The 113,149-nt window shown below is 59.7% G+C and carries 114 protein-coding genes and 1 other RNA gene (1 of these 115 cut by a window edge); 61 read left to right on the plus strand and 54 right to left on the minus strand.

Annotated elements, in window-relative coordinates; genetic code table 11:
- From ACO1VH_RS05110 to gyrA, 8 genes are all read right to left on the minus strand, one after another.
- The coding region (locus ACO1VH_RS05110) for a S1 RNA-binding domain-containing protein (RefSeq protein ID WP_486243112.1) at positions 1–514 on the minus strand (514 nt) is incomplete at its 3' end.
- 190 nt (positions 515–704) lie between these two features.
- Positions 705–1,376 carry a (d)CMP kinase gene (gene cmk, locus ACO1VH_RS05115; protein WP_486243114.1) on the minus strand — a complete coding sequence of 224 codons (672 nt, stop codon included), beginning with the start codon at positions 1,374–1,376 and terminating at the stop codon, positions 705–707.
- Between the two features lie 69 nt (positions 1,377–1,445).
- Positions 1,446–2,771, minus strand: a complete 1,326-nt coding sequence (aroA, locus tag ACO1VH_RS05120; RefSeq protein ID WP_486243116.1) for a 3-phosphoshikimate 1-carboxyvinyltransferase — start codon at positions 2,769–2,771, stop codon at positions 1,446–1,448.
- Positions 2,771–3,667, minus strand: a complete 897-nt coding sequence (locus tag ACO1VH_RS05125) for a prephenate dehydrogenase (protein ID WP_486243118.1) — start codon at positions 3,665–3,667, stop codon at positions 2,771–2,773. The genes aroA and ACO1VH_RS05125 overlap by 1 nt, the downstream gene beginning before the upstream one ends.
- Before the next feature lie 38 nt (positions 3,668–3,705).
- A complete protein-coding gene (gene hisC / locus ACO1VH_RS05130) occupies positions 3,706–4,809 on the minus strand; it encodes a histidinol-phosphate transaminase (RefSeq protein WP_486243120.1) in 1,104 nt (367 codons plus the stop codon).
- A 110-nt stretch (positions 4,810–4,919) separates the two neighbouring features.
- The gene (gene pheA, locus ACO1VH_RS05135) at positions 4,920–5,996 is read right to left on the minus strand and encodes a prephenate dehydratase (RefSeq protein WP_486243612.1); all 1,077 of its coding nucleotides are present in this window, start codon (positions 5,994–5,996) and stop codon (positions 4,920–4,922) included.
- 74 nt (positions 5,997–6,070) lie between these two features.
- Complete coding sequence (gene serC, locus ACO1VH_RS05140) at positions 6,071–7,165, minus strand: 3-phosphoserine/phosphohydroxythreonine transaminase (protein WP_486243122.1); 1,095 nt, start codon at positions 7,163–7,165, stop codon at positions 6,071–6,073.
- On the minus strand, positions 7,165–9,780 hold the full coding sequence (gene gyrA, locus ACO1VH_RS05145; protein ID WP_486243123.1) for a DNA gyrase subunit A: 2,616 nt from the start codon (positions 9,778–9,780) through the stop codon (positions 7,165–7,167). The genes serC and gyrA overlap by 1 nt, the downstream gene beginning before the upstream one ends.
- A 249-nt stretch (positions 9,781–10,029) precedes the next feature.
- On the opposite strand from gyrA, the gene ACO1VH_RS05150 reads away from it, so the two are divergent.
- From ACO1VH_RS05150 to ssrA, 5 genes are all read left to right on the plus strand, one after another.
- Positions 10,030–10,686 (plus strand): OmpA family protein, encoded by a 657-nt coding sequence (locus ACO1VH_RS05150; protein WP_486243125.1) that lies wholly within the window; start codon positions 10,030–10,032, stop codon positions 10,684–10,686.
- 303 nt (positions 10,687–10,989) lie between these two features.
- Entirely contained in the window at positions 10,990–11,595 is a 606-nt protein-coding gene (gene ompA, locus ACO1VH_RS05155) for an outer membrane protein OmpA (protein WP_486243127.1), read from the plus strand.
- A gap of 106 nt (positions 11,596–11,701) precedes the next feature.
- Positions 11,702–12,397 carry a bifunctional 2-polyprenyl-6-hydroxyphenol methylase/3-demethylubiquinol 3-O-methyltransferase UbiG gene (gene ubiG / locus ACO1VH_RS05160; protein ID WP_486243129.1) on the plus strand — a complete coding sequence of 232 codons (696 nt, stop codon included), beginning with the start codon at positions 11,702–11,704 and terminating at the stop codon, positions 12,395–12,397.
- A gap of 57 nt (positions 12,398–12,454) precedes the next feature.
- Positions 12,455–13,111: an HAD family hydrolase gene (locus ACO1VH_RS05165; protein ID WP_486243131.1), complete on the plus strand. Its 657-nt coding sequence runs from the start codon at positions 12,455–12,457 to the stop codon at positions 13,109–13,111.
- Between the two features lie 76 nt (positions 13,112–13,187).
- Positions 13,188–13,564: a transfer-messenger RNA gene (ssrA, locus tag ACO1VH_RS05170) on the plus strand.
- A 111-nt stretch (positions 13,565–13,675) separates the two neighbouring features.
- On the opposite strand, the gene pdxH is transcribed toward ssrA, so the two are convergent.
- Positions 13,676–14,311: a pyridoxamine 5'-phosphate oxidase gene (gene pdxH / locus ACO1VH_RS05175; protein WP_486243133.1), complete on the minus strand. Its 636-nt coding sequence runs from the start codon at positions 14,309–14,311 to the stop codon at positions 13,676–13,678.
- A gap of 154 nt (positions 14,312–14,465) precedes the next feature.
- Here pdxH and tcdA point away from each other — a divergent pair, with 154 nt between their 5' ends.
- Positions 14,466–15,344 (plus strand): tRNA cyclic N6-threonylcarbamoyladenosine(37) synthase TcdA, encoded by an 879-nt coding sequence (tcdA, locus tag ACO1VH_RS05180; RefSeq protein ID WP_486243134.1) that lies wholly within the window; start codon positions 14,466–14,468, stop codon positions 15,342–15,344.
- Between the two features lie 66 nt (positions 15,345–15,410).
- Here the strand turns inward: tcdA and msrA are convergent, their stop codons facing one another.
- Entirely contained in the window at positions 15,411–15,947 is a 537-nt protein-coding gene (msrA, locus tag ACO1VH_RS05185) for a peptide-methionine (S)-S-oxide reductase MsrA (protein ID WP_486243136.1), read from the minus strand.
- A gap of 71 nt (positions 15,948–16,018) precedes the next feature.
- A complete protein-coding gene (locus ACO1VH_RS05190) occupies positions 16,019–16,690 on the minus strand; it encodes an AMP-binding protein (protein ID WP_486243138.1) in 672 nt (223 codons plus the stop codon).
- 94 nt (positions 16,691–16,784) lie between these two features.
- Here ACO1VH_RS05190 and ACO1VH_RS05195 point away from each other — a divergent pair, with 94 nt between their 5' ends.
- A complete protein-coding gene (locus ACO1VH_RS05195; RefSeq protein WP_486243139.1) occupies positions 16,785–17,306 on the plus strand; it encodes a flavin reductase family protein in 522 nt (173 codons plus the stop codon).
- A 5-nt stretch (positions 17,307–17,311) separates the two neighbouring features.
- Here the strand turns inward: ACO1VH_RS05195 and ACO1VH_RS05200 are convergent, their stop codons facing one another.
- From ACO1VH_RS05200 to ACO1VH_RS05225, 6 genes are all read right to left on the minus strand, one after another.
- Entirely contained in the window at positions 17,312–18,337 is a 1,026-nt protein-coding gene (locus tag ACO1VH_RS05200; RefSeq protein WP_486243140.1) for an L-threonylcarbamoyladenylate synthase, read from the minus strand.
- A gap of 17 nt (positions 18,338–18,354) precedes the next feature.
- Complete coding sequence (locus ACO1VH_RS05205) at positions 18,355–19,548, minus strand: 5-(carboxyamino)imidazole ribonucleotide synthase (RefSeq protein WP_486243142.1); 1,194 nt, start codon at positions 19,546–19,548, stop codon at positions 18,355–18,357.
- Complete coding sequence (purE, locus tag ACO1VH_RS05210) at positions 19,545–20,042, minus strand: 5-(carboxyamino)imidazole ribonucleotide mutase (RefSeq protein ID WP_486243144.1); 498 nt, start codon at positions 20,040–20,042, stop codon at positions 19,545–19,547. The genes ACO1VH_RS05205 and purE overlap by 4 nt, the downstream gene beginning before the upstream one ends.
- 16 nt (positions 20,043–20,058) lie before the next feature.
- Positions 20,059–20,943 (minus strand): phosphoribosylaminoimidazolesuccinocarboxamide synthase, encoded by an 885-nt coding sequence (locus ACO1VH_RS05215; protein WP_486243146.1) that lies wholly within the window; start codon positions 20,941–20,943, stop codon positions 20,059–20,061.
- Between the two features lie 87 nt (positions 20,944–21,030).
- Complete coding sequence (fba, locus tag ACO1VH_RS05220) at positions 21,031–22,095, minus strand: class II fructose-bisphosphate aldolase (RefSeq protein WP_486243148.1); 1,065 nt, start codon at positions 22,093–22,095, stop codon at positions 21,031–21,033.
- A gap of 90 nt (positions 22,096–22,185) precedes the next feature.
- Positions 22,186–23,379: a phosphoglycerate kinase gene (locus ACO1VH_RS05225; protein WP_486243150.1), complete on the minus strand. Its 1,194-nt coding sequence runs from the start codon at positions 23,377–23,379 to the stop codon at positions 22,186–22,188.
- A 319-nt stretch (positions 23,380–23,698) separates the two neighbouring features.
- Between ACO1VH_RS05225 and ACO1VH_RS05230 the strand changes: the two genes are divergently transcribed.
- The 5 genes from ACO1VH_RS05230 (at position 23,699) to ACO1VH_RS05250 (ending at position 27,039) form a co-directional block, all read left to right on the plus strand.
- Entirely contained in the window at positions 23,699–24,622 is a 924-nt protein-coding gene (locus ACO1VH_RS05230) for a branched-chain amino acid transaminase (protein WP_486243152.1), read from the plus strand.
- Between the two features lie 88 nt (positions 24,623–24,710).
- Positions 24,711–24,914 (plus strand): zinc-finger domain-containing protein, encoded by a 204-nt coding sequence (locus ACO1VH_RS05235; RefSeq protein ID WP_486243154.1) that lies wholly within the window; start codon positions 24,711–24,713, stop codon positions 24,912–24,914.
- A gap of 7 nt (positions 24,915–24,921) precedes the next feature.
- Complete coding sequence (locus tag ACO1VH_RS05240; protein WP_486243156.1) at positions 24,922–25,353, plus strand: YybH family protein; 432 nt, start codon at positions 24,922–24,924, stop codon at positions 25,351–25,353.
- A 28-nt stretch (positions 25,354–25,381) separates the two neighbouring features.
- Positions 25,382–26,392: a YheT family hydrolase gene (locus ACO1VH_RS05245; protein WP_486243158.1), complete on the plus strand. Its 1,011-nt coding sequence runs from the start codon at positions 25,382–25,384 to the stop codon at positions 26,390–26,392.
- Between the two features lie 38 nt (positions 26,393–26,430).
- Positions 26,431–27,039, plus strand: coding sequence for a DUF2946 family protein (locus ACO1VH_RS05250; RefSeq protein WP_486243160.1), 609 nt, complete (start codon positions 26,431–26,433; stop codon positions 27,037–27,039).
- A 59-nt stretch (positions 27,040–27,098) separates the two neighbouring features.
- On the opposite strand, the gene ACO1VH_RS05255 is transcribed toward ACO1VH_RS05250, so the two are convergent.
- On the minus strand, positions 27,099–28,634 hold the full coding sequence (locus ACO1VH_RS05255) for a beta-barrel assembly-enhancing protease (RefSeq protein ID WP_486243162.1): 1,536 nt from the start codon (positions 28,632–28,634) through the stop codon (positions 27,099–27,101).
- Between the two features lie 52 nt (positions 28,635–28,686).
- Here ACO1VH_RS05255 and moaC point away from each other — a divergent pair, with 52 nt between their 5' ends.
- A complete protein-coding gene (gene moaC, locus ACO1VH_RS05260; RefSeq protein ID WP_486243164.1) occupies positions 28,687–29,205 on the plus strand; it encodes a cyclic pyranopterin monophosphate synthase MoaC in 519 nt (172 codons plus the stop codon).
- A 47-nt stretch (positions 29,206–29,252) separates the two neighbouring features.
- On the opposite strand, the gene ACO1VH_RS05265 is transcribed toward moaC, so the two are convergent.
- The 4 genes from ACO1VH_RS05265 to ACO1VH_RS05280 form a co-directional block, all read right to left on the minus strand.
- Positions 29,253–30,359 (minus strand): hypothetical protein, encoded by a 1,107-nt coding sequence (locus ACO1VH_RS05265; protein ID WP_486243166.1) that lies wholly within the window; start codon positions 30,357–30,359, stop codon positions 29,253–29,255.
- Between the two features lie 61 nt (positions 30,360–30,420).
- Positions 30,421–30,927, minus strand: a complete 507-nt coding sequence (locus ACO1VH_RS05270; protein ID WP_486243168.1) for a pilin — start codon at positions 30,925–30,927, stop codon at positions 30,421–30,423.
- Positions 30,928–31,151: 224 nt separating this feature from the next.
- Positions 31,152–31,793 carry an FHA domain-containing protein gene (locus tag ACO1VH_RS05275; RefSeq protein ID WP_486243170.1) on the minus strand — a complete coding sequence of 214 codons (642 nt, stop codon included), beginning with the start codon at positions 31,791–31,793 and terminating at the stop codon, positions 31,152–31,154.
- A gap of 156 nt (positions 31,794–31,949) precedes the next feature.
- Positions 31,950–32,828 carry a Stp1/IreP family PP2C-type Ser/Thr phosphatase gene (locus tag ACO1VH_RS05280; protein WP_486243172.1) on the minus strand — a complete coding sequence of 293 codons (879 nt, stop codon included), beginning with the start codon at positions 32,826–32,828 and terminating at the stop codon, positions 31,950–31,952.
- A 257-nt stretch (positions 32,829–33,085) separates the two neighbouring features.
- Here ACO1VH_RS05280 and ACO1VH_RS05285 point away from each other — a divergent pair, with 257 nt between their 5' ends.
- On the plus strand, positions 33,086–34,018 hold the full coding sequence (locus ACO1VH_RS05285) for a histone deacetylase family protein (RefSeq protein WP_486243174.1): 933 nt from the start codon (positions 33,086–33,088) through the stop codon (positions 34,016–34,018).
- A 149-nt stretch (positions 34,019–34,167) separates the two neighbouring features.
- On the opposite strand, the gene recX is transcribed toward ACO1VH_RS05285, so the two are convergent.
- Both recX and recA read right to left on the minus strand, forming a co-directional pair.
- A complete protein-coding gene (recX, locus tag ACO1VH_RS05290) occupies positions 34,168–34,623 on the minus strand; it encodes a recombination regulator RecX (RefSeq protein WP_486243176.1) in 456 nt (151 codons plus the stop codon).
- A 112-nt stretch (positions 34,624–34,735) separates the two neighbouring features.
- A complete protein-coding gene (recA, locus tag ACO1VH_RS05295; protein ID WP_486243178.1) occupies positions 34,736–35,839 on the minus strand; it encodes a recombinase RecA in 1,104 nt (367 codons plus the stop codon).
- A gap of 462 nt (positions 35,840–36,301) precedes the next feature.
- Between recA and ACO1VH_RS05300 the strand changes: the two genes are divergently transcribed.
- From ACO1VH_RS05300 to ACO1VH_RS05320, 5 genes are all read left to right on the plus strand, one after another.
- On the plus strand, positions 36,302–36,514 hold the full coding sequence (locus ACO1VH_RS05300) for a hypothetical protein (RefSeq protein WP_486243180.1): 213 nt from the start codon (positions 36,302–36,304) through the stop codon (positions 36,512–36,514).
- Positions 36,515–36,717: 203 nt separating this feature from the next.
- A complete protein-coding gene (locus tag ACO1VH_RS05305; RefSeq protein WP_486243182.1) occupies positions 36,718–37,404 on the plus strand; it encodes a response regulator in 687 nt (228 codons plus the stop codon).
- Between the two features lie 7 nt (positions 37,405–37,411).
- Positions 37,412–38,938 (plus strand): sensor histidine kinase N-terminal domain-containing protein, encoded by a 1,527-nt coding sequence (locus tag ACO1VH_RS05310; protein ID WP_486243184.1) that lies wholly within the window; start codon positions 37,412–37,414, stop codon positions 38,936–38,938.
- Complete coding sequence (locus tag ACO1VH_RS05315; RefSeq protein WP_486243186.1) at positions 38,935–39,261, plus strand: DUF4212 domain-containing protein; 327 nt, start codon at positions 38,935–38,937, stop codon at positions 39,259–39,261. Before ACO1VH_RS05310 ends, ACO1VH_RS05315 begins: the two co-directional genes overlap by 4 nt.
- Positions 39,245–41,281 (plus strand): sodium:solute symporter family protein, encoded by a 2,037-nt coding sequence (locus ACO1VH_RS05320; RefSeq protein WP_486243188.1) that lies wholly within the window; start codon positions 39,245–39,247, stop codon positions 41,279–41,281. Before ACO1VH_RS05315 ends, ACO1VH_RS05320 begins: the two co-directional genes overlap by 17 nt.
- A 121-nt stretch (positions 41,282–41,402) precedes the next feature.
- On the opposite strand, the gene ACO1VH_RS05325 is transcribed toward ACO1VH_RS05320, so the two are convergent.
- Both ACO1VH_RS05325 and purM read right to left on the minus strand, forming a co-directional pair.
- Positions 41,403–42,107, minus strand: coding sequence for a glutamine amidotransferase (locus ACO1VH_RS05325; protein WP_486243190.1), 705 nt, complete (start codon positions 42,105–42,107; stop codon positions 41,403–41,405).
- Positions 42,108–42,196: 89 nt separating this feature from the next.
- Positions 42,197–43,240 (minus strand): phosphoribosylformylglycinamidine cyclo-ligase, encoded by a 1,044-nt coding sequence (gene purM / locus ACO1VH_RS05330; protein ID WP_486243192.1) that lies wholly within the window; start codon positions 43,238–43,240, stop codon positions 42,197–42,199.
- Between the two features lie 248 nt (positions 43,241–43,488).
- On the opposite strand from purM, the gene hda reads away from it, so the two are divergent.
- From hda to panB, 7 genes are all read left to right on the plus strand, one after another.
- Positions 43,489–44,157: a DnaA regulatory inactivator Hda gene (hda, locus tag ACO1VH_RS05335; protein ID WP_486243194.1), complete on the plus strand. Its 669-nt coding sequence runs from the start codon at positions 43,489–43,491 to the stop codon at positions 44,155–44,157.
- A 63-nt stretch (positions 44,158–44,220) separates the two neighbouring features.
- Complete coding sequence (locus ACO1VH_RS05340; protein WP_486243196.1) at positions 44,221–44,892, plus strand: histidinol-phosphatase; 672 nt, start codon at positions 44,221–44,223, stop codon at positions 44,890–44,892.
- A 3-nt stretch (positions 44,893–44,895) separates the two neighbouring features.
- Positions 44,896–46,329, plus strand: a complete 1,434-nt coding sequence (gene pcnB, locus ACO1VH_RS05345) for a polynucleotide adenylyltransferase PcnB (protein WP_486243198.1) — start codon at positions 44,896–44,898, stop codon at positions 46,327–46,329.
- 10 nt (positions 46,330–46,339) lie between these two features.
- Positions 46,340–46,828, plus strand: a complete 489-nt coding sequence (gene folK / locus ACO1VH_RS05350; protein WP_486243200.1) for a 2-amino-4-hydroxy-6-hydroxymethyldihydropteridine diphosphokinase — start codon at positions 46,340–46,342, stop codon at positions 46,826–46,828.
- 27 nt (positions 46,829–46,855) lie between these two features.
- Positions 46,856–47,206 carry a DMT family protein gene (locus ACO1VH_RS05355; RefSeq protein ID WP_486243202.1) on the plus strand — a complete coding sequence of 117 codons (351 nt, stop codon included), beginning with the start codon at positions 46,856–46,858 and terminating at the stop codon, positions 47,204–47,206.
- Positions 47,207–47,258: 52 nt separating this feature from the next.
- On the plus strand, positions 47,259–47,900 hold the full coding sequence (locus tag ACO1VH_RS05360; RefSeq protein ID WP_486243204.1) for a deoxynucleoside kinase: 642 nt from the start codon (positions 47,259–47,261) through the stop codon (positions 47,898–47,900).
- A 2-nt stretch (positions 47,901–47,902) separates the two neighbouring features.
- Complete coding sequence (panB, locus tag ACO1VH_RS05365) at positions 47,903–48,757, plus strand: 3-methyl-2-oxobutanoate hydroxymethyltransferase (protein WP_486243206.1); 855 nt, start codon at positions 47,903–47,905, stop codon at positions 48,755–48,757.
- A 113-nt stretch (positions 48,758–48,870) separates the two neighbouring features.
- Here the strand turns inward: panB and ypfJ are convergent, their stop codons facing one another.
- The 9 genes from ypfJ to ACO1VH_RS05410 form a co-directional block, all read right to left on the minus strand.
- The gene (gene ypfJ, locus ACO1VH_RS05370) at positions 48,871–49,731 is read right to left on the minus strand and encodes a KPN_02809 family neutral zinc metallopeptidase (protein ID WP_486243208.1); all 861 of its coding nucleotides are present in this window, start codon (positions 49,729–49,731) and stop codon (positions 48,871–48,873) included.
- Between the two features lie 112 nt (positions 49,732–49,843).
- Positions 49,844–50,518, minus strand: a complete 675-nt coding sequence (gene can / locus ACO1VH_RS05375; RefSeq protein ID WP_486243210.1) for a carbonate dehydratase — start codon at positions 50,516–50,518, stop codon at positions 49,844–49,846.
- Between the two features lie 132 nt (positions 50,519–50,650).
- Positions 50,651–51,772, minus strand: coding sequence for a molecular chaperone DnaJ (dnaJ, locus tag ACO1VH_RS05380; protein ID WP_486243212.1), 1,122 nt, complete (start codon positions 51,770–51,772; stop codon positions 50,651–50,653).
- Between the two features lie 143 nt (positions 51,773–51,915).
- Entirely contained in the window at positions 51,916–53,853 is a 1,938-nt protein-coding gene (dnaK, locus tag ACO1VH_RS05385) for a molecular chaperone DnaK (protein WP_486243214.1), read from the minus strand.
- 111 nt (positions 53,854–53,964) lie between these two features.
- Positions 53,965–54,507, minus strand: a complete 543-nt coding sequence (gene grpE, locus ACO1VH_RS05390; RefSeq protein WP_486243216.1) for a nucleotide exchange factor GrpE — start codon at positions 54,505–54,507, stop codon at positions 53,965–53,967.
- Positions 54,508–54,524: 17 nt separating this feature from the next.
- A complete protein-coding gene (locus ACO1VH_RS05395) occupies positions 54,525–54,800 on the minus strand; it encodes a hypothetical protein (RefSeq protein ID WP_486243218.1) in 276 nt (91 codons plus the stop codon).
- Positions 54,801–54,960: 160 nt separating this feature from the next.
- Complete coding sequence (gene hemH, locus ACO1VH_RS05400; protein ID WP_486243220.1) at positions 54,961–56,067, minus strand: ferrochelatase; 1,107 nt, start codon at positions 56,065–56,067, stop codon at positions 54,961–54,963.
- Between the two features lie 75 nt (positions 56,068–56,142).
- Positions 56,143–57,801, minus strand: a complete 1,659-nt coding sequence (recN, locus tag ACO1VH_RS05405; protein WP_486243222.1) for a DNA repair protein RecN — start codon at positions 57,799–57,801, stop codon at positions 56,143–56,145.
- 75 nt (positions 57,802–57,876) lie between these two features.
- Entirely contained in the window at positions 57,877–58,812 is a 936-nt protein-coding gene (locus ACO1VH_RS05410) for an NAD kinase (protein ID WP_486243223.1), read from the minus strand.
- A gap of 66 nt (positions 58,813–58,878) precedes the next feature.
- On the opposite strand from ACO1VH_RS05410, the gene ACO1VH_RS05415 reads away from it, so the two are divergent.
- Both ACO1VH_RS05415 and hrcA read left to right on the plus strand, forming a co-directional pair.
- Positions 58,879–59,616: an HAD family hydrolase gene (locus ACO1VH_RS05415; RefSeq protein ID WP_486243225.1), complete on the plus strand. Its 738-nt coding sequence runs from the start codon at positions 58,879–58,881 to the stop codon at positions 59,614–59,616.
- A 99-nt stretch (positions 59,617–59,715) separates the two neighbouring features.
- Positions 59,716–60,744 carry a heat-inducible transcriptional repressor HrcA gene (hrcA, locus tag ACO1VH_RS05420; RefSeq protein WP_486243227.1) on the plus strand — a complete coding sequence of 343 codons (1,029 nt, stop codon included), beginning with the start codon at positions 59,716–59,718 and terminating at the stop codon, positions 60,742–60,744.
- Between the two features lie 145 nt (positions 60,745–60,889).
- Here the strand turns inward: hrcA and fur are convergent, their stop codons facing one another.
- Positions 60,890–61,315, minus strand: coding sequence for a ferric iron uptake transcriptional regulator (fur, locus tag ACO1VH_RS05425; protein ID WP_486243229.1), 426 nt, complete (start codon positions 61,313–61,315; stop codon positions 60,890–60,892).
- 76 nt (positions 61,316–61,391) lie between these two features.
- Here fur and ACO1VH_RS05430 point away from each other — a divergent pair, with 76 nt between their 5' ends.
- From ACO1VH_RS05430 to ACO1VH_RS05525, 20 genes are all read left to right on the plus strand, one after another.
- A complete protein-coding gene (locus tag ACO1VH_RS05430) occupies positions 61,392–62,171 on the plus strand; it encodes an outer membrane protein assembly factor BamE (RefSeq protein ID WP_486243231.1) in 780 nt (259 codons plus the stop codon).
- A 119-nt stretch (positions 62,172–62,290) separates the two neighbouring features.
- Positions 62,291–63,097 carry a 4-hydroxy-tetrahydrodipicolinate reductase gene (dapB, locus tag ACO1VH_RS05435; protein ID WP_486243233.1) on the plus strand — a complete coding sequence of 269 codons (807 nt, stop codon included), beginning with the start codon at positions 62,291–62,293 and terminating at the stop codon, positions 63,095–63,097.
- A 73-nt stretch (positions 63,098–63,170) separates the two neighbouring features.
- Positions 63,171–63,860, plus strand: a complete 690-nt coding sequence (locus ACO1VH_RS05440) for a MotA/TolQ/ExbB proton channel family protein (protein ID WP_486243235.1) — start codon at positions 63,171–63,173, stop codon at positions 63,858–63,860.
- A 33-nt stretch (positions 63,861–63,893) separates the two neighbouring features.
- Complete coding sequence (locus tag ACO1VH_RS05445) at positions 63,894–64,322, plus strand: ExbD/TolR family protein (RefSeq protein WP_486243237.1); 429 nt, start codon at positions 63,894–63,896, stop codon at positions 64,320–64,322.
- Positions 64,322–64,648, plus strand: coding sequence for a barstar family protein (locus tag ACO1VH_RS05450; protein WP_486243239.1), 327 nt, complete (start codon positions 64,322–64,324; stop codon positions 64,646–64,648). The genes ACO1VH_RS05445 and ACO1VH_RS05450 overlap by 1 nt, the downstream gene beginning before the upstream one ends.
- A 135-nt stretch (positions 64,649–64,783) precedes the next feature.
- The gene (leuS, locus tag ACO1VH_RS05455) at positions 64,784–67,429 is read left to right on the plus strand and encodes a leucine--tRNA ligase (protein WP_486243241.1); all 2,646 of its coding nucleotides are present in this window, start codon (positions 64,784–64,786) and stop codon (positions 67,427–67,429) included.
- A 26-nt stretch (positions 67,430–67,455) separates the two neighbouring features.
- Positions 67,456–68,043, plus strand: coding sequence for an LPS-assembly lipoprotein LptE (locus ACO1VH_RS05460; protein ID WP_486243243.1), 588 nt, complete (start codon positions 67,456–67,458; stop codon positions 68,041–68,043).
- Between the two features lie 3 nt (positions 68,044–68,046).
- Positions 68,047–69,063: a DNA polymerase III subunit delta gene (gene holA, locus ACO1VH_RS05465; protein WP_486243245.1), complete on the plus strand. Its 1,017-nt coding sequence runs from the start codon at positions 68,047–68,049 to the stop codon at positions 69,061–69,063.
- Positions 69,064–69,148: 85 nt separating this feature from the next.
- Positions 69,149–70,414 (plus strand): glutamate-5-semialdehyde dehydrogenase, encoded by a 1,266-nt coding sequence (locus tag ACO1VH_RS05470; protein ID WP_486243246.1) that lies wholly within the window; start codon positions 69,149–69,151, stop codon positions 70,412–70,414.
- Between the two features lie 50 nt (positions 70,415–70,464).
- Entirely contained in the window at positions 70,465–70,872 is a 408-nt protein-coding gene (locus ACO1VH_RS05475; RefSeq protein ID WP_486243247.1) for a CopD family protein, read from the plus strand.
- A gap of 22 nt (positions 70,873–70,894) precedes the next feature.
- Complete coding sequence (locus ACO1VH_RS05480) at positions 70,895–71,509, plus strand: DsbA family protein (RefSeq protein ID WP_486243248.1); 615 nt, start codon at positions 70,895–70,897, stop codon at positions 71,507–71,509.
- Between the two features lie 72 nt (positions 71,510–71,581).
- Positions 71,582–72,811, plus strand: a complete 1,230-nt coding sequence (locus ACO1VH_RS05485; RefSeq protein ID WP_486243249.1) for a THUMP domain-containing class I SAM-dependent RNA methyltransferase — start codon at positions 71,582–71,584, stop codon at positions 72,809–72,811.
- Between the two features lie 75 nt (positions 72,812–72,886).
- Positions 72,887–73,111, plus strand: a complete 225-nt coding sequence (locus ACO1VH_RS05490; protein ID WP_486243251.1) for a hypothetical protein — start codon at positions 72,887–72,889, stop codon at positions 73,109–73,111.
- A 158-nt stretch (positions 73,112–73,269) separates the two neighbouring features.
- Positions 73,270–73,953, plus strand: coding sequence for a helix-turn-helix transcriptional regulator (locus ACO1VH_RS05495; protein ID WP_486243253.1), 684 nt, complete (start codon positions 73,270–73,272; stop codon positions 73,951–73,953).
- Positions 73,954–74,101: 148 nt separating this feature from the next.
- Positions 74,102–75,379 carry a multidrug effflux MFS transporter gene (locus tag ACO1VH_RS05500; protein WP_486243255.1) on the plus strand — a complete coding sequence of 426 codons (1,278 nt, stop codon included), beginning with the start codon at positions 74,102–74,104 and terminating at the stop codon, positions 75,377–75,379.
- A 135-nt stretch (positions 75,380–75,514) separates the two neighbouring features.
- Positions 75,515–76,477: a sensor domain-containing diguanylate cyclase gene (locus tag ACO1VH_RS05505; RefSeq protein ID WP_486243257.1), complete on the plus strand. Its 963-nt coding sequence runs from the start codon at positions 75,515–75,517 to the stop codon at positions 76,475–76,477.
- Positions 76,478–76,540: 63 nt separating this feature from the next.
- Positions 76,541–77,611, plus strand: coding sequence for a flavodoxin family protein (locus tag ACO1VH_RS05510; protein WP_486243259.1), 1,071 nt, complete (start codon positions 76,541–76,543; stop codon positions 77,609–77,611).
- A 240-nt stretch (positions 77,612–77,851) separates the two neighbouring features.
- Positions 77,852–78,568 carry a translesion DNA synthesis-associated protein ImuA gene (imuA, locus tag ACO1VH_RS05515; protein ID WP_486243261.1) on the plus strand — a complete coding sequence of 239 codons (717 nt, stop codon included), beginning with the start codon at positions 77,852–77,854 and terminating at the stop codon, positions 78,566–78,568.
- Positions 78,504–80,003 carry a Y-family DNA polymerase gene (locus ACO1VH_RS05520; RefSeq protein ID WP_486243263.1) on the plus strand — a complete coding sequence of 500 codons (1,500 nt, stop codon included), beginning with the start codon at positions 78,504–78,506 and terminating at the stop codon, positions 80,001–80,003. Before imuA ends, ACO1VH_RS05520 begins: the two co-directional genes overlap by 65 nt.
- Positions 80,004–80,018: 15 nt before the next feature.
- Positions 80,019–83,162 (plus strand): error-prone DNA polymerase, encoded by a 3,144-nt coding sequence (locus tag ACO1VH_RS05525; RefSeq protein WP_486243265.1) that lies wholly within the window; start codon positions 80,019–80,021, stop codon positions 83,160–83,162.
- Between the two features lie 50 nt (positions 83,163–83,212).
- On the opposite strand, the gene ACO1VH_RS05530 is transcribed toward ACO1VH_RS05525, so the two are convergent.
- The 11 genes from ACO1VH_RS05530 to ACO1VH_RS05580 all read right to left on the minus strand — a co-directional run bounded on the left by ACO1VH_RS05530 (position 83,213) and on the right by ACO1VH_RS05580 (position 94,420).
- Positions 83,213–83,473, minus strand: coding sequence for a hypothetical protein (locus ACO1VH_RS05530; protein ID WP_486243267.1), 261 nt, complete (start codon positions 83,471–83,473; stop codon positions 83,213–83,215).
- Entirely contained in the window at positions 83,470–83,898 is a 429-nt protein-coding gene (locus ACO1VH_RS05535) for a universal stress protein (RefSeq protein WP_486243269.1), read from the minus strand. Before ACO1VH_RS05535 ends, ACO1VH_RS05530 begins: the two co-directional genes overlap by 4 nt.
- Positions 83,899–83,939: 41 nt before the next feature.
- Positions 83,940–84,638 carry a TerC family protein gene (locus tag ACO1VH_RS05540; RefSeq protein WP_486243271.1) on the minus strand — a complete coding sequence of 233 codons (699 nt, stop codon included), beginning with the start codon at positions 84,636–84,638 and terminating at the stop codon, positions 83,940–83,942.
- Positions 84,639–84,822: 184 nt separating this feature from the next.
- Positions 84,823–86,502, minus strand: coding sequence for a gamma-glutamyltransferase (gene ggt / locus ACO1VH_RS05545; protein ID WP_486243273.1), 1,680 nt, complete (start codon positions 86,500–86,502; stop codon positions 84,823–84,825).
- Positions 86,503–86,607: 105 nt separating this feature from the next.
- A complete protein-coding gene (locus ACO1VH_RS05550) occupies positions 86,608–87,144 on the minus strand; it encodes a DUF1097 domain-containing protein (protein ID WP_486243275.1) in 537 nt (178 codons plus the stop codon).
- A gap of 70 nt (positions 87,145–87,214) precedes the next feature.
- A complete protein-coding gene (locus tag ACO1VH_RS05555) occupies positions 87,215–88,522 on the minus strand; it encodes an amidohydrolase family protein (protein ID WP_486243277.1) in 1,308 nt (435 codons plus the stop codon).
- Between the two features lie 26 nt (positions 88,523–88,548).
- Complete coding sequence (ggt, locus tag ACO1VH_RS05560) at positions 88,549–90,141, minus strand: gamma-glutamyltransferase (protein ID WP_486243279.1); 1,593 nt, start codon at positions 90,139–90,141, stop codon at positions 88,549–88,551.
- Positions 90,142–90,417: 276 nt separating this feature from the next.
- Positions 90,418–91,062, minus strand: a complete 645-nt coding sequence (locus ACO1VH_RS05565) for a response regulator (RefSeq protein WP_486243614.1) — start codon at positions 91,060–91,062, stop codon at positions 90,418–90,420.
- 8 nt (positions 91,063–91,070) lie between these two features.
- Entirely contained in the window at positions 91,071–92,150 is a 1,080-nt protein-coding gene (locus ACO1VH_RS05570; RefSeq protein ID WP_486243281.1) for a PAS domain-containing sensor histidine kinase, read from the minus strand.
- Between the two features lie 100 nt (positions 92,151–92,250).
- Positions 92,251–93,756, minus strand: coding sequence for a sensor histidine kinase (locus ACO1VH_RS05575; protein WP_486243283.1), 1,506 nt, complete (start codon positions 93,754–93,756; stop codon positions 92,251–92,253).
- Positions 93,746–94,420, minus strand: coding sequence for a response regulator (locus ACO1VH_RS05580; RefSeq protein WP_486243285.1), 675 nt, complete (start codon positions 94,418–94,420; stop codon positions 93,746–93,748). Before ACO1VH_RS05580 ends, ACO1VH_RS05575 begins: the two co-directional genes overlap by 11 nt.
- Before the next feature lie 286 nt (positions 94,421–94,706).
- Here ACO1VH_RS05580 and ACO1VH_RS05585 point away from each other — a divergent pair, with 286 nt between their 5' ends.
- The 5 genes from ACO1VH_RS05585 to ACO1VH_RS05605 all read left to right on the plus strand — a co-directional run bounded on the left by ACO1VH_RS05585 (position 94,707) and on the right by ACO1VH_RS05605 (position 99,963).
- Positions 94,707–94,907 (plus strand): hypothetical protein, encoded by a 201-nt coding sequence (locus tag ACO1VH_RS05585; protein WP_486243287.1) that lies wholly within the window; start codon positions 94,707–94,709, stop codon positions 94,905–94,907.
- Positions 94,908–95,285: 378 nt separating this feature from the next.
- The gene (locus tag ACO1VH_RS05590) at positions 95,286–96,848 is read left to right on the plus strand and encodes an alpha-glucosidase (RefSeq protein ID WP_486243289.1); all 1,563 of its coding nucleotides are present in this window, start codon (positions 95,286–95,288) and stop codon (positions 96,846–96,848) included.
- 184 nt (positions 96,849–97,032) lie between these two features.
- Complete coding sequence (locus ACO1VH_RS05595; RefSeq protein ID WP_486243291.1) at positions 97,033–97,977, plus strand: sensor domain-containing diguanylate cyclase; 945 nt, start codon at positions 97,033–97,035, stop codon at positions 97,975–97,977.
- Positions 97,978–98,025: 48 nt separating this feature from the next.
- Positions 98,026–98,694, plus strand: a complete 669-nt coding sequence (gene bluB / locus ACO1VH_RS05600) for a 5,6-dimethylbenzimidazole synthase (protein WP_486243293.1) — start codon at positions 98,026–98,028, stop codon at positions 98,692–98,694.
- Between the two features lie 48 nt (positions 98,695–98,742).
- A complete protein-coding gene (locus ACO1VH_RS05605; protein WP_486243295.1) occupies positions 98,743–99,963 on the plus strand; it encodes a hypothetical protein in 1,221 nt (406 codons plus the stop codon).
- A 47-nt stretch (positions 99,964–100,010) separates the two neighbouring features.
- Here the strand turns inward: ACO1VH_RS05605 and ACO1VH_RS05610 are convergent, their stop codons facing one another.
- The 3 genes from ACO1VH_RS05610 to ACO1VH_RS05620 all read right to left on the minus strand — a co-directional run bounded on the left by ACO1VH_RS05610 (position 100,011) and on the right by ACO1VH_RS05620 (position 102,175).
- Entirely contained in the window at positions 100,011–101,030 is a 1,020-nt protein-coding gene (locus tag ACO1VH_RS05610; protein ID WP_486243297.1) for an alpha/beta hydrolase, read from the minus strand.
- Positions 101,031–101,075: 45 nt separating this feature from the next.
- A complete protein-coding gene (locus ACO1VH_RS05615) occupies positions 101,076–101,504 on the minus strand; it encodes an organic hydroperoxide resistance protein (protein ID WP_486243299.1) in 429 nt (142 codons plus the stop codon).
- Positions 101,505–101,695: 191 nt separating this feature from the next.
- Positions 101,696–102,175: a MarR family winged helix-turn-helix transcriptional regulator gene (locus ACO1VH_RS05620; RefSeq protein ID WP_486243301.1), complete on the minus strand. Its 480-nt coding sequence runs from the start codon at positions 102,173–102,175 to the stop codon at positions 101,696–101,698.
- Between the two features lie 215 nt (positions 102,176–102,390).
- Between ACO1VH_RS05620 and ACO1VH_RS05625 the strand changes: the two genes are divergently transcribed.
- From ACO1VH_RS05625 to ACO1VH_RS05640, 4 genes are all read left to right on the plus strand, one after another.
- Complete coding sequence (locus ACO1VH_RS05625; protein ID WP_486243303.1) at positions 102,391–102,933, plus strand: TRAP transporter small permease subunit; 543 nt, start codon at positions 102,391–102,393, stop codon at positions 102,931–102,933.
- Positions 102,930–104,603: a TRAP transporter large permease gene (locus ACO1VH_RS05630; protein WP_486243306.1), complete on the plus strand. Its 1,674-nt coding sequence runs from the start codon at positions 102,930–102,932 to the stop codon at positions 104,601–104,603. Before ACO1VH_RS05625 ends, ACO1VH_RS05630 begins: the two co-directional genes overlap by 4 nt.
- 338 nt (positions 104,604–104,941) lie before the next feature.
- Positions 104,942–105,667: a tRNA (guanosine(46)-N7)-methyltransferase TrmB gene (trmB, locus tag ACO1VH_RS05635; protein WP_486243308.1), complete on the plus strand. Its 726-nt coding sequence runs from the start codon at positions 104,942–104,944 to the stop codon at positions 105,665–105,667.
- Between the two features lie 32 nt (positions 105,668–105,699).
- Positions 105,700–106,284: a YdeI/OmpD-associated family protein gene (locus ACO1VH_RS05640; protein WP_486243310.1), complete on the plus strand. Its 585-nt coding sequence runs from the start codon at positions 105,700–105,702 to the stop codon at positions 106,282–106,284.
- A 60-nt stretch (positions 106,285–106,344) separates the two neighbouring features.
- Here the strand turns inward: ACO1VH_RS05640 and recQ are convergent, their stop codons facing one another.
- From recQ to ACO1VH_RS05655, 3 genes are all read right to left on the minus strand, one after another.
- Positions 106,345–108,186 (minus strand): DNA helicase RecQ, encoded by a 1,842-nt coding sequence (recQ, locus tag ACO1VH_RS05645; RefSeq protein WP_486243312.1) that lies wholly within the window; start codon positions 108,184–108,186, stop codon positions 106,345–106,347.
- Between the two features lie 11 nt (positions 108,187–108,197).
- Entirely contained in the window at positions 108,198–109,031 is an 834-nt protein-coding gene (locus tag ACO1VH_RS05650) for an undecaprenyl-diphosphate phosphatase (RefSeq protein ID WP_486243314.1), read from the minus strand.
- A 190-nt stretch (positions 109,032–109,221) separates the two neighbouring features.
- The gene (locus tag ACO1VH_RS05655; protein WP_486243316.1) at positions 109,222–109,500 is read right to left on the minus strand and encodes a YkgJ family cysteine cluster protein; all 279 of its coding nucleotides are present in this window, start codon (positions 109,498–109,500) and stop codon (positions 109,222–109,224) included.
- Positions 109,501–109,666: 166 nt separating this feature from the next.
- On the opposite strand from ACO1VH_RS05655, the gene ACO1VH_RS05660 reads away from it, so the two are divergent.
- The 3 genes from ACO1VH_RS05660 to ACO1VH_RS05670 are packed head-to-tail and all read left to right on the plus strand — an operon-like array spanning position 109,667 to position 111,997.
- On the plus strand, positions 109,667–110,320 hold the full coding sequence (locus tag ACO1VH_RS05660) for a protein-L-isoaspartate O-methyltransferase family protein (protein ID WP_486243318.1): 654 nt from the start codon (positions 109,667–109,669) through the stop codon (positions 110,318–110,320).
- Between the two features lie 16 nt (positions 110,321–110,336).
- Complete coding sequence (locus ACO1VH_RS05665) at positions 110,337–110,657, plus strand: rhodanese-like domain-containing protein (RefSeq protein WP_486243319.1); 321 nt, start codon at positions 110,337–110,339, stop codon at positions 110,655–110,657.
- 29 nt (positions 110,658–110,686) lie between these two features.
- Positions 110,687–111,997 carry a TolC family outer membrane protein gene (locus ACO1VH_RS05670; RefSeq protein ID WP_486243321.1) on the plus strand — a complete coding sequence of 437 codons (1,311 nt, stop codon included), beginning with the start codon at positions 110,687–110,689 and terminating at the stop codon, positions 111,995–111,997.
- 43 nt (positions 111,998–112,040) lie between these two features.
- Here ACO1VH_RS05670 and ACO1VH_RS05675 read toward each other — a convergent pair whose 3' ends face one another.
- Positions 112,041–112,679: a TetR family transcriptional regulator gene (locus ACO1VH_RS05675; RefSeq protein ID WP_486243323.1), complete on the minus strand. Its 639-nt coding sequence runs from the start codon at positions 112,677–112,679 to the stop codon at positions 112,041–112,043.
- A 277-nt stretch (positions 112,680–112,956) separates the two neighbouring features.
- On the opposite strand from ACO1VH_RS05675, the gene ACO1VH_RS05680 reads away from it, so the two are divergent.
- Positions 112,957–113,149, plus strand: the 5' end (the start) of a protein-coding gene (locus tag ACO1VH_RS05680) for an efflux RND transporter periplasmic adaptor subunit (RefSeq protein WP_486243325.1). 1,073 nt of this gene lie beyond the right edge of the window; the window shows 193 of its 1,266 coding nt (coding positions 1–193); it begins with the start codon at positions 112,957–112,959; the stop codon falls past the right edge of the window.

The raw sequence follows: 113,149 nt of genomic DNA on the forward strand, positions 1-113,149 counted from the left end.
CGGCGCGACGCGACAGCACGACGTTGTTACGCTTGCGGTCCAGCTTGATGACCTTGAACTCCAGGGTCTTGCCTTCGAACGGCGTGGTGTCCTTGACCGGACGGGTATCGACCAGCGAACCCGGCAGGAAGGCGCGAATGCCGTTGGTCAGAACGGTCAGGCCGCCCTTGACCTTGCCGTTGACGGTGCCGGTGACGATCTCGCCGGACTCCATCGCTTTTTCCAGCGAGAGCCACGATGCCAGACGCTTGGCCTTGTCGCGCGACAGGATGGTGTCGCCGAAACCGTTTTCCAGCGATTCGATCGCAACGGTGATGAAGTCGCCAACGTTGACTTCCAGCTCGCCGCTGTCGTTCTTGAATTCGTCGATAGGGATGAATGCTTCCGATTTCAGGCCGGCGTTGACGATCACGAAGTTGTGGTCGATACGAACGACTTCAGCGGAAATCACTTCGCCCGAACGCATGTCCTGACGCGACAGCGATTCTTCAAACAGGGCGGCAAAGCTTTCCATACCGGAATCTTGGGAGGTAACAGCAGTAGACATAAAATTTTGAACAGGTTTGACCAGAGTCCGCTTCAATCGCCTGTCGGCCCCGCAAATGCAGGATGCAGTACGTACGGAAAACTGGGTTGGGTTCATCACAGTCCGTTCAGGCTTTGCGCCAGCCCGGACACCGGGTACAACAACTACAACTTCTTGCTTACTTCTTTACAGCGGCATACCAGCCGAGCACCTGTTCCACCGCCTGATTCACGGTCAGATTCGAAGTATCCAGCAAATACGCTCCTTCGGCCGGCTTAAGCGGTGCGACGGCGCGATTGGAATCGCGTGCGTCACGCTCGTTCAAATCCTTCAGAAGGTCGTGCATATTAGCAGAAAATCCCTTGTCAATCAATTGCTTATATCGTCTTTCCGCGCGCGCTTCCACGCTTGCCGTCAGGAAGACTTTCAGACAGGCATCGGGGAAAATCACGGTTCCCATGTCGCGCCCGTCGGCCACCAGTCCCGGCGCCTGCGCGAAACGCAGCTGCAGCTCGACCAGCGCCCGGCGCAAGGCCGGCAAGGCGGCGATTTTCGATGCCGTGTTGCCAACTTTTTCGGCACGGATCGCCATCGAGACATCCTCGCCGTTCAGGAAAATCGCGCCATTGCTGAAACTGCAATGCAATCCCGCCGCCAATTCAGCCAGCGCCCGCTCATCTTCCAGCGGCGTTTCGGCCTTGAGAGCCGACAATGCCGTCAGCCGATACAACGCACCCGAATCCAGATAATGAAAACCGAGCCGTTCCGCGACCAGCTGCGCAACCGTTCCTTTTCCCGATGCAGTCGGCCCGTCGATCGTGATGACGGGAATGGCGTGCGATGAAGTCATGTCAGGAATCCGTTTGGAGAAATGGGGCGAATATGTTGCAGTCGGCAAACCGGCCACAAACCGGCAGTGTCAGAACAGGCTTTCTTCCGTCACACCGGCAAAGGCTTCGAAGTATTCAGGGAAAGTTTTGGCCACGCATTGCGGATCGTTGATACGGATGCGGTTTCCCCGCCGTGCCGCGCCATCCAGCGTTGCCAGCGAAAAACACATCGCCATCCGGTGATCGTCGTAGGTATCGATGGCGGCGGACTGAATGACAGCAGGAGGCGTCACGCGCAGGTAGTCGTCGCCCTCTTCCACCGTCGCCCCCAGCTTACGCAACTCCGTCGCCATCGCCGCGATGCGATCGGTTTCCTTGACGCGCCAGCTGCCGATATTGCGCAAGATGCTCGGGCCGTCGGCATACAGCGCTGCGACCGCGATCGTCATCGCTGCATCGGGGATGTGATTGAAATCCGCATCGATCGCATGCAGCGCACCGTTGGACTGCGCCTCGATCCAATTATCGCCCATCGTCACGGTCGCGCCCATTTGCTGCAGCGATTCAACAAAACGCACGTCGCCCTGAATACTGTCGCGGCCCACGCCTTCAACACGCACCGGGCCGCCTGCAATCGCGCCAGCCGCGAGAAAATACGATGCTGACGATGCATCGCCTTCGACATGAATCGTGCCTGGACTGCGATAGCGCTGACCGGCGGTAATCGTGAACGACTGCCAGCCGTCGCGCTGCACTTCCACGCCGAAGCGGCGCATCAGGTTCAGCGTGATTTCGATATAGGGCTTGGAGATCAGTTCGCCGACGACGTCGATCGTCACGTCATGATCCTGCGCCATCAGCGGCGCCGCCATCAACAGCGCCGTCAGAAACTGACTGGAAACATTGCCGCGCACCTTCAACCGTTCCGCACGGATGCGGCCGCGGCGGATATGCAGCGGCGGATAGCCGGGTTGCCCCGTGTATTCGATATCGGCTCCGATATCGTTCAGCGCATCGACCAGATCGCCGATCGGACGCTCGTGCATGCGTGGAATGCCGTGCAGCGTGTAATCGCCGCCCATCACCGCCAGCGCCGCCGTCAGCGGACGGATCGCGGTGCCTGCATTGCCCATGAACAGATCGGCATGATGGGTCGGGAAAGCCGCGCCGGCGCCATGCACGATGTAATCCTGCGATTCGCCGATCTGCTCCCATTTGACGCCAAGGCTTTGCAACGCCATCAGCATCACATGCGTATCGTCCGACGCCAGCAGATCCTTGATGTGTGTCGTACCTTCAGCCAGCGCTGCCAGCAGCAACATGCGGTTGGAGATGCTTTTCGAACCCGGCAGACGCACGACGCCCTTGGCGTGCATTGCCGGTTGCAGATCGAGATGATGCGGATAGTGTTTCATTACTTGCGATCCTGTGATTGCGTATCAGCCTCTTCCAGGCTGCGCAGCCATTCGCAGCGTGCCTGCTGCGCGCGGGCGAACATCGCCTGCATCACATCGCCGTCGCGTTGCGCCAGCAGCGCACGAAAGCGCGTCAATTGCGCGATGTAGGCATCGAGTTCGTTCAATATCGCCGGCTGGTTCGCGAGGCTGATATCGCGCCACATTTCCGGCGACGAACCGGCGATGCGGGTGAAATCGCGAAAACCGCTGGCGGCATACTGGAACAGCAGATCGGCATGCGGTTTGGAAGCGATATCGTCGACCAGCGCATACGCCAGCAGATGCGGCAGATGACTGACTGCGGCGAACACGGCGTCGTGCTGTTGCACCGTCAGGCGATGGATGACGGCACCGCACTGCTGCCATGCGTCTGCGACACGCGCAACGCTGGCCGCATCGTTCTGCGGCAGCGGTGTCAGCACGACTTTCTTGCCGACGTACAGATCGGCGACAGCGGCATCCGGTCCAGTCGTTTCACGGCCGGCGATCGGATGGCCCGGCACGAATTGCGCAAGCTTGTCACCAAGCGCGCGCTCAGCGGCGGCAACGACTTCGCCCTTGATACTGCCGGCATCGGTAACGACCGTCTGCGACTGCAGCCATGGCCTGATTGCGGACAGCACCGATTCAGTCTGCGCGACAGGAACCGACAGCAGCACCAGATCGGCATCGCGCAACGTCTCTTCCAGAGACGTGCCGATCGCATCGATCAAACCCAGCTCCTTGGCGCGCTGCAGCGATCCCGCAGTACGGCCGACGCCGACGATCTGGCGCACCGCGCCAGCCTTGCGCAAGGCTGCAGCGAACGATCCGCCGATCAGGCCGGTTCCGAAGATGACGATTTTGTTCAGCACGATCAATCCAGATGGTTATCGATTCGTCGGTTTGAATATCAGGCCAGTGCCTTCTTCAATGCAGCGATGAAGGCTTCGTTCTCTTCCGGCAAGCCGATCGTGATACGCAGCCATTGCGGCAAACCGTAGTTGCCGACCGGTCGCACAATGATGCCCTGCTTCAGCAACGCAAGATTCACGCGCGCGCCTGCACCGTCGTCATCGCCGACCTTGACCAATACGAAATTGCCGTACGAAGGCACGTATTGCAATCCCAGCTCGTCGAAAACCTGTGTCAGCTGGCGATAGCCGTCTGCATTCATCTTCGCGCTTCTGCTGACGAATTCATCGTCGGCCAGCGCAGCAATCGCCGCCGCCTGCGCGAAGGAATTGACATTGAACGGCTGGCGAATGCGATTGAGCAGATCGGTGATGCCCGGCTGCGCAATGCCGTAGCCGATACGCAGGCCGGCCAGGCCGTACACCTTCGACATCGAGCGCGACACCAGGAGGTTCGGATATTTTGCGACCCATCCGATCGAATCGTATTGCTGCTCCTGCGGCAGGAATTCAGTGTATGCCTCGTCAAGCACGACAACGATATGCGGCGGCACGCGGCGCAGGAAGGCTTCGATCGCATCGCCCGGAATAAAGGTGCCAGTCGGATTATTCGGATTGGCCACGAAGATCAGCTTCGTATCATCCTCGATCGCATCGATCATCGCATCCAGGTCATGACCGAAATCCCTGGCCGGCACGACAATCGAACGGCCACCGACCGCCTGCGTCGCCAGCGGATAGACGGCGAACGAATACTGCGCATAGATGACGGACTGTCCCGGCTGCACGAAGGCGTGTGCGGCAAGTTCGAGGATATCGTTGCTGCCGTTGCCGAGCGTGATGCATTCGGCCGGTACGTCGTACTTCGCCGTCAACGCGGCTTTCAGTTCGAAACCGTTGCCATCCGGATAGCGACCGGCATCGGCCACATTAGCCATTGCCTTGCGTGCCGATTCCGGCATGCCGAGCGGATTTTCGTTGGATGCGAGTTTGACAATCTTGGCCTCGTCGAGACCGAATTCGCGCGCGACTTCGCTGATCGGCTTGCCGCCCTGATAGGGCGCAATGGCGCGAATGTAATCAGGACCGAACTGAGTGGACATGAAAAAAATTCCCGGGATGAATCGTGTTGCGAAAAAGATGTATTTCAGAAACCGCAGAAGCCCGCTACCGACCCATCAGGATGCAATGAAAGCCGCACAAGCCATGCCCATCACAAGCTGCACGGATATGAACCCAGCACCTTGAAGAAGGCTGCGTTTTCTTTCAGCTCGCCCAATGCATCGGCCACTTTGCGATCCTTCAGATGGCCTTCGATGTCGACATAGAAGTAGTATTCCCACGTACCCATGCGCGCAGGACGCGATTCAAAGCGGCTCATCGACACGCCATGCCTGGCCAGCGGCGCCAGCAGGTTATAGACGGCGCCTGCCTTGTTCGGCACCGACAGCACCAGCGACGTCTGGTCGCATCCGCTCGCTTCCGTCTGCAGGCGACCGATCACGGCAAAGCGCGTGCGATTGTGCGGGTCGTCCTGGATGTGGGCATTGACGATCTGCAGGCTGTATTTCTCGCCGGCGATGTCGCTGGCGATCGCGGCGATGGAAGCATCTTCGCCAGCCTGGCGCGCCGCCTCGCCGTTGGATGCCACGGCTACGCGTTCGATGTCCGGGTAATGCTGGTTCAGCCAGGCTTGGCATTGCGCCAGCGCCTGCGAATGCGCGTGGATGGACTTGATGCCATCCATAGCACCGCTGCGCGTCATCAGGCTGTGATGCACCTTGATCGCGACTTCACCGCTAATCGTCAGCGTCGTTTGCAGCAGCAGATCCAGCGTGCGGTTGATGACGCCTTCCGACGAATTCTCGATCGGTACCACACCGAAATCGGCGGTGCCCGCCTCGGTCGCACGGAACACTTCATCGATGGAAGCACACGGCAAGCCTTCGACCGCATGGCCAAACTGTTGGTAGACAGCCTGCTCGCTGAATGTGCCGACCGGGCCGAGGAAAGCTACGGTGACGCGGCGCTCCAATGCCCGGCAGGCGGACATGATTTCACGGTAGATGGTCTGGATGTCGCTGCCATGCAGCGGGCCAGGATTGCGTTCGGCCGCATTGCGCAGCACCTGTGCTTCGCGCTCCGGCCGGAAGACCGGTGCATTGGTTTCGGCCTTCACATGGCCGACCTGCTGCGCCACCTGCGCGCGCTGATTGAGCAAATCGAGGATTTGCGCATCGATGGCATCGATCTGCTGGCGCAGCGGTTTGAGCTTGTCGTCCGTCGTCATGGTCATGCGATACGTGTCATCGCCTTGGGTTGCATTGCATCGTTTAGCCGGAAGAAGGCCGGCTTGCCGTCACATCAACCGTACTTCTTCTCGAAATCCTTCATGAATGCCACCAGCGCCTGCACGCCTTCGAGCGGCATGGCGTTGTAGATCGAGGCGCGCATGCCGCCGACCGAGCTGTGGCCTTTCAGTTGCACCAGATCGTTCGCTTCGGCTTCTGCCAGGAACTTTGCATTCAGCGATTCGTCGCGCAGCACGAACGGCACGTTCATGCGCGAGCGGTCGGCCGCCGGTACGCGGTTGATATAGAAACCGGTCGAATCCAGATAATCGTAGACCAGTTTGGCCTTCGCGATGTTGACCTTTTCGATTTCTGCAATGCCGCCGATGCGCTTCAGCCACTGAAAAGTTAGGCCGGCGATGTAGATCGGATAAGTCGGCGGCGTGTTGTACATCGAATCGTGCTCGGCCACCTGTTTCCAGTCGAAGGCTGACGGGCAGGCCGGCACGGCATGGCCCAGCATGTCGTCGCGCACGATGACGATGGTCACACCGGCCGGACCGATGTTCTTCTGCGCGCCCGCATAGATGACGGCGTATTTCGACACGTCGACTGAACGGGACAAAATGTTCGACGACATGTCCGCTACCAGCGGCACGTCGCCAACTTCCGGCGTGTAATTGAATTCCACACCGCCGATCGTTTCGTTGGTGCAGATGTGCACGTAAGCCGCATCCTGCGACAGCTTCCAGGAATCGCGTGCAGGAACGTAGGTGAAGCCGGCATCTTCCGACGACCCGGCGATATTGACCTTGGCGTACTTGTGCGCTTCCTCGATGCTTTGCACCGACCAGTGGCCGGTATTGATGAAGTCGATGGTGGCCGGCTGCGGCTTGCGACCGATCAGGTTCATCGGCACGATGGCGTTCTCGGCGATTGCGCCGCCCTGCATGAACAGGATCTTGTAGTTGTCCGGGATGGACATCAGTTCGCGCAGATCGGCCTTTGCGGTCGCGAGAATCTCGGTGAATTCCTTGCCGCGATGGCTCATTTCCATCACGGACATCCCGCTTCCCCGCCAGTCCATCATTTCATCTGCTGCTTGCTGAATGACTTCCTTCGACAACGCAGCCGGACCAGCCGAAAAGTTAAACACGCGCCGCTTCATTATTCTGCTTCCTCCGTACCGGATTGCTCTTCATCAACATCTGATTCAAGTATGCGTTGCAGGCCGCTCAACCTGGTGCCGTCCTCGACGGCAATCAGCGTCACGCCCTGGGTCGCACGGCCCATTTCACGAATCTCGGCCACGCGCGTGCGGATCAGCACGCCGCCGGTCGTGATCAACATGATTTCATCGTTCGCATCGACCAGCGTGGCAGCGACGACCTTGCCGTTGCGCTCGCTGGTCTGGATCGCGATCATCCCCTTCGTGCCGCGACCGTGACGCGTGTATTCGGTAATCGGCGTGCGTTTGCCGAAACCGTTTTCGGTCGCCGTCAGCACTGACTGCTGTTCGTTTTCCGCGACCAGCAAGGCGATCACCTGCTGGCCTTCTTCCAGATTCATGCCACGCACACCGCGTGCGGTGCGGCCCATCGGGCGCACGTCGTTCTCGTCGAAACGCACGGCCTTGCCGGCATCGGAAAACAGCATCACGTCATGCTTGCCGTCGGTCAGCGCAGCGCCGATCAGGAAATCGCCGTCGTCCAGATCGACCGCGATAATGCCGGCCTTGCGCGGATTGCTGAAATCGCTGAGCGACGTTTTCTTGACGGTACCGAGGCTGGTCGCCATGAAGATGTAATGGTCTTCAGGGAAGCTGCGGTTTTCGCCCGAAACCGGCAGGATCACAGTGATCTTTTCTCCGTCCTGCAGCGGGAACATATTGACGATCGGCTTGCCGCGCGAAGCACGCGATCCCTGCGGTACTTCCCATACCTTCAGCCAGTACATGCGGCCGCGGTTGGAGAAGCACAGGATGTAATCGTGCGTGTTGGCGATGAAGAGCTGGTCGATCCAGTCGTCTTCCTTGGTCGCCATCGCCTGCTTGCCGCGGCCACCGCGTTTCTGCGCGCGGTATTCCGAAATCGGCTGCGATTTCATGTAACCGGTATGCGACAGCGTGACCACCATGTCCTGCGGCGTGATCAGATCCTCCGTGCCGAGGTCGGTCGCATTCAGTTCGATCGTCGAGCGGCGTGCATCCTTGTTGCCTTCGCCGTATTCGTGTTTTGCCGCCGTCAGTTCGTCAGTGATGATGGTCGTCACGCGCGCCGGCTTGGAAAGGATGTCCAGCAGATCGGCGATCTGCGCCATCACTTCCTTGTATTCGTTGACGATCTTGTCCTGCTCCAGACCGGTCAGGCGCTGCAAGCGCATCTGCAGAATTTCCTGCGCCTGGTCGTCGGACAGTTTGTACAGGCCGTCGGACTGGATACCGTACTGCTTCGGCAGGTTTTCCGGACGGAAGGCTTCGATGCCGCCGACCGCTTCATCGCCGGTGCGTGCCAGCATCTCGCGCACCAGCGACGAATCCCAGGCACGCGCCATCAATTCGGCTTTCGCCACCGGCGGCGTCGGCGCCGCCTTGATGATGGCGATGAAATCGTCGATGTTGGCCAGCGCCACAGCCAGGCCTTCCAGCACGTGGCCACGTTCGCGCGCCTTGCGCAATTCGAACACGGTACGGCGCGTCACCACTTCGCGGCGATGCGACAGGAAGCATTCCAGCATCTGCTTCAAGTTCAGCAGCTTCGGCTGGCCGTCGACCAGCGCGACCATATTCATGCCGAAGGTGTCCTGCAGCTGCGTCTGCTTGTACAGATTGTTCAGCACGACTTCCGGCACTTCGCCACGCTTCAATTCGATGACGACGCGCATGCCAGATTTATCTGATTCGTCGCGAATGTCGGAAATGCCTTCCAATTTCTTGTCGCGCACCAGTTCGGCGATTCGTTCCAGCAGCGACTTCTTGTTTACCTGATACGGCAGTTCGTCGACGATGATGGCCGAACGGTTTTCCTTGCCGAATTCCTCGAAGTGCGTCTTCGCGCGCATGACGACGCGACCGCGGCCGGTGCGATAGCCATCGCGCACGCCAGACACGCCATAGATGATGCCGCCGGTCGGGAAGTCCGGCGCCGGGATGATTTCCAGCAGCTCGTCGACCGAGCATTGCTCATTGCGCAGCACATGCAGCGCGCCGTCGATGATTTCGGTGATGTTATGCGGGGGAATGTTAGTCGCCATGCCCACTGCGATACCGGACGAGCCGTTGATCAGTAGGTTAGGCACGCGCGTCGGCAGCACCGACGGCTCTTTTTCCTTGCCGTCGTAGTTCGGGACGAAATCGACGGTTTCCTTTTCGATATCGGCCAGCAGTTCGCTGGCGATCTTGTCGAGTCGGCATTCGGTATAACGCATCGCCGCAGCGTTGTCGCCGTCGATCGAACCGAAGTTGCCCTGACCGTCGACCAACGTGTAGCGCAGCGAAAAATCCTGCGCCATGCGCACCAGCGTGTCGTAGATCGCCTGATCGCCGTGCGGGTGATATTTACCCATGACTTCGCCGACCACGCGCGCGCACTTCACATAAGGACGATTCCAGACGTTGTTCGTCTCGTGCATCGCGTACAGCACGCGACGGTGCACCGGCTTCAGGCCATCCCGCACATCCGGCAACGCCCGCCCCACAATCACGCTCATCGCGTAATCGAGGTAACTCTTGCGCATTTCTTCTTCCAGCGAAATCGGTATGGTCTCTTTAGCGAATTGATCCATGGGCGGTGCGTAGATCCTTGGCGAAGGTTAATGAAGAAGAATCGTCCGTTTGAATGCGCGATCCGGCAAATCGGAGATTTTACCACGCCGAGCGACTCTCTTCCCTGCTTTCAACACCTCCACGCACCCATGCATCGAAGCCAAAGACGCAACCCTGCGCCAAATATGTTTAAATGCCGTCTGTTGGAAAATCGGTAGCGACCTTGTCCGCAGCCCTTCCTCTCCGCACACCCCACCCAAGAGAAAAGCATGATCGAAAAACTGGCCCTCGGATTACTGATGGGCGTTTCCTCCACTTTCGCCTTTGCGCAAACCGATATTCAAGCTCCGCAAAACGATGGATATAGTCAGGATAGCCGCGGTGCCGTTACCCGCAGCGGATTCGGCTTGTGCTGGCGTTCAGGCAGCTGGACGGCGACCGATGCCGTCGCCGGATGCGACGGTGCACTGAAACCGCCGATTCCGAATCCGATTGCCCCCGATGTGAAAAACATCCTGGCAAGCGAGCAAGTCGCGGACAAGCCTTGCGATTTCACGGTCACGCTGGAAAGCGGTGAAACCTTCGCCTCAGGTCAAGCTGCCCTGAATAAGAAGGCAAAAAAACGCCTGACCGATACCGTGCTGCCCAAACTTGCCAAGTGCCAATCCATTACCGACATGACGATTACCGGCCATACCGACAATATCGGCGCAGCCGAAGCGAATCGCCGGCTTTCCGAGAAACGGGCCGCTTCGGTAGCCAGTTTCCTGCAATCGCATGGCGTGGCCGCACCAATTAACATTCATGGCGCTGGAGAAACCCAGCCAGTGGTCAATTGCCGGACCGGCATGAGCCAAGCCAAACTGATTGCCTGCCTTGCACCAAATCGGCGCGTACAGATTCAGGTGCACGGCACACAAAAATGACAAATAAGAAAATTTCCTGCTGACTACATGAACGATTTGGATGTCCAAAGGTCAATGTTTTGCAGGTGGAAATATTTCTTCGTGCTGCCGTTGTTTAAACACAACGGATTTAAAAAAACGTCAATTCGCCCATTAGGCGATGTTCGCTGAAACGCCGTGTATGGCAAAATGGATACAAGTTTCTGACTATTGCATGTAGACAATTTTGTTTCATGCGGTTGTTGAGGCGCACGTTAATCTTTGTGTCATTTGGTAGTTTTGGCGCAGTTCATCTGCGGATATCTCACTCGAGGAGAAAGAAATATGAATAAATTAGCAAAACTCGTCTTCGCGGCATCCGCGGTCGTTGCAATGTCTGCTCACGCACAAACGGACATCAAGGCCAGCACCCCGAACAGCGCATACCTGCAGGATGGTCGCGGCGTCATCGCTCGCAACTCCACCGGTCTGTGCTGGCACACCGGCTACTGGACCCCGGCTGCATCCGTTCCTGGTTGCGACGGCGCTCTGGTTGCAGCAGCTCCTGCCGCAACGCCGGTCGCTCCTGTCCCGACTTCGGAAAAAGTCACGTTTGCTGCTGACGCCTTCTTCGATTTCGACAAGGCAGTCCTGAAACCGGACGGCAAAGCGAAACTGGATGATCTGGCTTCGAAACTGAACGGCCTGAACCTGGAAGTCATCATCGCTGTCGGCCACACCGACTCGATCGGTCCTGACGCTTACAACCAGAAGCTGTCGGTTCGCCGTGCTGAAGCGGTCAAGAGCTACCTGGTCGGCAAAGGCGTCGATGCAAAACGCGTCTACACCGAAGGTAAAGGCGAGAAACAACCGGTTGCAACCAACAAGACTGCAGCTGGCCGCGCACAAAACCGTCGCGTGGAAATCGAAGTGGTCGGTACCCGCAAGTAAGCCGTTTCTGCGCACACCAAACCCCGCTACGGCGGGGTTTTTTTTCGCTTGCACCAACCGGATGCGATATCCACGTTTCCCTGCTTTCCAGTTATGATTCAGCCTTATGAACGCCGACCCATTGGAACTGAAAAAATTTAGCGATCTGGCCCATCAATGGTGGGACCCGACATCCGAGTTTCGTCCGCTGCACGAAATCAATCCATTGCGCCTGGACTGGATCAATAGTCATGCGCCGCTGGCCGGCAAGAAGGTGGTCGACATCGGATGCGGTGGCGGTATCCTTGCAGAATCGATGGCAAAAAAAGGGGCAGATGTCACCGGCATCGATTTGTCCGAAAAAGCGTTGAAAGTCGCCGACTTGCACAGTCTCGAATCTGGCGTACAGGTCCGCTACGAACTGATTGCGGCGGAAGACCTCGCAGCGAGAGAAAGCGGCAGCTTCGACATCGTCACCTGCATGGAAATGCTGGAACATGTCCCCGATCCCGCCTCCATCGTGGCAGCCTGCGCGCGTCTTGCCAAACCGGGAGGCCGCATCTTCTTCTCAACGATCAATCGCAATCCGAAGTCCTACCTGCATGCAGTCATCGGCGCCGAATACGTTCTGCGCCTGCTGCCGAAAGGAACGCACGATTACGCCAAATTCATCACGCCGGCCGAACTGGCGCAATTCACGCGTCATGCAGGATTGACCGTCGATGCCTTGAAAGGCATGGGTTTCAATCCATTCACAAAAATCTATTCGCTGAACAGCGATACCAGCGTCAATTATCTGGTTGCCTGCACCAAGCCGGCATGATTCCCTCATGATGCATGCGGCGAAAACCGTGGTTTTCGTCCGCAGCGCTCCATTTCCATGAAACTTCCCTCTCCACAAGCCGTACTTTTCGATCTCGACGGCACGCTGGCCGACACGGCTCCCGATTTGGCGGGTGCCGTCAATCAATTGCGTATCGCACGCGGACTGCAATCGGTCGATTATGCACTGCTGCGCCCGGTTGCCTCGGCTGGCGCACGTGGCCTGATCGGTGCCGCGTTCGGCATCACACCGCAGGATGACGATTACCCCGTCCTGCGCGACGAATTTTTGAAGAACTACGAAACATCAATCGCCGTTCACAGCCGCCTGTTCGACGGCGTTCCCGAACTACTCGCGGCTCTGCAGAAAAAAGGGATCGCTTGGGGCATCGTCACGAACAAGGTGACGCAACTGACAAGCCTGCTCGTTCCGCAAATCGGGCTGGACCATGCAGCTTGTGTCGTTTGCGGCGACACGACGGCCTATCCCAAACCGCACCCCGCTCCGTTGCTCGAAGCGGCAAAGCGCATCGGCATCCTGCCCGAACATTGCTGGTACGTAGGAGACGACCTGCGAGACATACAGGCCGGACGTGCTGCCGGCATGAAAACGGTCGCAGCAGGCTGGGGCTATTGCGGCGATGTTCTTCCGACGTCGTGGAATGCTGATGTACTGATCGAATCCCCTCGGCAATTATCCGAACTGATCGGATAATTGCCGAATATCGGACACACCTGTCTTGAATCTGCGGGAAGTTTCCCCATCTATTGCGCTACAATGGCAAAGCTTTGGGGACGACCTGGTTTCGACAGGGGTTGCAAAGCAGCGCAGGGCATACCGAGGACTGGTTACCTCGTAAATACAGCCGGAAATGCTTAAATGCAAACGATGAATCTTACGCTCTCGCAGCGTAAACCTCTAGGAACCTAAGAACTTTCTAGCTCTACACCATCTCTTCCCTGGGGTGGGCCGGCAACGGCAGTAGAGTCATACACAGGGAATCGCGTCGCGCCGGGTCACTTGGCATGGCGTTAAATAATAGGTGGCTCGCCTGTACGCAGCGTGCGCGTCCGCGTCGTGCAGGTCAAATCAAATGACAACGCTAAGTATGTAGAACTGTCTGTAGAGTGCTTCTGGACGCGGGTTCGATTCCCGCCGTCTCCACCAATAACCTGCAAAGCCCGCAATACGTTGCGGGCTTTGCCATTTCCGAACATCGGATTCGATTCGTTCAGTCCTCAGTCGAAATCTTGGCTGCGCATTCCTGCATTGTCAGCCTCAAGGCTGCAATCGCGTTTTCTTCCAGTTTCCTTTTTCATCCAGCGTATAAGCGATGCGATCATGCAGCCGCGAGCGGCGCCCCTGCCAGAATTCGATGTAATCCGGCTTGAGGCGATAGCCGCCCCAGTTTTCAGGGCGCGGCGGATTGTCGCCATACTGCGCTTCCACCTGCGCATAGCGCGTTTCCAGTTCGCTTCTGTCGGCGATCGGCTGGCTCTGCGAAGAAGCGATGGCACCCAGGCGGCTCTTGACCGGACGGCTATGGAAATAGGCGTCGCTTTCTTCTGGCGTCACTTTTTCGACGCGCCCTTCAATACGAACTACACGCTCGATGTCCACCCAGTGGAACAGCAGCGAAGCATAAGGATTCCGGTCCAGCTCGGCGCCTTTGCGGCTGTCGTAATTGGTAAACCAGGTGAATCCGCGTTCATCGAAATTCTTGATCAGCAGGATGCGCGACGAAGGCCGCCCGCCAGCACCCACGGTAGAAACGCCCATGGCGTTCGGCTCCTTGACGCCGGCCTTCACCGCCTCGTCAAACCACTTGGCAAATTGCTTGATCGGATCGGCGTCGATGGCCGTTTCCAGCAATTCCGACTGGCTGTAGTCGGTTCGAATATCCGCAATCGACATGTTGCTCTTTCGTTCAGCTAAAACTTGAGGATACCGCAATATTCCTGCACGGCATTGCAGGGTTATCAACGAATTATCTCGCGAATGCCGCATGACAAGCGCGCCGACGAATCCGGTGCATGAATCCGGCGTTGCTCTCCGTTAAAATGGCGAGATGACCTCGCTCTCCGCCATTTCTGCCAGCACCGCCGCATCCTCCGAAGACATCGATTTCGATCGCCGTTTCGGCGGCATCGCGCGTCTGTACGGCAAGCAAGCGCTCGAACGTTTCCGTACCGCACATGTATGCGTGATCGGCGTCGGCGGCGTCGGCTCCTGGGTGGTGGAAGCGCTGGCACGCAGCGCCATCGGCCGCATCACGATGATCGATCTCGACAATGTCGCCGAGTCGAATATCAATCGCCAGATTCATGCGTTGACCGATACCGTAGGCAAGGCGAAGGTGACGGCATTGGCCGAACGGATCGCGCAAATCAATCCGACCTGCATCGTGACGGAAATCGAGGATTTCCTGACAGCAGACAATCTCGACGAAATGATAGGTGCACATCATTACGACTACATCATCGACGCCATCGACAATGTACGCGCCAAGACCGCACTGATTGCGTATTGCCGTAAGAACGGATTGAAACTGGTGACGATCGGCAGCGCCGGCGGACAGATCGATCCGACGCGCATCGAGATCATGGATTTGTGCCGTACCGAACAGGAACCGCTGCTGGCCAAGGTACGCAAACGCCTGCGTGCAGAACACGGTTTTCCGCGCGGGACGAAAAACAAGTTCGGCATCGACGCCGTATTTTCCAGCGAGCCGTTGCGCTTTCCGGAAACGGCAGAGGCTTGCGCTGTCGATGGCGATGCTGCCGGCATCACGGGGTTGAACTGCGCAGGCTTCGGTTCCGCCATGGTCGTGACCGCTTCGTTTGGGCTGGTGGCCGCAGCGCACGTGCTGCGCAAGCTTGCGGAAGCTGCACCGGCTTCAATGCCAAAAGAAGCGGAACAGGAATCAGCGCAGGAACGCGCCGCCTGAAAAAAATCGGGGCAGCGTCCGCTGCCCCTCATTGTCACCGCATCGTATTTCTCTTCACACTGCCGATCAGGCTGATGGCTTGAGCTTGTCGCTGAACGTCTTTCTGAACTTCGATACCTTGGGCGCCACGACGAAAGCGCAGTAGCCCTGCATCGGGTTCTGGCGGAAATAATTCTGGTGATAATCCTCCGCCTTGTAGAAGGTTTCGGCCGGACTCAATTCGGTGACGATGGGCGCATCCCACACGTTGGCCATCTCGGAGATGACATGCTTCGCCGTATCCTGCTGTTCCAGCGAATGATAATAGATCACCGAACGGTATTGCGTGCCGACATCATTGCCCTGGCGATTCAGCGTAGTCGGATCGTGAATCGTGAAGAACACTTCCAGGATTTCGCGGTAGCTGACGACTGCCGGATCGAAGGTCAGGCGCACGACTTCCGCATGGCCGGTCGTTCCTTCGCAGATCTGCTCATAGGATGGATTCGCGATCTGTCCACCGGTATAGCCGGATTCGACTTCCTGTACGCCCTTCAGTTGCTGAAACACCGCCTCGGTACACCAAAAACATCCGCCGCCCAGGGTTGCGATTTCTGTCGCCATGATTGCTCCGTAAATGAATGCCTGTGACTTTAACGCAAACCCTGCTCCATGCAAATGGGCAAATCCCTGCGTTACCTGAAAAGGATCGTCCCGCCTGACGCCAGCATCGATAGCACGCGAGGCGCAAATACATCGTCATCGAACAGCGCTGCCGTAACCCGGAAGCTGTTCGCAGCCGTATCGTCGACGATACCGTCCGTCAATTGCCGGAGACTGCGCACGGATGTCTGCGGTGCCTGCAGTGTCTGCGCAGCTGCCGGCATGATCAAACTGGGTACCGAAGCATCTTCTTCTACCGGCGGATAATAATGGCAACGCGTCGCCACCACCGATGACAACCGGACGATATGCGGCACCAACGATACGATAGACGGCATTTCGGCAGCGAACGTTTCTGCAGCGATATCGTCATCATGAAGCAGAACGTCGATTCGATACTGCTGTAGTAACCCCGCCGCGTCGTTTCGCAACGAAGCATGTTCCAGCGGCAGCAGGCGGACGCCACAACGTGCCGCTGCAAAATACAGCGACAAGGCATCCTGATGCCCCTGCCCCCAGTAGGCGATCGTATCTCCCGGTACGACACCCCATTCGCTGATCAATCGCGCCGTACCGCGCTCGATGCGCGACCAGAAGCGCCGATAGGTAAGCGCGCGTTCGCTCGACCGCGTTGCAATCGATGCAGGCGTTCTCGCAGCGCGATGCCGCAGGATATCGAACAGGGATTGATCGGATTCTTTCATGATGAAACTCTACAGAAACCGGTTGTCGTCATCACGCGCAGTGCCAAGCCGGCACCGTTTTTGGGCATAATGGATGAAATTTCCCGGATCATCGATGTCTATTTCTTCTTCACGTCCGCCTTCAGCGGCCTCCCCATCTTCCGCATCCGATACGCGCCATTTTCGCGATGCGCTGTCGCAGTTTGCCACCGGCGTCACCATCATTACCACACGGCTGGACAACGGCACCTTCATCGGCCTGACTGCCAGTTCCTTCAATTCCGTTTCGCTCAATCCGCCGCTGGTGCTGTGGAGCCTGAACCAAGCTGCCAACAGTCTTCCTGTCTTTACCGGCAATTCGCATTACGTGATTAATGTACTATCTGCATCGCAGATCGAACTGGCCAACACGTTCGCCCGTCCGGGCAAGAACCGTTTCGACGGCGTCGAATTCACGCTGTCGCCGACCGGCCTGCCGATCCTGAAGGACGTCGCAGCCTGGTTCGAATGCCACAATCGCAGCCGTTATCCGGAAGGCGATCACGTGATCTTCGTCGGCGAAGTGGAAAACTGCGACGTCTGCCCGCAGGAGCCGCTGGTCTTTCACGGCGGCCGCTTCCTGTCCAGCAAGCCGTAATTCGTTCAGGTTCCCAGCAATCTTTCCAGTGCGCCGGCCGAATCGTGCGCCGCACGGCGCAAGCGATCGTTGATGCCGTTCCAGTCTTCGCCCGTCGGTGGTGCCTCGGCCACGATCAGGTCGGCCTTCGCCGCATCCATCGCACGCAAGGCCGCGTACAGATCATGTGCGTAACCTGTCGGTTGCGATGGCAGATGCGTCTTCGCCATCACCGCAACGGACGCCGCCGCTTCCGTGTAATGCATCAATGCGACACAGCGCCCTGCCGCATGCAGATCTTCCAGCGTCTTCGCCAGCTGCGGCGTATCGACCAAAATTACCGGCGTCACTGGTGCGTAGTGCGAAGCTAATGTGCCCGACGCGCGCGGTGCAGCGCCATCAGGGAGCTTCGGCTGTTTGCCCAGCACGCGTGCGATGTCGGCAGCGCTGACATGTCCTGGACGTAGCAATACCGGTTCGTCGCGCGATAGATCGAGAATCGTCGATTCGATGCCGACTTCGCTCTGTCCGCCGTCGAGAATGCAATTCAGCAGGCCGCGCTTGTCGCCGATAAACTCGTCGCGCACATGCTGCGCGGTGGTCGGGCTGACGTGGCCGAACTTGTTGGCAGATGGAGCGGCGATGCCGCCCTTGCCGTTCTTGAATGTGCGCAGTAGTGCCTCTGCCACCGGATGTGATGGACAACGCAGGCCGATAGAATCCTGTCCGCCGGAGACGATCGCATTGATGCCGTGCGCGCGTTTCAGGATCAGCGTCAATGGTCCGGGCCAGAAAGCCGTGATCAGCTTCCTTGCATCATCCGGCACTTCGGCCGCCCAATGCGACAGATCGGCTTCCGGCGACAAATGCACGATCACCGGATGATCTGACGGACGCTCCTTCGCTTCGTAGATGTAAGTGACGGCACAGGGATTTTCCGCATCGGCGCCGAGTCCGTAGACGGTCTCGGTCGGAAAGGCGACCAGCTCGCCGCGCTCCAGCCGTTGCGCGGCATCCCGGATCGCCGGCCAGTCGAGTTGATCTTCGGTCATGCCAGGTAGATGCAAGATCAGGCAGAAATGCCGAGAATTGCACAGGCTTGGCGCAGATTCGCCTGCGCTTCCTCGATCGTCGGCGCGATGAAAGTGACGTGGCCCATCTTGCGCGCGCGCCGTGCGCTGCTCTTGCCATACAGATGCAGATTCGCACCCGGTATGGCCAGCACCTTGTCCCAGGCCGGTTCGCGCGCCTCGTCGGAATCGCCTTCGAACCAGATATCGCCGAGAATGTTCAGCATCGCCGCCGGCGAATGCTGGCGCACGTCGCCCAGCGGCAGGCGCGCCATTGCGCGTGCCTGCTGCGCAAACTGGCTGGTAGCGCAAGCGTCGATCGTGTAGTGGCCGCTGTTGTGCGGACGCGGTGCCATTTCGTTGGCGACCAGCGAGCCGTCGGTCAGCACGAAAAATTCAATGCACAGCACACCGACGTAGCCCATCTGCTCGATGATCGCCAGCGCGGCAGCTTGTGCCTTCGCTGCGGATTCGGGCGTGATGTGCGGTCCCGGCACCGTGGTGGTGAATAGGATGCCGTCGCGATGCACATTCTCCGCAATCGGATAGACGACCGACTGACCGTCAGCACCACGCGCGGACAGCACGGAGATTTCATACGCCAGCGGCAGCATCTTTTCCAGCACGCAATGCGCGCCTTCCATGTCGGCATAAGCCTGACGCAATTCCTCGCGCGTCTTCACACGCACCTGGCCCTTGCCGTCGTAGCCCATGCGTACCGTTTTCAGGATGCCCGGCAACAGGTCCTCAGGCACGGAATCGATATCGGCATCGGACCTGATTTCCTTGTGCGGCGCAGGAAACACGCCCGACTTTGCCGCGCAATCGATGAAGAAACGCTTCTCTGCCATGCGGTCCTGCGCGATCGATACGCAATCGGCTGACGGCGCGACGAAGGTGTTTTCCGCCAGCAGCGCGAGGCTACGTGCCGACACGTTTTCGAATTCGGTAGTGACGGCGGCACACTGCTCGGCCATCTTCTTTAATGCATCGGCATCGGTGTAATCGGCGCAATGCAGGTAGTCGGCGGCATGGCTGGCCGGACAATCGATGGACGGCTCCAGCACCGCGACCTTGAATCCCATCTGCTGCGCCGCGTGCGCGAACATGCGGCCGAGCTGGCCGCCGCCCATGACGCCCAGCCAGGTGCCGGCGGCGGAAGGATTCAATGCATTCATTTCTTTTTTAGTCATACAGGCAATTTCATTTCTACTGCGGTTTGCGTCTGCTTGGCGCGGAATTGTTCGAGCTTCTCGGCCAGTTGTACGTCATTGGCTGCCAACAGCGCGACGGCGGTCAGCGCTGCATTCGCTGCGCCGGCTTCGCCGATAGCGAAAGTGGAAACCGGAATGCCCTTCGGCATCTGCACGATGGACAACAACGAATCCTCGCCACGCAGATATTTGGACGGTACCGGTACGCCGAGTACCGGCACGATGGTCTTGGCGGCGATCATGCCCGGCAGATGCGCGGCACCGCCGGCGCCGGCGATGATCGCGCGCAGGCCGCGCGCACGCGCCGCTTCCGCATAGGCGAACATCTGGTCCGGCATGCGATGCGCGGAAATCACCTGCGCTTCGTGCGGCACGTCGAATTCCTTCAGGATGGCGACCGCATGCTGCATCACGTCCCAGTCGGACGACGATCCCATCACGACGCCGACCAGCGGCTTGTTCGCTTCTGCCATGATCTTCCCCTTCTCTTTACGCAGCAGTCAGACGCTGCAGCGCCTCGCGGTATTTTTCGGCGGTCTTCTGGATTACCTCAGGAGGCAATGCCGGTGCCGGCGCGGTCTTCTTCCACTCGGTCAGCGTTTCCAGATAGTCGCGCACGAACTGCTTGTCGAACGACGGCGGCGAGATGCCGGTCGCGTACGAATCGGCCGGCCAGAAGCGCGACGAATCGGCGGTCAGCACTTCATCCATCAGGTGCAGCGTGCCATCGTTGTCGAGGCCGAATTCGAACTTGGTGTCGGCGATAATGATGCCCTTGGTCGCCGCGTAATCGGCTGCCGTCTTGTACAGCTTGATGCTGACGTCGCGGATCTTTTGCGCCAGTTCCTTGCCGATACGCTGTTCCATGTCGGCGAAGGTAATGTTCTCGTCGTGCTCGCCCAGTTCGGCTTTCGCCGCCGGCGTAAAGATCGGCTCCGGCAGCTTTTCGGCCTGCTTCAAACCTGCCGGCAATTGCACGCCGCAGACGGCGCCGGTCTGCTTGTAGTCTGCCCAGCCCGACCCGATCAGGTAACCACGCACCACCGCTTCCACCAGGATCGGCTGCAGACGCTTGGCGACCACTGCGCGGCCCTTGACTTGTTCCACCTCGTTCGGTGCGACCACGCTTTCCGGCGCGATTCCGGTCAAGTGCGTCGGCACGATGCCCTTCAGCTTCTCGAACCAGAAATCGGACATGCTATTCAGCACTTCGCCCTTGCCCGGAATCGGCTCGTTCATGATGACGTCGAAGGCCGACAGGCGATCGGTCGTCACGATCAGCAGCTTGTCGTCGCCGACCGCATAGTTGTCGCGCACCTTGCCGCGGCCGAGCAACGGAAGGGAAGTAATCGTGGATTGGTACAGACTGGTCATGGCATTTCCATAAATATCAACGGCGATCCGCAGATCGCCGATGGTGCTTCAGATGCTGATGCGCGGCAAGTGCCGCTGTTGTTTTCCTTACTGGACGATCTGTGCCAGCTCGCCCTTCTTGTAGCGTTCCGCCATTTTATCCAAAGGAATCGGCTTGATCTTCGCCGCCTGACCTTCGCAGCCGAATGCCAGGAAACGCGCCTTGCAGACCAGCTTGGCCGCTTCGCGTGCCGGCTTCAGGTAATCGCGCGGATCGAACTTGGACGGATTCTCCATCAGGTAGCGGCGGATCGCACCGGTCATCGCCAGGCGGATGTCGGTATCGATATTGATCTTGCGCACGCCGTTCTTGATGCCTTCCTGGATTTCCTCGACCGGCACACCGTAGGTTTCCTTCATGTCGCCGCCGAATTCGCGGATCTCGGCCAGCAGTTCCTGCGGCACTGACGACGAACCGTGCATCACCAGATGCGTGTTCGGAATGCGCTGGTGGATTTCACGGATGCGGTCGATGGCGAGGATGTCGCCGGTCGGCTTCTTGGTGAATTTGTACGCGCCGTGCGATGTGCCGATCGCGATCGCCAATGCATCGCATTGCGTGCGTTTGACGAAGTCCGCAGCCTGCTCGACGTCGGTCAGCAACTGCTCGCGCGTCATCGTACCTTCGGCGCCGTGGCCGTCTTCCTTGTCGCCCTTCATCGTTTCCAGCGAGCCGAGCACGCCCAGTTCGGCTTCCACCGTCACGCCGATCGCGTGCGAAAACTCGACGACCTTGCGCGAGACTTCGACGTTGTATTCATAGCTGGCGACCGACTTGCCATCTTCGTTGAGAGAACCGTCCATCATCACCGACGAGAAGCCGGAACGGATCGCCGCCATGCAGACTGCCGGCGACTGGCCGTGATCCTGGTGCATGACGACCGGGATGTGCGGATACGCTTCGACTGCAGCCGAAATCAGGTGGCGCAAGAAGGCTTCGCCCGCGTATTTACGCGCACCGGCGGAGGCTTGCATGATGACCGGCGAACCGGCTTCGCTGGCCGCTTCCATGATCGCAGTCACCTGCTCCAGATTGTTGACGTTGAACGCCGGCAGGCCGTAGCCGTTTTCGGCGGCGTGATCGAGCAATTGACGCATGGATACGAGAGCCATTTGAATCTCCAGATAACAAAATTTATTCGTTGTACATGTTGGCGATGTCGTTCTTCAATCCGGCATCGCAGGAAAACTTTTCGTTTTCTCTTAACCCTTTGCGCGCTGTTCCAGAATCGCGACTGCCGGCAGCGTTTTTCCTTCGAGAAATTCGAGGAAGGCGCCGCCGCCGGTCGAGATGTAGCCGATGCGATCGGCCAAGTCGTATTTCGCGATCGCCGCCAGCGTATCGCCGCCGCCCGCCACCGAAAATCCTTTCGAATCGGCGATCGCGAATGCCAGCGTCTTCGTGCCTTCGGCAAACTGGTCGAACTCGAACACGCCGACCGGACCGTTCCAGACGATGGTACCGGCATTTGCCAGCTGTTGCGCCAGCATTGCGGCCGTCTTCGGACCGATATCGAGAATCATGTCGTCGTCGGCGACGTCGGCCACATCCTTCACCGTCGCTTTCGCCGTCGCCGCGAATTCCTTGGCGCAGACGACATCGACCGGAATCGGCACCGATGCGCCACGCGCTGCCATCTTGGCGATGATGGTTTTCGCCTCGTTGACCAGATCGGCTTCGGCCAGCGATTTACCAATTTTCAGGCCGGCCGCCAGCATGAACGTGTTCGCGATACCGCCGCCGACGATCAGGTTGTCGACCTTGTCAGCCAGCGTTTCCAGGATCGTCAATTTGGTCGATACTTTGGAGCCGGCAACGATTGCCACCAGCGGCTTGGCTGGCTGATGCAATGCTTTACCGAGCGCATCCAGTTCGGCGGCCAGCAGCGGACCGGCGCAGGCGATCGGCGCATATTTCGCGATGCCGTGCGTGGTCGCCTCGGCGCGATGCGCGGTGCCGAATGCATCGTTGACGTAGACGTCGCACAGCACGGCCATCTTCTTCGCCAGCGCATCGTCGTCCTTCTTCTCGCCCTTGTTGACGCGGCAGTTTTCCAGCAGCACGACCTGGCCCGGCTTCACGTCCACGCCATCGACCCAGTTCTGCTTCAGTTCGACCGGCTGGCCCAGCAGTTCGGACAATCGCTTGCCGATCGGCGCCAGCGTGTCCGCCGGCTTGAATTCGCCTTCGGTCGGACGTCCTAGATGCGAGGTCACCATTACGGCGGCGCCTGCCTTCAGCGCCTGCTCGATGGCCGGCACCGAAGCGCGGATGCGCGTGTCTTCGGTGATGTTGCCGTTATCGTCTTGCGGAACGTTGAGATCGGCGCGGATAAAGACCCGTTTGCCTTGCAGCTCGTTGCGTGCGATCAGATCGCTCAACCTGTTGAATTGCATCTGCTGAAGTTTTTGAAAGATTTAGAGAAAGACTACTATTTTACCGCACAGCATCGGCCCGAAGTCTGTCTGAAAGCCGGTTTTTCCTGCCCCGAAGTCCTGTTCAGACTGCAAAAATCCGCCTGCCGCCGGCAAATCCCGACGATTAGAAGGTAAACGCGGCAATTGATTCCTGCCTTGGCGCAAAAAAGTTATCTTTTTATTCATCCGCCGGTAAAAAGACGCGATTTTTCCACACTGCCGGGGTTCGCCGCGCTTCGTCCCGCATGGCCGAATCCGTTAAAATCGTGGTCTTGTAAAAATTACTGGAGAGTTTCACATGTCGATGTCCGATCGCGACGGCAAAATCTGGAAGGACGGCAAACTGATCGACTGGCGCGATGCGACCATTCACGTGCTGACCCACTCGCTGCACTACGGCATGGGTGTCTTCGAAGGCGTGCGCGCCTACAAGACCGACAAGGGCACCGCGATCTTCCGTCTGCGCGAACACACGGACCGCCTGTTCAACTCCGCCAAGATCTTCCAGTTGACCGTTCCGTTCGACAAGGAAACGATCATGCAGGCGCAGCTCGACGTCGTGCGCGAGAACAAGCTGGAAACCTGCTACATCCGTCCGCTGATCTGGATCGGTTCCGAAAAGCTCGGCATCTCCGCAAAGGGCAACCAGATCCACGTTGCCATCGCCGCCTGGCCGTGGGGCGCGTATCTGGGCGAGGACGGCATCAACAAGGGTATCCGCGTGAAAACGTCTTCGTTCACACGCCACCATGTCAACGTCTCGCTGGTGCGCGCAAAGGCATCCGGCTACTACATCAACTCCATCCTGGCCAATCAGGAAGCGCTGGCCGACGGCTACGACGAAGCGCTGCTGCTGGATACCGACGGTTATGTTTCCGAAGGTTCGGGCGAGAACGTCTTCATCGTCAAGAACGGCAAGATCTATACGCCCGATCTCGCCTCCTGCCTGGACGGCATCACGCGCGACGCCGTGCTGACGATGGCGCGCGACCTTGGCATCGACGTCATCGAAAAGCGCATCACGCGCGACGAAATGTATTGCTGCGACGAAGCCTTCTTTACCGGCACCGCAGCAGAAATCACGCCGATCCGCGAACTGGACAACCGCGCCATCGGCGACGGCAAACGCGGCCCGATCACCGAACGCCTGCAAAAACTGTTCTTCGACGTGGTCGCCGGCCGCGCCCCGCAATACAGCCACTGGCTGACGATCGTCGAATAAATCCAACGGCCGGCACGATCCGCTAGGCGCGCCGGCCGCTTCGCTTTACCATTCCATCATTATTCAAATACGCAATACGGAGAACGACATGACTGCAGCAACGCAACACTCGACCGCCGCCATCGAACTCGAAGGCAAGGATCTGCCGGCCTACTGCCCGAATCCGGCCATGCCGGTCTGGAGCTCGCATCCGCGCGTCTTCCTCGACATGTCGCACGGCGGCGAAGCCAAGTGCCCGTACTGCGGCACCGAATATCGCCTGAAGCCGGGCACCGTCGTCCACGGCCACTAAGACCATCATGGCCGGCGCGCGCAAACAGTTCGGCACCGCGGACGACATCGAGGCTGCGCTGTACGACGCGATCGGCCGCGCCGACCTCGACGCCCTGATGGAATTGTGGGCGGAAGACGAGGAAATCGTCTGCATCCACCCCGACGGTTCGCGCCTGATCGGCTACGCCGCCATCCGCGCCTCGTGGGAAGAAATCTTCACGCGCGGCGGCGTGCACATCCATCCGGTGCAGGTGCATGCCTCGCAGAACATGATGAGCGCCGTGCACAACCTGATCGAATCGGTCAGCACGCCGGAAGGCCGGCAGCGCGACATCCACATCATCGCCACCAACGTCTACGTGAAAACGCCGCTCGGCTGGCGCATCGTCGTGCATCACGCCTCGGTCGCACCCGGCAAGCCGGAAATCGAACGCGGCCCGGCCACCGTGCTGCACTGACGTCCGTGCTCGCCGATGACATGCATCGATGACTTCAGCCTGTTCCCCCGCCGCATTCGAACCTGATACGTCCGCCGCATCGCGCAGTTACCACTCGCCGTGGTGGCTGCCCGGCGGTCACCTGCAGACCATCTACCCGGCCAAATGCCTTGCCAAACCGCCGGTCCTCTATCGCCGCGAACGCTGGGATACGCCGGACGGCGATTTCATCGATCTCGATTTCGTCGACGGCGCGACCGGCAAGCCGTTCGTCGTGCTGTTCCACGGCCTCGAAGGTTCGTCCGACAGCCACTATGCCCGCTCACTGATGGCACATGTCGCCGCGCTCGGCTGGAACGGCGCCGTCGTCCATTTCCGCGGCTGCTCGGGCGAACTGAACTGTTCGCCTCGCTTCTACCATTCCGGCGATGCGCAGGAAATCGACTGGGTATTGCGGAAACTGGTGCCGATGACGCGCGCGCAGGGCGCCAGCCGCTTCTATGCGACCGGCGTGTCGCTGGGCGGCAATGCACTGCTGCGCTGGCTGGGCGAATCGCAGCATCACGCGGAAATCGTCGATGCCGCCTGCGCGGTGTCCGCGCCGCTCGACCTGGCCGGCGGCGGCGAAGCGCTGGGACGCGGCTTCAACCGCATCTACACGCAATCCTTCCTGCGCACGCTGAAGCCCAAGTGCCTGGAAAAACTCGCGCAATTCCCCGGCCTGTTCGATCGCGACGCCATGCTGAATTCGCGCGACCTGTACGCGTTCGACAACGCCGTCACCGCGCCGCTGCACGGCTTCCGCGACACCGACGATTACTGGCACCGCGCCAGCGCCAAGTACGTGCTCGACGACATCACCGTGCCGACGCTGGTTTTGAACGCGCGCAACGATCCCTTCCTGCCGGCGCGTTACCTGCCGACGTCGGCCTCCGCCGCCGTCACGCTGGAACAGCCCGAACACGGCGGCCATGTCGGCTTCGCCACCGCGCCGTTTCCCGGTCGACTGGACTGGCTGCCGCAACGCCTGATCGGTTTTCTGCAGCAAGCTGCTCGCTGACCGGACCACACGACCAGCCGCGCTCATGGATGACATCGATGGATAGCATCGTCAAACGGGCAATGGCGAAATGGCCGAACGTGCCGCACTGCTACGGCTGGCTCGCCCTCGATGCGCGCGGCAACTGGCGCATGCGCAATGAACAGGCGCAACTGCAGAATTTGCCGGGCGAACGCATCACCCAACCGACGCTGATCGGCTTCATCCAGCGCAATTACACGCATGACGCGGAAGGTCGCTGGTATTTCCAGAACGGTCCGCAGCGTGTCTATGTCGATCTGGAAGCGGCTCCTTTTATCGTCCGCATCACCCCATCAGGATTCGTACTACATACGGATGCGCCGATGCGCCATCCCGATGCAGCCTGGCTGACAGAAAACGGCAGGCTGTTTCTACGGGATGAAGGACGAATCGCATTGCTGGACGATCGCGATCTGGCGGAGTGTCTGGATAGATTATGCCGGAATGGCAGGCCGGCATCGGAGGACGATCTGAATGCGTGGATGGCATCTGCAACAACAAACGATACGACACGTCCATCATTGGCACTACAGTTGGATAGCCAAAATGTACCGCTCGATTTTATTGCAGAACATGACGTCTCTGCCCGCTTCGGTTTCTTGAAAAAACCGCGCCCGGGAAACTGATTTTTATGCGCGCATAACGCAACAACGGGAAACAATGGACAAACAACGCAGGCGATGCGTCAGCCTTTTTCCTGTTGCAATTCCTCCAGCCGCTGCGCCTTCAATTCACGCTCGCGCGCATCGATGATCGACTGATCGTAGAACGTCGCATCCGATGCGCGTCGCGCAATACCCAGCTGATCGATCGCCGCAGACAAACCGCCACGCAACGCATAGGCTTCGGCAAGCGCCATGTGCTGCAAGGCATCCTTGTTCAGCGCTGCATAGACCTTGGCCAGCCGATCGTACAGTTTCGGCTCGCTGCGATACAACGACACCTGATCGCGCAGGAACGATGAGGCATCGTCATACCGCCCTGCCGCAAACAGCGCATCGGCATATTGCCCCGCAATGCCGCGCGAAAGAGGGAAGCGTCTGCGCGCGGCGTCCGCTTCCGTCACCGCTTCGGGAAACTGCTTCGCAGCCAGTCGGATATCGATCACCAGGCTCGCCAGCATCGGATCTTCCGTCTTCGACGGCGCACCGCTCTTCAGCGCGGCACGCGCCTGATCGAGATAGGTTTGCGCCTTCGCCGCATTGCCCTGCCGCAGCGCCACGAAAGCCAGCCCGTAATTGGCGGCAATCACGTCAGGCCGCGTGCGCTGCTGCAACTGGCGCTTGAATGCGCCCTCGGCGTCGATCAATCCTTGCGTGGACGGATTCTGCAGCACACGCACGCGCGCCCGCACGATGGAAAAATCCAGGCTGTCCGCATGCTGGCGATAACGCAGGTCGCGCGTACGCGCCTCGATGTCGGCGATACGCTCGGTAGTCAGCGGGTGAGTACGCAGATAGGCCGGCGCCGAATCGTTATAGCCGCGCGATGCCTTTTGCAAACGACCGAAAAAATTGATCATGCCGGCCGTCTCGAAACCGGCATCGCGCATGATGTCCAGGCCGACACGGTCCGCCTCGCGCTCCGCATCGCGGCTGAAGTTCAGTTGCCGCTGCACCGCCAATCCCTGCCCGCCGGCAATGACGGCCATCCCCGCATCCGGACTTGCCGTCGCCGCCAACGCGCCGAGCAGCAGGCTCGCCAGCGGGATCAGCGCATCCTGTTTCTGCTTGCCCAGCATCCGCGCAATGTGGCGTTGCGCCACGTGGCCGATCTCGTGCGACATTACCGACGCCAGTTCCGATTCGCTCTGCGCCGCCAGAATCAGACCCGAATGCACGCCGATGAAGCCGCCCGGCAAGGCGAACGCATTCAGCACCGGATCGCGTACCGCGAAAAAGAAAAAATCGTACTGCGCCTCGCCGCGCGCATCGGGCCGTACGGCCAGCAGTTTCGCACCCAGATCGTTCAGGTATTCCTGCACCGGCGCATCGTCCATGTAATCGCGATCGCGCCGCAACTGATGCATGATCTGCTCGCCCAGCTTGCGTTCCATGATGGGCGACAGCTCCTCGCGCTCGGTATCGCCCAGGCTGGGCAAGCCCTGTGCAAACGACGGCACCGCCTGCAACGTGAAAACGGCCAGCATTGCCGCCGCAGCCAATCGCCGCGCCAGCCCCGACAGCAGATACAAGCAGGAAGGAATCGATTTCGTTTTCACGGGTGCTATGATACCCGCTCACCGCAATCGTTCCAGTCCGCACTTCTGCATCATGACAATCAAGAAACCCGCCCCGCAATCCGATCCCGCAGCCGCCAACGACGGCCTTACCCATTTCGACGCTTCCGGCCAGGCGCACATGGTGGATGTCGGCGGCAAGAACGAGACCCACCGCATCGCCGTCGCCACCGGCACCATCCGCATGAAACCGGAAACGCTGGCCATCATCGAATCCGGCACGGCAAAGAAAGGTGACGTGCTCGGCATCGCACGCATTGCAGCGATCATGGGCGCCAAGCGCACCAGCGATCTGATCCCGCTGTGCCATCCGCTGGCATTGACACGGGTGACGGTGGATTTTTCGATCGACAAGGCACAATCCAGTATCGACTGCAGGGCGCAGGTGGAAACCTTCGGGAAGACCGGCGTGGAGATGGAAGCGCTGACCGCCGTGCAGATCGGGTTACTGACGATCTATGACATGTGCAAGGCGGTGGATCGCGGAATGGTGATGAGCGAGATTCGGGTGCGGGAAAAGCATGGCGGCAAGTCGGGTGACTGGAGCGCCTGACTTTAAACTTCATCCAATAGAAACGCCTCGATTGAGGCGTTTTTTATTTAATGCGTGAACAAATGCGCCTGCACATCCGGATTACCTTTGCGCCACATAACGGCATCGAGCGTGTAATGATGCACATTGATGAATATCCAGAATATATACATGAACAAGTACGAACCGAATAATTCCTTCGAATAGGAAATATTGGTGTTCAACCATTCTGGAAGAAACCAGAAACCCAAATAACCTAGGCCGAAACCGATAATTGAAAACAGTGCAAACCGCAAAGCCGGTCTTGCCGATGAAGGTTGCGCTTTGTTGCGATTGATTTCGTACCGCCAGACAACGGCCATGTATTGAAGAGAGTGAAACAGCGGAATCCACAACAGCATGAATGGGTCACGCACTAGCAGCCACGCATACAGGCTGACGCTATACGCCAGCAAACCGTTCCATGCAATCGACTGGTTTGTGCCTCGCCGTTTCCATAACAGATATATGACACGCAAACTGGTCCATACACATGCGACTCCGCCTATTGTCAGCACCATCACGGACACTGGAATCACAAAATAAGGAATATCAAAATAACTTCCCTGTTTGCCTCCCGCCAGATAATTCACCAGCAACCAGGAAAACAGCCAAACTGCATAGGCGTTCTGCAACAGGCCTTTCTTCTCCTGCTCCGTATAGAAAGCTCGCTTCAAAACGGCATCGACCATCGCCATGCCATAGCCCTGCTTCACGTAATGCCAGCCCACGAGAAAGAACATCAGATTGGCAGCAATGCCCAACAGGCGCACTGCTTCCGAAACAACTGTCAGCGCAAAAAATATGATGAGAACGAGTGGAACAACAATGCCGGAAACAAAATACCGGATACGCAATGCCTTGGGATATCGCGTCAGCTTGTTGCCGAAATCGCGATAGAACATCTGATAGGAATGCGCAAAATGCGGATGATTGACGAAATTCGCGAGAAACAGCGTCATTGCGAGAGAAAATCCACGGCCCTTTTCTTGAAAAGCCAGATACAACGCAAGCAAAACGATCAACGATCCGCCGCCTAGTAACCAGAAATCCCATGCTCGTCCAAATAGATAACGACGAGGGATTTCAGTTGGCAGCACAACTGATAGCCTAGCCATTGTTTGGCTTGTATCCATATTATCTTTTGCCAAAAAATAAAAGAGACTGCCGAAGCAGTCTCTTTTATTGTGTCAACGATTACGGTGTCGTAGGAGTGGGTGCTGGAGTTGCACCGCCACCGCCATTCGTGCAGCCCGAATTACCCACATACTTCGCGTCAGCATCAGTTGCACAAGTCCATGCCCCGGTTGAAACATCGCGAGAAAGAGTAATCTTTTTCCCAGCCACCGTTGTTGGTCCACCCACGATCGTGGCTTCCATAGAACCGCCTTCCGTAGCAGTAGCGGCAGTAACGGTGATAGTGCTATTGGTATTCGAAGACTGAACACCAACACTAGCTTCAGTAGTTTCATCCGTTACCTGATCAGCGGTTTTAGGAGTTTTGCCGTCATTAACAGCTAGTTCAAATCCGATCTTACCTGGAGCAATCTCTGCAAGAGCAGCAGCAAATTTAGATTTCGCAACGTAATCCTGATAAGCCGGAATCGCCACAGCAGCCAGAATACCGATAATCGCCACAACGATCATCAGTTCGATCAGCGTAAAGCCCTGCTGGGCCTTCTTCATCATTTTCATCGATTTCATCTATCTCTCCTGTTGGAAGTAGGCAGAGGTTTCCACCCTGCGCTCCATTGAGCAATCGCTGTGCCAGCCGAAATTCATACGATTTTTCACGGATTTGTTAAAAAAACCGACAAAAATTTAACAATCCGACATCCCATAGTGCCCAATTTTGTCAGTCGCTGACCATTACCGGCATGCCCGCATGCGCGATTTAGCGCTTCCTTAACAAGGATTGGGGAACGCAATCAGCAGAGAAACACCATCTCCGCGCCCGACATTTCGATCAGGTCGCCGCTGGCGAGCATGCGGGTGCCGCTGCCGATGGACTGGCCGTTGACCAGCGCAGGCACCTTGCCTTCGACGTGCGTGAGGCTCACGCCCTGCGGTGTCTTCGTCAGCACTGCGACCTGGATGCCTGGACGGCCGACAGTGGTCATTGTCTTGACCAGCGGGATATCCTTGCCGGCGCCCACGCCCTTCAGGATGCGGATGAAGGCTGTCGACTTGCCTGCGGCAAGCACGTGCGACGGAATGGTGGTCTGGCGCAGATCGGCAGAATAGGTCTCCATCTTCACCGACACGCTATTGACCGGCATGTCTTCGCCGGCACGGTAGCGGATCGCATGCGTTGCCAGTTCGATGACATCGCCATCGTGCAGAAAGTGCTTTCGAACCGGCTGCCCGTTGAGCTGACTACCGTTGGTACTGTCGAGATCCTCGAAATACACGCCGTCGAGCGACATGACGAGCACGGCGTGCTCGCCGCTGATGCCGGGCGCGTCGATGACGATGTCGTTATAGGTACGACGTCCGATGGTGGTGCGTGCTTTCAGTAGCGGGAATACCTGCAGATCGATACCGTCTTTTGCCAGAATGATGGTGGCCATTTTTCTTTCACGTTATTCATTGCGCGGCGCATCGATGCAGCCGCTGCCCGATTCAAGCAATTTTCATGCGTGGCGCAATCCGATGCTGCTGCGCACCGCTTTCCGCATCATTCATTGCATAACATTCGCCGCATCTAGCTATATCGGTCACGATAATCACTCGCGATCGTCGGTCGCCCGAATGGGACGAATAGCGCGGAATGCCCGCATCTTGTCCAGCCAAGTATTCAACTGCGGCCAGCGGCCGCGCGCCATCGCTGTGCCGGCGGCGTCGATCCTGACGAGAATGGCGGAAATATTATCGCGTCCGCCATTGCCGTTGGCCGCCGCCACCAGGCGATCGCCAAGATGCTCGAGCGTCACATGCGGATCGGCCAGCATCGCAGCCAGTTGCGCGTCCGTCAGCATATCGGACAATCCGTCCGAACACAGTAGGTATACATCGCCGGCTTCGATCTGGTAATCGTTGGTTTCCACATCGGCCTGTGGCGCCACGCCCAGCGCACGGGTGATCAGGTTCTTGTTCGGCGCATAGCGCGCCCACTCGGGACTGACGAGTCCGGCGTCGATCTGTTCCTGCAGCAGGGAGTGGTCGCGCGTCAGCAGGCGCAGCTCGCCCTGCCGGAAGCGATAGCAGCGGGAATCGCCCAAGTGGGCAAGTACGATCCGGTCGTGGCGGAACAGCGCGGCGACCAGCGTCGTTCCCATGCCGCTGTACTGCGGCTCGTCACGCGCCGTCTCCAGTATCTGCCGATTGGCGGCAAGCACGGCATCCGTCATCCATTGCCGCAGGCGCTTGCCGGTTTCCGCGCCACCTGCCGTGCCCCTTGTTTGCGACAGCTGCCGCTCCAGTTCCGCGACGACGACCGCCGTGGCGATGCCGCTGGCGATTTCTCCCGCGTTGTAGCCGCCCATACCGTCGGCGAGCACGGCAATGCCGTGTCCAGCGCTCACGGCGACCGCATCCTCGTTGTGCGCGCGCACCAGTCCCGTATCGGTTCTGGCGGCGAACTGAAGAGCGACGTGATGCGTCATAGATGGAGGATGGGTCTGGCCTATGGTCCCGATAACCGGCGCCTGGATGACGGCGGCGACAGGCGGATTATCGCGCGATTGGCCGCCAACCGGCCATTTTTCCTTGCCTGCGGCGACGCCTTCGGTTGCTCGTCCGCAGCTTCGCCCATCACGGATGGCGGCCCTTATAATGGACAGTCATGCCGGTGCGCCCCGCGCCCGGTTCTGCCTTGATTATTTACGGAGACGATGCCGGCCGCGCCGCGTCGATAACAATTATGACGACACTCATCTATACCCATGAAGCCTGCCTGGACCACAAGCCCGGCTCCGGCCATCCCGAATCGCCGGAACGCCTGAAAGCCGTCGTCAAGGCCTTGCGCACGCCGGAGTTTGCAGCGGCCGAATGGCGCGACGCGCCGATGGGCACACGCGAACAGGTGCTGCTGATCCATACCGAGGATTTCGTCGATGACGTCGAAGACGCATCGCCGGTGCGCGGCACCATGCCGCTGGACGGCGGCGACACGGTGATGTCGCCGGGTTCGCTGGAGGCCGTGATGCGCTGCGTGGGCGCGGCCTGCGCGGGCGTCGACGCGGTGCTGGACAAGCAGGCGCATAACGTCTTCTGCGCAACCCGCCCCTGCGGCCACCATGCCGAACCGAACCGCGCGATGGGCTTCTGCATCTACAACCAGGCCGCAATCGCTGCTGCCTACGCGCACGAAGTGCACAAGCTGGACCGCGTGGCCGTCGTCGATTTCGACGTCCATCACGGCAACGGCACGCAGGCCGCCTTCTACGATCGGCCGGAGCTGTTCTACGCCTCCAGCCACCAGTCGCCCTTCTATCCGGGCACCGGTTCCAAGAACGAGACCGGCACCGCGCACAACATCGTCAACGTGCCGCTGCCGCGTGGCTGCGATTCCGCGATGTTCCGCGAACGCATCGCTGCCGAAATGCTACCGGCGATCCGTGCCTTCAAGCCGGAGCTGATCATCATCTCGGCCGGCTTCGATGCGCACCATCTGGACCCGCTGGCCGGCCTGAATCTGCAGGATGACGATTACCACTGGATCACGCGCGAACTGATGAAGATTGCCGACGAAGTGTGCGATGGCCGTATCGTTTCCATTCTGGAAGGCGGCTACAGCCTCGAAGGCCTGGCTTCCAGCACGGCCGTGCATGTGAAGGCGTTGATGAATCACTGAGACGAAAAACAAACGCCGCTTCGTACAAACAGGCGGCATCCATAAAGAAAAGAAAAAGGGCGAGGAATTCCTCGCCCTTTTCTTTTCAATCTTTTTAAATCCTGTTCAAGCTTTCAGTTTTTCCCTGCATTCATCGTGCCAGCCTACGATCACTCGTCATCGTCGACGTCTCCTCGCAACGCATCCCGGATCGCCCGGCTGGAAAACCCGCGCTGCATCAAAAATCGCATCTGCTTCGCACGCTCATCGGCATTTTGCGGCAAGGTACCGAACTTTCGTTTCCACACTTCGCGCGCGCGCGCGGATTCGTCCTGTTCCAGATCGGCCTTGATGCCGGCTACCGCATCGACGGCAATGCCGTGGCTCTTGAGTTCGGAAAGAATGCGGCTGTTGCCGAAACGCGTTGCGCGACGGCGTACCAGCGATTCGGAAAAACGTTCCTGCGACAACAGCTTAGCCGCTTCCAACGCATCCAGCAGCGCTTCGACGTCATCGCCTTCCTGCGCATAGCGCGCCAGCTTGCGCCCTAATTCCAGCCTGCTGTGTTCGCGTGCCGACAGATAACGAAGCGCCCGGGCTTTCAGGCTGATTTGTAGTTTAGCCATGGAAAACGCGGGCGCTTGAAGAAGCTGGGAGAAAGATCGGCAGCGGAATAAGTCGGCTCGGTACGAACGATTCGGCCGACGGCAATATCGTCAGCCGAACGCCACACCTGTCTTACTCGACTTCCTTCAGTTCCTTTTCCTTCGCAGCGACGGCTTTTTTCACCGGCGCTTCATCGGACTTGTCGGATTTGACGGCAGGCAGTTCAGGCACGCCGAGCGAAGCGCGCACCTTGTTCTCGATTTCGCGCGCCAGTTCCGGATGCTCCTTCAGATAATTGCGCGCATTGTCCTTGCCCTGGCCGATACGGTCGCTGCCATAGCTGTACCAGGCGCCGGATTTCTCGACGACCTTGTTGTCGGCGCCCAGATCGAGAATCTCGCCTTCGCGCGACGTGCCTTCTCCGTACAGGATGTCGAAATGCGCTTCACGGAACGGCGGCGCGATCTTGTTCTTGACGACCTTGACTCGGGTTTCGTTGCCAATCACCTCGTCGCCGGATTTGATGGAACCGGTACGGCGAATATCGAGACGGACGGATGCGTAGAATTTCAATGCGTTACCGCCGGTCGTGGTTTCCGGATTGCCGAACATGACGCCGATCTTCATGCGGATCTGGTTGATAAAGATGACCAGCGTGTTGGTGCGATTGATGCTGGCGGTCAGCTTGCGCAGCGCCTGCGACATCAGTCGTGCCTGCAGACCCGGCAGCGAATCGCCCATGTCGCCTTCGATTTCGGCCTTCGGCGTCAGCGCGGCGACCGAGTCGATGACTACCAGATCGATACCGCCGGAGCGTACCAGCGCGTCGCAGATTTCCAGCGCCTGTTCGCCGGTATCCGGCTGCGAGCCCAGCAGGTCGGACATGTTGATGCCGAGCTTCTTGGCGTAGGTGGCATCCAGCGCATGCTCGGCGTCGATGAAGGCGCAGGTGCCGCCGAGCTTCTGCATCTGGGCGATGGTCTGCAGCGTCAACGTGGTCTTGCCGGACGATTCCGGGCCGTAGATCTCGACGATACGGCCGCGCGGCAGGCCGCCCACGCCCAGTGCGATATCCAGACCCAGCGAACCGGTAGATACGACCTGTACCTCCTCGACCACGGCGCCATCTTCCATGCGCATGACCGAGCCTTTACCGAATTGCTTTTCGATTTGCGCCAGCGCGGCGGCCAGGGCTTTGCTCTTTTCAGCGTTCTGTGCGAGTTTCTTGTCGTCCATGAAAGTCTTTCGGCAGTAAGTTGGAGTGGTCGGCTACACGATGTTCGGGGCCACAGACGGCACTGTATAAAAAAACAGTGCTTTGTGCAAGCGTCTTTTGACGATTCGGCAAATTCGGAAGAATAAATATATTTCTCATAAGAACTATCTGGGGTCGTTATCGATTTCCGTCGACCTATCGTTGAGTCCCTTTACTACCCGCCACTTCTTTCCATCCAATATGCAGTAACCATATGGAAGCAAATTCCCACGTTGCTCACTGCAACCTGACATCTGATGATTGAAAATCGTTAGTTTTCGTATCAAATGATTCAGAGATTCTTCGGTGAATTGGATGTAGTACTGTTATTCCATTTAGGGAAATACGAGGTATAGCCTCGTTTATCCTGATCGATGCATAGTGGACATAGCACTATGCATATCAGACAATTTTGTTCATTTCAGTAATAGCCGGACGACGCGATGAAGAAGGGTTTTGGAGAAATCCGCTGCAAGTTCTGCCAGACCTGGCAACGATCTGAAGTGCAGCACTACGACGAGGAAAGTTTCCTTGCGGTCGCGCCGGGAACCGAAGGGCAGGAATGCATCAATCTCTGGTGCAGACAATGGATACCTGCGGATAACGACAACTTTCGCTGGCGCACGGTAAAAGTGCTGGATCCGAAAAAGCCCTGAGGCTGTTCGTCGCACGGCGGACCACGTCTTCATTACTGTTGGCTCGCTCGTTTAGCTGCCTCGCGTGCTAGATGACGCCGACCTGTCGCGCCAGTAGACGGCTGTCGGCCCTTCATTGCCGAAAAAGGACGACTGCCGTCCCGCGGTTGCCGCCCCTGTCGAAACCCAATAGACTACAACGCAACATTTTCCTCACCCTCTCCATGCGAATCCTGCTTGCCGAAGACGATGCCGTTCTGGCCGATGGACTGACCCGTTCCCTGCGTCAGTCCGGCTATGCCACCGATTGCGTCAAGAACGGACTGGAAGCCGATTCGGTATTGTCCACGCAGGATTTCGACCTGCTGATCCTCGATCTGGGTCTGCCGAAACTGTCGGGGCTGGAAGTGCTGCAACGCCTGCGCGCCCGCAATTCGCACTTGCCGGTGCTGATCCTGACCGCTGCCGATTCGATCGAGCAGCGCGTGCGCGGCCTCGATCTGGGCGCCGACGATTTCATGGCCAAGCCGTTCGACCTTTCCGAACTGGAAGCGCGCGTGCGCGCCCTGACGCGACGCGGCGCCGGCGGCGGACCGACGGTGATCCGTCACGGCCCGCTGTCCTATGATCAGGTCGGCCGCATCGCCTATATCAACGATCAGATGCTGGATCTGTCAGCGCGCGAACTCGGTCTGCTGGAAGTGCTGCTGCAACGCAGCGGCCGTCTGGTATCCAAGGAACAGCTGGTCGACCACCTGTGCGAATGGAGCGAAGAAGTCAGCAACAACGCCATCGAGGTTTACGTGCATCGCCTGCGCAAGAAGATCGAAGTCGGCGGGCTGCGCATCGCCACCGTGCGCGGCCTCGGCTATTGCCTCGAAAAATTCTCCGAACCCGCACCGCCGGCCTGATCCGCCCATGCCAGAAACCCGCACGGAGGCGACGACAGCTGATGCAGACGCATCATCGGCATCGTCCCGCGGCCGCACGCAGCGCTCGCTGTTCGGCGAAATCCTCGACTGGATGCTGGTACCGCTGCTGTTACTGTGGCCGCTCAGCATCGCCATCACCTACGTCGTCGCCCGCTCGATCGCCAACGAGCCGTTCGACCGCGCGCTGGAAGACAAGCTGACCGCCGTCGCCCAGCAGATCAAGGAACAGGACGGCCGCGTCATCACGCGCCTGAGCAGCTCGGCACGCGACATCCTGCACGCCGACGATATCGACAACGTCTATTTCCAGATTCGCGATGCGCACAGCGCCGTGGTCGACGGTGATCCGGAAATGCCGCTGCCGAAAGACGCCGAAACGCCGCCGCCGTGGTCCACTCAATTCCGCAACGACTTCATCCGCAATACTGAAGTGCGCATCGCCTACACCTATGTCGATCTGCACAAGACACGCGTCGAACCGCAGTTGAGCCTGGAGCCGCGACTGGCGCTGGTGCAGGTCGGCGAGACGCTGGACAAGCGTTCGCAACTGGTTAATCAGATCATCAAGGGCGTGATCGTGCCGGAATTCATCATCCTGCCGGTGGCGCTGATCCTCGTCTGGTTCGCGCTGACGCGCGGTCTGCGGCCGCTGGCGGAACTGCAGCAGCGTATTCACGAACGCCGGCCTGACGACCTGAGCCCCATCGATTCCGGCCACGTGCCGGAGGAAATCCTGCCGCTGGTCGGCTCCTTCAACGAACTGCTGGCGCGGCTGTCGCACAGCATCCGCATGCAGAAGCGTTTCATCGCCGATGCCGCGCACCAGATGAAGACGCCGCTGGCCGGCATGCGCATGCAGTCCGAACTGGCGCTGCGCCAGGACGATCAGGTCGAAATCCACAAATCGCTGGAGCAGCTGGCGAAAAGCTCGCGCTCCGCCACCCGCATGATCAACCAGCTGCTGGCGCTGGCGCGCGTGGAAAACCAGGGTCCGCAAGCGCAACAACGACAACCGAAGTTGCCGCTCGACCTGGCGGAGCTGGCGCGCGAAACCGTACAGGACTGGATACAGGCCTCTTTCGCGCGGCGTATCGATCTCGGCTACGAAGGCCCATCCGAAGCGATCGTCGTCAACGGCGACCGCACGATGCTGCGAGAATTGCTGAACAATCTGATCGACAACGCGCTGAACTACACGCCCGCCGGCGGCCACGCCACCGTACGTGTGCGGACGGACGACATGCGGGCCATCTTCGAAGTCGAAGACACCGGCCCCGGCATTGCGCCGCACGAACGCGAACACATCTTCGAGCGCTTCTACCGCATCCTCGGCACCAGCGTCGAAGGCAGCGGACTGGGACTGGCGATCGTGCGCGAGATCGCGCTGCAGCATCAGGCCGACATCGTCATCCTCGACAATCCGCGCTGCGCCGGCGCAAAACTACCAGGCTGCCTGATGCGCGTGATCCTGCCGCTGCACGATGCGGCCGCCGAAACGGACGACATGCCATGACAGACGATACTCGCGGCGTCAGTGACATCCGTGACAATCCCGACGGCCGTGCCGATCGCGATCCTGATTTCTTGCATGCACGCTACTGGCGCCGCACGTCGCACCTGACACTCGTGCTGCTGCTGATCTGGTTCGTCGTCACTTTCATCGCCATCTTCTTCGCGCGCCAGCTGGCCCATTACACGCTGTTCGGCTGGCCGATCTCGTTCTTCATGGCAGCCCAGGGCAGCATCCTGATCTACGTGACGCTCATCGGCATCTACGCGCTCTGCATGCGCCGACTCGACCGCCATCATCGCGACGAACATGAACAACAACGATAAATACTTCCGCCGCCTGCTGCGCTATTACGGCTGGTACACGCTCGGCTTCGTGCTGTTCCTGTTCGCAGTCGCCATCCTCGAACACGAAGGTTTTCCGCGCGTGTGGATCGGCTACGTCTTCATGTTTTCGACGATCGTCATCTATGCCGCCATCGGCGTCATCTGTCGCACGTCAAACATGCACGAATACTATGTGGCCGGCCGCCGCGTGCCGGGCATCTTCAACGGCATGGCGACGGCGGCCGACTGGATTTCCGCCGCCAGCTTCATCAGCCTCGCCGGCGGCCTCTACCTGTGGGGCTTCGACGGGCTGGCCTACATCATGGGCTGGTCCGGCGGCTTCGTGCTGGTGGCGCTGCTGATCGCGCCCTTCCTGCGCAAGTTCGGCAAGTACACGATTCCCGATTATCTGGCCGCGCGCTATGCCGGTTCCGACGGCGGCAATGCCGTGCGCATCATCGCGGTTGCCGCCACCATCGTCGTTTCGTTTACCTATGTCGTGGCACAGATCTACGGCGTGGGGCTGATCACGTCGCGCTTCACCGGCGTCGATTTTTCAGTCGGCATCTTCCTCGGGCTGGCATCGATTCTGGTCTGCTCCTTCCTCGGCGGCATGCGCGCCGTCACGTGGACGCAGGTCGCGCAATACATCATCCTGATCATCGCCTACATGATTCCGGTGGTATGGCTGTCGGTAAAGCACACCAACATCCCGGTGCCGCCGATCGCCTACGGTTCGGCCATCGAAAAACTGGGCGAACGCGAGAAAGTGCTGATCGCCGATCCGAAGGAAGAAGAGGTGCGCGCCATCTACCGGCAACGCGCGCTCGATCTGGAAGAACGACTGGCGACGCTGCCCGAATCGTGGGAAAACGGCCGCGCCGAAATCCAGCACAATCTCGAAGCGCTGAAGGCCGGCAATGCCGAAATGCAGGAAATCCGCCAGACCAGCCGCGATCTGGCCGCTTATCCGAAGGATGTCGACGAGGCGCGGCGACGATGGCAGGTCGATCGCGCCAACTATCTGGATATGGCGAAGCCGCCGACGCACCATACCGAACCTTTTCCCGGCAAGGATGAGGCTGCCTCCGACATCAAGCGCAACAACTTCCTCGCGCTGGTGTTCTGCCTGATGCTGGGCACGGCCGCGCTGCCGCATGTGCTGGTGCGCTACTACACGACGCCATCGGTGCAGCAGACGCGCACGTCGGTGTTCTGGACGCTGTTCTTCATCATGGCGCTGTACATCACGATTCCCGCGCTGGCGGTGTTGGTCAAGTACGACATCTATTCGTCATTGGTCGGCACCGATTTCACGAAGCTGCCGGAATGGGTGTCGTACTGGACCGGCATCGATCGCCTGCATCCGCTGGTCAACATCCAGGACATCAACCGCGACGGCGTCGTGCAACTGGCCGAGATCGTGATGGACGTCGACATCGTCGTGCTGGCGACGCCGGAAATTGCCGGCCTGCCCTATGTGATCTCGGGCCTGATCGCCGCCGGCGGCCTGGCCGCCGCGCTCTCCACCGCCGACGGCCTGCTGCTGACGATTTCGAATGCGCTGTCGCACGACATCTACTACAAGACCATCGACCCTGAAGCCTCGACACAGAAGCGCGTGACCGTTTCCAAATTGCTGCTGCTAATGGTAGCGCTGGTGGCCGCCTATGCGGCATCGCTGAAGCCGGGCGACATCCTGTCGCTGGTCGGCGCAGCATTTTCGCTGGCGGCTTCCGCGCTGTTTCCTGCATTGGCGCTTGGCGTCTTCTGGAAGCGCGCAAACCGCAAGGGCGCGATCGTCGGCATGCTGGTCGGTTTTACCGTCTGTGTGTTCTACATGTTGCGCACGCATCCGGCACTGGGCGGCTCGCCGGACGGCCAATGGTTCCACATCGCGCCGATCTCGGCCGGCATCTTCGGCGTACCAGCGGGCATGCTGGCACTGATCGTCACCAGCATGCTGACGCCGCCTGACGAAAAAACCGATGCGCTGCTGCATGATTTGCGCGCACCCTGAATGCGCATGCGGCAGCAATTTGTGTTCGATACGATCCTGACACAATCCAAATACAACCGCGAATACAGCATGCAATTAAGCCTTCAACAACCCAAAAAAGCCGCGCTTGTGCGCGGCTTTTTCATGCAGGTGACGTTACTCCATCCAGCCAGCTGCCGATGACATCGGCCGCAAGAGCCTGCAACCTGGGCCCGTATTGCGATGCCTGCATACGCAGCAAACCGAGATCGCAACCGGCCTGCGCCAGTTCGCTGGCATGGCCAACCAGCCATTGCTCCAGTCTGCCGACTTCGGCTTCCAGATGGAATTGCAGACCCAGCACGTTCCGCCCGTGCATGAAGGCCTGATGGCGGCCGATATCGGTGGCCGCAAGATGGCGTGCACCTTCGGGAATATCGAACTGGTCGCCATGCCAGTGCAGCACCGGCACGCCATCCAGCGCAGCCAGCGGTGACTGTCTGCCGTCTTCCGTCAATTGCAACGGCGAAAAGCCGATCTCCTTGACGCCCATCGGATAGACATCGGCGCCCAGCATGCGCGCAATCAGCTGCGCGCCAAGACAGATGCCGAGCAGCGGGCCGCCCTGCGCCAGACGCCGCTTCACCAATTCCAGTTCCGGCCCGAGGAAGGGATAGACGGCTTCCTCGTAGGCGCCGATCGGCCCGCCGAGCACGATCATCAGGTCCGCATCCGCCAGGCTTGCTTCGGAAAGATCGTCCAGCGGCGCCTCGACGTAGCGGATCGCATAGCCACGTTCGTGCAGCACGCCTTCCAGCATGCCGAGATCCTCGAAATAAACATGGCGTATCGCCACTGCTGTCTTCATGCTCCGTTCTTCCTCTTTCAATCGATCTGCAAAACAAAAAGGCCGCAACGCGATGACGTTGCGGCCTTCTTCCCGTTTCATGTCCGTCGTCAGATCACGACGGTCTGCGCCTGTCCCTGCTCGCGCTCGCGGATTTCACCGATGCGCATCACGGTTTCGCCGGCGGCCTGCAGTTCGGCCATTGCGGCATCCGCATTTTCCTTGGCGACGATCACCGTCATGCCGATGCCACAGTTGAAGACGCGGTGCATTTCCGAATCGGCCACATTGCCGTGCTTCTGCAGCCACTGGAATAGCGGCGGCAGCGTCCACGCATCCTTGTTCAGCACGGCGGTCAGGTTGTCCTGCAGCACGCGCGGAATGTTTTCGACCAGACCGCCGCCCGTGATGTGTACCATGCCCTTGACTTCCATCTTCGCCATCAGCGCCAGCAGCGGCTTGACGTAGATGCGCGTCGGCTCCATCAGCACATCGGCCAGCTTGCGGCCATGGAAATCGGCGTTCAGATCCGGCTTGGCGACTTCGATGATCTTGCGCACCAGCGAATAGCCGTTCGAGTGGATACCCGATGATGCCAGACCCAGCACGACGTCACCCGGCTTGATCTTGGTGCCGTCGATGATCTTCGATTTCTCGACCGCACCGACTGCAAAACCGGCCAGATCGTATTCGCCGTCCGGATACATGCCCGGCATTTCGGCCGTCTCGCCACCAATCAGCGCGCAACCGGCCTGTTCGCAGCCCTTGGCGACGCCCTTGACGACGTCGGTCGCACTCGGCACATCCAGCTTGCCGCAGGCGAAGTAGTCGAGGAAGAACAGCGGCTCGGCGCCCTGCACCAGAATGTCGTTGACGCTCATCGCGACCAGATCGATGCCGACCGTATCGTGCTTGTTCAGCATGAAAGCCAGCTTCAGCTTGGTGCCGACGCCGTCGGTACCGGACACCAGCACCGGTTCCTTGTATTTCTTGCCGATCTCGAACATCGCGCCGAAGCCGCCGAGACCGCCCAGCACGCCTTCGCGCATCGTGCGTTTGGCGAACGGCTTGATCGCCTCGACCAGCGCATCGCCGGCATCGATGTCCACGCCGGCATCGCGATAGGAAAGGGAAGTTTGGGAAGGAGTGCTCATGATTTAGATTGAACGACAGGTAAAATGTGACGGTTGATGCCGGATTGCTGCACATAACTGCATATAACGCTTATGTCGCTCTATAATCCGGCCTGTGGCCTAAGCCATAGGAAAACCGATATTCTAGCAAATCGAGCCCCTCTTCTCCGTATTTCCGACCTTATTGTGGTCCTTATTCGCGTCATGATCGAACCGGCACTCGCCGCCCGCCCGCAGAACCTGTCCGCACCTTTTCAGAATTTCCCCGCATGAGGCAACTGCTCCTGGATTTACCCGCCGAGAAACCGCAGACGATGGATTCGTTCGTGGTCGGCGCCAACGCCGAACTGGCGCAGTTGATGCAACGTTTGCTGCAGCGCACACCGAATGGCCTCGACGAACGTTTCGTCTACTTATGGGGCGAAGCCGGCGCCGGCAAGACGCACCTGCTGCGCGCGCTGATGCAGGCCGGCACAGTCCGCTATGTGGATGGCGACGCGCCGCTCGCCGCCTTCGACTATGCCGGCGACCTGCTCTACCTGCTGGACGACTGTCACAAACTCGCACCCGATGCGCAGATTGCAGCCTTCAACCTGTTCAACCAGGTACGCGAACAGGGCGGCTGTCTGGTCACGACCGGCCCGGTCGCGCCGGCCGCGCTGGCGATACGCGAGGATTTACGCACGCGACTGGGCTGGGGGCTCATTTATCAGGTGCACGGCCTGAGCGACGACGACAAGATCGCCGCCCTGACACAAGCCGCCAACGCACGCGGGCTGGCGCTTTCGCCCGGCGTGTTACCCTACCTGCTTACGCATTTCGCGCGCGACATGCGCTCGCTGGCCGCCCTGCTCGACGCGCTCGACGCCTACTCGCTGGAAACCAAACGACCGATCACGCTGCCGCTGCTGCGCGAACTGCTGCAGCGCAATGACTGAATTTCAGACAATAATTTCAGACAAAAAATACGCAATACACCCTATTTCATACGCAACACTTTGATGAATCTCGCCCTCTTCGATCTCGACCATACGCTGCTGCCTCTCGACTCCGATTACGAATGGGGGCAATTCCTCACGCGCTGCGGTGCCGTCGAACCCGAGGAATTCGCGCGCCGCAATGCCGCCTTCTATGCGCAGTACGAAGCCGGTACGCTGGACCCGGTCGAATACCTGGAATTCGCGCTCGGCACGCTGGCGCAGTTCTCGCGCAAGCAGCTCGACGAATGGCAGCTCAGCTACATGCGCGAAGTCATCGAACCGAAAATCCTGCCGGCGGCGCGTGCGCTGGTGAAGAAGCACCAGGATGCCGGCGACCTGGTCGTCATCGTCACCGCCACCAACCGCTTCGTCACCGCGCCGATCGCGCGCGCACTCGGTGTTGAACATCTGATCGCCGCCGAGCCGGAACTCGATGCCGACGGCTGCCCCACCGGCAAGCTGGTCGGCGAACCGACCTCAGGCAAAGGTAAAATCACGCACACCGACGCATGGCTGGCCGCGCGCGGCCTGTCGCTCAAGGATTTCGAACGCAGCTATTTCTACAGCGATTCGCAGAACGACATCCCGCTGCTGTCCATCGTCACCGATCCGGTCGCCACCAATCCCAATGCGCTGCTGACCGCGCACGCACAGGCGCATGGCTGGCCGATCATCCGCCTGTTCAACGACTGATCCATGATTACCAAGCTCATCCGCCGCATTCTCGGCACCAAGGACAAACCGGCCGACGCCACGCAACCCGTCGTGCTGACGGCAAAGGAACACGGCATCGATCCGAAGCTGGTCTCGAACAACGCGATCCGCGTCACCAGCACACTGCAGCAGGCCGGCTTCAAGGCCTTCCTGGTCGGCGGCGCGGTGCGCGACCTGCTGCTCGGCGTCAAGCCCAAGGATTTCGACATCGCCACCAACGCGACGCCGGAACAGGTGAAGAAACTGTTCCGCCGCGCCTTCATCATCGGCCGTCGCTTTCAGATCGTGCACGTGATGTTCGGCCAGGATCTGCTGGAAGTGACAACCTTCCGCGGCGCCTCGGCGGAAGACGCGCCGAAGGACGAACACGGCCGCGTACTGCGCGACAACACCTTCGGCGAACAGCACGAAGATGCGACGCGCCGCGATTTCACGATCAACGCGATGTATTACGATCCGGCCACGCAGACCGTGCTCGACTATCACGGCGGCATGGCCGACATCCGCAACCGCACGCTGCGCATCATCGGCGTGCCGGAAGCGCGTTTCCGCGAAGATCCGGTGCGCCTGCTGCGCGTGGTGCGCTTCGCCGCCAAACTGGATTTCACGATTGCGCCGGAAACCCGCAAGCCGATTACCGTGATGGCGCCGCTGATCAACAACGTGCCGGCCGCGCGCGTGTTCGACGAAATGCTGAAGCTGCTGCTGAGCGGCCACGCGCTCGCCTGCCTGCAGCAACTGCGCAAGGAAGGCCTGCACCACGGCCTGCTGCCGCTGCTGGACGTCGTGCTCGAACAGCCGCTGGGCGAGAAGTTCGTGCGCCTCGCGCTGGATGCCACCGACGAACGCGTCAGGCAAGGCAAGCCGGTATCGCCCGGCTTCCTGTTCGCCGCGCTGCTGTGGCATCAGGTATTGGAAAAATGGAAGGCCTACCAGGCCGCCGGCGAATATCCGATTCCGGCGCTGCATCTGGCTGCCGACGACGTGCTGAACGCACAGACTGACAAGCTGGCACTGCAACGCAAGATCGCCTCTGACATGCGCGACATCTGGGCCATGCAGCCGCGCTTCGAGCGCCGCACCGGCAAGTCGCCGTACAAGCTGCTCGAACACCTGCGCATGCGTGCCGGCTACGATTTCCTGCTGCTGCGTTGCGCTTCCGGCGAAATCGACCGCGAAGTCGGCGACTGGTGGACGGCCTTCATCGATGCCGATGGCCCCGGCCGCGAAGAACTGCTGGCGAAGAAACCGCAGGTATCGAAGGCATCCGGCACAACCGGCGCATCCGATGAAGCCGCTCCTGCCAAGAAGCGCCGCCGCCGCGGCGGACGCAAACGTAGCGGTAGCGGCGGTGGCAGCAGCGGTAGCAATAACAGCGGAAACGGCGGCAATGGCAACGCGCCAACAGCGGAATGATCGCCGGTAAATGACCGCACCTTCTTCCGTCGCCTACATCGGCATCGGCGCCAACCTTGGCGATGCCGAAGCGACCGTACGTACCGCGCTGCGTGAATTGGAAGACATCGACGGCGCGCGCGTGACCGCGCAATCGTCGCTGTTTCGTACCGCGCCGGTCGATGCCGGCGGCGACGATTACGTCAATGCCGTCGCGCAACTGACGACCTCGCTCCTACCCGAAGCGCTGCTGCAGGCATTGCAGGCAATTGAACAGCGCCACGGCCGCGAACGTCCCTACGCCAACGCGCCGCGCACGCTGGATCTGGACCTGCTGCTGTACGGCGATCGCCGCATCGATACGCCGACCTTGACGGTGCCGCATCCGCGCATGGCAATGCGCGCCTTCGTGCTGATTCCATTGCTGCAGATCGATCCGTTCATCACGATTCCCGGTCTCGGTCCCGCGCACGAATACGTTCCAAACGTCGCCGATCAGGCGATCAGCAAGATTTCTTAATTCCAGGCACTTCGTCGAGGCTTCTCCATGCTGAAGATTCCCGTCATCGTCCAGACCGTCGGCTTGCTGACGCTGTCGAATATCTTCATGACCTTTGCCTGGTACGGACACCTGAAGGGGCTGGCATCGAAGCCATGGTGGATCGCCGCCCTGCTCAGTTGGGGGATTGCACTGTTCGAATACCTGCTGCAGGTGCCGGCCAACCGCATCGGCTACACCGAGATGAGTCTGGCGCAACTGAAAATCCTGCAGGAAGCGATTACACTCACGGTGTTCGTGCCGTTCGCGCTGTTCTTCATGGGGCAGCCGTTCAAGCTGGATTACCTGTGGGCCGCACTGTGCCTGGTGGGCGCCGTCTATTTCATCTTCCGCTCGTAAAATTGAACAACTGCGACGAACAACCGCAACGGCAGGCAGCAACGATACATTCATGGATCTGGACAAATACAAGTACATCGTCGTCGAAGGCGTGATCGGCGCAGGCAAGACATCGCTGACGCGCCGGCTGGCCGAACGGCTGAACGCGCGCATGCTGCTGGAACTGCCGCAGGAAAATCCCTTTCTGGAACGCTTCTATCGCGACGCCACGCGCTACGCACTGCCGACGCAGATGTTCTTCCTGTTCCAGCGCCTGAACCAGCTGCGCGATCTGGCACAGCCGGATTTGTTCGATGCGCGCATCGTCTCCGATTTCCTGCTCGACAAGGACCCGATCTTCGCGCGGCTGACGCTGGCCGACGACGAGCTCGCCCTGTACCAGCAGCTGTACGATCACCTGCGGCCGCAAGCGCCGGTGCCGGACCTCGTCATCTATCTGCAGGCGCGGCCGGAGACGCTGATGGAACGCATCCGCAAACGCGGCATCGCGATGGAAGCAGCGATTTCCGAACCCTATCTCGAACGGCTGTGCGAAAGCTACAGCCGCGTCTTCTACGACTACGATGCGGCGCCGCTGCTGATCGTGGACACCGAGCACCTGAACCCCATCGACAACGACGAGGATTTTGCGCTGCTGCTGAGGCGTATCGCCGACATGCGCGGCAAGCGTGAATTTTTCAATCGCGGAGAATAAGCATGGCAAGTTATCTGCAATCCAACGATCCGTCTGCACCGAATCCGGAAAAACCTTCGGCACGCACGAAGGCCGTCACCATTCCCGCACTGTTCGAGATGCGTGCGAAAGGCGAAAAGATCACGATGCTGACCGCCTACGATGCCAGCTTCGCGTCGCTGATGGACAGCTGCGGCGTAGAGACGCTGCTGATCGGCGATTCGCTGGGCATGGTCTGTCAGGGCCACAATTCGACGCTGCCGGTAACGATCGACGAAGTCGCCTATCACACCGCCAGCGTCGCGCGCGGCAACAAGACGGCGCTGGTGCTGGCCGACATGCCGTTCGGCTCCTACCCGACCAAGGAAGAAGCGTTCCGTAACGCGGTGAAATTGACGCAGGCCGGCGCGCAGATGGTCAAGATAGAAGGCGGTGCGTGGGTTGTCGAAACCGTACGTTTCCTCGTCGAGCGCGAGATTCCGGTTTGCGCACACCTGGGCCTGACGCCGCAATCGGTCAACCGCTTCGGCGGCTACAAGGTGCAGGGCAAGACCAGCGATGCCGCGCAACAGATGAAGGCCGATGCACTGGCGCTGCAGGAAGCCGGTGCATCGCTGCTGGTGCTGGAGGCAATTCCCGCCGGCCTCGGCAAGGAAATCACCGATGCGCTGACGATGCCGACCATCGGTATCGGCGCCGGCCCGGATTGCGCCGGCCAGGTGCTGGTCATGCATGACTTCATCGGTGTTTTTCCTGGCCGCAAGGCACGCTTCGTCAAGAATTTCATGGAAGACCAGACCAGCATCGAAGGTGCGGTGCGCGCCTACATTCGCGAAGTCAAGGACGGTACTTTCCCGGCGGCTGAGCACTGCTTCTAACTGCCTGATGCGAAATGCGTACCGATGCACCAATAAAAAAGCGCCCCAGAGGCGCTTTTCTATTTTCAGCCGGTCATCCCGGCAAGTTCGCGGCGACTTCATCATTATCGATATCACAGCTGCTTTGCCGCAAAAGTGTTGCAAGTATTCAGGTCGCCGCTGCCGATGCCGCGCTTGAACCAGCGCACCCGCTGTTCCGACGTACCGTGCGTAAACGAATCCGGCACGACCACACCCCGCGCCTGACGTTGCAGCGTATCGTCGCCGATCGCGCTGGCCGCCTTCAATGCCCCTTCCACATCGCCCGATTCGAGAATGCTGCGCGCCTCGTTCGCGTGATAGGCCCAGACGCCGGCGAAGCAGTCGGCCTGCAATTCGACACGCACCGATAGCGCATTCGCCTTACTCTCGGACGCGCTACGCTGCATCTGCGCGATCTTCTCGCTGATGCCCGTCAGGTTCTGCACATGATGGCCGACTTCATGCGCAATCACATAGGCTTCGGCGAAATCGCTGGCGACGTGAAAACGGTCACGCATGGTCTGGAAGAATTCCAAATCGAGATATACCTTCTGATCGCCGGGGCAATAGAACGGGCCGGTCGCCGTTTCGCCCACACCGCAGGCAGTCGCGGTACGACCGGAGAACAGCACCAGTTTCGGACGCTGATACTGTCCGCCGTTTTCACGGAAGATCTGCCCCCAGACATCCTCGGTATCGGCCAGCACAACAGAGACAAAGCGCGCAACAGGATCGTCGGCCGGCGGCTTCTGCGATGATTCCTGCGACACCTGCACCGGCCCGCCGCTTAGCAGACTGAGGATGGTGGCCGGATTGACGCCGAAGAAATAAGAGCCCAGCAAGGCGATGACGATCGTGCCGATGCCGATCGAGCGTCCGCCGAAGGGCAGCCCGCCCCCACCGCCGCGCCGGTCTTCCACATTGTCGCTTTCGCGATTGCCTTCCCATTTCATGGTCGTCTCCTGGTCGCTGTCGGCTACTGCCCTTACACGTGCAAAAGTATAAATCCGATTACAGCCGCGTCAGGTGCGACCGTGTTTTCGCCTTGCACTGTGTGCCGGTTACTCAATCTTTCGGTTCGTAGCGATCGAACGCGGTCTTCAACGTGTCTTCCACTGCCTGTTCATTGTCGATAGTGACGTTCAGATCGCTCAGCAAACCGTCCTTCAGGCCGTACACCCAGCCATGCACAGTAACGTCCTGCCCGCGTTCCCATGCATCCTGCACGATGGTCGTGCGGCAGACGTTGGCGACCTGCTCGATCACGTTCAGCTCGCACAAGCGATCGTGCTGTTCCTTCGGCTGCAATGTCTCGCCCAGATAGCGGCCATGCTTCTGGTGCACGTCCTGCACGTGGCGCAGCCAGTTGTCGGCCAGACCGACGCGATGGCCGGTCATCGCCGCATGCACACCCGAACAGCCATAGTGTCCGCAGACGATCACATGCTTGACCTTCAGCACGTCGATCGCGAACTGCAATACCGACAGGCAATTGAGATCGGAATGCGCGACGACGTTGGCGATATTGCGATGGACGAACAGTTCGCCCGGCAGCAGATTCACGATTTCGTTGGCAGGGACGCGGCTGTCGGAGCAGCCTATCCACAGATAATCCGGCGCTTGCTGCGCGGCAAGCTTGGCGAAGAATTCGCCATCCTGCACCAGCATGGATTCGGCCCAGCGGCGATTGTTGCGGAACAGTTGTTCCAGTTCACGTGCTTCCTTGTTCTTGTTCGTCATATTTCATCCATCAGGCAGAGAAAGGCGCCGCCATTCTAGCGGAACGCTCTTCAAGATTCCGTTACTTCGATCATCTCGTCGCGCGCATAAAAAAGCCGCTGAGGTCATCAGCGGCTTGCGGAGAAAGGATGCTTATTCGAAGAAATCCTTGACCTTGTCCTTCCAGGTCTTGGTCTGCGGGCTGTGCTTGGCGCCGCCTTCGGTCGTCAACTGATCGAATTCGCGCAGCAATTCCTTCTGGCGTTCGGTCAGCGTGACCGGCGTTTCGACGACGACGTGGCAGAACAGGTCGCCGGCGTAACCGGAACGCACGCCCTTGATGCCCTTGTTACGCAGGCGGAAGACCTTACCGGTCTGCGTGCCTTCGGGAATCGTGAAAGCGGCCTTGCCGTTCAGCGTCGGCACTTCGATCTCGCCGCCCAATGCAGCGCGCGCGAACGAGATCGGAATCTCGCAGTGCAGATCGTCGCCTTCGCGCTGGAACATCGGATGCGGCTTGATGCGGATCTCGACGTACAGGTCGCCCGGCGGACCGCCGTTCATGCCTGGTTCGCCATTTCCGGACGAGCGGATGCGCATGCCGTCGTCGATACCGGCCGGGATCTTCACTTCCAGCGTCTTGTTGCGCTTGATCTTGCCAGCACCGCTGCAGGTGCCGCACGGCGACGGATTGATCTTGCCGGTACCGTGGCATTTCGGGCAGGTCTGCAGCACGCTGAAGAAACCCTGCTGCATGCGCACCTGGCCGTGGCCGCCGCAAGTCGAACAGGTAACCGGCGAGGTACCCGGCTTGGCGCCGCTGCCGTGGCAAGTGTCGCAGTTGTCCCACGACGGCACGCGGATCGTCGTGTCATAGCCGTGCGCCGCCTGCTCCAGCGAAATCTCGAGGTTATAGCGCAGGTCGGCTCCGCGATAGACCTGCGGACCGCCGCGGCCGCGGCCGGCTGCCTGGCCGAAGATATCGCCGAAGATATCGCCGAAGGCATCGGCAAAACCGCCGCCTCCACCGCCGCCCATGCCCATGTTGGGATCGACACCGGCATGACCGTAGCGGTCGTAGGCATCGCGCTTCTGCGGATCGGACAACATCTCGTAGGCTTCTTTTGCCTCCTTGAACTTGTCCTCGGCTCCCTTGCTGTCCGGATTGCGGTCCGGATGATATTTCATCGCCAGCTTGCGATAGGCCTTCTTGATTTCGTCATCGGTGGCGTTCTTGCCGATGCCGAGCACTTCGTAAAAATCGCGTTTCGCCATATACAGGCACCCTTTGCTTCTCTACTGCCATCTACACTAAAACGCCGAGTCGAAGCATTTCGGCTTTCGACCCGGCGAGTCTTGCGACATCCTACGGAGGAAATCGGGCGTCCCGCACATGCGAGGGGCGCCCGGCGCCGACATTACTTGTTGTCCTTGACTTCCTTGAAGTCGGCATCGACCACATCGTCTTCCTGCGGCTTGGCTTCGGCCTGTGCGCCTTCGCCTGCATCGCCGCCGGCTGCTGCCTGCTGCGCCTGCATGTCGGCGTACATCTTCTCGCCCAGCTTCTGCGCAGCGGCGGTCAGTGCAGCCGTCTTCTCGTCGATGGCTGCCTTGTCGCCCTCTTTCAGGACGTCTTCCAGCTCCTTGATCGCTGTTTCGATCTTTTCCTTCTCGCCAGCTTCCAGCTTGTCGCCGTATTCTGCCAGCGACTTGCGGGTCGAATGGACCAGCGCATCGCCCTGGTTGCGCGATTCGGCGACTTCCTTGGCGCGCTTGTCTTCTTCCGCGTTGGCTTCGGCGTCCTGCACCATCTTCTGGATTTCCTCCTCGGTCAGACCCGAGTTGGCCTTGATGGTGATCTTGTTTTCCTTGCCGGTCGCCTTGTCCTTCGCGCTGACGTGCAGAATACCGTTGGCGTCGATATCGAAGGTGACTTCGATCTGCGGCGTGCCGCGCGCTGCCGGCGGAATGCCTTCCAGATTGAATTCACCCAGCGCCTTGTTGCCGACGGCCATTTCGCGTTCGCCCTGATAGACCTTGATCGTCACAGCCGGCTGGTTATCGTCGGCGGTCGAGAACACTTGCGAGAACTTGGTCGGGATCGTCGTGTTCTTCTGGATCATCTTGGTCATCACACCGCCCAGCGTTTCGATACCGAGCGACAGCGGGGTCACGTCCAGCAGCAGCAGATCCTTGCGGTCACCCGACAGCACGGAACCCTGGATCGCAGCGCCGACGGCGACGGCTTCGTCAGGGTTGACGTCCTTGCGCGGTTCCTTGCCGAAGAAATCCTTCACCGCTTCCTGCACTTTCGGCATGCGGGTCTGGCCGCCGACCAGGATGATGTCGTCGATGTCGGAAACCTTGATGCCGGCATCCTTGATCGCGGTGCGGCAAGGCTCGATCGACTTGGCGATCAGATCCTCGACCAGCGATTCCAGCTTGGCGCGCGTGATCTTCAGGTTCAGGTGAACCGGCGCGCCGTTCGCCATCGCGATGTACGGTTCGTTGATCTCGGTCTGCTGCGACGACGACAGTTCGATCTTCGCGCGCTCGGCCGATGCCTTGATGCGCTGCAGTGCGATCGCGTCCTTCGACAGGTCGAGACCGTTGATCTTCTTGAATTCGTCGATGATGTAGTCGATCAGGCGTTGATCGAAGTCTTCGCCGCCGAGGAAGGTGTCGCCGTTGGTCGACAGCACTTCGAACTGCATCTCGCCGTCGACGTCCGCGATCTCGATGATGGAAACGTCGAAGGTACCGCCGCCGAGGTCATACACGGCGATCTTGCGGTCACCCTTTTCGGATTTGTCGAGGCCGAATGCCAGCGCAGCCGCGGTCGGCTCGTTGATGATGCGCTTGACGTCCAGACCGGCGATGCGGCCGGCATCCTTGGTTGCCTGGCGCTGCGAGTCGTTGAAATAGGCCGGCACCGTGATGACGGCTTCGGTCACTTCTTCGCCGAGGTAGTCTTCGGCGGTCTTCTTCATCTTGCGCAGCACTTCCGCGGAAATCTGCGGCGGCGCGAGTTTCTTGTCGCGCACGGTGACCCATGCGTCGCCGTTGTCCGCCTTGGTGATCTGGTACGGCATCAGGCTGATGTCCTTCTGCACTTCCTTCTCGTCGAACTTGCGGCCGATCAAACGCTTGACGGCGTACAGCGTGTTCTTCGGATTGGTGACGGCCTGGCGCTTGGCCGGTGCGCCGACGAGGATCTCGCCGTCTTCCTGGTAAGCGATGACGGAAGGCGTGGTACGCGCGCCTTCGGAGTTTTCGATGACCTTGGATTTGCCGCCTTCCATGACGGCGACGCAGGAGTTGGTCGTACCCAGGTCAATGCCGATGATTTTGCCCATGATGAATTTTCCTTATCTGACTATCTGTAATCTCTGTGAGTGGATTCGCGGAGCAAACCCTTCAATTGCTGCCGTTACCGTCAATATGCGGCGCACGGCGGTGCTTTCAAGCTATTTTTCCTGCGCAACCGTTACCAGCGCTGGGCGCAGCAGACGGTCGGCGATCAGGTATCCCTTCTGCAACACACTGACGACGGTATTCGGCTCCTGATCGGCCGGCACCATCGAGATCGCCTGATGCTTCATCGGGTCGAGTTTCTCGCCCTGTTGCGGCTTGATCTCGAACAAGCGGTTCTTTTCGAAGGCGGCGGTCAGCTGCTTCAGCGTCATCTCCACGCCTTCCTTCAGCGAATCCACGGTCGGCGTTTCGACCTGCAGCGCCATTTCGAGGCTGTCCCTTACCGGCACCAGCGCCTCGGCAAACCCTTCGATGGCAAATTTGTGCGCGCGCGTAATGTCTTCCTGGGCGCGGCGACGGGCGTTTTCCGCCTCCGCCTTGGCACGCAGGAAGGCGTCCTGCAGTTCCTGCACCAGTTGCTGCGAAGCAGCGAGCTGCTCTTCCAGCGTTTGCGCCGGGGCGGGAGTTTCGGGGGCAGCGCCTGCCTCCTCCATCGACGCGGCCTGCTGCTCGGCGTATTTATCCTGGTCTTGCATCAAAAAATCTCCAACAATCAATGAGTTATGACAAAGAATGTCAATGCGACAAACCACATGGGGTTATCCCACACTATTTCAAGGGATATTGAGCGGAATTTGTACGCGAAGCCGCGATGATAATCGCTGCGGCATGCCGTTGTTACAATTTTTTCGTGTCGGCGGCTGGCATTTCCGACCACAGGCGCTAGCCTGTAAGCAGGCAGGACAAGCGCATTCTCTTCGTTGCTGCCCGATTTTCCGGGGTTTCGGCCTTTGCCCCCGAAGGAGAAAATCATGAAGCTGCCGCTCATTTCCGCGACCGTCGTGGCGGCCTATACGGTGGCGGCTACGGCCGTGATCTGCACGATCACGCTGTAAAGCGCCCTTTTCGAGGCACTTTGGGCCCAACGGACAGCGTGATGCCATCGCCAACAGCGACGGTTCGCTACCGGTCGCAGGATGGCTTCAAACCTAGTTTTCCGCTCCAAGGCGCAACGCCGCTTCCCGTGACGCCTTCGCCTGCTCATCCAGCTCTTCGCGCAACGCCGGCGACACCACGGTTAGCCAGCCGATCATGTGCAGTTCGGCGATCTCCGCCAGCGCGCGTATCCACGCATCGTCCTCGTTCAGGCACGGAATATAGTTGAATTCGGCCCCACCGGCGTGCAGGAAACCGTGCCGTACTTCCAGCGCGATTTCCTCCAGCGTTTCCAGGCAATCGCTGGTAAAGCCCGGGCAGATCACATCGACGCGACGCACGCCCTCGCGCGCCAGTTGCTCCAGCGTCGGTGCCGTGTACGGCTGCAGCCATTCGGCGCGGCCGAAGCGGGACTGGAAGGTCACCAGATACTGTTCCGGTGTCAGGCCCAGTTCCTGCGCCAGCAGCCGCGCCGTTTTCAGGCATTCGCAGTGGTAGGGATCGCCGCGCAGCAGCGTACGCTTCGGTACACCGTGAAAACTCATGACCAGCTTCTCCGGCCGCCCTGACATTTCCCAGTGAGCAAGCACCGACTTTTTCAGTGCGGCGATGTAGCCGTCATGGTCGTGATAATGCTTGACGAAGCGCAGTTCCGGCACATTGCGCACCTGCCTGTAATGCGCGAACACGGCGTCGAAGATGGAAGCCGTCGTCGTTCCCGAATATTGCGGATAGGCGGGCAGGATCAGAATGCGCTCGCAACCGTCGGCCTTCAATTTCTCCAGCACATCCGGCAGCGACGGACTGCCGTAGCGCATCGCATAGCTGACGCGCACCTTGTGGCCGCGTTCGCCCAGATAGCCGGCCAGCAGCCGCGCCTGCTTCTCGGTATGCACCTTCAGCGGCGAACCTTCGTCGCTCCAGATCGTTTCGTACTTTTTCGCCGATGCGCCGGAGCGGAACGGCAGGATGACCAGATGCAGAATCCACCACCAGATCGCGCGTGGAATCTCGACCACGCGCGGATCAGACAGGAACTGCTTCAGGTAGCGCCGAACGGCAGAGGCAGTCGGTGCATCGGGTGTGCCGAGATTGACGAGCACCACGGCAGTTTTCGGCAACGTGCCATGCTGGTGAGGCGGCTCGGAACGAAAGGACATGAAGGCGTTTTCTTTCTGCGTCGGTATTCTGTTTAATCTTCTGCGGCACCAGAGCGTGCCGTCAGGACGGAACGATCAGCTTGCCAGCAGCTCGCGCGCATGCGAACGCGTGGTCGCCGTGATTTCCAGGCCGCCCAGCATGCGCGCGATTTCCTCGACGCGCGCATCGCTGTCCAGCGGCGCGATGGCGGACAGCGTCTTGCCGCTGCTGTTGTGCTTGCTGACCTGGAAGTGCCGGTTGGCCTGGCTGGCGACCTGCGGCAGATGCGTCACGCACAGCACCTGTCTATCCTGCCCCAGCTTGCGCAGCAGGCGCCCGACGACTTCGGCCACGCCGCCGCCGATGCCGCTGTCGACTTCGTCGAAGATCAATGTCGGCGTCGCCGTCGCGCTCGACGTGATGACGGAAATCGCCAGCGAGATGCGCGCCAGTTCGCCGCCGGATGCCACCTTCGCCAACGGGCGCGGCGTAGTGCCGGCATGACCGGCAACCAGGAATTCGACCTGTTCCAGGCCAAAGGATGCCGGTTCACACGGCTGCAAGGCGATCTCGAAGCGGCCGCCGGCCATGCTCAATTCCTGCATCGCCGCCGTCACCGCCGTGCCCAGCGCCTTGGCCGCTTTCGCGCGCGCCTTCGACAATTTCTGCGCCACCGTCATGTAGGCGGCCTTCAGCTTTTCTTCCTGCGCGCGCAGCGCATCCAGATCGCTGGCATCGGCCAGCTGCTGCAATTGTTCGGACAGGCGATCGAATTCCTGCGGCAGATCATCCGCCTCGACGTGGAACTTGCGCGCTGCACCGTGCAGGTCTTCCATCCGGCGCTCGACCTCGCGCAACCGCGCCGGATCGAGATCAATGCGGCCCAGATAATCGTTCAGCGCGTAGACCGCTTCCTGCAACTGGATGCGCGCTGGTTCCAGCACCTCCAGCACCGGCTGCAGGCCGGCATCCAGATCGACCAGTTTGCCCAGCCGCGTCGTGATGCCCGACAACTGCGACAGCATCGGCGCCGGATCGGATTCGGAAATCTGGTTCAACGCATCCTGCGCCCCCTCGATCAGGCTGGCAGCGTGCGACAGCCGACTGTGTTCGTTACTGATTTCGATCCACTCGCCCGGCTTGGCTGCCAGCTTTTCCAGTTCGCCGACCTGCCATTCGAGACGTTCGCGTTCCAGCAGCACGCTCTTCGCATTCGTCTCGAATTCCTCGCGCTGCTTCGCCAGCGCGCGCCATGCCTTGTAGGCGGGGGCGACCGCTTTCGCGTCGCCCTGCAGGCCGGCCTGGTTGTCCAGCAGCGTGCGCTGCGCGTCGCTCTTCAGCAGCGACTGGTGCGCATGCTGGCCGTGGATGTCGACCAGGCGCTCGCCGAGTTCACGCAATTGCGCCGCGGTGGCGGCAATACCGTTGATGAAAGCTTTCGAACGGCCGGCGCTGTCGATCACGCGGCGCAGCAGGATGCTGCCCTCGTCGTTGTCGAATTCGTTGGCGGCCAGCCAGTCCTGCAAGTCGGCCTGTTGAGAATCCAGCGCGAATTCCGCCGTGATGTCCGCCTTCGCCGCGCCTTCGCGCACCACGCTGGCGTCGCCGCGCCCGCCCAATGCGAGCGCCAGGGCATCGATCAGAATGGATTTGCCGGCGCCTGTTTCGCCGGTGAAGACCGAGAAGCCGGCCGAGAACTCGAGCTCGATGGCATCGACGATGACGAAATCGCGAATGGAAAGCGTACGCAGCATGGAAGATGGATTCCGGCTCGTGCGTTCCACCGCGTACGATGGAACGATTCGGTTAAGGATTGAACGGGATCGCGCTTATTTTAACTGTCCTTGCACGGACGGATATTCGTTCCAGTGCAGCTTTTCGCGCAGCGTGTCGTAATAGTTCCAGCCTTCCGGATGCAGGAAGGTGATCGTGAATTCGGAGCGTTTGACGACGATGCGGTCGCCGTGCTGCAGGCTGGCGACCGATTGCATGTCGAAGTTGACGTTGCTCTCGCGGCCGCCGACCACTTCGATCTCGATCTCGCTGCTATCCGGCACGGCGATCGGCCGGTTCGACAGCGCATGCGGCGCGATCGGCACCAGGATGATGCCTGCCAGGCGCGGATGCAGCAGCGCACCGCCGGCCGACAGTGCATAGGCAGTGGAACCGGTCGGCGTGGCGACGATCAGGCCGTCGGAACGCTGGTTGTACATGAACAGGCCATCCACGTGCACGCGCAATTCGATCATGCCGGAACCCGAGCCGCGCGACAGCACCACGTCGTTGAACGCCAGCGTGTGATGCATCAGTTCGCCGTTGCGATAGATCGAACCCTGCAGCAGCGTACGCGTTTCCGAGACGACCTTGCCTTCCAGCATGGCGCGCAGCAGCGGCATCATGTCGTCGAAGGCGATGTCGGTCATGAAGCCGAGTCGGCCCTGGTTGATGCCGATCAGCGGCACGTCGTACGGCGCCAGCTGGCGCGCGATGCCGAGCATCGTGCCGTCACCGCCAACGACGATGGCGACGTCGGCCAGTTCGCTGATATCAGGCAAGGTCATGATCTCGCCGCTCAGCTGGAAACGCTCTGCGGTCTGCGCGCCGAATATGACGCGATGGCCGGTAGCGGTCAGGAAATCGGCGATCTGCGTCAATGCTTGCGCAATATCGCCGGCGGAATGCGAGGTTTCGCCAGCCTTCTGCTTGGCGAAGATGGCGACGGTCTTGAAGGAGGCTGCGGTGTAGGAATGTGGTGTGGACGGCATGATGCCGCAGATTAGACCATAATTCGCCCATCGATTGCACTATGCGTTCCGCGAAAAGAATTGATCATGCAGCAACCTTCCGCCTCGCTCGCCACCTCATCTTCCGATACACCGATCCGCGCCGTCCTGTTCGATCTGGACGATACATTGTGGCCGCTGGAAGCCGTCATCCTGCGCGCCGAAGCCGCGCTGCACGACTGGCTGACGCTGCACGCGCCCGGCATTCCGCGCCAGTTCAGCATCGCCCAGCTGCGCGCGCTGCGCGAAGAACTCGTCAGCACCGATCCGCGTTACCGCTTCGACCTGTGGGCGCTGCGCCATGCGACGCTGACGCATGCCTGCACGCTATGCGGCGAGGATACAGCGCGCATGGAACAGGCGATGGCGGTGTTTTCCGAAGCGCGCAACGCCGTCACGCCGTTCGACGACGTCGCGCCGGCGCTGGCGCTGCTGGGCGAACGCTATCTGCTCGGTTCCGTTTCTAACGGGTTCGCCGATCTGCAGACGATCGGGCTGGCGCATCACTTCCGCGTCTCGCTCGCCGCGCATCAGTTCGGCAGCGCCAAACCCGATCCGGAGATTTTCCTCGCCGCCTGCGATGCGCTGTCGGTCGCACCGCACGAAACGCTGTACGTCGGCGACGATCCGCTGCTCGACGTGCAAGGCGCGCAGAATGCCGGCCTGCACGCCATCTGGATCAATCGTTTCGCGCGCACCTTGCCCGGCCATATCGTCCCTGCTGCGAGCTGTGCCACGCTGCATGAAGTGCACGACTGGCTGAGCGCGCGTCATCGTGCTTTCTGAATACAGAACGCACGTTTTGTCATTTCGGCAAGCGCACGCTCTGCGGAAAAGACTGCCGCCATTCCGCTTTCTGCGTCAGCTCATTACAATAGCCTCATCATGCAACTGGACAAGCGCGCACAAACACTGCTGAAAGCTCTGGTCGAACGCTACATCGCGGACGGCCAGCCGGTTGGTTCGCGCGAGCTTTCGCGCATCTCCGGGCTCGACCTGTCGCCGGCGACCATCCGCAACGTGATGGCCGATCTGGAAGAAATGGGATTCGTCGCCAGCCCGCACACCTCGGCCGGCCGCGTGCCGACGCCGCGCGGCTACCGCTTCTTCGTCGATACGCTGCTGACCGTGCAAAGCATCGACGAAAGCGCGGTGGAATCCAAGCTGCAGAAGACGATGCAGACTGGCTCATCGCAGAAGATCATTTCCAACGCCGCGCAGGTCCTGTCGTCGCTGTCCGAATTCGCCGGCATCGTGATGACGCCGCGCCGCGAATCGGTGTTCCAGCAGATCGATTTCCTGCGGCTGTCCGAAAAACGCATCCTGCTCGTGATCGTCACGCCGTCCGGCGACGTGCAGAACCGGCTGCTGCTGACCGACGTCGACTATTCGCCGTCGCAGCTGATCCAGGCGGCCAACTACATCAACCAGAACTATGGCGGACTGAGCTTCGACGAAGTGCGCCTGCGGCTGCAGGGCGAGCTGCAGCAGCTGCGCGACGACATGACGCGCCTGATGCAGGCAGCAGTCGAAGCCGGCAGCGACGCGATGAACGAGAATGCCGACGATGTCGTCATCTCCGGCGAGCGCAATCTGCTGAGCGTGTCCGACCTGTCTTCCAACATGGTGTCGTTGCGCAAGCTGTTCGACCTGTTCGAACAGAAGACCAGTCTGATGCAGTTGCTGGACATCTCCAACCGCGCCAACGGCGTGCAGATCTTCATCGGCGGCGAATCGAATCTGGTGCCGGTAGACCAGATGAGCATCGTAACGTCGTCGTACACGGTCGACGGCAAGGTGGTCGGCACGCTGGGCGTGATCGGCCCGACGCGCATGGCCTACGAACGCGTGATCCCGATCGTGGACATTACGGCCAAGCTGCTGTCGAACGCGCTCAGCCATTCGCCGGGCTGACAATCGGGAATCGAAAAACCGACAATCGGAGCCTACAGCCATCACCGAAAGGCTGTCGGAAAACACCATGAAAAAAAGCCGCCAGTTCCTGCGAACCGGCGGCTTTTTCATTCAGGCGATGCCTGATGCGTCTGTCTTATTTCTCTTATTTCTTTTTCTTGCGGCAATCCTTGCAGTGGCCGTATATCGCCAGCGCATGATCGGCGATCTCAAAGCCGTATTCCTGCGCGATGCGGATCTGGCGGCGTTCGATTTCCTCGTCGACAAATTCCTCGACCTTGCCGCAATCCAGGCAAACCAGATGGTCGTGGTGCGAACCTTCGTTCAGCTCGAACACCGCCTTGCCGGTTTCGAAATGGTTGCGCTGCAGCAGGCCGGCCTGCTCGAACTGCGTCAACACGCGATAGACAGTCGCCAGACCGACGTCCAGATTGTCGGCCAGCAGCATCTTGTAGACGTCTTCGGCGCTCAGATGGCGTACCTCGGCATTGTGAAAAATGTCGAGGATCTTCAGACGCGGCAAGGTGGCCTTGAGTCCGCTGGCTTTCAGTTCGGATGGATTGTTGGGCATGTTCTTGTTCAGATTGGGGATATCTGCCTTATCATATAGTGTTTTCGCCCAATTGCTCAACCGCTCGAGATTCCCTATGCAAACCCGCTTCCATTTCGGCCGTTCCCTGCTTGCCGCCGGCGCATTTTGCCTGACGCTGGCAGCGGTGCTTACAGGCTGTGCGTCGAAAAATCCGCTGATGGAAGAACCGGCACCGATGGCGCGGAAGAAAGCCGAGTCAGCCAAGCAGGAAGAAACCGCCGCCGCGCCAGTCGCCGAAGAAAAAGCAGTCGCGCAAACCTCGGCACCGCCGGAAGCCAGCGCATCCGAAACTGCACGTACGGTTATCGAAGCCACGCCTGAAAACGCACCTGCGATCGACAAGACGGCCGAATCGGCTTCTACTACGGTGCCCGCCAATGCACCGGCGCCGACTGCTGCAGCACCGACACCTGCACCTGCCGCTGCAGAAACCTCCGCAAACGCCGCACCGGCAGCCGCTGCCGCCGGCGCAACCGCAGCCGGCGTACAGACAGTCAAACAGAAACGTTTCCTCGGCTTCCTGCGCCCTTACCGCCCGGACGTCCAGCAAGGCAATTTCGTCTCGCGCGAAATGGTTGCCCAACTGAAACCGGGCATGACGCAAGATCAGGTCACCTTCCTGCTCGGCACACCGCTGCTGAATGACATTTTCCATGCCGATCGCTGGGATTACGCCTTCCGCCTGCAAAAGGGCAACGGTGAAATCACGACCAGCCGCGTGACCGTCTATTTCCAGGATGGCCTCGTCACCCGTTATGAAGGCGGCGGCGATCTGCCGACCGAAGCCGACTATCTGGCGCGCATCGCCAACAAGGCCAAGGAAGCCAAGAAATAAGCTGAAACAGGCACGGCGCAGATGATCCTTGCTGTGCCTGTTGCGCATCTCGCAGCGCATTTCTTGCCCAATTTCGTATCCACTTTCGCATCCATTCTCGAACCAATCCGAGTCTCACGATGAATCCAATGAAAATCGCAGTGGCCGGCGCATCCGGCCGTATGGGCCGCATGCTGGTCGAAGCCATTCTGAACGCCGATGATGCGCAGCTTTCCGGCGCACTGGACATACCTGCCTCGCCCGCAATCGGTACCGATGCCGCCGCCTTCCTCGGCAAGCCGGCGGGCGTTGCCATCGAATCCGATCTGGCCAAAGGCCTGGCCGATTCGCAGTTCCTGATCGATTTCACGCGCCCCGAAGGCACGCTGGAGCATCTGAAATACTGCGCCGCCAACAACGTCAAGATGATCATCGGGACCACCGGCTTCGATGCAGCCGGCAAGGCCGCTATCGTCGAGGCCGCGAAATACACGTCCATCGTGTTCGCGCCCAACATGAGCGTCGGTGTCAACGTCACGATGAAGCTGCTGGAAATGGCGGCGAAGAATTTCTCCGAAGGCTACGATATCGAAATCATCGAGGCGCACCACCGCCACAAGGTCGATGCGCCATCCGGCACCGCGATCAAGATGGGCGAAGTGATTGCCGGTGCATTGGGCAAGGACTTGAACGACGTCGCCGTCTGGGCTCGCGAAGGCGTGACCGGCGAGCGCGATCCGTCTTCCATCGGTTTCGCGACCGTGCGCGGCGGCGACATCATCGGCGACCACACGGTATTGTTTGCCGGCATCGGCGAGCGCATCGAGATTTCGCACAAATCGTCGAGCCGCGTCTCGTACGCACTGGGCAGCCTGCGCGCCGCACGCTTCCTGGCCGACAAGAAGACCGGCCTGTACGATATGCAGGACGTGGTGGGACTGCGCTGATCCGCTTTTCCAGTCCCCCCTTTTTTCCTGATCGACCGCATTGCTGCACTGATACTGAGACAAGGACAGCCGCATGAACGCAAGCGCCACACAAGGATTGGGACTCGCGCACTACTGGGCGCAAGGGGATGCGATCTCGCATGCGGTCGCCTACCTGCTGTTGGCGATGTCCGTCGTTAGCTGGTTTTACATCCTGTCAAAAGCCTGGAGTTCATGGCGCATCCGCCGCAGCGCCGGTGCGCTGGAAAAATTCTGGCAAGCGTCCACGCTGACCGATGCGGTGTCCGCAATCCGGCTGGCCGACAGCGAAAACGTCTACACGCCGCTCGCCGCGCAAAGCGTGGAAGCCGCCAACATCAAGCCGCAATCCAATTCGCTCAACGCCAATACCGATCCGGGCGAACTGATCACGCGCACGCTGCGACAGGAAATCAACCGCGTGTCGTCGCGGCTGGAAAGCGGATTGACGCTGCTGGCCTCGGTCGGTTCCACCGCGCCCTTCGTCGGTCTGTTCGGCACCGTCTGGGGCATCTATCACGCGCTGATCGCGGTTTCTGCTGCCGGCACCGTGCAGATCGACAAGGTTGCCGGCCCGGTCGGCGAAGCGCTGATCATGACGGCCCTCGGCCTGGCTGTCGCGATTCCGGCCGTGCTGGCCTACAACGCCTTCGTGCGCGTCAACCGCATCACGCTGGCGGAACTCGACGCCTTCGCGCACGACCTGCACGCCTACCTGACCACCGGCGCGCGCGTCGGTAAATAACAATTCATAAGCAATTCATTCGAGGAAGCGACCATGAGCTTCGGCGGATTCAACGACAACAACCGGCCCGCGCCGATGGCGGAAATCAACGTCACACCGATGGTGGACGTAATGCTGGTGCTGCTGGTCATCTTCATCCTCGCCGCGCCGCTGTTTACGCAATCGATCAAGCTGGACCTGCCGACCGCGCAGGCAACGCCAACGCCGGCTGAACCGGCCACCGTCACCTTGTCGATCGACGCGGCCAACAACATTTTCTGGGACGGCAAGCCGATCACGCAGGACGAACTGAAGCAACGCTTCGCGATCGCCGCCAAACAGCAGCCGCAACCACAATTGCAGCTGCGCGCCGACAAGAACACGCGCTACGAAGTCATCGCCCGGATCATGGGCAGCGCCCAGGCGAACGGTTTGACGAAACTCGGCTTCGTCACGCAAGTACCGGAACAGGACAACAAGTAATGGCCAGCGTGCAACTCGACGGCAGCAGGATCACCGACTGGCATAGCTTCCATACGCTGTGCGCCGAGGCTTTCGGCTTCCCGGATTTCTACGGCCACACCATCGACGCCTGGATCGATTGCCTCAGCTATCTGCGCGACGATGAAAACATGACGAAATTCCGCCTGCGGGAAGACGAAACACTGCAGATCGTCATTACCCACGCCGACGTGCTGCGCAAACAGGCGCCCGATCTGCTGGAAGAAGTCGCTTTCTGCGTCGAAGGCATCAACGACCGCTACGCCGATTACGGCGAAAAACCCGCTCTTTCCCTGAAGCTCGCCTGACAAGCCGCCGCTTCGCTGCCATTTCGCGGCAAAAGCCGCGATTTCCGGACGCGCGCCAGCCTTATCCAGACGCCATCCAGGTGGCCTAGCCGGTATAATCACCGGCTTCACCTCCAATTTCTCGCTTCATCCGACATGCAAGATAAATACAGCCCCGCCGACGTCGAACAAGCGGCGCGCGCCCACTGGCAAAAAAACGATTCCTACAAGGCCGTCGAGAACGCGGTCGATGCGAACGGCAAGCCGAAGAAGAAGTTCTACGCCTGCTCCATGCTGCCCTATCCGTCCGGCAAGCTGCACATGGGCCACGTGCGCAACTACACGATCAACGACGTCATGTACCGCTATCTGCGCATGAACGGCTACAACGTGCTGATGCCGATGGGCTGGGACGCATTCGGCATGCCGGCGGAAAATGCCGCGATGCAGAACAACGTGCCGCCAGCGCAATGGACGTACTCGAACATCGAGTACATGAAGTCGCAGATGCAATCGATGGGCCTGGCGATCGACTGGTCGCGCGAGATGACGGCCTGCAAGCCTGAATACTACAAGTGGAACCAGTGGATGTTCCTGAAGATGCTGGAGAAAGGCATCATCTACAAGAAGACCGGCACCGTGAACTGGGATCCGATCGACCAGACCGTTCTCGCCAACGAACAGGTCATCGATGGCCGCGGCTGGCGTTCCGGCGCGCTGATCGAAAAGCGTGAAATCCCGATGTACTACGCGCGCATCACCGACTACGCGGAAGAACTGCTCGACTTCGTCGACAACAAGCTGCCCGGCTGGCCGGAACGCGTGCGCATCATGCAATCGAACTGGATCGGCAAGTCGACCGGCGTGCGTTTCGCGTTCACGCACGAGATCGAGGAAGACGGCAAACCGATCAACGATGGCAAGCTGTGGGTCTTCACCACGCGTGCCGACACGATCAAGGGCGTCAGCTTCTGCGCGGTCGCGCCAGAACACGCGCTGGCGACCTTCGCCGCCAAATCGAACCCGGAACTGGCCGAATTCATCGCCGAATGCAAGCGCGGCAGCGTCATCGAAGCCGACATGGCGACGATGGAAAAGAAAGGTATGCCGACGGGACTCTTCGTAAAGCATCCGCTGACCGGCGCACTGGTCGAAGTATGGGTCGGCAACTACGTGCTGATCACCTACGGCGACGGTGCCGTGATGGGCGTGCCTGCGCACGACGAACGCGATTTCGCGTTCGCACTCAAATACGAACTGCCGATTCGCCAGGTCATCGACGTCGAGGGCAAAACCTTCTCCGAAGAAAAATGGCAGGACTGGTACGGCGACAAGGAAGCCGGGCGCTGCATCAATTCCGGCAAGTACGACGGCATGAACTATCAGCAGGCAGTCGATGCGGTTGCCGCCGATCTGGAAGAAATGGGCCTGGGCGAAAAGAAGATCACCTACCGCCTGCGCGACTGGGGCATCTCGCGCCAACGCTACTGGGGCACGCCGATCCCGATGATCAACTGCCCGGACTGCGGCTCGGTGCCGGTGCCGGAAAAAGATTTGCCGGTCGTGCTGCCGGAAGACTGCGTGCCGGACGGCAGCGGCAATCCGCTCAACAAGCACGAGAAGTTCCTGAAAGTCGATTGCCCATGCTGCGGCAAGCCGGCGCGCCGCGAAACCGACACGATGGATACCTTCGTCGATTCGTCGTGGTACTTCATGCGCTACTGCTCGCCGGGTTCGAACGACGCGATGGTCGATGCACGCAACGATTACTGGATGCCGATGGACCAGTACATCGGCGGTATCGAGCACGCCGTGCTGCATCTGCTGTATGCGCGTTTCTGGACCAAGGTGATGCGCGACTTCGGTCTCGTCAAGTTCGACGAGCCGTTCACCAACCTGCTGACACAAGGTATGGTGCTGAACGAAACGTATTACCGTGAAGACGCGTCCGGCAAAAAGACCTGGTTCAACCCGGCCGACGTCGATCTGACCTTCGACGACAAGGGCCGTCCGATGTCTGCCGTACTGAAGAACGACGGCAAGGCCGTCGAACTCGGCGGCACCGAAAAGATGTCGAAATCGAAGAACAACGGCATCGATCCGCAGGCGCAGATCGACCAGTACGGCGCCGATACCGCCCGCCTGTTCACGATGTTCGCCGCACCGCCGGAGCAGACGCTCGAATGGTCGGGTTCCGGCGTCGAAGGCGCGAACCGTTTCCTGCGCCGCGTGTGGAACTATGCGTATGCGCAAGCTGCGCGCATGGCGAAGAACGATGCACTCGATGCGTCGGCCTTGCCGGAATCGCACAAGGCACTGCGCCGCGAGATCCACAAGGTGCTGCAGCAGGCCGACAGCGATTACAAGCGCATCCAGTACAACACCGTCGTGTCGGCCGCGATGAAGATGCTGAACACGCTGGAAGCCGCGAAGTTCGACGATTCCGCCGCATCGAACGCGGTGCTGTCGGAAGGCTTGTCCATCTTCCTGCGCGTACTGTACCCGGTCGCGCCGCATATCGTGCACGTACTGTGGCAGGAACTCGGCTACGCAAAAACCTTCGGCGACATCCTCGATGCGCCGTGGCCGCAGGTTGATCCCGCTGCGCTGGAACAGGCAGAGATCGAACTGATGGTGCAGGTCAACGGCAAGCTGCGCGGCAGCGTGATCGTCGCCAAGGATGCCGACAAGGCCACCATCGAAGCCGCGGCGCTGGCCAACGAAACGGTACAGAAGTTCATCGAAGGCACGCCGAAGAAAATCATCGTCGTGCCCGGCAAACTGGTCAACATCGTTGCATGACGTCTTTCGACTGACAGGATTTCCCCATGCTGAAAAACCGCCGTCTCCTCTGTCTCGCGCTGGCTTCGACCGTCATGCTGTCCGCCTGCGGGTTCAAGCTGCGCGGCTCGGTACTGGGTGAAAACCTGCCGTTCAAGACGCTGTACATCTCGGTGCCGGAATCGTCGTCGCTGGGCGCCGAACTGCGCCGCAACATCCGCGGCAGCGGTGAACTGCAGATCGTGTCCAAGCCGGAAGAAGCGGAAGCACAACTGCTGATCACCAACGAGTCTCAATCGCGCCAGATCCTGTCGCTGAACAGCCAAGGCCGCGTGCGCGAATACCTGCTCAACTATCGGGTGACGATGCGCGTGGTCGACAATCAGAAACGCGAACTGCTGGCGCCGACCGAAATCGCGTTGAAACGCGATCTCAGCTATAACGAATCGTTCGTGCTGTCGAAAGAAGCGGAAGCACAGATGCTGTACCGCGACATGCAAACCGATCTGGTGCAGCAGATCCTGCGCCGCGTCGCGGCAATCAAACCGCTTCCACCGGCTGAAGAAAACAGTACCGGCAATACGGCTGTCCCCGATGCCGGCGGCGCCGTCCCCAACGCAGTTGCTCCCCAATAAGCGATGCAACTGCGATTCGACGCTCTCGACGCACATCTGAACAAGCCGCTGGCCGGCCTGTACGCGATCACCAGCGACGAACACCTGCTGGCGCTGGAAGCGGCCGACAAGATTCGCGCTGCCGCACGCGCGCAAGGCTATTCGGAACGCGACGTACTGGTGGTCGAACGCAGTTTCAAATGGAGCGCATTGCTGGCCGCCAACCAGTCGCAATCGCTGTTCGGCGACAAGAAACTCATCGAGTTACGCATTCCGACTGGCAAACCCGGCCGCGACGGCGGGCAGGCATTGCAAGACTACGCCGCCACGCTGAATCCGGACAACATCACGCTGGTCACGCTGCCCAAGCTGGACTGGCAGACTGCGAAATCCGCCTGGGTCACGGCGCTGCAGCAAGCCGCAGTCTGGATCGACATTCCGCTGGTCGAGCGCGCGCAGTTGCCGAACTGGCTGGGCGTACGGCTGACAGCGCAAAAGCAGAGCGCCAATCGCGAATGCCTGGACTTCATCGCCGACCGTGTCGAAGGCAACTTGCTGGCCGCACACCAGGAAATCCGCAAGCTCGGCCTGCTGTATCCGGAAGGCCAATTGTCGTTCGAACAAGTGCACGATGCCGTGCTGAACGTCGCGCGTTACGACGTCTTCAAGCTGAACGAAGCAATGCTGACCGGCGATGCCGCACGGCTGGCGCGCATGCTGGAAGGCCTGAAGGGCGAAGGCGAAGCACTGCCGCTGGTGCTGTGGGCCGTCGCCGAGGAAATCCGCACCTTGCTGAAATTGAAAGCCGGCGTCGCGCAAGGTCGGCCGCTGGCGCAATTGACGAAGGAATACCGCATCTGGGGCCCGCGCGAGCGGCTGGTCGAACCGGCACTGCGCCGCCTGCGACTCTCCACTTTGGAAGAAGCGCTGCAGGAAGCCGCGCAAATCGATAAGATGATCAAAGGTTTGCGCGCCAAGGCGTTTGCCGGCGATGCCTGGGATGCGATGCTGCAACTGGGGCTGAAGATCGCTCGCGGCTGATTTTCCGCGATTGTTTTTCCTCGCCGTCTCAACATCGTGCTCCAACCACACCGTTTCACTTTCTCGTTACCGATCCGTCACTGACATGGACATCAAGCAATACATGAACGAAGTCGGCCAGCGCGCCCGCAAGGCGTCGCAGGCAATGGCCAAGGCCGACACTGCCGCCAAGAACCGCGCGCTGACACTGATCGCCGCTGCGATCCGCCGCGATGCCGACGCGCTGCGCGCCGCCAACAAGAAGGATCTGGACGCCGCGCGCGCCAATGGCCTGGAACCTGCCATGCTGGATCGCCTGACGCTGTCCGACAAGGCGATCGCAACGATGGCCGAAGGCCTGGAACAAATCGTTTCCCTGCCCGATCCGATCGGTGAAATCTCGAACATGAAATACCGCCCGACCGGCATCCAGGTCGGCCAGATGCGCGTGCCGCTCGGCGTGATCGGCATCATCTACGAAGCACGCCCGAACGTGACGGTCGACGCTGCCGGGTTGTGCATCAAGAGCGGCAATGCAACAATCCTGCGCGGCGGCTCCGAAGCGCTGCATTGCAATCAGGCGCTGGCGAAACTGGTCAGCGAAGGTCTGGCCGGCGCCGGCCTGCCGGCCGATGCGGTGCAGATCGTCGAAACCACCGATCGTGCTGCGGTCGGCGAACTGATCACGATGCCGCAATATGTCGACGTCATCGTGCCGCGCGGCGGCAAAGGCCTGATCGAACGCCTGATGAAGGAATCCAAGGTGCCGATGATCAAGCACCTGGACGGCATCTGCCACGTCTACGTCGACGAAACCGCCGACCTGAAGAAGGCGCTGGACATCGGCTTCAACGCCAAATGCCATCGCTACGGCACCTGCAACACGATGGAAACCCTGCTCGTTGCACGCAGCGTCGCCAAGACCGTGCTGCCGGAACTCGCCAAACTGTACGCGACGAAAGAAGTCGAACTGCGCGGCGACGACGAAGCACGTGCCATCCTGCAAGGCTATTCGCATCTGGCAACCGCAACCGAAGAAGACTGGTCGACCGAATACCTGGCGCCTATCCTCGCCGTGAAGATCGTCGCCGACATCGACGAAGCGATCGCGCACATCAACCGTTATTCGTCGCAGCATACGGACAGCATCGTCACCGAAGATTACACGCGTGCGATGCGCTTCATCCGCGAAGTCGATTCGGCGTCGGTCATGGTGAATGCCTCGACGCGGTTCGCCGACGGCTTCGAATACGGCCTGGGCGCCGAAATCGGCATCTCGAACGACAAGCTGCATGCGCGTGGTCCGGTCGGGCTGGAAGGACTGACGTCGCTGAAGTACGTCGTCTTCGGTCACGGCGAAGTCCGCAACTGAGCGTTGGTTCATCGTTAGCCGATCGCCTACCCTTTATCACGGGACCGCCCATGCTCTGGATCAAGTCGCTGCACATCCTCTTCGTCATCTCGTGGTTCGCCGGCCTGTTCTACCTGCCGCGCATCTTCGTCAATCTGGCGATGGAAACCGATACGACGGCGACCACGCGCCTGCTGCTGATGGCACGCAAGCTATTCCGTTTTACGACCATCCTCGCCGTTCCTGCGCTGGTTTTCGGCGCATGGCTGATGAGCTACGGTTTTGGCGGCGGTTGGCTGCATGCGAAGTTGGCGCTGGTCGTACTCGTCATCGGCTATCACCACGCATGTGGCGTACTGCTGAAAAAATTCGAAAACGGCACGAACAGGCACTCGCATACCTGGTATCGCTGGTTCAATGAAGTGCCTGTCGTGCTGCTGCTGGCAATCGTGATCCTGGTCGTCGTCAAGCCGTTCTGAACAACAACAAAGGGAGGCCGTCATGGCAAAGGTCTGCGAATACTATTTCGCGATGCAATCGCCGTGGTCCTATCTCGGCCACCAGCGATTGATTGCACTGGCACGGAAGCATGGCGCGCAGATCGACATGAAGCCGGTCGATCTCGGCAAGGTATTCAACGTATCCGGCGGCCTGCCGCTGGCGAAGCGGCCGCCGCAACGGCAAGCTTATCGGCTGGTGGAAATGAAACGCTGGAGCGAACGGCTCGGCCTGCCGATGAATCTGCAGCCGAAGTTCTTTCCGGTTTCCGGCGATCCTTCGGCAAAACTGGTGATCGCCGCCAAGCTGGCGCACGGCACCGATGCTGCACTGGCCCTGGCCGGCAGCATCATGCATGCGCTGTGGGCCGAGGAAAAGAATATTGCCGATGGCCCTACCCTGATCGCACTGGCCAATGCCGCAGGGCACGATGGCGAAGCACTGCTGAAATCGTCTGAAACCGCCAGCGTACAGGGCGAGTACGATCAGTTCACCAACGATGCCATCGCCATCAGCATGTTCGGCGCGCCATGGTACGTCGTCGACGGCGAAGCGTTCTGGGGACAGGACAGGCTGGATTTCGTCGAACAAGCATTGCAGAAACAAGCAGCAACGTAAGCAAACACAGACAACAAGGCGTTCCGCGAACGGCGCGGAGCAACATCAATCACACGGATAAAGGGTACCCCGATGTCGGCATCACATTCCTACTTTTGCCCCTGCCCGCGCGGCATGGAAGCGGCGCTCGCCGAAGAGCTCGGCGAAATCGCACAACTCAACGGCAACACGCTGAAAATCCACAACCAGGTGCCGGGCGGCGTGCACTGTTCAGGCACCTTGCGCGACAGCTGGTACATGAACCTGCATTCGCGCATCGCATCGCGCGTGCTGCTGCGCATGGCGCATGCCGGCTATGCGAACGAAAACGACATCTACGACCTGACGCTGGCACAGCCATGGGAAGACTGGTTCGGCCTGCATCACACGATCCGCATCGACATCACCGCAATCAAGTCGCCGCTGAAGAGTCTGGAATTCATCACGCTGAAGATCAAGGATGCCGTCTGCGACCGTTTCCGCGACATTTATGACGGCAAGCGCCCGTCCGTCGATACGCGCACGCCGGACATGCGCATCACCGGCTTTCTGGATGCGCACAATTACACGATCTATCTCGACACGTCCGGCGAAGCGCTGTTCAAGCGCGGCTGGCGGCTGGAAACCGGCGATGCGCCGCTGCGCGAGAATCTCGCCGCAGGCCTGCTGCGCGTGGCCGGCTGGAAGCCCGGCATTCCACTGTTCGATCCGATGTGCGGCTCCGGCACCATCTTGGCCGAAGCGGCGCAGATGGTCGCCGGCATCCCGCCAGGCTTGCGGCGCGAATTCGCGTTCGAGAAATTCGCCGGCTTCGATGCAGACGCATGGGAAGCGATCAAGAACAACATTCGCCTGAATCCGCTGCCAACCGAACCGACGATCTTCGGCAGCGACATTTCCGGCGACATGGTGGTCATGGCCCGCAACAACCTGAACAAGGCCGGCATCCGCTTCGAGGTGCCGCTGAAGCAGATCGAGGCGCAGGAAGTGAAGGCGCCGACCGAAACACCGGGCATCCTGCTGACCAATCCACCGTACGGCGAACGCATCGGCGTGCGCGGCGACAAGACGCTGGCCGAAGACGAACTGGCGAAGGAATTTTTCAGCGCCTTCGGCACCACGCTGAAACAGCGCTTCGCCGGCTGGAAGGTTTTCCTGTTCACCGCCGATCTCGGCGTGCCGAAAATGCTGCGCCTGAAGGAAGCGCGCAAGACGCCGTTCTTCAACGGTTCGCTCGAATGCCGGCTATTCCGCTTCGACATGGTGGCCGGCTTCAACCGCCGCGAACAGGCGATGCCGAAACCCGCCGACAAGATGGAATGAATGCCTTGCTACTGACACAATGCTGTCAGTAGCAAAGCGGCATGATGTCGTCTTCCGACCTCCTGCGGGGACATCATGCCTGCCCACATCAGCACGCTCGCCATTCCGACGACAGATCCGCTGTTCGCCGTGCGTATCTATGAACGGCTGTTCGATACGCAGCTGACCGAACAGCAGCTTCCCGATCCGCATCAGATGGCATTGCTGGCCAGTGCTGTACCGACCGACAGCATGCGCACCACCATCATCCATTTCACCGATAGCGATGGCAATCTGGTCGCGCTGCATGCCCGCGCATGATTCCGCAGATGCCATCCAGTATCAGTTGAAAATCGACGGAAATGCCAACTGAACTGTCGGCTAAACTGCACCTGCCGCATTTGTCGGAATGAAGTTCGTCGACATGCCATTTTTTACCATGTCGGTTCGACATGTTGTTTTCGTCTACGGAGTAAGCCATGCGCCGCGCCGAACGCCTGTTCCAGATTGCCCAGTACCTGCGCGGCCGCCGGCTGACCACCGCACGCCAACTGGCCGACTGGCTGTCCGTTTCGGAGCGCACGATCTATCGCGACATTCGCGATCTGTCGGTATCCGGCATTCCGATCGAGGGCGAAGCCGGCGTCGGCTATCGCGTGCGCAATGGCTTCGATTTGCAGCCATTGATGTTTTCGTCGGACGAGATCGAGGCGATGGTCGCCGGCATGCGCATGGTGCAAGCCTGGGGCGGCCCGCAACTGGCGGCATCGGGTGCGGCAGCGCTGGCGAAGATCACGCTGGCGCTGCCGCGCGAGAAGCGCGATTTCGTCGAAGCCACACCGCTGTTCGCGCCGACCGTCCATGTCGATCCCGCATACGGCGAACGGCTCGAATCGATACGTCAGGCGATCGGCCATCGCCACAAGCTGCAGCTCAACTACGTCGATGCCCGGCAACAGTCGACGCAACGCACGATTTGGCCGCTCGCGTTATACTTCTGGGGCGGTACCTGGTCGATCGCCGCCTGGTGTGAAGTACGCGACGCTTTCCGTTCCTTCCGCGTCGACCGCATCCGCGCCCTCAGCACGTCCGATCACTACGCCAGTATCAGCGGCCGCCGCCTCGCCGATTTCGTTCGTGCGACGAAAAACGACTGCGCATAGACAATTCCGCGTCCTTTTTTGCACTCTTTCCCGCGTTTTTAGATCAATCCGGCCTGAACTTTCGCGCTGCGTCGACGGCATCGTGCCGTTCGGCTATGCTTTTTTATCCACCTGTGCAATCCGTTGCACGGGTCTGCCACTGACACTCATGCCTACAGAACAAACACCGCTCGACAAGAACACTCCTCCGCCTCTGGCCGTGGCCATCGGTGGCAGCGCGCTGGCCATCATGCTAGCCGCGCTGTCCATGCTCGGCCCGTTCTCCGTCGATACTTATCTACCGGCCTTCCCGAACATCCAGGCATCGCTGGGCGCCACGCCGCTCGAAGTGCAGCAGACGCTGACGGCCTACATGTTCTCGTTCTCGGTGATGATCCTGCTGCACGGCGCACTGTCCGATGCGTTCGGGCGGCGTAACATCATCCTCGTCTCGCTCGCCGTGTTCGCAGTAGCAACGCTCGGCTGCGCTGGCGCGCACAGCATCGAATACCTGTGGGCCTTCCGCATGCTGCAGGGGCTGGCTGCCGGCGCCGGCGTCGTGATCGGCCGCGCCATCATCCGCGATCTCTACGAAGGTGCGGCGGCGGAAAAGTTGCTGTCGATGGTGACGATGATCTTCTCGATCGCACCGGCCATTGCGCCCATCATCGGCGGCTGGGTCGTCAAGCATATGGACTGGCGCGCGATCTTTCTCGGCCTGTTCATCTATGCGGCGCTGCTGCTGTTCTATTGCTATCGCCGACTGCCGGAATCGCTGTCGCCCGCACATCGGCATCCGTTCAATCCATCCTTCCTGTTCCACAGCTACAGGCGCGTATTCCGCTCGCCGCTGTTCCACCTGAAGGCAGGCACCATTGCGTTCAACTTCGCGGGCATGTTTCTGTATGTGGCAGCCGCGCCGGTCTTTCTCGTCGAACACCTGAAACTGGGGCCGGACCAGTTCGGCTGGCAGTTCATCCCTACTGTGGGCGGCATCTTCTGCGGTGCGCTCACTGCCAATCGCATGGCGGGCCGGCTGCCGGTCGCGCGGCAGGTAGCCATCGGCTTCGGCCTGCTGCTCGGCGCGGCGATCTTCAATGTCGTCTATCACGCGCTCTTTGCGCCGGCGCTGCCGTGGTCGGTCGGCACGCTGTTCTTCTACACCTTCGGCATGTCGATGGTGGCACCCGGCGTCACGCTGCTGGTGCTGGACCTGTTTCCCAATATCCGCGGCACCGTCGCGGCCTGCCAATCCTTCCTGCAGACGATGCTCGCTGCGCTGGTGGCGGGCGTGATTGCACCGACGCTGTCGCATTCGCCGATCATGCTGGCATGCGGCCAGCTCGGCTGCACGCTAATCGCGCTATGCCTGTGGCAAGGCGGCGCCGCCTATCGCCAGTATTTGCATGCGCGCGACAATCCGAACGCGTGGGAAACTATCGAATAAGCATCGAACAGGTATCGAATAAATATCGGATGGGCATCAGGCAAGCATCGAATGAATCATCCTCGCTTGGGCAGTAATGACGCCACCATCATTTTTTGTTAACGTGCAGCCGTTCTCACCGCATCGGAGAAACGCATGATTCACGATTTCGCTTCCGCGTCCCAAGCCACACTACGCTTCCTTCGTGGCCGCTTCGGCCTCGACTTGTGGATGGTCACGCGCACCGAGGGAGAAGACTGGATCGTGCTGGCCGTCGAAGAATCCTGCTACGGTACGCAGCCCGGTTCCGTATTCCGCTGGTCCGATTCCTTCTGCTCGCGCATGGTGCAGGGCTGCGGCCCGCGCGTCGCACCGCGTGCGCAGGAAGTGGAAGCGTATGCGACAGCACCGATTGCGTCGCAACTGAAGATCGGCGCCTATGTCGGCGTTCCCATCATGCGGCAGGATGGTTCGTTGTTCGGCACGTTGTGCGCGGTCGATCCGCAACCCCAATCCGACAGCATCCGCGAAGGCCAGGAAACGATCGAACTGCTGGCCGATCTGCTCAGCAGTCTGCTGCATGCGGAACTGTCGGCTGCCGACAGCCTGCGGCGCGCCGAACGTGCGGAAGCCGAAGCGGCATCCGACGGATTGACGACGCTGTACAACCGGCGCGGCTGGGAACAATTGATTGCGCATGAAGAAGAACGCTGCCGCCGCTACGGCAATCCGGCCTGTGTCATCTCGATCGATCTCGACGACCTCAAATTCATCAACGACACGCAGGGCCATGCAGCCGGCGACCGTCTGCTGCAGGGTGCAGCGCAGGCGATGCGCATGGCGGCACGCAGCCACGACGTAGTGGCGCGTCTCGGCGGCGACGAATTCGCCATCCTGGCCGTCGAATGCGATCTGCTCGCCGCCGAAGCCCTGATCGACCGGCTGCGCCAGCAGTTGCAGCAAAACGGCATCGCCGCCTCCATCGGCCATGCCGCACGCCATCCGCAACATGGTCTGCATGCCGCCTGCGAACAAGCCGATGCCAATATGTATGCCGAGAAGAAACGCCGCAAGAGCGGTAACCCCGCTGCCATATTGCAGCAAGGTATTGCCGGTTAAACTTTTCGCCATCCCCTGTTGTCTGCCTTCTGTCGGCACTGCGCCGCCATCAGGAGGAAACCCATGCCAAAACCCCGCACCGGCCAGGCTCCACCCAAACTGGATCGCGAGCAGTTTCACGAACGCTTCGCCGCTTCGTTCATCGATCCGACCTTCGATACAGTACGCAACGACATCGCACGCGTAGAGCAGATCGCGTGGGACAACTACCGGCAATCGCATAAAGCGCCATTGACCGAGAAAGCCGGCCCCGGTTTCGCCGATCCCGATTACGATCTCTCCATCGAATGGCGCGCCACGCGCGACAGGCTGATAGCCGCAGAAGCAAAACAGAAAGATCCGGCCACGCCGTCGCGCGTGCTGGTGATCTGTGGTGCCGCGCGCAACGACGGCAGTTGCCCCGGCGAGATGTCGAAGACGTTCCGTCTGACGCAGCTGGCGCAGCACGAATTGCAGGGCATCGGCATCGAGGTCGATCTGCTCGACCTGAGTCTGCTGATCTCCGACTACGACCGCCACATCCATCCGTGCAAGGGATGCGTATCCACCGCGATGCCGTTGTGCCATTGGCCGTGCAGCTGCTATCCGAATCACGGCCTGCACCAGACAAATGACTGGATGGCGGAAATCTACGAGAAGTGGGTCGCCGCGCATGCGGTGCTAATCGTCACGCCGGTGCACTGGTATCAAGCGCCAAGCGTGCTGAAGCTGATGATGGACAGGCTGGTCTGCGCCGACGGCGGCAATCCTGATCCCACGCTGACCTCCGGCAAGGATGCCGAGATGGCGAAGGCCGTCGAGCTGGCCGGCTGGCCGTATCCCAAGCATCTAGCCGGCCGCGCCTACGGCGTCGTCGTGCATGGCGACGTCGCCGGCATCGAGGGCGTGCGGCGCGCGCTGTGCGACTGGCTGGACTGGATGGGCCTGATCGACGCCGGCTTCACCGCACGGCTCGATCGCTTCATCGGTTATTACGAATCGTATGCGGAAAGCCATGCAGCACTGGATCGCGATACGGCGGTGCAGGAAGAAGTGAAAAACGTCGCCCGTGCCGTCGCTGCCGCCGTCGGCGAACTGCGCGCGGGATGCTTGTCGAAACCCGATGCGCACTTGCACGATCCGAGGCCGAAGTAATCGGAAGCGCACTATCCGCTGTCACCGCCGCATCAATACGGGAAAATCGCATTCTGCTGACGACATGCCAAGGCTCCGGGCCACTTGTTTCCCGGATGACAATTCGAGCAAATCGCATATCTCTCCATGCCAAATAACTGTATATTCATACAGTATATTGATACGACCGAAAAAATCCTTCGTTCGGCCATATGGAGAGTTATGCCCCCGTTGTCCTCATTGCCTGCTTCCCGAATCCCGTTGCCGGACGCCGTATGGCGCGGCGACCAGATGGGATCATGCCGCCTGCAGACGATTCCATCCGGCTATGCCGCGCTGGATAAGGAACTGCCGGGCGGCGGCTGGCCGCCTTCCGCGCTGACGGAATTGCTGCTTGCCGGAGCCGGCGCGGGGGAATGGCGTTTGCTCGCGCCGGCACTCTCCACGCTGACCCGGTCCGGCAAGACGCTCATCCTGCTGGCGCCGCCCTGCATTCCCCATGCCGGCGCGCTGCATGACCTCGGCATCCGGACGGACAACATTCTGCTGGTCGATGCGGACAAGGCGACCGACCGCGTCTGGGCTGCCGAGCAGGCATTGAAAAACGCCAGCTTCGGCGCACTGCTCTGCTGGTTTCCGCAAGTACGCACCGAACACCTGCGACGGTTGCAACTGGCCGCAGCCGCCTGCGAGGGGCTGACCTTTATTTTCCGTTCTCCGATCGCGCAGGAACAATCGTCCCCCGCTCCCTTGCGGCTGGCCTGTCAGCCTGCGCCGGCAGGCCGCATGTCCGTCGACATCATCAAACGGCGCGGCCCGGTGCATGCCGCTCCACTGATCCTGCCCCTGTCCGTGCCGCGCACGCTGCAAAAGCCGCTGGCACGTGTTTCATCTTCATACGGTAACGTTTTCCATGCTGTGGATCGCGCTTCACCTGCCGCAATTGCCGCTCGACGCCCTGCTGCGCTGTCGGTTTAGCCCGGAATCGGGCGAACCCGATCCGCTCATCGGCATGCCGGTCGCGATCTGCGAGCACCGGCACGTCGGCTGGTGCAATCGTCATGCCGAAGAAGCGGGTATTCAGGCGGGCATGTCCGAATCGAATGCGCATGCACTGGCCAGCCGGCTGCAATCCTTGCCACGCAATGAAAATGCAGAAGCCCAAACCCTGCAGGAAGCCGCACTGTGGGCGCTACATTTCACACCGCATGTCGTGCTGTGCGCCGACGGCCTGCTGATCGAAGTATCCGCCAGCCTGCGGCTTTTCCGCGGCGCCTCCGCCATCGCATCGCAATTGCTGACGGGATGTTCCGAACTCGGGCTGCATGCGCGCCTGGCCACGGCTTCCACGGCGACCGGCGCATGGCTGCGCGCGCAATGCACAGTGCTGGACGACATCTTCGCCGCCGATATCGCGCAGGCGCTCGATCCGCTTCCGGTTTGCGTGCTGGCCTCCGCGCAACCGTATCTGGAAACCCTCGAAGGCATCGGTTGCCATACCGTCGGACAGCTGCGCCGTCTGCCGCGCACCGGCCTGACGCGGCGCTTCGGCCGCGAAATCCTGCGCGAACTGGATCGCGCCTACGGCGACGAAGCGGAAGCGCATCGATGGTTCGTTCCGCCCGAAAAATTCGATGCCCGGCTCGAATTGCCGGCACGCGTGGAAAACACGGAAGCCCTGCTGTTTGCCGCACGACGCATGCTGCTGCAACTCACCGGCTGGCTGACGGCACGCCATGCCGCCGCCCTCGGCATCACGCTGGAACTGCACCATGAGGCGCAGCGACACCGCGATCATCACTGCACATCGCTTGCGCTCGTGCTCGGCATGCCCAGCCGCGACATCGATCACTTGACGCTGCTGCTGCGCGAACGACTGGCGCAATTGGTCTTGCCGGCACCGGTCATCGAACTGACATTGAAAGCCGACCGCATCGCGCCGCAGGCTGCGCCCAATACCGAACTGTTTCCGACACCCGCATCGGATAGCGAAAACATCGGCCGTCTGATCGAACGCCTGCAAAGCCGGCTGGGGCCGGCGGCCGTCCGGCAATTGATGGCGGTGGCAGACCACAGACCGGAACGCAGCGTGGCCATGCCCGCCGTGACCGGACGCAACGTCGTGCGGCGCGTCGATGAAGAAGCGCTGTCGATCGCACCAACGCGTCCGACGTGGCTGCTGCCGCAGCCGCTGGCACTGACAACACAACAGCACAAACCCGTCTATCACGGACCGTTGACGCTGCTGACCGGTCCCGAACGCATCGAAGCCGGCTGGTGGGACGATGCACTGGCCACGCGCGATTACTTCGTCGCGCAGAACGCGCAGCATCAATTGCTGTGGATCTATCGCTTGCGCACCATGCAGGAAGACACCGGTTCGGGCTGGTTTTTGCACGGCTTCTTCGGTTGATTCGACTCGCACATCATGTCTGCCCTTTCGTCCGAATTTCTGCCCGCCTACGCCGAACTGCATTGCCGTTCCAATTTCAGTTTTCTGCAAGGCGCCTCGCATCCGGAAGAGCTGGTCGCGCGCGCAGCGGAACTGGATTACGCCGCTCTCGCAATTACCGACGAATGCTCGCTAGCCGGAGTAGTACGTGCACACGTCGAAGCAAAGGCGCGCGGCCTGCGTCTGATCATCGGTAGCGAGATCACATTGCAGTGCGGCATGAGACTGGTGTTCCTGGCGCAAAACCGTGACGGCTACGGCAATCTGTCCGAACTGATCACGCTCGGCAGGCGGCGTGCCGCCAAAGGAACTTACACGCTGCGGCGCGACGATCTCGATCCGCAGACATGCGAACCGACAACCATGCATCTCGCCGGCCTGCCGGATTGCTTCGTGCTGCTGATCCCCCAGCACAGCCACACGCGCGAAGAACTTGCCGAGCAAGCCAGATGGCTGGCGCGTCTTTTCCCGGGCCGGGCCTGGATTTCGGTTTCGCTGCTGCACTGGCACGACGACGAATATCGGCTGGCGCAATTCACCGGCATCGCGTCCGAGAGCGGCCTGCCGCTGGCTGCCTCCGGCGATGTGCTGATGCACGTGCGTTCGCGCAAGCCGCTGCAGGATACGTTGACGGCCGTGCGCATCGGCAAGCCGGTAGCCGAATGCGGCATGGCGCTGCAGCCGAATGCAGAACAGCATCTGCGCTCGCGCCTGCGGCTGGCGCAACTCTACGCACCTGCGCTGCTGCAGGAAACGATACGCATCGCAGACGCCTGCACGTTTTCACTCGACGAATTGCGTTACGAATATCCGGAGGAAATCGTGCCGCCGGGCGAAACACTGTCCGGCTATCTACGCCGCCTGACATATGAAGGCGCGCAACGCCGCTTCCCAAAAGGAATTTCGGAAAAAATCCTGAAACAGATCGAACACGAACTGCTGCTGATCGCCGAACTGAAGTACGAACCGTTCTTCCTGACCGTCTACGACATCGTGCAGTTCGCACGCAGCAAGAAGATTCTTTGCCAAGGCCGCGGCTCCGCTGCCAATTCCGCCGTCTGCTATTGCCTGCATATCACCGAGGTCGATCCGGATCGCGGCAATACCTTGTTCGAACGTTTCATCTCGCGCGAACGCAACGAGCCGCCGGATATCGATGTCGATTTCGAACATCAGCGGCGCGAAGAAGTCGTGCAGTACATCTATGAAAAATACGGCCGGCATCGTGCCGCGATTGCCGCATCGTTGATCACCTATCGCCCACGCTCTGCCATGAAGGATGTCGGCAAGGCGCTGGGGCTCGATTTCGATCAGGTAAATCGGCTGTCGCAATCGCATAAATGGTGGGACGGCAAAGGCATCAGCGAGGAACGATTGCGGGAAACCGGCTTCGATCCGCAGGCACCCATCGTGCGCAAACTAGTGGAATTGTCCGCCACGCTGATCGGCTTTCCGCGCCATCTGTCGCAGCATGTCGGCGGCTTCGTCATTGCACGCGACACGCTGTCGCGTCTGGTGCCGATCGAGAATGCATCGATGAAAGACCGCAGCGTTATCGAATGGGACAAGGACGATCTGGATTCGCTCGGCCTGCTGAAGGTCGACGTGTTGGCATTGGGCATGCTGTCGGCGATTCGCCGTGCATTGGAAATGATCGGCCAGCAGGAAGGCCAGCCGTTCAGAATGCAGGACATTCCTGAAGGCGACACGGCGACCTACGACATGATCTGCAAGGCCGACACCATCGGCGTATTCCAGATCGAATCACGGGCACAGATGTCGATGCTGCCGCGGTTGCGGCCGCGTGAATATTACGATCTCGTCGTACAAGTTGCGATCGTTCGTCCCGGCCCGATTCAGGGCGGCATGGTGCATCCGTATCTGAAACATCGCCAGATGAAAGAAGAAGACATTCCCTACCCCAAAGGGAAGGTCAAGGAGGCCTTGGTGCGCACACGAGGCGTGCCGATCTTCCAGGAACAGGTAATGCAGATCGCCATCCTGGGCGCTGGTTTCTCGGCAGACGATGCCGATGGCTTGCGACGATCCATGGCTGCATGGCGGCGAAAAGGCACACTGGAAATTTACGAACAGAAATTACGGGAAGGGCTGACCAGGAGTGGCCATGATCCGGATTTCATTCAACGAATCATCCAGCAAATACAAGGCTTCGGCGAATACGGTTTCCCTGAATCGCATGCCGCGGGCTTTGCGCTGCTCGCCTATGTTTCCGCCTGGATCAAATGCCACTATCCCGCCGCCTTTCTCGCCGCGTTGCTCAATTCGCAACCGATGGGATTTTATTCATCGTCGCAACTGGTACAGGACGCCAAACGGCATGGCGTTCCGGTGCGCCCCGTCGACGTGACGGTCAGCGACGTCGAATCGACGATGGAAGACATGCATGCAGACCGTCCCGCCGTACGGCTCGGCTTCCACATGGTCAAGGGCCTGTCGATGGATGATGCTGAACGCATCGTCGCCGCACGCATGCAACGCCCTTTTGCCGATGTCGACGATCTGGCGCGGCGCGCCGGACTGGATCAGCATGCGCTTGGCGCGTTGGCGCACGCCAATGCATTGGCGCCGCTTGCCGGCCATCGCCGGCAAGCCAAGTGGGAAGTCGCCGCCATGAAACCGGCACCGGCATTGCTCAGGCATGCGCCCATTGCCGAAGCACCGCTATGCCTGCCGGCAGCCAGCGAAGGCCAGGAAATCATTGCCGACTACGACAGCACCGGACTGACCCTGAACCGCCATCCGCTGGCATTGCTGCGGCCGCGGCTGCAAACCATGAAGTTGTCCACCGCAAGCGAGATAAAAGACTTTGCCGATCGGCAGATCGCCCGCACCACCGGCATCGTGACGATGCGGCAACGGCCGCCGACGGCCAAGGGAACGATGTTCGTAACAATAGAAGACGAGACCGGCAATACCAATGTAGTCGTCTGGCCGGCGCTGCTGGAAAAACAGCGTAAGGAAGTATTGAATGCGCAATTGCTGACGGTCTATGGCATCTGGCAATGCAAGGACGGCGTCAGCCATCTGGTTGCAAAACGACTCGTCGATCACTCCGGCCTGCTCGGCGAGCTGGCAATCAAAAGCCGGGATTTCAAATAGGCACGCCTGCATCGTACATAAGCAACATTCTTCTCCCTGTCATCGTCCCGTCATAAAAGACGCCTATTATTCACTGCGGTCTGCCACACTCCACCGATAGGTTTGGGCGGACCGCTGAAGCCTGTCTCCTTGCGGATGCGGGCTTTTTTCATTGGCGCGGATAATTCTTTCACGCCTGCGTCAGGCCAAATCCGGGCAAAAAAATGGCCCGGGATCAGCCGGGCCAAAAACAAACAATTCAGCTTGAGGACTGAATCATTGGTACATCGTCGCAGCGGCAAATATTCGCCGCCGCCTTCAATCTTTCTCAATACACTTCGCTGACCTCGCAGCGTCCGCCGGTGCCGATCAACTGGCGCAACTGATTACCGATCGATCCCAGCCCCAGGCTCTCCAGCATGCCCTTGTGGTGCGGCACCATGATCAGGTCGCAGTAATGTTCGCGTGCGAACTGCGCAATGGTTTCCGCCTTGTAGCCGACCAGGACGCGTTCCTGATGCGAAATACCCGCCGCATCCAGCTTTTCGATCAGCGGCTGCAGGACCTGCATGCCGCTTTCGCGATGAAATTCATCCAGCTGGGCGCGGCTGACGTAACGCGTGACAAAGCGGGAAATCGGCAGCTGCACGTTGACCAGGAAGAGTACGACCTTCCGGTCGCGATATCGTTCGATTACATGCTTGGCGGCGCATTCGACGTCGCTGATGTCATGGACGGGAACCAGTACGTGCATCATGAAAATCTCCTTGTCGGGAAACGCAGTTGCAAATCGCACGATCAGCCTTCGGTCGGCACCGTGGCCGAAGCAGCATGCTTGGCTGCCAGCATCTTACCGACGATGACGACGATGGCTGCGCCCAGGATCGGCAGCGCGATTTCCAGATAGTGCGCGTTGGCGAGGTGGCCTTTCAGTGCCGGATCCTCGACTGCCATTTCGCCGGCGACGTAGCCCAGCAGGCCGGCACCGATGGTGACGATGATCGGGAAGCGTTCCATCAGCTTCATCAGCATCGCGCTACCGAACAGGATCAGCGGGATCGTGATGACCATGCCGACGAACAGCAGGCCCATGTGGCCTTTCGCGGCGCCGGCCATGCCGAGCACGTTGTCCAGGCTCATGACGATGTCGGCGATGATGATGGTCTTGACCGCACCCCAGAAGTTGTCGCTGGCACTGACGTCGTCGCCTTCCGGTTCCGGCAGCAGCAGCTTGATGCCGATCCACAGCAGCAGCACGGCACCGACCATTTCGACGTAAGGAATCGTCAGCAGGATGGAGGCGACGGACGTCAGCGCCGTCATCAGGATGACGATGGCGACGGTGCCGATCAGGAAGGCATTACGCTGCTCCTTCGGCGGCAGCGAACGGCAGGCCAGTGCGATGATGACGGCATTGTCGCCCGACAGCAGCACGTTGATGATGATGATCTGGAACAGTGCAACCCACAGGGTCGGGTCGCTGAGCGATGCAAACATGAAAGTCTCCTTGAGATGAATTTGTTGGCAGGTTCATCTTAAGGAGCAGCGCTTACGCAACTCTTTCGCGAACATTACAGTTCGCTTTCACGAACATTACAAAATCCTTACAGCGCAAATGATTACAGCCGCACGAGGCGGCTGTATGAACGATGCTGCAACTGGAATCGCAGATCTGTTTCGATCAGACGCCCAGTGCGCGACCGTCGCTGCGCGGATCGTGCGCACCGCGATAAATGCCGTCGTCGATGCGGATCGCGCCCGGCTGCCCCGACAGCGGGCTTTGCGCCGGAATCGTGCTCATCTCGTGGCCGCGCCGTGTCAACTCGGCGAATACCTGTTCGCCTGCATCCTGTTCCAGCTTCAACGAATCGCGCGTGTCGGAGAACGTCTTGCCGAGCAGGAAACGCGGACGCGACAAGGCCGTCAGCGGATCCATGTTGTAGTCGATCATGCGCGTGAGGATCGCCGTCAGCGTCTGCGGCTGACCGTCAGCACCCTGCGTGCCGTACAACAGCGCCGGCTTGCCGTTCTTCAGGTACATGCCCGGATTGAGCGTATGGAACGGCCGCTTACCCGGTTGCAGCGCATTCGGATGCGCCGGATTCAGGCTGAACGATGCGCCGCGGTTGTGCCACAAGATGCCGGTGTCGCCCGCCATCATGCCGCTGCCCCAGTCGAAATAGACCGTCTGCAGCATCGAGACGGCATTGCCCTCGGCATCGACCGCGCCGATGTACACCGTATCGCCGCGCTTGAACACATGCGGCCATGGCAGTGCGCGCTGCATGTCGATCTCGCCGGCCATCTTGTCCAGATGCGCGGCCGACAGCAGTTCCGCCGACGGCACCTTGACGAATTCCGGATCGGCCACAAAGCGGCGATCGATGAAGGCACGCTTCACCGCTTCCACCAGCAGGTGGTAGTAATCGGCGCTGCCTTCCGGAATCTTCTTCAGGTCGAAGCGTTCCAGGATGCCCATGATTTCCAGCGTCGTCATGCCTTGCGTCGGCGGCTGGTTCGCCAGCAGTTCACCGCCGCGGTAGGAAACGCGCAACGGCGGTTCCACGCGCGCCTGCGTCTTCGCCAGATCGCTTGCAGTCAACGGCGAACCGGCTTCCTTCAACGCTTTCGCGATGCGCTCTCCCAGCTGGCCTTCGTAGAAATCGCGGTAACCGCGCACGGCCAGCGTCTCCAGCGTATCGGCCAGTTGCGGCTGACGGAATATCTCGCCGACATTCGGCACGCGGTTGTCCATCATGAAGTTCTGCGCGACGCCCGGCATGGACGGCATGTCCTTCAAGCGATACTCCATCCAGAAACGCTCGGATTCCGTCACCGGGAAACCGTCGCGTGCGTAGGCAATGGCTTGCTTCAACAATTCCGCCCAGCTTTTCTTGCCGCCCAGCTCGTTGCGGCTGATGTCGAAGGCCTTGCCCAGCGTATCGACGTTGGCCGCCGTGGTCAGCATCGATTGCGCGCCGCGCGTCGGAATCGTGCTGCCGCTGTAGTTCGGCAGCACCTGCGGCGCCTGGCCGATGCCGGACAGTGTGCGTACCTTGCCGTTGCGGTCGCTGATGATCATGAAGCCGTCGCCGCCGAATCCGGAGAAATGCGGATAGGTCACGTTCAGGGAACTCGCAATCGCGATGGCCGCTTCGATCGCGTTACCGCCGGACTTCAACACATCGAGGCCGGCCTTGGTCGCCAGTTCGTGCGGACTGGTCACCATGCCCTTGCTCGATGTCGCCAGCTTGTTGTCCGGCTTCGCTTCCAGCGACATCGGAACCATCGTGCCGAGTGCGATAGCGCTGGAGGTGGATAGGAAATGTCTTCTAGTCATATCAGTGGGCGTGTTTTTCATGATTTTTTCCCTGAACAGTTGAGGGAAACCGCTGTGCGATTTCCCGTTATGTTGCGAATGACAAATGCCTATCAGAAGAAGCTTCCGCCGGGCATCTGTAACGTATCACGACTCGCCGTGCACGCGTTCGGGGAAGGTTTTTTCCAGAGGAATGTGACGATGCGAGAAGTTAGCGGTAATCCACGCATAGACCGGGCCGATCGCATTCATGACGATGACGATACCCAGCGCGGCCAGCGGATCTTTCGGCGTAGGACCGAAGCCGCCGAACAGCGTGGCGAAGAAGGAGGCGAAGCCGAAGAACATGCCGGGGATGAAGTTGAATCCCGGCAGGCGCGCCACCAGCATCATTCCCGAGTTCAGGCAGAACAGGATCACCATTTCGGCGATGACAAGACTGTTACCGGAAAAATTCTTGCCGGCGATGCCGAATCCGGTCACGACCAGGAAACCGGCGATCGATCCGACTGGCAGTGTCGGCCAGATGCGCTTCAGGTTTTCCGGCGTCGGTCCGCCCATGGCGAATGTGCCGGCCCAACTGATAAAGATCGCCCAGACTGGCAGATGCCATGGCAATTGCACCATCAAAACGGTGGTAACGGCCAACAGCGATGCGACTACTTCATGTGGGGGCTTTCTCATTTCTATCTCCTGAAATTCTTGTTTGGTTTGGTTACTGGTATTGCTTGTTGCGGCTTGGGTTAATGGTTACTCATGCCTTCTTGGCTTCATGCTCGTGCTTGTGGTCTGGACAGCCACAGTTGCCATGGCGATGGATCGTGCACTTGTGCTCCGTCACCACGGTAATCCTGCCGCGCTTGATGACCCACGAGCGCGCCGGCATGTCGAGCAAGGCATCGGCCACCTGATAGGTATCGAGGATGACCAGATCAGCCTGCTTGCCGACCGCCACGCCGTAGTCATCGGCGATGCCGATCGAGCGCGCCGCGTTGATCGTGCCCATGTCCAGAATGGCAGCCTGGTTCAGCGGCGTACCAAACGAGATCGCATGCGCCAGCATGTTGCCGATGACCAGCATGTCGGCCTTGCCGAACGGCGTGAACGCGTTGCGGATGTTGTTCGACGAATAGGCGACGTTGACGCCCGCTTCATGCAGCGAACGCACCGGCGTCAGGCCGCGGCGACGGTTCTTCGTATCGTTGCGGCCGCCGAGATACAGATCGGTCGCCGGCAGCGTGATGATGCTGATGTTCGCTTCACGCAGCAGATCGATGATCGGCTTCAGCTCTTCCGGCTCCAGCGCACCGAGGCTGGTGACGTGGCCGAGTGAGACACGGCCGTGATAACCGGTTGCGATCGTCTTCTGCGCGATATAGCCGGTTGCCGCAAAACGCTTGTCCTTGGCTTCGTCGGAAAAGTCCGCGTGCATGTCGATCGGCACATCGTGCTTCTGCGCCATCTCGAACACCTGGTCGACGTGGCGCATGGTGTCTTCCCACGTCAACTCGTTGTACGGGCAGGCGCCGACGACGTCTGCACCCATCTTCATCGACTGCTCCATCAATTCCACCGTGCCCGGCGATTTCAGGATGCCTTCCTGCGGGAAGGCGACGATCTGGATATCGATCAGGTCCTTGTATTCGTCGCGCAGTTCCAGCAGCGTCTCGACGCCGATCAGGCCCTGGATCAGATCCACGTCCGGATGCGCGCGAATCGCGGTCGTACCGTTGGCGACTGCCATGTCCAGCACCTGGCGCGAACGCTGCAGCACGTCGTTTCGTTCCTGCTTGCCTTTCAGCACGCCGGTCACGCGGATCGCTTCGTCCAGCGTGCCCAGCACCGGCGGCATGCGGCGGTGCAGGAAGGCTTTTTCCAGATGCATGTGCGGCTCGACCATGCCGGGAATGACGGCGCGGCCTTCCGCATCGATCACTTCCGCAGCGGAAGCATCGTCGATACCTTCTTCTATCGCAGCGATCTTGCCGTCCTTGATGGCGATATCCATCAGGGGCTTGTCGTCCCATACACGGACGTTACGTATCACCAAATCCATTTTCATGATGTCTCCTCCAGATAATCGTGATGCTAAAAACCGAGTGCGATTCCCTCGCCGCGCGGATCGGCGCCGCCCTCGAAGAACGGCGACCACGGGCCGGGCAGCCGGACTGCCTGCGCCGTGCCCATACGCGGGAACGGCCATTGCGCTGCTTCTGCCGGATGCCCCTGCTTGCGCAATGCATCGAACGTCGCTTCGGGCGCGGCAGATTCCAGCAGCAGCTTGTTTGCATCGTCGCCCCACGAACGGCCGTACAGCACGCGTGGCGCATCGATCGCCTGCTGCACGTCCAGTCCGAAATCGACGACGCGGGTAACCACGGACGTTTGTGCCTGCGGCTGCACTTCGCCGCCCTGCGTGCCGTAGACCATGAACGGCTTGCCGTCCTTGAACAACATGCCAGACATCAGCGTCGATGCGCTCTGCTTGCCCGGCTTGAGTACGTTGGGATGCGCCGCATCCAGCGAAAAAAAGCTGCCGCGGTTCTGCAGCAGCACGCCGGAGACAGGATCGGCAACACAGGAACCGAAATCGAAATACAGGCTTTGCACGAGACCGACCGCATTGCCGTATTTGTCGGCGATGCTGATGAAGGTCGTGTCGCTGCCGCCGGGGCGGTTTTCGTGCGTCAGGCTGGCGTCTGCCATCCAGGCATCGCGCTCTGCATTGGCCAGCGCGGGATCGAGCAGACGGTCGAGAGGAATGTCGTGGAAATCCGGATCGGTCAGATAACGGTCGCGCTTGCTGAACGCCCATTTGATCGCCTGGATCATTGCGTGGTAATACGCCGGCGAATCGGGTTCCAGGCCGGACAGATCGATGCCGTTCAGGAAATTGAGAATCAGCAGGCCGGCGATGCCCTGCGACGGCGGCGGTACCTGATAGGCATCGAAGCCGCGATAGCGGGTGGAAATCGGCTTGACCCACTTTGCCTGATAGCCGTTGAAATCCTGCAGCGTCAGCAGGCCGCCACGACTCTTCAGGTAGGAAACGATGGTGCGCGCCGTCTGTTCGTAGAAATGGCGCGGGCCATGTTCGGCGATCTGTTCCAGCGTATCGGCCAGCGCAATCTGCTGCAGCCGCTCGCCGGCTTGATACGCGACGCCATCCTTCAGAAAAATGCCGGCGGCGCCAGGGTCCTGCCGGAAAACGTCCGCGTCATCGTGAATCCAGCGGCTGATGTCCTGCGTGACGGCCACGCCTTCGCGCGCATAGCGGATCGCCGGCGCCAGTAGACGCGTCAGCGGCAAGGTGCCGAAGCGTTCGTGCGCCAGACGCCAGCTGTCCACCGCGCCCGGCACCGTGATGGCCGAAAGTGGGCCGCGGCTCGGAATGGCATCCATGCCGCGATAGGTATCGAGGGAAATAGCGTTGCCGCAGGTTCCGCTACCGTTCAGCGCCGACAGCGTGTTCGACTTGGCGTCGTGGATCATCCAGAACGCATCGCCGCCGATGCCGATCATGTGCGGGAGCACGACACTCATCGTCGCCGCTGCACAAATGGCCGCGTCGACGGCGGTGCCGCCTTCCTTCAGCACATCCAGCGCCGCGCCGGTCGCCAGATAGTGCGCAGTGGCAACCATGCCGCGTTCTGCGTAGCAAACCGGGCGAGTGGTTCTCATCGTTGCTCCAGGAAACCTGTTCATGGAGACCAGCATACGAAGCAATCGCTGTACAGGAAATCGGGATTGTCTGATTCGCTTCTAGGGATTTTCCTAGATGCGCTGCAGCATTGCCCTGGCACCGCTCTTTACATCGATTCCTGCACCGATTTCTGCATTGCTTGCGATATTACTTACGATATTGCCTACGACATTTTCAGCATTGCCTGCTGCACTGCATCCTGCGCCATTCCGGCTAGGCGTACTACCCAGCCGCCTGGTTATCCGTACCGGCCGTCAATCGTAACCTTCGTTGATCAGCCCGTGCTTCATTGCATAGTAGACCAGATTGGCCGTGGTGGCAGCCTCCATTTTCTGCAGGATGGCGGCCTTGTGCGTGCTGATGGTCTTGTTGCTGAGCGACAGGATGCGGGCGATGTCGTTGACCGAATGCCCTTCCACCAGCATGTTGAAGATCTGGAATTCGCGCGGCGTCAACTGCGTGTGCGGCAAGTCGGCGTCCGGCTTGTGCATTTGCCGGATCAGCTTCTCGGAAATGCCAGGCGAGACGAAACTGCCGCCTTCGGCCACCTTGCGTATGCCTTCGATCAGCTGGCTGGATGCCGTGTTCTTCGTGATGTAGCCGGCCGCACCGGCACGCATCGCCTGTACTGCGTACTGGCTTTCCTGATGCATGCTGAGCACGAGAATCGGCAACTCCGGCTTGATCGCCTTGATCTGCTGGATCAGCGCGATGCCGCTTTTTCCCGGCATTGACATGTCCAGCACCAGCACGTCGAACGGCAGCGTGCGAACTTTCTGCAGCACTTCGTCGCCGTCGCCGGCCTCGCCCGCCACCTCCATGTTGGAGACGAAGGAAATGATCTGCTTCAGACCGTCGCGGATGATCGCGTGGTCGTCGGCAATGAATACACGGATCATGCCGCGCGTCATGGTCGTTCTCCGTTGTTCTGCGCCAGCGGAATCCGCACGTCGATGCGCGTGCCCGATCCCGGCCGGCTCTGTATCTTCAATCTGCCGCCCAGCATGAAGGCGCGCTCGCGCATACCGAGCAGGCCGATGCTGTTTTCGTGCGATTCGACCGAATCGATGCCGCAGCCATTGTCGGCAATGCGCAGCGTGATCGCATTGCCGTCTTCCTGCAACTCGACCACCACCGCCGTTGCGTGGCTGTGACGAATCACGTTGGTTAACGCTTCCTGCAGGATGCGGAAGATGGCAGTGCTGACGTCGCGATCGAAAGCCGGCAGTTTCGGCTGGACCACCAGGTTGAATGCAATCCCGCTGCGCTCCGAAAACGATTCGAGCAACCAGTCCAGCGCGGAAGCCAGACCGAGTTCGTCCAGGATCAGCGGCCGCAGATCGGCAGCGATGCGCTGCACCGATTCGACGGTGGAATCGGCGATGTGCTTCAGCTGCTGCAGATTCTTCGCCCATTCCGCAGCCTGTGCCGCCGACGCATTCTGCAAGCCGTATTGCGTCTCCAGCACACCGAGGCCGATGCGGATCGCCGTCAGCGACTGGCCGAGTTCGTCATGCAGTTCGCGTGATATGCGCGTGCGTTCTTCCTCGCGCACCGATTGCAGATAGGCCGACAGTTCGCGCAACTGGCTGCGCGACTCCAGCAATTCCTGCTCGGCCAGCTTGCGGTCGGTGATGTCGCGCGAAATCCCGGTGGTGCCGATCACGTCGCCCCGCGCATTGCGGATCGGGGTCTTGATCGTGTCGTACCAGCGCAGCGTACCGTCCTGCCCGTGCCGTTGTTCTTCGTAGCGCAGTCGCACGCCCTGCTCCATCACACGGCGGTCGGTCTCGATGTATTCCTGTCCCCACTCCTGGGGCCAGACATCGACCGGCCTGCGGTTCAATATCTGCGCTTCCGGCAGTCCGCAAGCGGTAGCGAAGGCTTCGTTGACGAGGATGTAGCGCGAATCGGCATCCTTCAGCCATGCCTGATCCGGGATGTTGCTGAGGATTGCCTTCTGCAGTTCTTCGTCCGTCTTGCTCACAGTTCACCTTCGCATTCGCTTGCGTACCATACCTGCACAAATACGTACGTGAAGAGCATAGCGCGATGCGCGCGTGCCTGCCTGTTTTTCAGGATGATCTTCATGCCTGATGCTGCTCGGCATGCGGAATCGGAAAGGAAACCGTGAAGGTATTGCCGACGCCGTCCGCATCGTCTTCCAGCGCGATGGCCGCATTGTGCAACGTGGCAATCTCGTGCACGATCGCCAGACCGAGACCGCTTCCCTCCTCGTGCGTGCCCAGCAGACGATGGAAGCGCTCGAAGATACGCTGGCGCTCTTCGACCGGAATGCGCGGACCGTCGTCGCTGACAATCAGGTGGGCCGATTCTTCATCCTGCCGAATGCGCACCGTGACGTGGCCGCCGGACGGCGTATAGCGGATCGCGTTGTCGACGAGATTGTTGATCATCTCGGTCACGCGCACCGCTTCGCCGTTCAGTTGCACCGGTTTTTCGGACGCCTCGAAACCGAGATCGATATTCTTCTTGTAAGCATGCGGCACCCAGTCCTGCGCCGCACGCAGCGCAACCTGGTTCAGATCGAACGGCTGAAAATTGGCGACCACGTTATGCGGCTCGTTGCGCGCCAATGACAGCAGTTGCGACACCAGCCGCGACAACCGTTCCGCGCTCGTATACAGATGGCCGAGCGCGCGCTGCACCTGCGTGAAATCGGTTTCGCGCAACGCCAGTTCGAGATGCGCCTTCAGGCCGGCAACCGGCGTGCGCAACTGATGTGCGGTATCGGCGATGAATCGTTCCTGAAAGCCGAGCACGGCATCGACGCGCGTCATCAGATCGTTGACGGCACCGACCAGCGGCTCCACTTCTCCCGGCACATCGGTTGCATGGATGGGACTCAAATCCAGATGCGAGCGCATACCGACTTCATGCTGCAGCCTGCGCAGCGGCGCAAGTCCCTGTGCCACGCCACGCCAGATCAACAGGCCGGCGATCAGGATCAGCAGCACCTGCGGCAAGATCACCTGCAGCAGCAGCGTACGCATGTAGCGATCGCGCTTGCCCTGCGTTTCCGCCACCTGGATGGTGACGGGTTCGCTGGCCGGATGCACCAGCGGCTGGCTGTGCAGCAAGGCAATGCGTACCGGCTTGCCGTCGAAGATATCGTCGTAATAGGCAACCTCTCGACCGTTACGGAATTTCTTCTGTGCCGGCAACGTCGGATCGCCGGCAATGATATCGCCGTCATCGGTTCTGATCAGGTAGTAGACGTCGTCTTCTTCGTCAAGAAACAGTGTGCGTTCTGCCTCGGCCGACAGGTTGAAACCGAATTCGCGGCCGTCGTGCGTGACGTGCAGCAGCAGTTCGCGCGCGATCTCGTTCAGTTCGACGTCGTAGACGCTGTTGGCGACATGACGCACGACGAAATAGCTGCCGGCGATATCGATCAGCAGGATCACCGACAGCGGAATCAGCACCAGCCGCATCAGGCGGCTGCGTAATGTCGGGTTTCCCTTCGACTTGCTGTTCGGGTTCGCCGTCGGCTTGACAGGAGAATGCGCGGTTGACGTGGCGGCAGGATCGTCCATCCGACCATCCGTTTCCTGTGCGGTATCAGGCTTCACCGGCCTTCTCCAGCAGATAGCCCATGCCGCGCACGGTGCGGATGTTGATGTTGAACGGCTCCAGTTTCTTGCGCACGCGATGCACGTAAACTTCGATTGCATTGCTGCCGCCGTCATCGCCCCAGCCGAACAGGCGATCGACCATCTGTTCCTTCGTCACCACCTGCCCCTGGCGCGACAGCAGCAGTTCCAGCACCGCCAGCTCCCGCACGGAAAGTTCAACCGGCTGCTCGTTGTAGAACAGCCGATGCGCTTCCAGATCGAAACGCAGGCCGCCGTGCGTCAAGCTCTTGCCGGCATCGAACTGGCCGCGGCGAATCAGCGCCCGCACGCGTGCCTCGAATTCGGGCAGATCGAACGGCTTGGTCATGTAATCGTCGGCGCCAAGATCGAGGCCCAGCACACGGTCGTCCAGCGTATCGCGCGCGGTCAGGATCAGGACCGGGATGCGCGAGCGGCGTTCGCGCAGGCGGCGCAGGACGGTCAGGCCGTCGAGCTTCGGCAGGCTGATGTCCAGCAGCACCAGCGCATAGGTATCGGTGTTGAGCGCACGCAATGCGTCTTCGCCATTGTCCACGCAATCGACGGTGTACGACGCCTGGCTCAGCGCGCGCGTCAGCGCGGCGGACAAGACCTCATCGTCTTCGACTATCAGTATGCGCATACCCGCATGCCTCTCCTGTGAAACTGTCTCCATGTCGGCATCGTCGTGCGACGCCTGTTTATTGGTGCGGCACCCGGCCGGCGCACACAGGATAAGGACAGACTTGCGCCGTGTCTACAACCGCTGTTGCGCCGCTTCCATCCCGCCAAATTCGGAAAATCGGCAGGCACCTATCCAAAAAGTTTTTTGAAAAATGCGTCAACCGCCGTTTCCGGCAGGCGTTAAAGCCAGTACGGATCGGCATCGATTCGTATTTTTCCTCATACTTTAGAGAGAGAGCATTCACATGAAAAAATTGATCGCTGTCCTGGTTGCCGGCCTGTTTGCCTCCGTCGCATTTGCACAAGAACCTGCTGCTGCCGACGCTACTGCTCCGGTTGCAAAAGAAGCCAAAGCAACGAAAGCACACACCAAGAAGCACAAAACATCGAAGAAAAAAGCCAAGGCAAAAGCTGCTGCACCGGCAGCCGCTCCTGAAGCCAAGTAATCGATTGTCGTAAAAAAGGCAGGCGTCGCCTGTCTTTTTTATTGGTACGCGAGAGCGGAAACCGGTTTCCGTTCTCGGTATCTGCTCGTGCGCGCGCAAGCAATGCACGCATCCGGCACGCAACTGCGCTATTCGATCGCAGCCTTCTTTCGTTTCAACATTGCGCATCGCCTGTGCGTAATGCATCGCACGGGTTTTCTCTTCACCTTCCTCACCCGCGCATTTCCAATTGATTTGCAACGGCTGCAGATCAGCGCAGCTTGATGCACAATCCGTCTGGCGGCATATCCGTTCTGCCTGTTGCCGCGACGGAACTCCAGCCGCTCTCCGCTTGTCGGACGCGAAGACGCCCTCCCAATAAATACTCAGCGAGCCTTCATGATTATTTATCAGGTCTATCCGCGCAGCTTCAACGATTCCAACAACGACGGCGTTGGCGACCTCGCCGGCATCGAGCAGAAACTCGCCTACATCAAGAGCCTGGGCGTCGATGCGATCTGGATCAGCCCGTTCTTCAAATCGCCGATGGTCGATTTCGGCTACGACGTGGCCGACTACCGCGCAGTCGACCCGATGTTCGGCACGATGGAAGATTTCCAGAGCCTGCTGGCAAAAGCCAAGACAGCCGGCGTCGGCATCATCGTCGACATGGTGATCTCGCACACGTCGGAGCAGCATCAATGGTTCAAGGACAGCCGGCTCGGCCTGAACGGCAGGGGCAACTGGTATCTGTGGGCATCGCCGCAACCGGACGGCAGCCCGCCGAACAACTGGGTCTCCGTATTCGGCGGTCCAGCATGGCGCTGGGATGCGGAGCGGCGGCAATATTATTTCCACTCGTTCTTTTCCAGCCAGCCCGATCTGAACATGCACAATCCCGACGTGCAGGATCAGATTCTGTCGGAAATGCGTTTCTGGCTGGACATGGGCGTGGCCGGTTTCCGCTTCGATGCCTGCAATCATATCTTCCAGGACAAACAGCTACGCAACAATCCGGCGCGTGACGACGCCAGCACCGCCCTGCATCCGTACGGCTTCCAGAATCACATCTACGATCAGGGCCAGCCGGAAATGCTGCCCTTCCTCGAAAAGATTCGCACGCTGCTCGACGAATACGGTGCCTACAGTCTGGCCGAAGTCGGCGGCTACGATCCGATCAAGCTGATGGGGCAATACACGCAGGCAGGCCGCCTGCATTCCGCCTATAGCTTCGCGATGATGCAGCCCGACAGCAGCGCGCAGCGCGCGCGCGACGTCATCACCGAACTGGAAAACAATATCGTCGCGCCCGGCCGCGCCTGCTATGCGCTCAGCAATCATGACAAGCCGCGCGTCGCCACACGCTGGCTCAACGGCCGCGACCGTGCACAGACAGCCAAGGAAATGCTGGCGCTGCTGTTTTCGATGCGCGGCGACATCTGTCTGTATCAGGGCGAAGAACTCGGCCTGCCGCAGGCCGAGGTGCCGTACGAACGGCTGCAGGACCCGTTCGGCAAATCCTTCTGGCCCAAATTCAAGGGCCGCGACGGCTGCCGCACACCGATGCCATGGAACAACAAGCTGCACGGCGGCTTCAGCCGCGTCGAACCGTGGCTGCCGGTCAGCGACGAACATCGCGCGATCAACGTCGAAAAGCAGGAAACCGATCCCAACTCGGTGCTGCAGTTCTACCGCAAGACGATCGCCTTTCGCCGCGCGCATCCGGCGCTGCTGCACGGCGACATCTCGCTGCTGCCGTCGCCGCACGGCGTGCTCGCCTTCCGCCGCCAATACAAAGGAAAGGAAGGCGACGAAACGCTGCTTTGCCTGTTCAACATGGATGTGATCGAACACACGGTCACCTGCTCGCCGGGCGACATGCTGCTGGGCCAGAACGCCACGATCGACCTGTTCGGCGTGCTGCTTGGCGTCAGCGGCTTCTGCATCCTGTCCGAAGCCTGAGCCGGCAACTCGCACTCAAGACCAATCCGCAAACAGATTTCAAACAAACGAACGTGGCATCGCGGCCACATCTTGCGCGCCGGCGCGCACGTCCGTGCTACATTCTTCTCGACATAGTTTCCGCCCAGCATTATTCGCACTTGCCGCAGCACGACGGCCAACGCATTCAACAACGATTCACACTATGGCCGATATCGCATCGCAGATGGCAAACGACAGCGCCGTCTACAAAACCCTGCTCGAATCCACCAAAGCCATTCCGTGGAAGATCGACTGGAAGAGTATGACCTTCGCCTACATCGGCCCGCAGATCGAAGAATTGCTCGGCTGGCCGCAAGGCAGCTGGATCAGCGCCAACGACTGGGCCGAGCGCATGCATCCGGAAGACCGCGAATGGGTCGTCAACTTCTGCGTCTCGCAATCCAAATCCGGCACCGACCATGAAGCCGACTACCGCGCATTGAAGAAGGACGGCAACTACGTCTGGATACGCGACGTCGTCCACGTCGTGCGCAATGAAGCCGGCGAAGTCGATGCGCTGATCGGCTTCATGTTCGACATCAGTGAACGCAAGAAGACCGAAGCCAAGCTGATCGACATGCAGAAGGAGCTGGAAGCGCTGTCGTTCAAGGACGGCCTGACCGGCGTGGCGAACCGCCGCCATTTCGATAGCACCTTCGAAATCGAATGGATCAACGCACGCCGCAATCACCAGCCGCTGTCGCTGATCATGTTCGACATCGACTACTTCAAGCAGTACAACGATCACTACGGCCACATCCAGGGTGACGATTGCCTGAAACGCGTCGCCGCGATCCTCGCTTCCGCCACGCGCCGCTCGCGCGATTTTTTTGCGCGCTTCGGCGGTGAGGAGTTCATTTTGGTGCTGCCGGAAACTGACGCCACGTCCGCCGCGATGATCGCCGAACGCTGCCGGAGCCTGATCTGCGGTGCGCACATCCCGCACGAAAAATCCGAAGCGACGAACAAGGTCACCGTCAGCCTCGGCGTCGGTACCATCATCCCGAGCGATAATGACGACCGTATCGCGTTCATCACACGCGTCGACAAGCTGCTCTATCAGGCCAAGCAGCAAGGCCGCAACTGCATCGTCTGCACCGTGCAGTAAAGTTCCTCGCGTCCGCCGGCGTCGTCGCGTTCGACGATAATGGCGGGCATGAACAAGCCAAAGAATTTACACAAAAGCGCCCACGCCTTCCCTGCGTCCGACATTGACGCCGTCTATCGCGCCATCCGCGAACGGCGTGACATGCGCCACTTCCGTCCCGATCCGCTGGAAGAAGGCCAGCTCGAACGCTTCATCCACGCCGCCCACATGGCACCCAGCGTCGGCTACATGCAACCGTGGCGCTTCCTGCGCATCACCGATCCTGCATTGCGCCGCGCGATTCACGCCCACGTCGATGAAGAACGCATCGCCACCGCCGACGCACTCGGCGAACGCTCGGACGCATTCATGAAACTGAAGGTGGAAGGCATTTTGTCCTGCGCCGAAGTGCTGGTCGTCGGCCTCACAGACAAAAGGGAAAAATACATCTTCGGCCGCCGCACGATGCCGGAGATGGATCTGGCGTCCGCATCGTGCGCGATCCAGAACATGTGGCTGGCCGCACGCGCCGAAGGCATCGGCATGGGCTGGGTATCGCTGTTCGATCCTGCGCGGATCAGGGAATTATGTGGCATGCCGGAGGGAAGTCAGCCGATTGCGGTGTTGTGCATCGGGCATGTGGAAGAGTTTTATCCGGCGCCGATGTTGGAGATTGAAGAATGGGATTCAAGAAAACCAATTAGTACAATCATCTGTAACAACATTTGGCGACCTTAAGACTTCAAGATGGGTAAACCACCGTACGCATAAGAAGAGGAGATTTACGTGTTTGACGATTATGAATACAAACAAACAAATAAAAGAATTAGCGCTCGTTTTGTACAAGAAGTTGATGAACCGATGTATCCGTGGGAAATCGCAGGTTTCCTAAATAAATTCAACACGGTTTATTACAAATATGAGCTATTAAACTCAATTTGCTCTGCAATTAATCACGGCATAGATCCGAAAGAAATATTTATATTTGATAAATCTCTTCCTTTGTATGAACAATACTCTGAGATGAATCTCATTTCAGAGGAAAATTCAGCAGCCCTCTTTTATCACATCGGTCTTCCCTATCCACTCGTTCCAAATGAAGAAGTTTATAAATTCAATTTTCTTCTTCAATTTTTTAGGACAATAAACTCGTTCTTATTAGAAAAACATGTTAAGCCGTTAGGAATAAAAAATATTAATGAGGCTTATAAGATTCTTCAGGAGTCCGATCTCGCTCACGCAGAATCTTATGTGATTGATTTAGCGGAAAGACGCGCTCTCAAAAGCACTGAACGGGCACGCCATAATTTAGATCCAATTAGTAGGGAAGAGATCGCAAACTGTTTAACAAAACAGCAGACAAATAAACTTAAACTGTTTGACGATATACACCGCCTAGAGGCGACTAAAGAGCTGGAGTTATTAAAGCTTGTCGAATCTAAGAAAAAGGAAGATAAACGCTTAGCTACCGTTTTACTTTCCTTTTTTAATTATTTTGATAAAACCGCGAGACCTTTGGTGTGCGTGCGGGTTTCCCCAGGAAAGTTCCGAGTTTTGGGTCGCTCGCTAGTAAATAAGCGAGAACAAACTGGCTTAGAAGTTAAGGAAGTTACTCGAAATAGTCCATTAGGCGCAATCATTCAGGGCGGAGTGGCAATACTTCAAGCAACCCTGCAAGAACAAAGAGCAAATGAAATACACCAACTGGATATAGAAAAAAGAAATTTAGAAATTCAAGAAGAAAAGATAAGAATCAAAATTGCTGAAGAAAATCTTAAAACCGCACAATTGACTGCTCTACAAAAAGAAATTGAAGTCGCCCAAGAAATTAAGCAATTAGTTTCCCAATCTGATATTCAAGCTTTCGATAGTCTGCCAGACTCATTTACCAAACATCGGTTATTACGCGCATATGCAATAGAAGAAAAGAACGCGAAATCACTGATGCATAACCGTGGGCTAGCCTTAGAACAATCATCTATTAAAGTAATCGACATTCAAGCGTAAATACAGAAAGAGAAGGCGAAATCAATTCACCTTCTCTTTCTTCCCGACTATTTCAAATGCACCTTCAACTCATCCGCAGCCTGCCGCATCGCGGCCTGCACTTCCGGCACATTCGCCACCACGTTCAATAAACCGTAGTCGTGAATCATGCCGTTGTAGCGCACGCTGGTGACGGCCACGCCTGCTGCATCGAGCTTGCGACCGTAGGCTTCGCCTTCGTCACGCAGCACGTCCTTCTCTGCCGTCTGAATCAGTGCAGGCGGCAAACCCTTCAACTGTTCGGTCGTTGCCTGCAATGGCGAGGCGTAGATTTCCTTGCGCTTGGCGGCGTCGGTCGTGTAGCTGTCCCAGAACCACTTCATCATGTTGCGCGTCAGGAAGTGACCTTCGGCGAACTCATTGTATGAACCGGTTTCGAAGTTCGCATCGGTGACCGGCCACAGCAATGCCTGGAAGCGCAGTTTCGGTTCGCCCTTGTCCTTTGCCATCAATGCGACGACGGCTGCCATGTTGCCGCCGACGCTGTTGCCGGCAACAGCGAGGCGTTTGCCGTCGACGTTGATTTCCTTGCCGTGTGCGGCGACCCATTTGGTTGCGGCATAGGCCTGGTTGATGGCGACGCCGTATTTGGCTTCCGGCGAGCGTGTGTAATCGACATAGACGGCGACTGCGCCGGAGCCGGAGACGAGGTCGCGGATCAGGCGTTCATGCGTCTGATAGTCGCCGAGTACCCAGCCGCCACCGTGGAAAAACATGAAGGCTGGCAGCGTGCCCTTGACGCCGGCCGGACGCACGATGGTGAGGTTGATCTTTTGGCCATCGACGTCGATCGTTTTTTGCGACACATCCGCTTTCGGCAGGGTCAGCTTGACGCCCGCTTGCGCACCGACGAGGACGTTGCGCGCATCGGCCGGCGACAGTTGCTCGATCGGCTTGCCGCCGCCGGCTTCGAGCGCTTCGAGGAATTTCTGCGTGTTGTGTTCGACACCGAGGCTGCCGGCTGCAAAGGCGTTGCCGATGGCGAGACTCAATACGGAGAGGCCGATGATTTTCTTCAGCGAGGTCATGATGATGGTCCTTTCGAAAGCGATGGTCACAGTGTGGATTACGGTTTATACGATGGTGAGCGTGACGTCGATGTTGCCGCGCGTGGCGTTCGAGTACGGGCAGACGATATGGGCCTTGTCGACCAGCGATTGCGCGACGGCGCGATCCACATCCGGCAGCGAAATCTTCAGTTCGACTTCGATGGCGAAACCGGTTGGAACCTGGCCGATGCCGACGTTGCCTTGCACATTGGCTTCTTTCGGGATGGCGATCTTTTCCTGCGAAGCGACATATTTCAACGCGCCGAGGAAACAGGCCGAATAACCGGCGGCAAACAATTGTTCCGGGTTGGTGACGGCGCCGCCTGCGCCGCCGAGTTCCTTCGGCGTGCCGAGCGCGATGTCGAGCACGCCGTCGGATGAGACGGCACGGCCGTCGCGGCCGCCGGTCGCAGTTGCTTGTGCGCGATAGAGAACTTTGTTGATGATTGCCATGATGATTTCTCCTGAAAGGTCATTAAAAAGATTGAGAAACTTAGCGATTTGCATTGCTCCGGCTCGCCGTCCTGCCGAATCCAAACAATAGAACACTTAACAAATACATCATATTTAAATAGATAGCTATTAAATAGTGCACTATTTAAATATTCTTTAAAAAGCGGCAATGCCGCTTCCCTGTTTCTTCCTCAGGCGTTTTTCGCCAATTTGGTACGCAACGCTTCCAATTGCGCCTTCATTGCCAGCACTTCTTCCAGATTGCATTCGGTCGCACAAAACACACTGTGCTGCACGGCCGCCGCCTTGTTGCGCAAGCCGTCGCCTTCGCGCGTCAGCGCAATGATGACCTGGCGTTCGTCGCTGGCAGCCCGGGTACGGCTGATCAGGCCTGCCGCTTCCATCCGTTTCAGCAGCGGCGTCAGTGTCGCCGAATCGAGGAACAGCCGTTCACCGATATCCGAGACCGTCAGCTCATCCCGCTCCCACAGCACCATCATCACCAGGTATTGCGGATACGTCAGACCCAGCTCCGGCAGCAGCTTGCGATAGACCTTGCTCATTGCCAGCGAAGTCGAATACAGCGCGAAGCACAACTGATTGTCCAGCTTGGGGACATCGGCTGCCTTATCGGTGGGCTTGTCGGCGGATTTGACTGATTTCGCTTTCATGAGTTGAATAATAAATAGCACACTACTTAATTGCAAGCGATTTTTATCGTTTGTGGCAAAAAAGTTTCAACAGCCATTTCCGGCATGAAAAAGTACAATCTGCGCCAGTTCGTCACATTACACATTATTGATACTCGGCGAACCGTGGAGTGATACATTCCGCGAAACCGGCCTTCCGTGCCGGCTTGCCAAAGAAACAAAAGGAGGAGTTTTCGATGAATACGTTGCTGCGGCTATCCCACGGGATAGACTGGATCGGCGAACGCATAGGCCGCGTGGCCAATGTGATGATCCTGCTGTCCTGCCTGATCAGCGCAACCAATGCGCTGGTCCGCTACGGTTTCGACTGGAGCAACAACTGGGCGCTCGAACTGCAGTGGTACCTGTTCGGTGCCGCCGTGATGCTGGGTGCGTCTTACACCTTCCAGCGCAACGAGCATGTGCGTGTGGATCTCGTGTACGGCAATGTGTCCGAACGCGGCCGCCTGTGGATCGACATCTTCGGGATCATTTTCTTCCTGCTGCCTGCCTGCGTGCTGTTTTCCTACCTGTCTTGGGTCTCCCTGTTCATGCCGTCGTGGGACATCATGGAGCAATCCAGTAATGCCGGCGGACTGGCCCGTTATCCGATCAAGTTCATCGTACCGGTCGGCTTTGCGATGCTGATATTCCAGGGCATCTCCGAACTGATCAAGCGCATCGCGGCCCTGCGCGGCCTCATCACCATCGAATCGAAGTACGAAAGGCCGGTCCAATGATCCCACTCGAATACATGCCGCCGCTGATGTTCGGCGGCCTTGTCCTGTTCATGCTGATCGGTTTTCCGGTCGCCTTTTCGCTGCTGGCGCTGGGCCTGTTCTTCGGTTTCATCTCGATCGAGGAAGGTTTCTTCGGCGTCAACTATCTGCAGGCGGTGCCGCAGCGCATCTTCGGCAACGTGCTGGCTAACGATCTGCTGCTGGCGATTCCGTTCTTCACCTTCATGGGGGCGATCCTCGAGAAGTGCGGACTGGCTGAGGAAATGCTGGATTCGATGGGCCAGCTGTTCGGCCCGATCCGCGGCGGCCTCGGCTACGCGGTGATTCTGGTTGGCTTCGTGCTGGGTGCGATCACCGGCACCGTGGCGGCACAGGTCATCACGATGGCGCTGATTTCGCTGCCGGTGATGATGCGCTACCGCTACAACGTGCGCTACACGACCGGCGTGCTGGCCGCTTCGGGCACGATCACGCAGCTCGTGCCGCCTTCGCTGGTGCTGGTGGTGCTGTCCGACCAGCTGCGCACGCAAACTTCCAGCGCCGACGTCGGCAGCATGTACCTCGGCGCATGGGGTCCGTCGCTGATGCAGATCGCGTTGTTCGTCGCCTACACCTTCCTGCTGTCGCGCATCAAGCCGGACTGGCTGCCTGCCGTGCCGAAGGAAGACATCACGCTGCACGGCTGGCAACTCTGGAAGAAATGCCTGCGCGGCATCATCCCGTCCGCCGTGCTGATCTTCATGGTGCTGGGTACGATGATGCTGGGCATCGCCACGCCGACCGAAAGTGGCGCGATGGGCGCGCTCGGTGCCGTCGTGCTGGCCGTGATCCGCGACAAGGAATTCACGCAGCGTGATCGCTGGCTGCTGCGCGTCGGCATGATCGGCCTGGTGCTGGCTGCGGCAATCAGCGTGGTGTTCTACGAGGATTACGGCGTTTCCGACAGCGCCAAGCCCTTCCTGCAGGCTGCGCTGGCAGCAACCTATCTCGGCATCGCGTGGCTGGTCTACCGCGCCACCCGCATCCGCGATCTGCGCAACCTGATCGTGCAGGGTTATCAATCGACGATGCGGCTGACCTGCATGGTCGTCTTCATCCTGATCGGTTCGACCTGCTTCTCCGTGGTCTTCCTCGGCGTGGATGGCGGCACCTGGGTCGAACATCTGTTCACCGGCCTGCCGGGCGGATGGATCGGCTTCGTGATCGTCGTCAACCTGTTCATTTTCTTCCTCGCCTTCTTCCTCGATTTCTTCGAGATCGCCTTCATCGTCGTGCCGATGCTGGCGCCGGTTGCGGAGAAAATCCTGGCACCGGTACTGCTGGCCAGCATGGGCAGCCCGGAAGCCGCATCGCAGGCGGCACTGGTGTGGTTCGGCGTGATGTTGTGCGTGAACATGCAGACTTCGTTCATGCACCCGCCGTTCGGCTTCGCGCTGTTCTACCTGCGCGGCGTGGCGCCGAAGGAAGTGAAGAGCTCGGACATCTACTGGGGCGCGCTGCCGTGGGTCGGCCTGCAGATCCTGATGGTGATCCTGGTGATCGCCGTGCCGCAACTGGCGACCGGCCTGCTCGACAAGGGTACGGTGACCGACACGTCGCAAGGATTGATCATCGAGCAACCGATCAATCAAGGCACTGGAGAGTGGGCACCACCCTCCTTCGGACAGTAGTCGAGTAGCAGCATCCGAGGCGGAAATTAGCTGCCAATGCAAAGAGGACACGGCGCGAGCCCTGTCCTCTTTTTACATCCAAGCAATAAGCTTGCAGTGCGTAGCGCCACGCATTCCGCCATTTCGTCATGTCCTCGACCTGTGTGATGACGAAGAAAAATCCCCGCATGAAATCCTGGCATGATCCGCAACCGCTACAGGACGGAAAAAGGATGGCAACGGCAAACGCCGCGCAGGCACGAACAGGTACCGCGGACGGGTACAATACGCGCTGCATGTCCGCCCCGCGGACGAGGGAACGCGCTCCGCTTCCCATGTTTTTCAGGATTTTCGACAGCATGACCGACCATAACGCCGACGACAGCAACGGCAACCGCAAACCGCTTTTCTACGACCCAGCCGACCGCCGCATCCGCTCTTTTGTCACGCGCGCCGGCCGCGTTTCCACCGCGCAGGGACGCGCACTGGAAGAACTGGGCCCGCGCTTCATGATTCCTTACGAAAAAGCGCCGCTGGACACGACGCAGGCATTCGGCCGCAGCGCGCCGACGATCTTCGAGATTGGCTTTGGTATGGGCGAGACGACGGCGACGATTGCCGCCGGCATGCCGGAAAAGAATTTCATCGGCGTTGAAGTGCACACGCCCGGCATCGGCAGCCTGCTGAAGCTGATCGGCGAAAAGCAACTGAACAACGTGCGCATCATCCAGCACGACGCCTACGAAGTGCTGATCAACATGATCGCGCCGGCGTCGCTGGCCGGCATCCATGTCTTCTTCCCCGATCCGTGGCACAAGGCGCGCCACAACAAGCGTCGGCTGATCCAGGGACCGATGGTGGAATTGCTGTCGTCGCGCCTGATGCCGGGTGGTTATCTGCATTGCGCAACCGACTGGCAGGAATATGCGGAACAGATGCTGGAAGTATTGCGTGCGGAACCGGCGTTGAAAAATACCGCCGACGGCTACGCGCCGCGTCCCGATTACCGCCCCGTCACCAAGTTCGAGAACCGCGGCCTGAAGCTCGGACACGGCGTATGGGATGTCGTGTTCGAAAAACGCTGACCGCCTTGCCCGCAACCGGCCACCCATCAAGAATGGCAAAAACATCCGCCGATCTCCCGATCCAGCATCATGCCGATCGGCGTGACTGGGAAAATTGGCTGCAGTTGCATCATGCAGATTCGCCAGGCGTATGGCTGCAGATTGCCAAAAAAGGCGCGGAACGAGCATCCGTCAGCTATGCCGAAGCATTGGAGACAGCCTTGTGTTTCGGCTGGATCGACGGCCAGAAGAAGTCGCTGGATGAGCATTCCTGGCTGCAACGCTTTACTCCGCGGCGGCCGCGCAGCATCTGGTCAAAAACGAATTGCGCGAAGGCACAGGCCCTGGTGGAACAGGGTCGAATGCAGGCGGCCGGCTTGAAGGAAATGGAACTAGCCAAGGCGGACGGGCGCTGGGTCAATGCCTACGATTCGGCAAGCACGATAAGCATGCCGGAAGACCTGCAGCTTGCGCTGGATGCCGAGCCGGCAGCGGCGGCTTTCTTCGCCACGCTCAATAGCGCAAATCGTTATGCCGTGCTGTGGCGGGTGCAGACGGCCAAGAAGGCGGAAACGCGCGCCAGACGCATCAAGCAGTATGTCGACATGCTGGCCCGGAAAGAAAAAATCCATCCCTGACTGCATTCATCCTTGCCGGACCGTGCAACACGTGAATAAAACAGAGAATTGTCCGATCTCTCAATTTTCAGACGTCTCCGCGATCAACGTCACAATTTCTTCACCGTAGGTTTCCAATTTCTTCTCGCCGACGCCGCTGACGCCGCGCAGATCATCCAGCGAATGCGGCTGTACTTTCGCGATCTCGCGCATCGTCGCATCGTGGAAGATCACGTAGGCCGGCACGTTGTGCTTGCGCGCCGTTTCCATGCGCCACCAGCGCAGCTTCTCGAAGACAACCTGCTCTTCTGCAGACAGATCGGTTTCGACAAATCCTTTCGGCTTGCCCGATGTGCGTCGCGCCTTCACCGGCTTTTGGTAGACGCGCAACTGCACACGCTCGGCGCCTTTCAATACCGGTCGCGCGGCATCTGCGAGCTTCAGCACGCCAAACGATTCATGATCGACGCTGACCAGCCCGAGCGCAATCGTCTGTCGCAGGATGGCGCGCCATTCCGCCTCGCTGCGATCGGAACCGATGCCGAAAGTGGACAATTGTTCGTGCCCGCGCTGTCGCACCTTTTCCGAATCGACCCCGCGCAATACATCCAGCACGTGCATCGCGCCGAAATGCTGGTCGACGCGATAGATCGTCGACAGCAATTTCTGCACATCGACCGTCGCATCATAGGCGCCCGGCGGCGTCAGGCAGGTATCGCAGTTACCGCACGGCGCAGATGGCTGGCCGAAATAATCGAGCAGCCGCGTGCGGCGGCAATGCAGCGTCTCGCACAAACCCAGCATCGCATCGAGCTTGACGCTCTGCACGCGCTTGAAGGTCTCGCCCGCTTCCGATTCATCGATCATGCGGCGCTGCTGCACCACGTCCTGCAGGCCGTAGGCCATCCATGCGCTGGCCGGCAGACCGTCGCGGCCGGCGCGACCGGTTTCCTGGTAATAGCCTTCGATACTCTTCGGCAGATCGAGATGGGCGACGAAACGCACGTCCGGCTTGTCGATCCCCATGCCGAAGGCAATCGTCGCCACCATCACGATGCCCTCTTCGCGCAGGAAGCGCGCCTGGTTGCGGCTGCGCACGCTGGCATCCATGCCGGCGTGATAGGCCAGCGCGTTCAAGCCGTGCTCGTTCAGGAATTCGGCGGTTTCCTCGACCTTCTTGCGCGACAGGCAGTAGACGACGCCGGCGTCGCCCGCGTGTTCGCTCTGGATGAAGTCCAGCAACTGCTTGCGACCGTTGGCCTTTTCGACGATCTGGTAGCGGATGTTGGGCCGGTCGAACGACGACACGAACATGCGCGCGTCTTCCAGTTGCAGGCGATGGATGATTTCCTCGCGCGTCTGCTGGTCGGCGGTCGCCGTCAGCGCGATGCGCGGCACTTGCGGGAAGCGCTCGTGCAGCACGGAAAGCTGGATGTATTCGGGACGGAAATCGTGGCCCCACTGCGACACGCAATGCGCCTCGTCGATCGCGAACAACGCAATCTTCGCGCTTTCCAGCAAGGCCAGACAGCGCGACGTCATCAGCCTTTCCGGCGCAACGTACAGCAGATCCAGATCGCCGGTGCGCAGGCGACGCTCGATCTGCAGCGCTTCGTCGAAACTCTGGGTGGAATTGAGAAAGGCGGCGCGCACGCCGACTTCGGCCAGCGCATCGACCTGATCCTGCATCAAGGCAATCAGGGGCGAAACGACGACGCCGACGCCATCACGCAGCAGAGAAGGAATCTGATAGCAAAGCGATTTGCCGCCGCCGGTCGGCATCAGCACCAGCGCATCGCCGCCGCGGGCGACGACGTCGACGATTTCGGCCTGTTCGCCGCGGAACGACGAATAGCCGAAAACGGTTTCCAGCACATGCAGCGCACGCGCGCCGAGATCACCCTGCGTATTCATGGCGCGCATCTTACCAACAATTACTCGGACCAGACGACCCAATCGTAATGCGCGCTCAGCAACACGAACAGGCCGAACACGATGCGGTAATACGCGAAGAAAGTGAAGTCGTGCGTGCTGATGTAGCGCAGCAGCCAGCGCACACAAAGGAAGCCTGAAACAAAGGCCGCGAACCCGCCCAGCGCGAACATCGGAATATCGGACATCGACAGCAGATCGCGCGCCTTGTAGACCGAATAGATGGTGGCACCGAACAGCGTCGGGATCGCGAGGAAGAACGAAAACTCGGTCGACGCCTTGCGCGACAGGCCGAAATACATGCCGCCGATAATGCTGGCGCCGGAACGGCTAGTGCCCGGAATCAGCGCAAAGGCCTGCGCGCAGCCGACCTTCAGCGCATCGACGAGCGTCATGTCATCTACCGATTCAACGCGCACCTTGTGCAGGCCGAGGCGATTGGCGCGCTCTATCCACAGAATCAGGAAGCCGCCGACGATAAAGGCGACCGCTACCGGCACTGGTGTGAACAGCTTTTCATTGATGGTGCTGGCAAACATGACCCCAAGCACTGCGGCAGGAATGAAGGCGACGATGATGTTCAGCACGAATCGTTGCGAACGCCGCTCGCGGAACAATCCGCTGCTGACTTCCGCGATACGTACCCGGTATTCCCAGATCACCGCCAGCAAGGCGCCGGTCTGGATCGCGATCTCGAACACCTTGACCTTGGGGCCGACGAAATCGAGCAGGCTGCCCGCCAGAATCAGATGACCGGTCGATGAAATCGGCAGGAATTCGGTCAGGCCTTCGACGATGCCCATGATGATGGCCTTGAGCGCGAGAATCGGGTCCATGCAGTGATATGTCAATAAAAAGTGGATATAAAAAAACCCGCCGGTGAAGACGCCGTACGGGTTCCGATGTTGGATGCTTCCCTGCCGTGCGCCCATCGGCGCGCGGCCCAAAGGTTACCATGAGCATGCGCACAACCGGACGGAATCTGTCGTCTTGCGCCGAACCGGCTGCCGTACCGGGCGTTTCGACTCACGCCGTTGTCATTCGTTCCAGTGTCGTTAGATAAATCATCGCTTCGTCACGCGATGCACCGCACATTTCCGGCTCCGGCAGCAGGCTGCCGCACACCGCAGGACGCTCGGGCCGGCCGAAGATACGGCAGCGATTGCGCTCGTCCAGCTGCACACAGCGCACGCCCGCCGGCTTGCCCTGCGGCATGCCGGGAATCGCCGAAGAAATCGACGGTGCAGTGCAACAAGCGCCGCAATCGGGACGGCACATCGCTTCGGTCATCGTTCCTGTATTCATTTGTTCACTATGCGAAGGCCGCATTGTACCGTTCGCGCGCAGGCAAACGCCGGCAGATATTTCCGCTGCTGCAACAATTCGCGGCATCTGATCCCTTCTGTTGCGGCATGGCATGCATCCTTTGCTAAAATAGCGGTTTTCTCCATTCAGCCACCCGAGTCACGCCATGAACATCGAACAAGCCCGTTTCAACATGATCGAACAGCAAATTCGTCCCTGGGACGTGCTGGATCAGGACGTTCTCGAACTGCTCGTCGTCGTCAAGCGCGAAGCCTTCGTGCCGCTGGCCTATCGCGCACTGGCCTTCGCCGACAGCGAGATTCCGCTGCCGCACGGCGAGAACATGCTGGCGCCGCGCGTCGAAGCGCGCATCCTGCAGGAACTGGCTGTCAAGAAGCATGAAAACGTGCTGGAAATCGGCGCCGGTTCGGGCTACATGGCAGCGCTGCTGGCGCATCAGGCACGCCACGTGACGACGGTCGACATCGAACCGGAACTGAAGACACTGGCCGAAAAGAACCTGGCCGACTACGGCGTGACCAATGTTGACGTCGTGCAGGCCGATGCTTCGCAAGGTCTGGACAACGGCCAGCAATACGACGTGATCGTCGTCTCCGGTTCGCTGCCGGTGGTGCCGGAAAAACTGCTGTCGCAGATCAAGGTCGGCGGCCGCATGTTCGCCGTCGTCGGCAATGCGCCGGCGATGACCGCACAGATCATCACGCGTACCTCCGACGTCGCCTACGAAACCGTCGGCGTGTTCGAAACGCTGATCAAGCCGTTGCGCAACGCCGTTGCACCGTCGCACTTCAAGTTCTAAGAGAGCCTAAAAAGCGATGCAGCACCTGACCGCACCGGAAGTGGCCGCCCTGATCGCCGATGCAGGCGATGCGCATGTCCTGCTGGACGTGCGCGAACCATGGGAGTTCCAGACGTGCCACATCACCGGTTCGGTCTCGGTGCCGATGAACACCATCCCCGGCCAGATCGACGAGTTGGATCGCGACGCATCCATCATCTGCATCTGCCATCACGGCGCCCGCAGCCTGCGGGTTGCGCAATTCCTCGAAGCCAACGGCTTTGCACAGGTCACCAATCTGACGGGCGGCATCCACGCCTGGGCACAGCAGGTCGATCCTGCAATGCCGACTTACTGAGCGATACCGCTCGCCTTCCCGGAAGCTTCATGCATCTGGCCCGATCCGTCACGCTGATTGCCGGCCTGCTGTTTTCCCTTGTTTTCCACGCGAACGCCCGCGCCGCCAATCTGCTGCAGGTGTATCAGGACGCGCTCGCCAACGATGCCGTCTATGCCAGCGCACGCGCGCAACTGAGCGCCGACCAGGAACTGTCGGTACAGGGCCGCGCCAACCTGCTGCCGCTGGTCGGACTGTCCGGCACGCGCGAACGGATACGGCGCGACGATGTACCGAACGTAACGTCGAACAGCTACGCGCTGTCGCTGTCGCAACCGCTGTTCGATCCAGCCGCCTGGCAAAACTACGAGCAGAGCAAGCTGGCCGTGACGGCCAGCGAAGCGGCCTTCTCCGTCGTCCAGCAGGATTTGATCCTGCGCACCGCGCAGGCCTACTTCGATGTGCTCACCGCACAGGATGCGCTGGCCTCGCTGGAAGCGGAAAAAGCCGCGATCAGCGAACAGCTGGAATCGGCCAAGAAGCATTTCGAAGTCGGCTCGGCGACGATCACCGATACCCATGAAGCGCAGGCGCGCTTCGACCTGGCGACGGCACAGGAATTCGCCGCGCGCAATGCACTCGACGTCACGCGCGCCGCGCTGCAGCAGATCATCGGCAAGGCACCCGACGAACTGGCCACGCTGCGCAATGGCGTCGACTTGCAGAACCCGAATCCCACCCAGATGGAACAATGGGCGCACCGCGCCGAACAACAGAATTTCGACGTCGTCAGCCGGCAGCTGGCGCTGGAAATCGCGATGCGCGAGATCACGCGCAATCGCGCCGGTCATTATCCGACCGTCGATCTGGTCGCCAGCCGCAGCAACACGCGACGGCGCGACGACATATCGGGCCGCGACGACAACGGTCCGGAAACATCGGTCGGCGTGCAATGGTCGATTCCGCTGTTCAGCGGCTTTTCGGTGACCAGCCGCGTGCGGCAGGCGATTGCGCTGGAAGACAAGGCGCGCGCCGATCTCGAAACGTCGCGCCGCGCCGCCGCGCAAAGCGCACGGCAAGCCTATTTTGGTGTGACCAACGGATTGGCGCAGGTGAGAGCGCTGGAAGCGGCGGAACGGTCGAGCAAATCGGCGCTGGATTCCAACCTGCTCGGCTATCAGGTCGGCGTACGCATCAACATCGACGTGCTGAATGCGCAGCAGCAGTTGTACGCAACGCAGCGCGATCTGGCGAAGGCGCGCTACGACACGTTGATGAACAGTCTGCGGCTGAAGGCGGCGGCAGGCACGCTGCGGGAAGACGATCTGGTCCGGATCAACACGCTGCTGACGTCGCGCTGAAGCAGTTCAGACTTTTCCCTTCTTTTTTCTTCCGCCGCTTCTACTAGTGTTTCACCCGCAATGATGGCGCATAACGCAAACTGTCGAGGCAGGCATCGATCAAGCGCTCGGCCACTTGCTCCAGCTCAAAGATGCTTGGCGCAAACAACCAGTTGTTCAACAGCCCATTGATGTGGCTATGCAACGTCAGCACCGCCAGATGCACATCCAGATCCTCGGGGAGCTGGCCTAGCGAGATGGCCTCCTCCAGAATGCCTTCCGTGGTTTTCAGCCAGTTCAGATGGCATTCGTTCTGGCGAATCCAGATCGGATCGTCGCGATCGACCAGCTCGCACTTCAGAAACAGGATATCCAGGATGCGGCGTGTGCGAGGGATCAATGCCACTTCCTGCAGCAATTGCACCCATGAACTACGCAGATGCCCCAGAGGATCGTTGAGAAACTGGGAATTGGGGGTCTGCATCAATGCTTCCGCAGGCAATCGCACCCGCTCCACCATGGCTTCGAACAGTTCACTCTTGTTCTTGAAATGCCAGTAAATGGCACCGCGGGTAACGCCCGCCGCATCCGCCACATCTGCCAGTGAAGTTTGCGCGACCCCGCGCGCGAACATGACTTCCTCTGCCGCATCGATGATGCGGTTGCGCGTCTCCAGCGCTTCTTCCTTTGTTGAACGAGCCATTTTCGATTCAGCTTCCTGTTGTCACAAATTTCGGCTAATTTCGTTATGCTTGAGGCAATGATTGCCGTTAATACATACATTCACGGATGTATGTATAATACCCGAGTTTGCAAGACCGCCTCCAGAAAAGAAAGCATCGGAACGGACAGGCCCATTGGTTTTCTCCGCTTCCTCCCTCCGTTCTTTCTTTTCGTTCAGCCTCACCCGTTTTCGTTTTCTTTTACCGGAACTGCCGCTTCACGGCGACAGTGCGATTCACTCACTGTGCGAGATGTCTATGAGTTCACTTCCCCGTCTTTCCCAAATTGGCGCATCCCTGTTCATGCTGTACGCAATCGCCGGCTGCGGCGGTAAATCGGAAGGGCCGGCAGCGCCACCCCCGACGGAAGTGTCCATCGTCACGGTCAAGCCTGCACCACTCGGCATCACCAACGAAATGCCTGCGCGCATCGAAGCCAGCCGCGTCGCCG

It is taken from the genome of Oxalicibacterium sp. (assembly GCF_057353965.1).

Excerpts from the sequence above, each read along its gene's own strand:
- cmk (WP_486243114.1), bottom strand. The coding sequence starts at position 1,376 with ATGACTTCATCGCACGCCATTCCCGTCATCACGATCGACGGGCCGACT.
- aroA (WP_486243116.1), bottom strand. The coding sequence starts at position 2,771 with ATGAAACACTATCCGCATCATCTCGATCTGCAACCGGCAATGCACGCC.
- hisC (WP_486243120.1), bottom strand. The coding sequence starts at position 4,809 with ATGTCCACTCAGTTCGGTCCTGATTACATTCGCGCCATTGCGCCCTAT.
- pheA (WP_486243612.1), bottom strand. The coding sequence starts at position 5,996 with ATGACGACGGACGACAAGCTCAAACCGCTGCGCCAGCAGATCGATGCC.
- serC (WP_486243122.1), bottom strand. The coding sequence starts at position 7,165 with ATGAAGCGGCGCGTGTTTAACTTTTCGGCTGGTCCGGCTGCGTTGTCG.
- gyrA (WP_486243123.1), bottom strand. The coding sequence starts at position 9,780 with ATGGATCAATTCGCTAAAGAGACCATACCGATTTCGCTGGAAGAAGAA.
- ACO1VH_RS05150 (WP_486243125.1), top strand. The coding sequence starts at position 10,030 with ATGATCGAAAAACTGGCCCTCGGATTACTGATGGGCGTTTCCTCCACT.
- ompA (WP_486243127.1), top strand. The coding sequence starts at position 10,990 with ATGAATAAATTAGCAAAACTCGTCTTCGCGGCATCCGCGGTCGTTGCA.
- ubiG (WP_486243129.1), top strand. The coding sequence starts at position 11,702 with ATGAACGCCGACCCATTGGAACTGAAAAAATTTAGCGATCTGGCCCAT.
- ACO1VH_RS05165 (WP_486243131.1), top strand. The coding sequence starts at position 12,455 with ATGAAACTTCCCTCTCCACAAGCCGTACTTTTCGATCTCGACGGCACG.
- pdxH (WP_486243133.1), bottom strand. The coding sequence starts at position 14,311 with ATGTCGATTGCGGATATTCGAACCGACTACAGCCAGTCGGAATTGCTG.
- tcdA (WP_486243134.1), top strand. The coding sequence starts at position 14,466 with ATGACCTCGCTCTCCGCCATTTCTGCCAGCACCGCCGCATCCTCCGAA.
- msrA (WP_486243136.1), bottom strand. The coding sequence starts at position 15,947 with ATGGCGACAGAAATCGCAACCCTGGGCGGCGGATGTTTTTGGTGTACC.
- ACO1VH_RS05190 (WP_486243138.1), bottom strand. The coding sequence starts at position 16,690 with ATGAAAGAATCCGATCAATCCCTGTTCGATATCCTGCGGCATCGCGCT.
- ACO1VH_RS05195 (WP_486243139.1), top strand. The coding sequence starts at position 16,785 with ATGTCTATTTCTTCTTCACGTCCGCCTTCAGCGGCCTCCCCATCTTCC.
- ACO1VH_RS05200 (WP_486243140.1), bottom strand. The coding sequence starts at position 18,337 with ATGACCGAAGATCAACTCGACTGGCCGGCGATCCGGGATGCCGCGCAA.
- ACO1VH_RS05205 (WP_486243142.1), bottom strand. The coding sequence starts at position 19,548 with ATGACTAAAAAAGAAATGAATGCATTGAATCCTTCCGCCGCCGGCACC.
- purE (WP_486243144.1), bottom strand. The coding sequence starts at position 20,042 with ATGGCAGAAGCGAACAAGCCGCTGGTCGGCGTCGTGATGGGATCGTCG.
- ACO1VH_RS05215 (WP_486243146.1), bottom strand. The coding sequence starts at position 20,943 with ATGACCAGTCTGTACCAATCCACGATTACTTCCCTTCCGTTGCTCGGC.
- fba (WP_486243148.1), bottom strand. The coding sequence starts at position 22,095 with ATGGCTCTCGTATCCATGCGTCAATTGCTCGATCACGCCGCCGAAAAC.
- ACO1VH_RS05225 (WP_486243150.1), bottom strand. The coding sequence starts at position 23,379 with ATGCAATTCAACAGGTTGAGCGATCTGATCGCACGCAACGAGCTGCAA.
- ACO1VH_RS05230 (WP_486243152.1), top strand. The coding sequence starts at position 23,699 with ATGTCGATGTCCGATCGCGACGGCAAAATCTGGAAGGACGGCAAACTG.
- ACO1VH_RS05235 (WP_486243154.1), top strand. The coding sequence starts at position 24,711 with ATGACTGCAGCAACGCAACACTCGACCGCCGCCATCGAACTCGAAGGC.
- ACO1VH_RS05240 (WP_486243156.1), top strand. The coding sequence starts at position 24,922 with ATGGCCGGCGCGCGCAAACAGTTCGGCACCGCGGACGACATCGAGGCT.
- ACO1VH_RS05245 (WP_486243158.1), top strand. The coding sequence starts at position 25,382 with ATGACTTCAGCCTGTTCCCCCGCCGCATTCGAACCTGATACGTCCGCC.
- ACO1VH_RS05250 (WP_486243160.1), top strand. The coding sequence starts at position 26,431 with ATGGATAGCATCGTCAAACGGGCAATGGCGAAATGGCCGAACGTGCCG.
- moaC (WP_486243164.1), top strand. The coding sequence starts at position 28,687 with ATGACAATCAAGAAACCCGCCCCGCAATCCGATCCCGCAGCCGCCAAC.
- ACO1VH_RS05265 (WP_486243166.1), bottom strand. The coding sequence starts at position 30,359 with ATGGATACAAGCCAAACAATGGCTAGGCTATCAGTTGTGCTGCCAACT.
- ACO1VH_RS05270 (WP_486243168.1), bottom strand. The coding sequence starts at position 30,927 with ATGAAATCGATGAAAATGATGAAGAAGGCCCAGCAGGGCTTTACGCTG.
- ACO1VH_RS05275 (WP_486243170.1), bottom strand. The coding sequence starts at position 31,793 with ATGGCCACCATCATTCTGGCAAAAGACGGTATCGATCTGCAGGTATTC.
- ACO1VH_RS05280 (WP_486243172.1), bottom strand. The coding sequence starts at position 32,828 with ATGACGCATCACGTCGCTCTTCAGTTCGCCGCCAGAACCGATACGGGA.
- ACO1VH_RS05285 (WP_486243174.1), top strand. The coding sequence starts at position 33,086 with ATGACGACACTCATCTATACCCATGAAGCCTGCCTGGACCACAAGCCC.
- recX (WP_486243176.1), bottom strand. The coding sequence starts at position 34,623 with ATGGCTAAACTACAAATCAGCCTGAAAGCCCGGGCGCTTCGTTATCTG.
- recA (WP_486243178.1), bottom strand. The coding sequence starts at position 35,839 with ATGGACGACAAGAAACTCGCACAGAACGCTGAAAAGAGCAAAGCCCTG.
- ACO1VH_RS05300 (WP_486243180.1), top strand. The coding sequence starts at position 36,302 with ATGAAGAAGGGTTTTGGAGAAATCCGCTGCAAGTTCTGCCAGACCTGG.
- ACO1VH_RS05305 (WP_486243182.1), top strand. The coding sequence starts at position 36,718 with ATGCGAATCCTGCTTGCCGAAGACGATGCCGTTCTGGCCGATGGACTG.
- ACO1VH_RS05310 (WP_486243184.1), top strand. The coding sequence starts at position 37,412 with ATGCCAGAAACCCGCACGGAGGCGACGACAGCTGATGCAGACGCATCA.
- ACO1VH_RS05315 (WP_486243186.1), top strand. The coding sequence starts at position 38,935 with ATGACAGACGATACTCGCGGCGTCAGTGACATCCGTGACAATCCCGAC.
- ACO1VH_RS05320 (WP_486243188.1), top strand. The coding sequence starts at position 39,245 with ATGAACAACAACGATAAATACTTCCGCCGCCTGCTGCGCTATTACGGC.
- ACO1VH_RS05325 (WP_486243190.1), bottom strand. The coding sequence starts at position 42,107 with ATGAAGACAGCAGTGGCGATACGCCATGTTTATTTCGAGGATCTCGGC.
- purM (WP_486243192.1), bottom strand. The coding sequence starts at position 43,240 with ATGAGCACTCCTTCCCAAACTTCCCTTTCCTATCGCGATGCCGGCGTG.
- hda (WP_486243194.1), top strand. The coding sequence starts at position 43,489 with ATGAGGCAACTGCTCCTGGATTTACCCGCCGAGAAACCGCAGACGATG.
- ACO1VH_RS05340 (WP_486243196.1), top strand. The coding sequence starts at position 44,221 with ATGAATCTCGCCCTCTTCGATCTCGACCATACGCTGCTGCCTCTCGAC.
- pcnB (WP_486243198.1), top strand. The coding sequence starts at position 44,896 with ATGATTACCAAGCTCATCCGCCGCATTCTCGGCACCAAGGACAAACCG.
- folK (WP_486243200.1), top strand. The coding sequence starts at position 46,340 with ATGACCGCACCTTCTTCCGTCGCCTACATCGGCATCGGCGCCAACCTT.
- ACO1VH_RS05355 (WP_486243202.1), top strand. The coding sequence starts at position 46,856 with ATGCTGAAGATTCCCGTCATCGTCCAGACCGTCGGCTTGCTGACGCTG.
- ACO1VH_RS05360 (WP_486243204.1), top strand. The coding sequence starts at position 47,259 with ATGGATCTGGACAAATACAAGTACATCGTCGTCGAAGGCGTGATCGGC.
- panB (WP_486243206.1), top strand. The coding sequence starts at position 47,903 with ATGGCAAGTTATCTGCAATCCAACGATCCGTCTGCACCGAATCCGGAA.
- ypfJ (WP_486243208.1), bottom strand. The coding sequence starts at position 49,731 with ATGAAATGGGAAGGCAATCGCGAAAGCGACAATGTGGAAGACCGGCGC.
- can (WP_486243210.1), bottom strand. The coding sequence starts at position 50,518 with ATGACGAACAAGAACAAGGAAGCACGTGAACTGGAACAACTGTTCCGC.
- dnaJ (WP_486243212.1), bottom strand. The coding sequence starts at position 51,772 with ATGGCGAAACGCGATTTTTACGAAGTGCTCGGCATCGGCAAGAACGCC.
- dnaK (WP_486243214.1), bottom strand. The coding sequence starts at position 53,853 with ATGGGCAAAATCATCGGCATTGACCTGGGTACGACCAACTCCTGCGTC.
- grpE (WP_486243216.1), bottom strand. The coding sequence starts at position 54,507 with ATGCAAGACCAGGATAAATACGCCGAGCAGCAGGCCGCGTCGATGGAG.
- ACO1VH_RS05395 (WP_486243218.1), bottom strand. The coding sequence starts at position 54,800 with ATGAGCGGCAGCTTCATGATTTTCTCCTTCGGGGGCAAAGGCCGAAAC.
- hemH (WP_486243220.1), bottom strand. The coding sequence starts at position 56,067 with ATGTCCTTTCGTTCCGAGCCGCCTCACCAGCATGGCACGTTGCCGAAA.
- recN (WP_486243222.1), bottom strand. The coding sequence starts at position 57,801 with ATGCTGCGTACGCTTTCCATTCGCGATTTCGTCATCGTCGATGCCATC.
- ACO1VH_RS05410 (WP_486243223.1), bottom strand. The coding sequence starts at position 58,812 with ATGCCGTCCACACCACATTCCTACACCGCAGCCTCCTTCAAGACCGTC.
- ACO1VH_RS05415 (WP_486243225.1), top strand. The coding sequence starts at position 58,879 with ATGCAGCAACCTTCCGCCTCGCTCGCCACCTCATCTTCCGATACACCG.
- hrcA (WP_486243227.1), top strand. The coding sequence starts at position 59,716 with ATGCAACTGGACAAGCGCGCACAAACACTGCTGAAAGCTCTGGTCGAA.
- fur (WP_486243229.1), bottom strand. The coding sequence starts at position 61,315 with ATGCCCAACAATCCATCCGAACTGAAAGCCAGCGGACTCAAGGCCACC.
- ACO1VH_RS05430 (WP_486243231.1), top strand. The coding sequence starts at position 61,392 with ATGCAAACCCGCTTCCATTTCGGCCGTTCCCTGCTTGCCGCCGGCGCA.
- dapB (WP_486243233.1), top strand. The coding sequence starts at position 62,291 with ATGAATCCAATGAAAATCGCAGTGGCCGGCGCATCCGGCCGTATGGGC.
- ACO1VH_RS05440 (WP_486243235.1), top strand. The coding sequence starts at position 63,171 with ATGAACGCAAGCGCCACACAAGGATTGGGACTCGCGCACTACTGGGCG.
- ACO1VH_RS05445 (WP_486243237.1), top strand. The coding sequence starts at position 63,894 with ATGAGCTTCGGCGGATTCAACGACAACAACCGGCCCGCGCCGATGGCG.
- ACO1VH_RS05450 (WP_486243239.1), top strand. The coding sequence starts at position 64,322 with ATGGCCAGCGTGCAACTCGACGGCAGCAGGATCACCGACTGGCATAGC.
- leuS (WP_486243241.1), top strand. The coding sequence starts at position 64,784 with ATGCAAGATAAATACAGCCCCGCCGACGTCGAACAAGCGGCGCGCGCC.
- ACO1VH_RS05460 (WP_486243243.1), top strand. The coding sequence starts at position 67,456 with ATGCTGAAAAACCGCCGTCTCCTCTGTCTCGCGCTGGCTTCGACCGTC.
- holA (WP_486243245.1), top strand. The coding sequence starts at position 68,047 with ATGCAACTGCGATTCGACGCTCTCGACGCACATCTGAACAAGCCGCTG.
- ACO1VH_RS05470 (WP_486243246.1), top strand. The coding sequence starts at position 69,149 with ATGGACATCAAGCAATACATGAACGAAGTCGGCCAGCGCGCCCGCAAG.
- ACO1VH_RS05475 (WP_486243247.1), top strand. The coding sequence starts at position 70,465 with ATGCTCTGGATCAAGTCGCTGCACATCCTCTTCGTCATCTCGTGGTTC.
- ACO1VH_RS05480 (WP_486243248.1), top strand. The coding sequence starts at position 70,895 with ATGGCAAAGGTCTGCGAATACTATTTCGCGATGCAATCGCCGTGGTCC.
- ACO1VH_RS05485 (WP_486243249.1), top strand. The coding sequence starts at position 71,582 with ATGTCGGCATCACATTCCTACTTTTGCCCCTGCCCGCGCGGCATGGAA.
- ACO1VH_RS05490 (WP_486243251.1), top strand. The coding sequence starts at position 72,887 with ATGCCTGCCCACATCAGCACGCTCGCCATTCCGACGACAGATCCGCTG.
- ACO1VH_RS05495 (WP_486243253.1), top strand. The coding sequence starts at position 73,270 with ATGCGCCGCGCCGAACGCCTGTTCCAGATTGCCCAGTACCTGCGCGGC.
- ACO1VH_RS05500 (WP_486243255.1), top strand. The coding sequence starts at position 74,102 with ATGCCTACAGAACAAACACCGCTCGACAAGAACACTCCTCCGCCTCTG.
- ACO1VH_RS05505 (WP_486243257.1), top strand. The coding sequence starts at position 75,515 with ATGATTCACGATTTCGCTTCCGCGTCCCAAGCCACACTACGCTTCCTT.
- ACO1VH_RS05510 (WP_486243259.1), top strand. The coding sequence starts at position 76,541 with ATGCCAAAACCCCGCACCGGCCAGGCTCCACCCAAACTGGATCGCGAG.
- ACO1VH_RS05520 (WP_486243263.1), top strand. The coding sequence starts at position 78,504 with ATGCTGTGGATCGCGCTTCACCTGCCGCAATTGCCGCTCGACGCCCTG.
- ACO1VH_RS05525 (WP_486243265.1), top strand. The coding sequence starts at position 80,019 with ATGTCTGCCCTTTCGTCCGAATTTCTGCCCGCCTACGCCGAACTGCAT.
- ACO1VH_RS05535 (WP_486243269.1), bottom strand. The coding sequence starts at position 83,898 with ATGATGCACGTACTGGTTCCCGTCCATGACATCAGCGACGTCGAATGC.
- ACO1VH_RS05540 (WP_486243271.1), bottom strand. The coding sequence starts at position 84,638 with ATGTTTGCATCGCTCAGCGACCCGACCCTGTGGGTTGCACTGTTCCAG.
- ggt (WP_486243273.1), bottom strand. The coding sequence starts at position 86,502 with ATGAAAAACACGCCCACTGATATGACTAGAAGACATTTCCTATCCACC.
- ACO1VH_RS05550 (WP_486243275.1), bottom strand. The coding sequence starts at position 87,144 with ATGAGAAAGCCCCCACATGAAGTAGTCGCATCGCTGTTGGCCGTTACC.
- ACO1VH_RS05555 (WP_486243277.1), bottom strand. The coding sequence starts at position 88,522 with ATGAAAATGGATTTGGTGATACGTAACGTCCGTGTATGGGACGACAAG.
- ggt (WP_486243279.1), bottom strand. The coding sequence starts at position 90,141 with ATGAGAACCACTCGCCCGGTTTGCTACGCAGAACGCGGCATGGTTGCC.
- ACO1VH_RS05565 (WP_486243614.1), bottom strand. The coding sequence starts at position 91,062 with ATGATCCGTGTATTCATTGCCGACGACCACGCGATCATCCGCGACGGT.
- ACO1VH_RS05580 (WP_486243285.1), bottom strand. The coding sequence starts at position 94,420 with ATGCGCATACTGATAGTCGAAGACGATGAGGTCTTGTCCGCCGCGCTG.
- ACO1VH_RS05585 (WP_486243287.1), top strand. The coding sequence starts at position 94,707 with ATGAAAAAATTGATCGCTGTCCTGGTTGCCGGCCTGTTTGCCTCCGTC.
- ACO1VH_RS05590 (WP_486243289.1), top strand. The coding sequence starts at position 95,286 with ATGATTATTTATCAGGTCTATCCGCGCAGCTTCAACGATTCCAACAAC.
- ACO1VH_RS05595 (WP_486243291.1), top strand. The coding sequence starts at position 97,033 with ATGGCCGATATCGCATCGCAGATGGCAAACGACAGCGCCGTCTACAAA.
- bluB (WP_486243293.1), top strand. The coding sequence starts at position 98,026 with ATGAACAAGCCAAAGAATTTACACAAAAGCGCCCACGCCTTCCCTGCG.
- ACO1VH_RS05610 (WP_486243297.1), bottom strand. The coding sequence starts at position 101,030 with ATGACCTCGCTGAAGAAAATCATCGGCCTCTCCGTATTGAGTCTCGCC.
- ACO1VH_RS05615 (WP_486243299.1), bottom strand. The coding sequence starts at position 101,504 with ATGGCAATCATCAACAAAGTTCTCTATCGCGCACAAGCAACTGCGACC.
- ACO1VH_RS05620 (WP_486243301.1), bottom strand. The coding sequence starts at position 102,175 with ATGAAAGCGAAATCAGTCAAATCCGCCGACAAGCCCACCGATAAGGCA.
- ACO1VH_RS05625 (WP_486243303.1), top strand. The coding sequence starts at position 102,391 with ATGAATACGTTGCTGCGGCTATCCCACGGGATAGACTGGATCGGCGAA.
- ACO1VH_RS05630 (WP_486243306.1), top strand. The coding sequence starts at position 102,930 with ATGATCCCACTCGAATACATGCCGCCGCTGATGTTCGGCGGCCTTGTC.
- trmB (WP_486243308.1), top strand. The coding sequence starts at position 104,942 with ATGACCGACCATAACGCCGACGACAGCAACGGCAACCGCAAACCGCTT.
- ACO1VH_RS05640 (WP_486243310.1), top strand. The coding sequence starts at position 105,700 with ATGGCAAAAACATCCGCCGATCTCCCGATCCAGCATCATGCCGATCGG.
- recQ (WP_486243312.1), bottom strand. The coding sequence starts at position 108,186 with ATGCGCGCCATGAATACGCAGGGTGATCTCGGCGCGCGTGCGCTGCAT.
- ACO1VH_RS05650 (WP_486243314.1), bottom strand. The coding sequence starts at position 109,031 with ATGGACCCGATTCTCGCGCTCAAGGCCATCATCATGGGCATCGTCGAA.
- ACO1VH_RS05655 (WP_486243316.1), bottom strand. The coding sequence starts at position 109,500 with ATGAATACAGGAACGATGACCGAAGCGATGTGCCGTCCCGATTGCGGC.
- ACO1VH_RS05660 (WP_486243318.1), top strand. The coding sequence starts at position 109,667 with ATGAACATCGAACAAGCCCGTTTCAACATGATCGAACAGCAAATTCGT.
- ACO1VH_RS05665 (WP_486243319.1), top strand. The coding sequence starts at position 110,337 with ATGCAGCACCTGACCGCACCGGAAGTGGCCGCCCTGATCGCCGATGCA.
- ACO1VH_RS05670 (WP_486243321.1), top strand. The coding sequence starts at position 110,687 with ATGCATCTGGCCCGATCCGTCACGCTGATTGCCGGCCTGCTGTTTTCC.
- ACO1VH_RS05675 (WP_486243323.1), bottom strand. The coding sequence starts at position 112,679 with ATGGCTCGTTCAACAAAGGAAGAAGCGCTGGAGACGCGCAACCGCATC.